This is a genomic window from Streptomyces sp. NPDC002701, from assembly GCF_042889045.1.
Taxonomy (GTDB): Bacteria; Actinomycetota; Actinomycetes; order Streptomycetales; family Streptomycetaceae; genus Streptomyces.
The window spans coordinates 398,659-514,001 of the sequence record NZ_JBIAQL010000001.1 but is presented as its reverse complement, the minus strand read 5'-3'; the positions used below and the strand labels follow the sequence as shown (position 1 = coordinate 514,001).

Annotated in this window: 88 protein-coding genes and 4 tRNA genes (2 of these 92 only partly in view); 28 read left to right on the top strand and 64 right to left on the bottom strand. The window is 71.0% G+C overall.

Annotated features, from left to right (window positions below; all coding sequences use genetic code 11):
• On the top strand, positions 1-583 hold the 3' portion of the coding sequence (locus tag ACFYXC_RS02145) for a DUF3097 domain-containing protein (protein ID WP_389545818.1). Its footprint begins 221 nt before the window's first position; only the last 583 of its 804 coding nucleotides appear in the window; its start codon lies off the left edge, out of view; the stop codon is at positions 581-583.
• Positions 584-782: 199 nt separating this feature from the next.
• Here the strand turns inward: ACFYXC_RS02145 and hemW are convergent, their stop codons facing one another.
• Positions 783-2,015 (bottom strand): radical SAM family heme chaperone HemW, encoded by a 1,233-nt coding sequence (hemW, locus tag ACFYXC_RS02140; RefSeq protein WP_389545815.1) that lies wholly within the window; start codon positions 2,013-2,015, stop codon positions 783-785.
• A gap of 93 nt (positions 2,016-2,108) precedes the next feature.
• Positions 2,109-4,229, bottom strand: a complete 2,121-nt coding sequence (locus tag ACFYXC_RS02135; protein ID WP_389545812.1) for a SpoIIE family protein phosphatase — start codon at positions 4,227-4,229, stop codon at positions 2,109-2,111.
• A 103-nt stretch (positions 4,230-4,332) separates the two neighbouring features.
• On the opposite strand from ACFYXC_RS02135, the gene ACFYXC_RS02130 reads away from it, so the two are divergent.
• Positions 4,333-8,001 carry a HAMP domain-containing protein gene (locus ACFYXC_RS02130; RefSeq protein ID WP_389545809.1) on the top strand — a complete coding sequence of 1,223 codons (3,669 nt, stop codon included), beginning with the start codon at positions 4,333-4,335 and terminating at the stop codon, positions 7,999-8,001.
• Between the two features lie 18 nt (positions 8,002-8,019).
• Positions 8,020-8,604: a two-component system response regulator gene (locus ACFYXC_RS02125; protein WP_389545806.1), complete on the top strand. Its 585-nt coding sequence runs from the start codon at positions 8,020-8,022 to the stop codon at positions 8,602-8,604.
• Positions 8,605-8,623: 19 nt separating this feature from the next.
• Here ACFYXC_RS02125 and ACFYXC_RS02120 read toward each other — a convergent pair whose 3' ends face one another.
• Both ACFYXC_RS02120 and lepA read right to left on the bottom strand, forming a co-directional pair.
• Entirely contained in the window at positions 8,624-10,510 is a 1,887-nt protein-coding gene (locus ACFYXC_RS02120; protein ID WP_388908834.1) for an AMP-dependent synthetase/ligase, read from the bottom strand.
• A gap of 251 nt (positions 10,511-10,761) precedes the next feature.
• On the bottom strand, positions 10,762-12,636 hold the full coding sequence (gene lepA, locus ACFYXC_RS02115; protein WP_388908836.1) for a translation elongation factor 4: 1,875 nt from the start codon (positions 12,634-12,636) through the stop codon (positions 10,762-10,764).
• Positions 12,637-12,886: 250 nt separating this feature from the next.
• On the opposite strand from lepA, the gene rpsT reads away from it, so the two are divergent.
• A complete protein-coding gene (rpsT, locus tag ACFYXC_RS02110; protein ID WP_217458317.1) occupies positions 12,887-13,153 on the top strand; it encodes a 30S ribosomal protein S20 in 267 nt (88 codons plus the stop codon).
• A 492-nt stretch (positions 13,154-13,645) separates the two neighbouring features.
• Here rpsT and holA read toward each other — a convergent pair whose 3' ends face one another.
• The 9 genes from holA to leuS form a co-directional block, all read right to left on the bottom strand.
• Positions 13,646-14,632, bottom strand: coding sequence for a DNA polymerase III subunit delta (holA, locus tag ACFYXC_RS02105; RefSeq protein ID WP_389545800.1), 987 nt, complete (start codon positions 14,630-14,632; stop codon positions 13,646-13,648).
• Between the two features lie 60 nt (positions 14,633-14,692).
• Positions 14,693-14,938, bottom strand: a complete 246-nt coding sequence (locus ACFYXC_RS02100; protein WP_388908841.1) for a hypothetical protein — start codon at positions 14,936-14,938, stop codon at positions 14,693-14,695.
• 51 nt (positions 14,939-14,989) lie between these two features.
• Positions 14,990-15,871, bottom strand: coding sequence for a YceI family protein (locus ACFYXC_RS02095; RefSeq protein ID WP_389545797.1), 882 nt, complete (start codon positions 15,869-15,871; stop codon positions 14,990-14,992).
• A gap of 158 nt (positions 15,872-16,029) precedes the next feature.
• Positions 16,030-16,869 (bottom strand): arylamine N-acetyltransferase, encoded by an 840-nt coding sequence (locus ACFYXC_RS02090; protein ID WP_389545794.1) that lies wholly within the window; start codon positions 16,867-16,869, stop codon positions 16,030-16,032.
• Positions 16,870-16,873: 4 nt separating this feature from the next.
• Positions 16,874-19,450 carry a ComEC/Rec2 family competence protein gene (locus ACFYXC_RS02085; protein WP_389545791.1) on the bottom strand — a complete coding sequence of 859 codons (2,577 nt, stop codon included), beginning with the start codon at positions 19,448-19,450 and terminating at the stop codon, positions 16,874-16,876.
• Positions 19,451-19,623: 173 nt separating this feature from the next.
• A complete protein-coding gene (locus ACFYXC_RS02080) occupies positions 19,624-20,688 on the bottom strand; it encodes a helix-hairpin-helix domain-containing protein (protein ID WP_389545788.1) in 1,065 nt (354 codons plus the stop codon).
• Between the two features lie 201 nt (positions 20,689-20,889).
• Complete coding sequence (locus ACFYXC_RS02075) at positions 20,890-21,735, bottom strand: DegV family protein (protein ID WP_389545785.1); 846 nt, start codon at positions 21,733-21,735, stop codon at positions 20,890-20,892.
• A gap of 72 nt (positions 21,736-21,807) precedes the next feature.
• Entirely contained in the window at positions 21,808-22,587 is a 780-nt protein-coding gene (locus ACFYXC_RS02070) for a hypothetical protein (protein WP_388908853.1), read from the bottom strand.
• A 205-nt stretch (positions 22,588-22,792) separates the two neighbouring features.
• A complete protein-coding gene (leuS, locus tag ACFYXC_RS02065; protein WP_388908855.1) occupies positions 22,793-25,678 on the bottom strand; it encodes a leucine--tRNA ligase in 2,886 nt (961 codons plus the stop codon).
• A gap of 416 nt (positions 25,679-26,094) precedes the next feature.
• Here leuS and ACFYXC_RS02060 point away from each other — a divergent pair, with 416 nt between their 5' ends.
• Together ACFYXC_RS02060 and ACFYXC_RS02055 are read left to right on the top strand one after the other, a co-directional pair.
• A complete protein-coding gene (locus ACFYXC_RS02060) occupies positions 26,095-27,411 on the top strand; it encodes a cytochrome b/b6 domain-containing protein (RefSeq protein ID WP_388908857.1) in 1,317 nt (438 codons plus the stop codon).
• A complete protein-coding gene (locus ACFYXC_RS02055; protein WP_389545780.1) occupies positions 27,411-29,033 on the top strand; it encodes an NADH-ubiquinone oxidoreductase-F iron-sulfur binding region domain-containing protein in 1,623 nt (540 codons plus the stop codon). The genes ACFYXC_RS02060 and ACFYXC_RS02055 overlap by 1 nt, the downstream gene beginning before the upstream one ends.
• A 163-nt stretch (positions 29,034-29,196) precedes the next feature.
• On the opposite strand, the gene ACFYXC_RS02050 is transcribed toward ACFYXC_RS02055, so the two are convergent.
• From ACFYXC_RS02050 to ACFYXC_RS02005, 10 genes are all read right to left on the bottom strand, one after another.
• A tRNA-Ala gene (locus ACFYXC_RS02050) sits at positions 29,197-29,269 on the bottom strand.
• 133 nt (positions 29,270-29,402) lie between these two features.
• Positions 29,403-29,636 carry a hypothetical protein gene (locus tag ACFYXC_RS02045; protein WP_010986886.1) on the bottom strand — a complete coding sequence of 78 codons (234 nt, stop codon included), beginning with the start codon at positions 29,634-29,636 and terminating at the stop codon, positions 29,403-29,405.
• 3 nt (positions 29,637-29,639) lie between these two features.
• Positions 29,640-29,819: a hypothetical protein gene (locus ACFYXC_RS02040; RefSeq protein WP_388908861.1), complete on the bottom strand. Its 180-nt coding sequence runs from the start codon at positions 29,817-29,819 to the stop codon at positions 29,640-29,642.
• 281 nt (positions 29,820-30,100) lie between these two features.
• Positions 30,101-30,173, bottom strand: a tRNA-Ala gene (locus ACFYXC_RS02035).
• A gap of 244 nt (positions 30,174-30,417) precedes the next feature.
• Positions 30,418-31,116: a histidine phosphatase family protein gene (locus tag ACFYXC_RS02030; RefSeq protein WP_388908863.1), complete on the bottom strand. Its 699-nt coding sequence runs from the start codon at positions 31,114-31,116 to the stop codon at positions 30,418-30,420.
• Positions 31,113-31,559: a ribosome silencing factor gene (gene rsfS, locus ACFYXC_RS02025; protein ID WP_388908866.1), complete on the bottom strand. Its 447-nt coding sequence runs from the start codon at positions 31,557-31,559 to the stop codon at positions 31,113-31,115. Before rsfS ends, ACFYXC_RS02030 begins: the two co-directional genes overlap by 4 nt.
• A 239-nt stretch (positions 31,560-31,798) precedes the next feature.
• On the bottom strand, positions 31,799-33,655 hold the full coding sequence (locus ACFYXC_RS02020) for an LCP family protein (protein ID WP_389545774.1): 1,857 nt from the start codon (positions 33,653-33,655) through the stop codon (positions 31,799-31,801).
• Between the two features lie 16 nt (positions 33,656-33,671).
• Positions 33,672-34,346, bottom strand: coding sequence for a nicotinate-nucleotide adenylyltransferase (gene nadD, locus ACFYXC_RS02015; RefSeq protein WP_389545771.1), 675 nt, complete (start codon positions 34,344-34,346; stop codon positions 33,672-33,674).
• 47 nt (positions 34,347-34,393) lie between these two features.
• Entirely contained in the window at positions 34,394-34,558 is a 165-nt protein-coding gene (locus tag ACFYXC_RS02010; RefSeq protein ID WP_388908872.1) for a hypothetical protein, read from the bottom strand.
• Between the two features lie 200 nt (positions 34,559-34,758).
• The gene (locus ACFYXC_RS02005) at positions 34,759-34,914 is read right to left on the bottom strand and encodes a hypothetical protein (RefSeq protein ID WP_388908874.1); all 156 of its coding nucleotides are present in this window, start codon (positions 34,912-34,914) and stop codon (positions 34,759-34,761) included.
• A gap of 101 nt (positions 34,915-35,015) precedes the next feature.
• Between ACFYXC_RS02005 and ACFYXC_RS02000 the strand changes: the two genes are divergently transcribed.
• Positions 35,016-36,122, top strand: coding sequence for a M48 family metallopeptidase (locus ACFYXC_RS02000; protein ID WP_388908876.1), 1,107 nt, complete (start codon positions 35,016-35,018; stop codon positions 36,120-36,122).
• A 26-nt stretch (positions 36,123-36,148) separates the two neighbouring features.
• On the opposite strand, the gene ACFYXC_RS01995 is transcribed toward ACFYXC_RS02000, so the two are convergent.
• The 5 genes from ACFYXC_RS01995 to proB all read right to left on the bottom strand — a co-directional run bounded on the left by ACFYXC_RS01995 (position 36,149) and on the right by proB (position 41,280).
• A complete protein-coding gene (locus ACFYXC_RS01995; RefSeq protein ID WP_388908878.1) occupies positions 36,149-37,213 on the bottom strand; it encodes a hypothetical protein in 1,065 nt (354 codons plus the stop codon).
• A 78-nt stretch (positions 37,214-37,291) separates the two neighbouring features.
• Positions 37,292-37,870 (bottom strand): hypothetical protein, encoded by a 579-nt coding sequence (locus ACFYXC_RS01990; RefSeq protein ID WP_389545766.1) that lies wholly within the window; start codon positions 37,868-37,870, stop codon positions 37,292-37,294.
• Between the two features lie 96 nt (positions 37,871-37,966).
• Positions 37,967-39,253, bottom strand: coding sequence for a glutamate-5-semialdehyde dehydrogenase (locus ACFYXC_RS01985; RefSeq protein ID WP_389545763.1), 1,287 nt, complete (start codon positions 39,251-39,253; stop codon positions 37,967-37,969).
• Between the two features lie 124 nt (positions 39,254-39,377).
• Entirely contained in the window at positions 39,378-39,836 is a 459-nt protein-coding gene (locus ACFYXC_RS01980; protein ID WP_388909135.1) for a hypothetical protein, read from the bottom strand.
• A gap of 241 nt (positions 39,837-40,077) precedes the next feature.
• Entirely contained in the window at positions 40,078-41,280 is a 1,203-nt protein-coding gene (gene proB / locus ACFYXC_RS01975) for a glutamate 5-kinase (RefSeq protein WP_389545760.1), read from the bottom strand.
• A 336-nt stretch (positions 41,281-41,616) separates the two neighbouring features.
• Here proB and ACFYXC_RS01970 point away from each other — a divergent pair, with 336 nt between their 5' ends.
• Positions 41,617-43,701, top strand: coding sequence for a hypothetical protein (locus ACFYXC_RS01970; RefSeq protein ID WP_389545757.1), 2,085 nt, complete (start codon positions 41,617-41,619; stop codon positions 43,699-43,701).
• Positions 43,702-43,907: 206 nt separating this feature from the next.
• Here ACFYXC_RS01970 and obgE read toward each other — a convergent pair whose 3' ends face one another.
• From obgE to ACFYXC_RS01880, 18 genes are all read right to left on the bottom strand, one after another.
• Positions 43,908-45,347, bottom strand: coding sequence for a GTPase ObgE (obgE, locus tag ACFYXC_RS01965; protein WP_388908885.1), 1,440 nt, complete (start codon positions 45,345-45,347; stop codon positions 43,908-43,910).
• 167 nt (positions 45,348-45,514) lie between these two features.
• Positions 45,515-45,769 carry a 50S ribosomal protein L27 gene (gene rpmA / locus ACFYXC_RS01960; protein WP_006374707.1) on the bottom strand — a complete coding sequence of 85 codons (255 nt, stop codon included), beginning with the start codon at positions 45,767-45,769 and terminating at the stop codon, positions 45,515-45,517.
• Positions 45,770-45,783: 14 nt separating this feature from the next.
• Positions 45,784-46,104 (bottom strand): 50S ribosomal protein L21, encoded by a 321-nt coding sequence (gene rplU / locus ACFYXC_RS01955; RefSeq protein WP_149513635.1) that lies wholly within the window; start codon positions 46,102-46,104, stop codon positions 45,784-45,786.
• 214 nt (positions 46,105-46,318) lie between these two features.
• A complete protein-coding gene (locus tag ACFYXC_RS01950) occupies positions 46,319-47,665 on the bottom strand; it encodes a phospholipase D-like domain-containing protein (protein ID WP_389545753.1) in 1,347 nt (448 codons plus the stop codon).
• A gap of 343 nt (positions 47,666-48,008) precedes the next feature.
• A complete protein-coding gene (locus ACFYXC_RS01945) occupies positions 48,009-52,352 on the bottom strand; it encodes an Rne/Rng family ribonuclease (protein WP_389545750.1) in 4,344 nt (1,447 codons plus the stop codon).
• A gap of 250 nt (positions 52,353-52,602) precedes the next feature.
• Positions 52,603-53,409 (bottom strand): TIGR03936 family radical SAM-associated protein, encoded by an 807-nt coding sequence (locus ACFYXC_RS01940; RefSeq protein ID WP_388908889.1) that lies wholly within the window; start codon positions 53,407-53,409, stop codon positions 52,603-52,605.
• Between the two features lie 48 nt (positions 53,410-53,457).
• Positions 53,458-54,756 (bottom strand): hypothetical protein, encoded by a 1,299-nt coding sequence (locus tag ACFYXC_RS01935; RefSeq protein ID WP_389545747.1) that lies wholly within the window; start codon positions 54,754-54,756, stop codon positions 53,458-53,460.
• 65 nt (positions 54,757-54,821) lie between these two features.
• A complete protein-coding gene (locus ACFYXC_RS01930) occupies positions 54,822-56,780 on the bottom strand; it encodes a TIGR03960 family B12-binding radical SAM protein (RefSeq protein WP_389545744.1) in 1,959 nt (652 codons plus the stop codon).
• A gap of 250 nt (positions 56,781-57,030) precedes the next feature.
• On the bottom strand, positions 57,031-58,545 hold the full coding sequence (locus ACFYXC_RS01925) for a CHAD domain-containing protein (protein ID WP_389545741.1): 1,515 nt from the start codon (positions 58,543-58,545) through the stop codon (positions 57,031-57,033).
• A 133-nt stretch (positions 58,546-58,678) separates the two neighbouring features.
• On the bottom strand, positions 58,679-59,878 hold the full coding sequence (gene rodA / locus ACFYXC_RS01920) for a rod shape-determining protein RodA (protein WP_388908897.1): 1,200 nt from the start codon (positions 59,876-59,878) through the stop codon (positions 58,679-58,681).
• Entirely contained in the window at positions 59,875-62,172 is a 2,298-nt protein-coding gene (gene mrdA, locus ACFYXC_RS01915; RefSeq protein ID WP_389545738.1) for a penicillin-binding protein 2, read from the bottom strand. The genes rodA and mrdA overlap by 4 nt, the downstream gene beginning before the upstream one ends.
• Before the next feature lie 65 nt (positions 62,173-62,237).
• Complete coding sequence (mreD, locus tag ACFYXC_RS01910; protein ID WP_389545736.1) at positions 62,238-62,909, bottom strand: rod shape-determining protein MreD; 672 nt, start codon at positions 62,907-62,909, stop codon at positions 62,238-62,240.
• A 14-nt stretch (positions 62,910-62,923) separates the two neighbouring features.
• Positions 62,924-63,868: a rod shape-determining protein MreC gene (mreC, locus tag ACFYXC_RS01905; RefSeq protein ID WP_389545733.1), complete on the bottom strand. Its 945-nt coding sequence runs from the start codon at positions 63,866-63,868 to the stop codon at positions 62,924-62,926.
• A 218-nt stretch (positions 63,869-64,086) separates the two neighbouring features.
• On the bottom strand, positions 64,087-65,106 hold the full coding sequence (locus ACFYXC_RS01900; protein ID WP_081217257.1) for a rod shape-determining protein: 1,020 nt from the start codon (positions 65,104-65,106) through the stop codon (positions 64,087-64,089).
• A gap of 370 nt (positions 65,107-65,476) precedes the next feature.
• On the bottom strand, positions 65,477-65,890 hold the full coding sequence (gene ndk, locus ACFYXC_RS01895) for a nucleoside-diphosphate kinase (RefSeq protein WP_388908906.1): 414 nt from the start codon (positions 65,888-65,890) through the stop codon (positions 65,477-65,479).
• 222 nt (positions 65,891-66,112) lie between these two features.
• Positions 66,113-66,457 (bottom strand): DUF4233 domain-containing protein, encoded by a 345-nt coding sequence (locus tag ACFYXC_RS01890; RefSeq protein WP_388908908.1) that lies wholly within the window; start codon positions 66,455-66,457, stop codon positions 66,113-66,115.
• 3 nt (positions 66,458-66,460) lie between these two features.
• Positions 66,461-67,966 (bottom strand): bifunctional folylpolyglutamate synthase/dihydrofolate synthase, encoded by a 1,506-nt coding sequence (locus ACFYXC_RS01885; protein WP_389545728.1) that lies wholly within the window; start codon positions 67,964-67,966, stop codon positions 66,461-66,463.
• Between the two features lie 255 nt (positions 67,967-68,221).
• Complete coding sequence (locus ACFYXC_RS01880; protein WP_389545725.1) at positions 68,222-70,852, bottom strand: valine--tRNA ligase; 2,631 nt, start codon at positions 70,850-70,852, stop codon at positions 68,222-68,224.
• 136 nt (positions 70,853-70,988) lie between these two features.
• Between ACFYXC_RS01880 and ACFYXC_RS01875 the strand changes: the two genes are divergently transcribed.
• Entirely contained in the window at positions 70,989-71,951 is a 963-nt protein-coding gene (locus tag ACFYXC_RS01875) for a hypothetical protein (RefSeq protein WP_389545722.1), read from the top strand.
• Between the two features lie 84 nt (positions 71,952-72,035).
• Here the strand turns inward: ACFYXC_RS01875 and clpX are convergent, their stop codons facing one another.
• From clpX to ACFYXC_RS01850, 5 genes are all read right to left on the bottom strand, one after another.
• Complete coding sequence (gene clpX, locus ACFYXC_RS01870) at positions 72,036-73,322, bottom strand: ATP-dependent Clp protease ATP-binding subunit ClpX (RefSeq protein WP_107016457.1); 1,287 nt, start codon at positions 73,320-73,322, stop codon at positions 72,036-72,038.
• A 160-nt stretch (positions 73,323-73,482) separates the two neighbouring features.
• Positions 73,483-74,163, bottom strand: coding sequence for an ATP-dependent Clp protease proteolytic subunit (locus tag ACFYXC_RS01865; protein ID WP_389545718.1), 681 nt, complete (start codon positions 74,161-74,163; stop codon positions 73,483-73,485).
• A gap of 101 nt (positions 74,164-74,264) precedes the next feature.
• Positions 74,265-74,870: an ATP-dependent Clp protease proteolytic subunit gene (locus ACFYXC_RS01860; RefSeq protein ID WP_389546743.1), complete on the bottom strand. Its 606-nt coding sequence runs from the start codon at positions 74,868-74,870 to the stop codon at positions 74,265-74,267.
• 563 nt (positions 74,871-75,433) lie between these two features.
• Positions 75,434-76,858 carry a trigger factor gene (gene tig, locus ACFYXC_RS01855; RefSeq protein ID WP_389545715.1) on the bottom strand — a complete coding sequence of 475 codons (1,425 nt, stop codon included), beginning with the start codon at positions 76,856-76,858 and terminating at the stop codon, positions 75,434-75,436.
• A gap of 198 nt (positions 76,859-77,056) precedes the next feature.
• Positions 77,057-77,133: transfer RNA gene (locus ACFYXC_RS01850), tRNA-Pro, on the bottom strand.
• 153 nt (positions 77,134-77,286) lie between these two features.
• Here ACFYXC_RS01850 and ACFYXC_RS01845 point away from each other — a divergent pair.
• A tRNA-Gly gene (locus ACFYXC_RS01845) sits at positions 77,287-77,357 on the top strand.
• An 87-nt stretch (positions 77,358-77,444) separates the two neighbouring features.
• On the opposite strand, the gene ACFYXC_RS01840 is transcribed toward ACFYXC_RS01845, so the two are convergent.
• Together ACFYXC_RS01840 and ACFYXC_RS01835 are read right to left on the bottom strand one after the other, a co-directional pair.
• Positions 77,445-78,284 (bottom strand): alpha/beta fold hydrolase, encoded by an 840-nt coding sequence (locus tag ACFYXC_RS01840; protein WP_389545711.1) that lies wholly within the window; start codon positions 78,282-78,284, stop codon positions 77,445-77,447.
• Between the two features lie 335 nt (positions 78,285-78,619).
• Positions 78,620-78,814, bottom strand: a complete 195-nt coding sequence (locus ACFYXC_RS01835) for a hypothetical protein (protein ID WP_055611884.1) — start codon at positions 78,812-78,814, stop codon at positions 78,620-78,622.
• 590 nt (positions 78,815-79,404) lie between these two features.
• Here ACFYXC_RS01835 and ACFYXC_RS01830 point away from each other — a divergent pair.
• The gene (locus ACFYXC_RS01830) at positions 79,405-80,580 is read left to right on the top strand and encodes an acyltransferase family protein (RefSeq protein ID WP_388908923.1); all 1,176 of its coding nucleotides are present in this window, start codon (positions 79,405-79,407) and stop codon (positions 80,578-80,580) included.
• A 69-nt stretch (positions 80,581-80,649) separates the two neighbouring features.
• Here ACFYXC_RS01830 and ACFYXC_RS01825 read toward each other — a convergent pair whose 3' ends face one another.
• Positions 80,650-81,126, bottom strand: coding sequence for an HD domain-containing protein (locus tag ACFYXC_RS01825; RefSeq protein WP_389545706.1), 477 nt, complete (start codon positions 81,124-81,126; stop codon positions 80,650-80,652).
• A 158-nt stretch (positions 81,127-81,284) separates the two neighbouring features.
• Between ACFYXC_RS01825 and ACFYXC_RS01820 the strand changes: the two genes are divergently transcribed.
• A complete protein-coding gene (locus ACFYXC_RS01820; protein ID WP_389545703.1) occupies positions 81,285-82,466 on the top strand; it encodes a cation:proton antiporter in 1,182 nt (393 codons plus the stop codon).
• Between the two features lie 114 nt (positions 82,467-82,580).
• Here the strand turns inward: ACFYXC_RS01820 and ACFYXC_RS01815 are convergent, their stop codons facing one another.
• Positions 82,581-83,762, bottom strand: coding sequence for a PP2C family protein-serine/threonine phosphatase (locus tag ACFYXC_RS01815; protein ID WP_388908929.1), 1,182 nt, complete (start codon positions 83,760-83,762; stop codon positions 82,581-82,583).
• A gap of 185 nt (positions 83,763-83,947) precedes the next feature.
• Here ACFYXC_RS01815 and ACFYXC_RS01810 point away from each other — a divergent pair, with 185 nt between their 5' ends.
• The 4 genes from ACFYXC_RS01810 (at position 83,948) to ACFYXC_RS01795 (ending at position 88,493) form a co-directional block, all read left to right on the top strand.
• Positions 83,948-85,183: a GNAT family N-acetyltransferase gene (locus tag ACFYXC_RS01810; RefSeq protein WP_389545699.1), complete on the top strand. Its 1,236-nt coding sequence runs from the start codon at positions 83,948-83,950 to the stop codon at positions 85,181-85,183.
• 593 nt (positions 85,184-85,776) lie between these two features.
• On the top strand, positions 85,777-86,295 hold the full coding sequence (locus tag ACFYXC_RS01805; RefSeq protein WP_389545696.1) for a lytic polysaccharide monooxygenase auxiliary activity family 9 protein: 519 nt from the start codon (positions 85,777-85,779) through the stop codon (positions 86,293-86,295).
• A 172-nt stretch (positions 86,296-86,467) separates the two neighbouring features.
• The gene (locus ACFYXC_RS01800; protein WP_389545693.1) at positions 86,468-87,202 is read left to right on the top strand and encodes a chitinase; all 735 of its coding nucleotides are present in this window, start codon (positions 86,468-86,470) and stop codon (positions 87,200-87,202) included.
• Between the two features lie 97 nt (positions 87,203-87,299).
• Complete coding sequence (locus ACFYXC_RS01795; RefSeq protein WP_389545691.1) at positions 87,300-88,493, top strand: glycoside hydrolase family 64 protein; 1,194 nt, start codon at positions 87,300-87,302, stop codon at positions 88,491-88,493.
• 6 nt (positions 88,494-88,499) lie between these two features.
• On the opposite strand, the gene ACFYXC_RS01790 is transcribed toward ACFYXC_RS01795, so the two are convergent.
• Complete coding sequence (locus ACFYXC_RS01790; RefSeq protein ID WP_389545688.1) at positions 88,500-89,327, bottom strand: Fpg/Nei family DNA glycosylase; 828 nt, start codon at positions 89,325-89,327, stop codon at positions 88,500-88,502.
• A gap of 254 nt (positions 89,328-89,581) precedes the next feature.
• Positions 89,582-90,067, bottom strand: a complete 486-nt coding sequence (locus ACFYXC_RS01785; RefSeq protein WP_389545685.1) for a ribose-5-phosphate isomerase — start codon at positions 90,065-90,067, stop codon at positions 89,582-89,584.
• Positions 90,068-90,333: 266 nt separating this feature from the next.
• Between ACFYXC_RS01785 and ACFYXC_RS01780 the strand changes: the two genes are divergently transcribed.
• Positions 90,334-91,791, top strand: coding sequence for an amino acid permease (locus ACFYXC_RS01780; protein ID WP_389545682.1), 1,458 nt, complete (start codon positions 90,334-90,336; stop codon positions 91,789-91,791).
• Positions 91,792-91,796: 5 nt separating this feature from the next.
• Here the strand turns inward: ACFYXC_RS01780 and ACFYXC_RS01775 are convergent, their stop codons facing one another.
• Entirely contained in the window at positions 91,797-93,677 is a 1,881-nt protein-coding gene (locus ACFYXC_RS01775) for a protein kinase (protein ID WP_389545679.1), read from the bottom strand.
• 240 nt (positions 93,678-93,917) lie between these two features.
• Between ACFYXC_RS01775 and ACFYXC_RS01770 the strand changes: the two genes are divergently transcribed.
• Positions 93,918-94,667: a hypothetical protein gene (locus ACFYXC_RS01770; RefSeq protein ID WP_389545676.1), complete on the top strand. Its 750-nt coding sequence runs from the start codon at positions 93,918-93,920 to the stop codon at positions 94,665-94,667.
• A gap of 133 nt (positions 94,668-94,800) precedes the next feature.
• Here ACFYXC_RS01770 and ACFYXC_RS01765 read toward each other — a convergent pair whose 3' ends face one another.
• Complete coding sequence (locus tag ACFYXC_RS01765; RefSeq protein WP_388908948.1) at positions 94,801-95,382, bottom strand: biotin transporter BioY; 582 nt, start codon at positions 95,380-95,382, stop codon at positions 94,801-94,803.
• Positions 95,383-95,768: 386 nt separating this feature from the next.
• Between ACFYXC_RS01765 and ACFYXC_RS01760 the strand changes: the two genes are divergently transcribed.
• The 7 genes from ACFYXC_RS01760 to ACFYXC_RS01730 all read left to right on the top strand — a co-directional run bounded on the left by ACFYXC_RS01760 (position 95,769) and on the right by ACFYXC_RS01730 (position 102,625).
• Positions 95,769-96,980, top strand: coding sequence for an ROK family protein (locus ACFYXC_RS01760; protein ID WP_389545671.1), 1,212 nt, complete (start codon positions 95,769-95,771; stop codon positions 96,978-96,980).
• A gap of 308 nt (positions 96,981-97,288) precedes the next feature.
• Positions 97,289-98,356: an ABC transporter substrate-binding protein gene (locus tag ACFYXC_RS01755; RefSeq protein WP_389545668.1), complete on the top strand. Its 1,068-nt coding sequence runs from the start codon at positions 97,289-97,291 to the stop codon at positions 98,354-98,356.
• Positions 98,357-98,361: 5 nt separating this feature from the next.
• Entirely contained in the window at positions 98,362-99,255 is an 894-nt protein-coding gene (locus ACFYXC_RS01750) for an ABC transporter permease (protein ID WP_389545665.1), read from the top strand.
• Complete coding sequence (locus tag ACFYXC_RS01745; RefSeq protein ID WP_389545662.1) at positions 99,231-100,076, top strand: ABC transporter ATP-binding protein; 846 nt, start codon at positions 99,231-99,233, stop codon at positions 100,074-100,076. Before ACFYXC_RS01750 ends, ACFYXC_RS01745 begins: the two co-directional genes overlap by 25 nt.
• Positions 100,073-101,419 carry an LLM class flavin-dependent oxidoreductase gene (locus tag ACFYXC_RS01740; protein ID WP_389545659.1) on the top strand — a complete coding sequence of 449 codons (1,347 nt, stop codon included), beginning with the start codon at positions 100,073-100,075 and terminating at the stop codon, positions 101,417-101,419. Before ACFYXC_RS01745 ends, ACFYXC_RS01740 begins: the two co-directional genes overlap by 4 nt.
• A gap of 41 nt (positions 101,420-101,460) precedes the next feature.
• Positions 101,461-102,354, top strand: a complete 894-nt coding sequence (locus tag ACFYXC_RS01735; protein ID WP_389545657.1) for a TauD/TfdA dioxygenase family protein — start codon at positions 101,461-101,463, stop codon at positions 102,352-102,354.
• A 43-nt stretch (positions 102,355-102,397) separates the two neighbouring features.
• A complete protein-coding gene (locus tag ACFYXC_RS01730) occupies positions 102,398-102,625 on the top strand; it encodes a hypothetical protein (protein WP_389545654.1) in 228 nt (75 codons plus the stop codon).
• Between the two features lie 15 nt (positions 102,626-102,640).
• Here ACFYXC_RS01730 and ACFYXC_RS01725 read toward each other — a convergent pair whose 3' ends face one another.
• Positions 102,641-103,297: a DsbA family protein gene (locus ACFYXC_RS01725; protein WP_389545651.1), complete on the bottom strand. Its 657-nt coding sequence runs from the start codon at positions 103,295-103,297 to the stop codon at positions 102,641-102,643.
• 175 nt (positions 103,298-103,472) lie between these two features.
• On the opposite strand from ACFYXC_RS01725, the gene pepN reads away from it, so the two are divergent.
• The gene (gene pepN, locus ACFYXC_RS01720; protein ID WP_389545649.1) at positions 103,473-106,052 is read left to right on the top strand and encodes an aminopeptidase N; all 2,580 of its coding nucleotides are present in this window, start codon (positions 103,473-103,475) and stop codon (positions 106,050-106,052) included.
• Between the two features lie 427 nt (positions 106,053-106,479).
• Positions 106,480-107,526, top strand: a complete 1,047-nt coding sequence (locus ACFYXC_RS01715) for a hypothetical protein (RefSeq protein WP_389545646.1) — start codon at positions 106,480-106,482, stop codon at positions 107,524-107,526.
• A gap of 4 nt (positions 107,527-107,530) precedes the next feature.
• On the opposite strand, the gene ACFYXC_RS01710 is transcribed toward ACFYXC_RS01715, so the two are convergent.
• The 3 genes from ACFYXC_RS01710 to ACFYXC_RS01700 form a co-directional block, all read right to left on the bottom strand.
• Positions 107,531-108,706 carry a serine hydrolase domain-containing protein gene (locus tag ACFYXC_RS01710; RefSeq protein ID WP_389545643.1) on the bottom strand — a complete coding sequence of 392 codons (1,176 nt, stop codon included), beginning with the start codon at positions 108,704-108,706 and terminating at the stop codon, positions 107,531-107,533.
• A gap of 132 nt (positions 108,707-108,838) precedes the next feature.
• Entirely contained in the window at positions 108,839-110,599 is a 1,761-nt protein-coding gene (locus ACFYXC_RS01705) for a TIGR03767 family metallophosphoesterase (protein ID WP_389545641.1), read from the bottom strand.
• A gap of 251 nt (positions 110,600-110,850) precedes the next feature.
• Entirely contained in the window at positions 110,851-111,324 is a 474-nt protein-coding gene (locus tag ACFYXC_RS01700) for an NUDIX hydrolase (RefSeq protein WP_389545638.1), read from the bottom strand.
• Positions 111,325-111,568: 244 nt separating this feature from the next.
• Between ACFYXC_RS01700 and ACFYXC_RS01695 the strand changes: the two genes are divergently transcribed.
• Complete coding sequence (locus tag ACFYXC_RS01695) at positions 111,569-114,886, top strand: S8 family serine peptidase (RefSeq protein WP_389545635.1); 3,318 nt, start codon at positions 111,569-111,571, stop codon at positions 114,884-114,886.
• Between the two features lie 66 nt (positions 114,887-114,952).
• Here ACFYXC_RS01695 and ACFYXC_RS01690 read toward each other — a convergent pair whose 3' ends face one another.
• A protein-coding gene (locus tag ACFYXC_RS01690) for a hypothetical protein (RefSeq protein ID WP_389545632.1) crosses the window boundary here: on the bottom strand, positions 114,953-115,343 show its final stretch. 407 nt of this gene lie beyond the right edge of the window; the window shows 391 of its 798 coding nt (coding positions 408-798); the start codon falls outside the window, past its right edge; the stop codon is at positions 114,953-114,955.

Sequence of the window (115,343 nt, the reverse complement as noted above, 5' to 3'; positions counted from 1 at the left end):
GACGCTCGTACGCCCGTCCGCCGGGCCGGTACGCCCCACGCGTACGGCTTCCGGGTCGGTCGCCGTGCCCGGAGCGCGGGCCCGGGTGGCCCGCGCGGGACGCATCTACGTCGAGGGCCGCCACGACGCGGAACTGGTCGAGCGGGTCTGGGGCGACGACCTGCGCGTCGAGGGCGTCGTCGTCGAGTACCTGGAGGGCATCGACGACCTGCCCGCGATCGTCGACGCGTTCGGCCCCGGTCCGGACGCGCGGCTGGGGGTCCTCGTGGACCACCTGGTCCCCGGCACGAAGGAGTCGCGTATCGCGGAGGCCGTCACGGACGAGTACGCGCTCGTCGTGGGCCACCCCTACATCGACGTCTGGGAGGCCGTGAAGCCCGCGTCCGTGGGTATCCCGGGATGGCCCCGCGTGCCGCGGGGGCAGGACTGGAAGACGGGGGTGTGCCGGGCGCTGGGGTGGCCGGAGAACACGGGCGCCGCGTGGGAGCGGATCCTCGGCTCGGTCCACTCGTACCGCGACCTGGAGCCGGAGCTCCTGGGCCGCGTGGAGGAACTGATCGACTTCGTCACGGCTCCCGAGTGACCTTCGCCCCCGCCGCCCCTACCCGTCCCGACCTCGGGGGCACCGCCCCCGAACCCCCGGTCCTCAAACGCCGGACGGGCTGAAAAATCAGCCCGTCCGGCGTTTGAGGACGAGCGCGCAGCGCGACAGGGGGGTCTGGGGGCACAGCCCCCAGAAGGGACGGGAATGGGTAGGGGCGGCGGGGGCGAGGAGAACCCCGTCAGTCCACCAGGTCCCGCACCACCGCGTCCGCCAGCAACCGCCCCCGCAGCGTGAGCACCGCGCTCCCCGCCGCGTACGGCTCAGCCTGCAGAAGCCCGTCCGCCAGCGCCCGCTCAGCCGCCTCAAGCCCCTCCGGCCGCAGCAACGACAACGGACACCCCTCCGCCAGCCGCAGCTCCAGCAGGATCCGCTCGACCCGCCGGTCCTCCTCCGAGAGCAGTTCACGCCCGGCGCCAGGCGACCGCCCCGCCGCCAGCGCCCCCGCGTACGCCCCCGGGTGCTTGACGTTCCACCACCGCACCCCGCCCACATGGCTGTGGGCGCCGGGCCCGGCGCCCCACCAGTCGGCCCCGCGCCAGTACAGCTCGTTGTGGAGGCACCGGCCGGCCTCGGAGGTGGCCCAGTTGGACACCTCGTACCACGAGAAGCCCGCCTGCGACAGGCGGTCCTCGGCCATCAGGTACCGGTCCGCGTGGACGTCGTCGTCGGTCATCGGCACCTCGCCGCGCCGGATGCGCCGCGCGAGCTGCGTCCCCTCCTCGACGATCAGCGCGTACGCCGACACGTGGTCGGGCCCGGCACCGATCGCCGCGTCGAGCGAGGCGAGCCAGTCGTCGTCGCTCTCCCCGGGCGTGCCGTAGATGAGGTCGAGGTTCACATGGTCGAAGCCGGCCGCGCGGGCCTCGGCGACACACGCCTCGGGCCGTCCGGGGGTGTGGGTGCGGTCGAGCACCCGGAGCACGTGCCGGCGCGCGCTCTGCATGCCGAAGGAGATGCGGTTGAAGCCGCCGGCCCGGAGGGTGGCCAGGTACGCCGGGTCCACGGACTCCGGGTTCGCCTCCGTCGTGATCTCCGCGTCGTCCGCGAGCCCGAACTCCGCCCGGATCGCCTCCAGCATCCGTACGAGGTCGTCGGCGGCCAGCAGCGTGGGCGTACCGCCGCCGACGAAGACCGTGCGGACGGGCCGCGGGTCGTCGCCGAGGACCTTGCGGGCGAGGCGGACCTCGTCGGTCAGGGTCTCGGCGTAGTTGTCACGGGAGGCCAGCACGCCCCCCGAGCCGCGCAGCTCGGTCGCCGTGTACGTGTTGAAGTCGCAGTAGCCGCAGCGCGTCGCGCAGTACGGGACGTGCAGGTAGAACCCGAGCGGGCGGTCGGCCGCGCCGGCCAGGGCGTGCGCGGGCAGCGCCCCGTCGTCGGGGACGGGCTCGCCGTCGGGAAGTGCGGAAGGCATGTCTCCCATTGTCCCGTACGCACGGATGTGCCTCCTCCGGTCGGCGCCCGCCCGCCGCGCGCCCGCCCTGCGCCGCCCCGGCCCGCCCCGCGGCTACTCCGCCTGCAGCACCAGCAGCGCCAGGTCGTCCTCCGGCGGTCTGGCGCCGAACTCGTGCACCAGCCGCCGGATCCGTTCGGCGATCAGGTCCGCGCTCAGTCCGGCGCATCCGGCGAGCGCGGCCGCGAGTCCGTTGTCGTCGTCGAACTGCCGGTGGCCGTTGCGCCGCTCCGTCGCGCCGTCCGTGACGCAGAGGATGCTGTCGCCGGAGCGCAGGGTGAAGGTCCCGCAGTCGAAGCCGGCGTCCTCGAAGACGCCGAGGAGCGACTGCGGCCGGGCCACCTCACCGACCGTCCCGTCGGCCTCCAGGAGCAGCGGCAGCGGGTGCCCGGCGGAGGCCATGGTGCAGCGCACCCCGCCCTCGACCGGCACGAGCTCGCCGTAGAGGAGGGAGAGGAAGCGCGTCTGGGGCCCGTCGTCGCCGAGTCCCGCGCCGCCGTCCGCCACCAGGGCGCGGGCCGCCGCGTCCGCGGTCTCGGTGGCGTCGTCGAGGAGCAGTTGGTTGAGCCGGTCGAGGACGTCGGGCACCGCGTATCCCTCGCGGGCCAGCAGCCGCAGCCAGGGCCGGGCCAGGCCGATGACGACGGCCGCCTCGGGCCCCTTGCCCTGGACGTCCCCGAGGGCGAAGCACCAGCGCCCGTCGCCTGCGGGGAAGAGGTCGTAGAAGTCCCCGCTGGGTCCGCCCTTGTCGCACGGCTCGTAGACGAGCGCGCTGCGCACCCCGGGGATCTCGGCGACCGCGCCGGGCAGCAGCCCGCGCTGCAGTACGCGGCTGATGGTGGCCTGGCGCGCGTACTGGCGGGCCGCTCCGATGGCGAGCGCGACGCGGCGGCTGAGGTCCTCGACGAGCCCGGTGATCTCGTCGGGGAAGTGGTTCTGCCCGGCCCGCCCGATGACGAGGGTGCCGAGCGGTCTGCCACCCGCGATCAGCCGGTACGCGAGGGCCGCCCCGTCCTCCGCCGCGCCCAGCGCCTCGGCGGGCCAGGGCACCGGTACGGGCCGGGAGCGCGCCGACTCGGGCAGCCGAGGCGGGTCCTTCTCCAGGTACCGGCGCATCTCCTCCATGCGGTTCTCGCTGCCGTGCCAGACGCGGGCGAGCCGCGGTCCGCCGACGACGCCCCCGTCGGAGCGGCCCGGTGCCTCGTCCTCCAGCCACACCGCACACCAGTCGGCGAGCCGCGGCACGAGCAGCTGCCCGGTGAGCGCGGCGACCAGGTCCTCGTCGAGCTGCCCCGCGAGGAGGTCGGACGCCTCCGCGAGGAAGGAGAGGGCGCCGCGGTGGAGCCAGTCCTGGTCCTGGACGCTGTGCCGGGGCGCGGGGGCGGGGATCTCGGCGGCCTGCCCCCACGGCGGGGCGCGCTCGCCCCGGTAGGCGCCGGTGCGGCCCGTCGCTTCCGTGACCGCCGTGACTTCCGTGGCTCCTGTCGCCTCTGTGGTTCCTGTCGCTCCGGTGGTTCCTGTCGCCTCCGCGTTCCCGCTCTTCTCCGGGTCCCGCGTCCGCGCCACGGACGCGGCGCCCTCGACGGGCAGCCGCGCCCACACGGTCTTGGTGCCGGTGCGGTAGGTGATGCCCCAGGCGTCGGAGAGCGCCGACACCAGCCGCAGACCGCGGCCGTACTCGACGGCGTCGTGCGGGCGCTCGGCACCGTCGTCGCGTACGACGCGCTCGGGGTGGTGATCGGAGACCTCTATGACGAACGAGCTCACCACGCCGGGCGCGCCCGCGGCCCCGGGCTCCTCGGCGGGGGAGGCCGTCCCGGCGGGTTCCGGACCCGTCCGCGCGGTGTCCCTGGCCCCTGGGGCCGCCACCGAGCAGTCCTCCGTGCAGCGGTCGAGGCGGCACAGCAGCTCCACGTCCGTGCCGGCGTGCACCACGGCGTTCGTCACGAGTTCACTGACGACCACCAGCGCGTCACCGACGAGCCGGTCCGAGATCAACTCCCCTTCGGGCAACGGGATTTCGGCCCACCCGGCGAGCGTCGAACGGACGAATCCACGGGCCTCGCCCGGCGCGGAGGGGTGACCGGGCAACGTCGTACGCGCCACCGTGTGCGGGCGTACCGTGATTCCAGGAGCACGGGACTCGGACTCTCGTTGCGTCGGAATGGCCCCCACTGTGCGACTCCCTGAGCAGTTCGGACGAATACGCCTCAGGCGATCCCGCCACAGTGACAGACTGACCACGCCCATAAGCACCGAGTTACCGAAGTGGGCCACCATGAACGAGAACAGTGCTATGCATGTGCTCGGCGACGGGCAGGTCCGGGCCTCCGATCTACGGCCGCTCCTCGCCGCCATGACGTCCGCCAGGGACGGCGACTTCAGCAAGGTCCCCGAGACGGGGTACGGCATCGCGGCCGAGCTCGGGACGGTGTTCAACCAGATCGTCGACCGGAGTCTGCACTTCAACGCCGAGGCCCAGCGGGTGCGCCGGGAGATCGTGCGCCACGGCCGGCTGGACGAGCGGCTCACCGCGAGCCCCGGCCAGGGCCACTGGACGACCCGTATCGACGACGTGAACCAACTGCTCGACGCCCTCGTGGCGCCGGCCGCCAACGCGGCCCGCGTCCTGGACGCCGTGGCGGGCGGCGATCTGACCCAGCGGGTCGACCTGCACGACGGGAACCGTCAACTCCGCGGCGATCTGCGCCGTCTGGGTCAGGCCGTCAACAAGATGGTCGACCAGCTGTCCCTGTTCACCGGTGAGGTGACACGGGTGGCGCGGGAGGTCGGAACGGAGGGGCGGCTCGGCGGGCGCGCCAAGGTGACCGGTCTGTCGGGCAGCTGGCGTGACGTGACCGAGGCCGTCAACACGATGGCGTCCCGGCTGACCGCCCAGGTCCGTGACATCGCCCTGGTGACCACGGCGGTGGCGCGCGGCGACCTGACCCGCACGGTGACGGTGGAGGCGACCGGCGAGCTGCTCGAACTGAAACTGACCGTCAACACGATGGTCGACCAGCTCTCCGCCTTCGCCGACGAGGTCACCCGTGTCGCCCGCGAGGTCGGCACGATGGGCCAGTTGGGCGGTCAGGCCCAGGTGCGGGGCGTGTCCGGGGTCTGGAAGGACCTCACCGACAACGTCAACTTCATGGCCCTGAACCTCACCTCGCAGGTGCGCAACATCGCCCAGGTGACCACGGCCGTCGCCAACGGCAACCTCTCCAAGAAGATCACCGTCGACGCGCGCGGCGAGATCCTGGAGCTGAAGGACACCGTCAACACGATGGTGGAGCAGTTGCGCGCCTTCGCCGACGAGGTGACGAGGGTGGCCCGCGAGGTCGGCACCGACGGGAGGCTCGGCGGGCGTGCCCAGGTCCTCGGCGTCTCCGGTGTGTGGCGGGACCTCACCGACAACGTCAACTACATGGCGGACAACCTGACCTCGCAGGTCCGCAACATCGCGCAGGTAGCCACCGCGGTGGCCCAGGGCGACCTGTCGAAGAAGATCGACGTCGACGCGCGCGGTGAGATCCTGGAGCTGAAGACCACCATCAACACCATGGTGGACACGCTGTCGTCGTTCTCCTCCGAGGTCACCCGGGTGGCCCGCGAGGTGGGTTCCGAGGGGCAGCTCGGCGGCCAGGCACGGGTCGAGGGCGTGTACGGCACCTGGAAGCGTCTGACGACCAACGTGAACGAGCTGGCCTCCAACCTCACCACCCAGGTCCGCGCGATCGCCGAGGTGGCGTCCGCGGTGGCCCAGGGCGACATGTCCCGCTCCATCACGGTGGAGACCCAGGGCGAGGTCGACGAGCTCAAGGAGAACATCAACCTGATGGTGGCCAACCTCCGCGAGACGACCCGCGCCAAGGACTGGCTGGAGTCGAACCTCGCGCGGCTCGCCGCCCTCATGCAGGGCCACCGGGACCTGATGGAGGTCGCCGACCTGATCCTGCGCGAGCTGACCCCGCTGGTGAACGCCCAGTACGGCGCCTTCTTCCTGGCCGACCCGGAGGAGGACGAGACGACCCGGCAGACCGCGCTGCCCACCAAGGGACTCGCGTTCATCGCGGGGTACGGGTCGGCGCAGAGCGCGACGGTCGACACGGTCAGCATGCCGGTCCACGGGCTCGTACGGCAGGCCGCGCGCGAGAAGAAGCGGATCCTGGTGGAGGAGGCCCCGCCGGACTACATCAAGATCAACAGCGGCCTCGGCGAAGCGGCCCCGGCGAGCGTCGTCATCATCCCGATCCCGTTCGAGGACAAGCTGCTCGGCGTGATCGAGCTCGCCTCGTTCTCCCGCTTCTCCGATGTCCACCTGGCGTTCTTCGACCAGTTCGTGAACACCATCGGCGTCGCGATCAACACCATCATCGCCAACTCCCGCACGGAGTCCCTGCTCGGCGAGTCCCAGCGCCTCGCCATCCAGCTCCAGGACCGCTCGGACGAACTGCAGTCTCAGCAGGCGGAGCTGCAGCGCTCGAACGCGGCACTGGAGGAGAAGGCGGCGCTGCTCGCGACCTCGTCGCAGTACAAGTCGGAGTTCCTGGCGAACATGTCGCACGAGCTGCGCACCCCGCTCAACTCGCTGCTGATCCTCGCCCGGCTGCTCTCCGACAACCCGGACGGCCATCTCTCCGACCAGGAGGTGCAGTTCGCGACGACGATCCACCGCTCGGGCTCCGACCTCCTGCAGCTCATCAACGACATCCTCGACCTCTCGAAGATCGAGGCCGGCCGGATGGACGTACGCCCGAAGAAGCTGCCGCTGATCAAGCTGCTCGACTACGTGCACGCCACCTTCCGGCCGCTGGCCATCGACCGGGGGCTCGCCTTCGAGGTGGCGGTCGGCGAGGACGTACCGCGCGAGATGTTCTCGGACGAGCAACGGCTGCAGCAGATCCTGCGGAACCTGCTGTCGAACGCCATCAAGTTCACCTCGTCGGGCCGCGTCGAGCTGCGCGTCAACCGCGTCAGGGACCCCGAGCCCCACTTCACCCGGGAGAACAGCGACAACGTGATCGCGTTCGCGGTGTCCGACACCGGCATCGGTATCGCCCCGGAGAAGCTCCCGGTGATCTTCGAGGCGTTCCAGCAGGCCGACGGCACGACCAACCGCAAGTACGGCGGCACCGGCCTCGGCCTCTCCATCAGCAGGGAGATCGCGGGTCTGCTGGGCGGCCGGATCATCGCCGAGAGCAAGCCGGGCAAGGGGTCCACCTTCACGCTGTACGTGCCCGTCGTCGCCCCCGGCCACCCGACCGGGCCCGGCATCGAGGACCGGCCGCTGTCCCTGTCCGTGCCCGAGCCCGAGCAGGTGGACACCGGGCCCTTCAGCGTCCACGACCAGGATGACAGCTGGCCCACGCCCACCAAGCTGGAGGAGTGGCGGACGGGCCGCGCGGGTCAGGTCCTGCCCGGCCGGCGGGTGCTGATCGTGGACGACGACATCCGCAACGTCTTCGCGCTCACCCACGTCCTGGGCCGGGTCGGGATGCCCGTCCTGTACGCGGAGAACGGGCGCGAGGGCATCGAGACCCTGGAGCGCAACTCCGACGTCGCACTCGTCCTCATGGACATCATGATGCCGGAGATGGATGGTTACGAGACCATCTCCGTCATCCGCCGCACCCCGCGCTGGAGCGGACTTCCCATCGTCGCCCTCACCGCCAAGGCGATGCCGGGAGATCGTGAGAAGTCCATCGCGCGCGGTGCGAACGACTACGTACCCAAACCGGTGGACGTCGATCAGCTGCTGACCGTCGTCTGTGCCCTCCTGGACCCCGAGGGAACGGACGCCGGAGCACAGGACGCGGCAGAGCAGGACGTGGAGCGACAGGACGCGCGGGAGCAGGACGCGCAGGAACAGGAAGGCTCCGCCGCGGCCGTCAGCACGGGAACCGGCACTGCGGAGGAGCCCGCCTTCCCACCGCCGAACCGATGAGGCAGGCAATCGATCACCATGAGCACTGAGGCATCGACCGACGAGCGCGCCAGCATCCTCCTCGTGGACGACATGGAGGACAACCTGGTCGCGTTGGAGGCCGTCCTGGGGTCCCTCAACGAACCGCTCGTACGCGCCCGCTCGGGTGAGGAGGCGATGAAGGCGCTGCTGCGGCAGCGCTTCGCGGTCGTCCTGCTCGACATCCGGATGCCGGGCATGGACGGGTTCGAGACCGCCGCGAACATCAAGCGGCTCGACCAGACCAAGGACGTACCGATCATCTTCCTGACCGGCACGGACTCCGACGCGGGCTACGCGTTCCGCGGGTACGCGACCGGAGCCGCCGACTATCTCACCAAGCCGTTCGACCCCTGGGTGCTGCGGGCCAAGGTGACCGTCTTCCTCGATCTGCACCGCAAGAACCGGCAGCTGGAACGGATGCTCGCCCGCGAGCAGCTGCAGTTCGACGAACTCGCCGACCGGCTGCGCGCGATCGAGACCCGCCTGTCCGCCGGCGGCCTCACCGACGTGGCCGGCCTGCGCCGGCACGTACGCCACATGGAGGACCTGCTCCGCGAGATGCGCCGGGGGCGGGGTCTGTGACCCCGCCGGGCCCTGAGGGTCACGCCTCGCGCGTGCCCGCGTACATCTCGTCGATCAGGTGTGCGTACTGGCGCTCCACGACCGGGCGCTTGAGCTTGAGGCTCGGGGTCAGTTCGCCGTGCTCGATGTCGAGGTCGCGCGGCAGGAGCTGGAACTTCTTGATGGTCTGCCAGCGCTGGAGACCCTCGTTGAGCGTCCTGACATAGCCGTCGATCAGCTTGACCGTCGCGGGGTCGGCGACGACCTCGGCGTACGGCTTGCCCGCCAGGCCGTTGTCCGCGGCCCAGCCGAGGATGGACGGCTCGTCCAGGGCGATGAGCGCGGTGCAGTAGTTCCGGTCGGCGCCGTGCACGAGGATGTTGGAGACGTACGGGCAGACGGCCTTGAACTGGCCCTCGACCTCGGCGGGCGCGATGTACTTGCCGCCCGACGTCTTGATGAGGTCCTTCTTGCGGTCCGTGATCCGCAGATAGCCGTCCGCGGACAGCTCGCCGATGTCGCCGGTGTGGAACCAGCCGTCGGACTCCAGGACCTCGGCGGTCTTCTCGGGCAGCCCGTGGTAGCCCTCCATGATGCCGGGGCCGCGCAGCAGGATCTCGCCGTCGTCCGCGATCCGCACCTCCGTGCCGGGCAGCGGCTTGCCGACCGTGCCGGTGCGGTACGCCTCGCCGGGGTTCACGAAGGAGGCCGCGGACGACTCCGTGAGTCCGTAACCCTCCAGGATGTGGATGCCGGCGCCCGCGAAGAAGTAGCCGATGTCCGGCGCGAGGGCGGCGCTGCCGGAGACGCAGGCGCGGAGGTTGCCGCCGAAGGCGTCCCGGATCTTGGCGAAGACGAGCGTGTCCGCGACCTTGTGCTTGGCGGAGAGCGGGAAGGGCGCGGAGGCGACCCCGGTACGGCGGAAGTTGTCCTGCGTGACCTTCGCGTACTCGCGGCCCACCCCGGCCGCCCACTGGAAGATCTTGTATTTGGCGCCACCGCCCGCGCGGGCCTTGGCCGCGACCCCGTTGTAGACCTTCTCGAAGATGCGCGGCACGGCGGCCATGTACGTCGGCTGCACGACCGGCAGGTTCTCGATGATCTTGTCCACGCGGCCGTCGACGGCGGTGACGTGCCCGACCTCGATCTGGCCGGAGGTGAGCACCTTGCCGAAGACGTGCGCGAGCGGCAGCCACAGGTACTGGACGTCGTCCCGGCCGACCAGACCGGTCGAGGCGATGGCCTTCGCCATGTACGACCAGTTGTCGTGCGGCAGCCGGACGCCCTTGGGGCGGCCGGTGGTGCCGGAGGTGTAGATGAGGGTCGCGAGCTGGTCCTTGGTGATCGCCCCGACCTTGTCCTTGATCAGGTCGGGCTTCTTCTCCAGGTACGCGGCCCCGCGCTGCTCCAGCTCCGCGAGGCCGATCACCCAGTCGCCCTCCTCGTCGGAGAACTCGACACCGGTGGAGTCGATGACCACCACATGGGTCAGCTCGGGGAGCTCGGCACGCTTCTCACGGGCCTTGGCGAGCTGCTCCGCGTCCTCCGCGATCAGCACCCTGCTCCCGGAGTCCGAGAGGATGAACGCCGACTCGTCGGACTTGGTCGACGGGTAGACGGTGGTGGTCGCGGCGCCGGCGCACATGATGGCGAGGTCCGAGAGGATCCACTCGACGCGGGTGGAGGAGGCGAGCGCGACCCGCTGCTCGGGCCGCACACCCAGTTCGATCAGACCGGCCGCGATCGCGTAGACCCGGTCGGCCGCCTGCGCCCAGCTCAGCGACTTCCACTCGTCGGGCCCCACGCCCGAGGCGGCGGGTACCGGGTAGCGGTACGCCTCCGCGTCCGGCGTCGCCGCAACGCGCTCAAGGAAGAGGGCCGCCACGGACGGCGGACGGTTCTCGATCAGGGTCTGTGTGTCGCTCACGACATCCTCCGGGGCCCGCGACAGCTCGTGTGACCGGCTCTCGTTGCGGTTGGCTGCGGTCGTTGTTTAACTCGCGAGTAACGTCGAGTGGTGATCAGAGTAAAGCCCGTCCGCCCGGTGCGTAAGAGGCGGCGGCCTGTCACTTCGCACAGAGCGTGGGCGGAACGGGGCAGTCCGTGGACACCGCGGGCCCGCCGCGCGACAGCACGACGGGCCCACGGATTCGGGCCTGACCCGATGGTTGCTGAGGGCTACTTCTTGCCCTTGCCGGCGCCGCCGCTGTCGTCACTGGACAGCACGGCGATGAACGCCTCTTGCGGAACCTCCACAGAGCCCACCATCTTCATCCGCTTCTTGCCCTCCTTCTGCTTCTCCAGCAGCTTCCGCTTACGGGAGATGTCACCGCCGTAGCACTTGGCGAGGACGTCCTTGCGGATGGCGCGGATGGTCTCGCGGGCGATCACCCGGGAGCCGATGGCCGCCTGCACGGGGATCTCGAACGCCTGGCGCGGGATCAGCTCGCGCAGCTTGGCGACGAGCCGCACCCCGTACGCGTACGCCGCGTCCTTGTGCGTGACCGCGGAGAACGCGTCGACGCGGTCGCCGTGCAGGAGGATGTCGACCTTCACCAGCGAGGCGTCCTGCTCGCCGGTGGGCTCGTAGTCCAGGGAGGCGTACCCGCGGGTCTTGGACTTCAGGTTGTCGAAGAAGTCGAAGACGATCTCCGCGAGGGGCAGCGTGTAGCGGATCTCGACACGGTCCTCGGAGAGGTAGTCCATGCCGAGGAGGGTGCCGCGACGGGTCTGGCAGAGCTCCATGATCGAGCCGATGAACTCGCTGGGAGCGAGGATCGTGGCCCGGACGACCGGCTCGAAGACCTTGTCGATCTTGCCCTCGGGGAACTCGCTCGGGTTGGTGACCGTGTGCTCCTTCCCGTCCTCCATGATCACGCGGTAGACCACGTTGGGCGCGGTGGCGATGAGCTCCAGGTTGAACTCGCGCTCCAGGCGCTCACGGATGACGTCGAGGTGCAGCAGCCCGAGGAAGCCGACGCGGAAACCGAAACCGAGGGCCGCGGAGGTCTCCGGCTCGTAGACCAGCGCCGCGTCGTTCAGCTGCAGCTTGTCCAGCGCCTCGCGCAGGTCGGGGTAGTCCGAGCCGTCCAGCGGATAGAGACCGGAGAAGACCATCGGCTTCGGGTCCTTGTACCCGCCGAGGGCCTCGGTGGCGCCCTTGTCCTTGCTGGTGATCGTGTCGCCGACCTTGGACTGACGGACGTCCTTCACGCCGGTGATGATGTAACCCACCTCGCCGACGCCGATGCCGTCGGCCGGGGTCATCTCGGGGGACGAGACGCCGATCTCCAGGAGCTCGTGCGTGGCGCCGGTCGACATCATCTTGATGCGCTCGCGCTTGTTGAGCTGCCCGTCGATGACACGGACGTACGTCACCACACCGCGGTACGAGTCGTAGACCGAGTCGAAGATCATCGCCCGGGCGGGCGCGTCCGCGACACCGACCGGCGCCGGGACGTCACGGACCACCCGGTCCAGGAGCGCGTCCACGCCGATGCCGGTCTTCGCCGAGACCTTCAGCACGTCCTCCGGCTGGCAGCCGATGAGATTGGCCAGCTCCTCGGAGAACTTCTCGGGCTGCGCGGCCGGCAGGTCGATCTTGTTCAGCACCGGGACGATGGTGAGGTCGTTCTCCATCGCCAGGTAGAGGTTGGCCAGGGTCTGCGCCTCGATGCCCTGGGCGGCGTCGACGAGGAGGACCGTGCCCTCACAGGCGGCGAGCGACCGTGACACCTCGTACGTGAAGTCGACGTGCCCGGGGGTGTCGATCATGTTGAGGATGTGGGTCTCGCCCTTGCTGTCCCCGGCGGTCGGGGCCCAGGGCAGTCGCACCGCCTGGGACTTGATCGTGATGCCCCGCTCGCGCTCGATGTCCATGCGGTCGAGGTACTGAGCGCGCATCTGCCGCTGGTCGACCACCCCGGTCAGCTGGAGCATCCGGTCGGCCAGCGTGGACTTGCCGTGGTCGATGTGCGCGATGATGCAGAAGTTGCGGAGCAGCGCCGGGTCGGTACGGCTCGGCTCGGGCACGTTGTTAGGGATCGCGGGCACGCAGGGTCCTGTCTCTTGAGGCGCCTGTCGCCTCGGGTCGGATCGATACGTAGGCTCCATGGTCCCACGGGCGGCGGCGTGCGACCGGTTTGGGCCGTCCGCGGGGCGACTGCTACCGTGGACAGCTGTGTCTCGTGCCCTCTCTGCAGGAGACACGCGGAATTACACGGCATCACGCGGAATCACCAAGAAAAATCACCGGCACACGGGACCTGTCGTCCTGTGCGCCTGAACCTGAGAAGGCTCATTCGTGGCGAACATCAAGTCCCAGATCAAGCGGATCAAGACCAACGAGAAGGCCCGGCTGCGCAACAAGGCCGTCAAGTCCTCCCTGAAGACCGCGATCCGCAAGGCCCGCGAGGCCGCTGCCGCGGGTGACGTCGAGAAGGCCACGGTTGCCGCGCGCGAGGCGTCGCGGAAGCTGGACAAGGCCGTCTCCAAGGGCGTCATCCACAAGAACCAGGCCGCCAACAAGAAGTCGGCGCTTGCTTCGAAGGTCGCCACCCTCAAGGGCTGAACCTCTGCCGAGCGCGGGGCCCGTGGCCCAGCACTCACCTTGATCGAAAACTGATCGGACACCGATCGAATCGCCGGAAGGACCCGAGCGGGCCCTCTCTCTCCGCTCCCGACCGGCACACCGACTCGTACGCGGCCTGCGTTCGCCACGCGGGTACGGGTCCAGCACCACCCGAGCCCCGACCGCCGTCCCTTCCAGGACGGGTGGCCGGGGTTTCGTGGTTCTCCGCCTGACGGGCGGCGCCCAATCTTCAGCCCGTCCGGCGTTTGAGGACGAGCGCGCAGCGCGACAGGGGGGTCTGGGGGGGGCGCAGCCCCCAGGAACGGGATGGGAACGGGTAGGGGCGGCGGGGGCGAGAACCGGTGTCGGGCAACGGCCCACGGGGCCACCCGGAGCCCAGCCGCCCGGTGGACCGACGGCCCGACCACGTCGGTGGGCCGGCGGACCGGTCAGCTGACCGGGACCGGCGGCGCCGACCGGGCCCAGCAACGACTACCCCCGTCGGGCCCGCGCCGCGAGGGCGATCGCGACGACAGCCTTCTCCAGCGCGTACTCAGGATCGTCGCCACCCCCCTTCACCCCCGCATCCGCCTCCGCCACCGCCCGCAACGCGACAGCGACCCCGTCCGGGGTCCACCCCCGCATCTGCTGCCGAACCCGGTCGATCTTCCACGGCGGCATCCCCAGCTCACGGGCCAGGTCGGCCGGCCGCCCACCCCGCGCCGACGACAGCTTCCCGATGGCCCGCACACCCTGCGCCAGCGCACTCGTGATCATGACGGGGGCGACCCCGGTCGACAGGGACCACCGCAGCGCCTCCAGCGCCTCCGCCGCCCGCCCCTCGACGGCCCGGTCCGCCACCGTGAAGCTGGAGGCTTCGGCCCGTCCGGTGTAGTACCGCCCGACGACGGCCTCGTCGATCGTCCCCTCGACGTCCGCCGCGAGCTGGGTCACCGCGGAGGCCAGCTCCCGCAGGTCGCTCCCGATCGAGTCGACGAGCGCCTGGCACGCCTCCGGCGTCGCCGACCGGCCCAGCGCCCGGAACTCAGCGCGCACAAAGGCCAGCCGGTCCGCCGGCTTCGTCATCTTGGGACAGGCGATCTCCCGCGCCCCCACCTTGCGCGCGGCGTCGAGCAGCCCCTTGCCCTTGGCCGCCCCCGCGTGCAGCAGCACGAGCGTGATCTCCTCGGCCGGAGCAGCCAGGTACGCCTTCACGTCCTTGATCGTGTCCGCCGACAGATCCTGCGCGCCCCGCACCACGACGACCTTGCGCTCGGCGAAGAGCGACGGACTCGTCAGCTCGGCGAGCGTGCCCGGCTGCAGCTGGTCCGACGTGAGGTCGCGTACGTCGGTGTCCGCGTCGGCGGCGCGCGCCGCGGCCACCACCTCCTGCACGGCACGGTCGAGCAGGAGGTCCTCCTGTCCCACGGCGATCGTGACGGGAGCGAGCGGATTGTCGTGTGCAGAGTTCCTGGCCATCGCGCCAAGCATCCCACGCACCACCGACAACGGGCCCGCGGCTACACCCCTGCGGACTCCCTACGGCTCCTCGCGCCAGCCGTCCCACTCCCCCGCGAACTCGTCGAGCTCCCGGGCGTCGAGCCGCCCGTCCTCGTCCCGGAGCACGAGCAGCCACTGGGCGTCCTCGGCGTCGTCCTCGCCGGCCAGGGCGTCCCGTACCAGCTGTGGCTCCTCGTCGAGGGCGAACCGTTCCCTGAGCCCTTCCGCCGCCTCCTGAGCGGCGTCGCGGTCGGGCAGCACCAGTACATGTCTCACGTCGCTCACACGACCATTTTCCGGCACGGGCACGAGGCCCCGCACAGGGGCACCCGGCGGTCAGCCCTTGGGGACGATCTGGATGTCCAGGTCGACCGTGATGCTCGTCCCGACCATGGCGATCCCCCGCGCGAGCATCGACTGCCAGCTCATCGTGAAGTCGTCGCGCCGCAACTCGGTGGTGGCACGGCAGGCGGCCCGCACCTCGCCCTCCGCGCCGTTGCCCACCCCGAGGTACTCCGTGTCGAGCGTGACCGTCCGTGTCACCCCGTGCAACGTCAGCGCCCCGGTGACCCCCCACCGGCTGCCACCCCGGTGCGTGAACCGGTCGCTGTAGAACTCCACCGTCGGGAACCGCTCCACGTCCAGGAAGTCCGCGGACTTCAGATGACCGTCCCGCATCCCGACGTTGGTGTCGATCGACGACGCGTCGATCACCACGTGCATGGCCGAGCGCTCCACGTTCTCGTCCATCCGCACGATTCCCGCGAAGGTGTTGAACCGGCCGCGTACCCGTGCCAGCCCGATGTGCCGCGCCGTGAAGCCGATCGAGGAGTGGGTGGGCTCTATCTCCCAGTCCCCCGGCTCGGGTAACGCGGGCGGTGGAGCGAGGTTCAGCGTCACGTCGCCGAGGGCCGCCACCTCGCTGTCGGCCACCGTGACGTTCCCCCGGTACGGGGCGTACCCCTCGGCCGACACCGCGAGGCGGTACTCCCCGGCGGGGACCGTCACGAGGAAGGACCCGAACGGATCCAGCTCCCCGCCGACCACTTTGCGGCCCGCCGCGTCCGTGACGACGAACTCCGCGTCCGGCACCGGCTGGTTGACCGGGTCCAGCACCCGGCAGCCGAGCACCCCGGCACCGGCCGGCATCGGCACCGAGGCGAGATTGCCCGCCGCCTGCGCCCGGTTCGTACGGTTCCCCAACCAGCTGCCGACCATCTGCGACCCACCCTCGCGTCAACACACACGGTGTAAGCACTCGTTGTTGGGGAGGTATTCGACCACCGATGCGACTTTCGAGGCAACACACGACACATCGAGGGAAACCAGCACATGTGCTGGTACTACGCACGAGTAGCCCGAATTGGCCGTTCCGTTTACGGTTTCTCCTCAGACGTCGCCTTCCGGACAACCGGGACACGCTCCAGCACGATCCCGAACCGCTCCCGGTACACCTCCAACACCTCCTCGTCCGACGCCAGATCCGCCGTCTCCTTCACGCCGTCGGGGTCCGTGAGGGTGAACGTCCGCCCGCTGAGCGTGATCCGCCCGCCATCCTCGGTGACCCGTGAGCAGACCAGCGACCGCGTGAAGTGCGACGCCGGCGAGGTGCTGTGCCACCAGGCCCCGGCCACGAAGTCCCCGAGCACCCGGGGCCGCGTCTCCAGCCGGTACTTCGACCTGCCGTCGCGCACCACCTCCAGGTCCCCGAACTCCCCGGCGCTCCCCCGCACCCCGGCCGGATCCGCGCCGGCCACGATCACCCGGAACGTGCCGGCCGGATCCACCTGCTCACCCCGCTCCCCGAAGGCCAGCGGGTAGTGGCTGTGCGAACCGAAGCCGACGTCGGCCAGCCAGTCACCCCCGTCCACCGTCCTGACCCGCAGCGCCAGATGGTCGTACGGGATCCCGAGCCGCTCATCCTCCCCGTACACGCGCCCCGCCAGCAGTGTCACGTCGAAGCCCAGCGCCTTGAGCAGTGCGCCGAACGCCCCGTTCAGTTCGTAGCAGAAGCCGCCCCTGCGGGCGCCCACCAGTTTGTCCAGGAGAGGCTTCTCGTCCAGCACGATCTCCTCGCCGAGGTGGATCGACAGGTTCTCGAACGGGATCGTCAACAGGTGTCGCAGCTGGAGTTCACGGAGTACGTCGGCGGTGGGCCAGGCGGGGTGGGTGACGCCGATCCGGCGGAGGTAGGCATCGACCTGTGCGGGTTTCATACCCTCAGTCTCGCGTGATCAGCAGGCGATCGTCGCCTCCTCCCACAGCTACCGCACCGTCCACGTCCGTGCGCAGCACCTGCGCGCCCCCTGCTTCCAGTGCCGCCACCGTGCTCGGGGCGGGATGTCCGTAGGGGTTGCCGGCGCCGCAGGAGATCAGCGCGAGGCGCGGCGCCGCCCGGCGTATGAGCTCCGGGTCCTGGTAGGCAGACCCGTGGTGGGCGACCTTGAGCACGTCCACGGCGTCCAGAGCGGTCCCGGCCGGGGATCGCAACAACGCCTGCTGGGAGGGGGGTTCGAGGTCTCCGAGCATCAGTATCGTCAGACCGGCCGACCGGACGAGCAGGGTGACGCTCGCGTCGTTCGGGCCTTCCGGTCCCGGGACCGGGCTCGGCGGCGGCCACAGCACCTGCCAGTCCAGCCCGCCCGTACGGCGCCGCTCTCCCGCCACCGCCCGCGTCACCGGAATGTGCCGCGCCGCCGCCTGCCGGTACACGAACTCCGCCTGATCGAACGGCTCCGCGAAACCCGTCGTCTCGATCGCGCCCACCGAACGCCCGCGCAGCACGCCCGGCAGCCCCGCCACATGGTCCGCGTGGAAGTGCGTCAGCACGACGAGGGGGATCCGGGTGATCCCGAGCGCGCTGAGACACCGGTCGGCCAGCATCGGGTCCGGGCCTGCGTCGACCACCACACCGCTGCCGTCACCGGCCGCGAGAACCGTCGTGTCACCCTGGCCGACATCGCACATCGCGAACCGCCAGCCGGGCGGCGGCCACCCCGTGATCACCCGGGTGAGCGGGGGCGGCTGCACCGTCACCAGCAGGAGCAGCATCGCACAGGCACCGCTCGGCCAGGGATGCCGCAGAAGCCTGCGCCCGACCAGGACGACGCCGACGACGGCACCGGCGAGCAGCAGCGCACCGGTCCAGCTCCCGGGCCAGTCCACCCCCGAACCCGGCAGGGCGGCCCCCGCCCGGGCGATGTCCGCGATCCACCCGGCGGGCCAGCCCGCACACCACGCCAGCGCCTTCGCCACGGGCATCGCCCAGGGTGCCGTGAGCAGGGTCGCGAAGCCCAGCACCGTGGCCGGCGCCACCGCGAACTCCACGAGCAGGTTGCACGGCACCGCCACCAGGCTGACCCGCGCCGACAGGACGGCGACGACCGGTGCGCACACCGCCTGCGCGGCGCCCGCCGCCGCCAGCGCCTCGGCCACTCTCGGTGGCACCCCACGCCCACGGAGCGCCGCACTCCACCGTGGTGCCAGCGTGAGCAGCGCGCCGGTGGCGAGCACGGACAGCAGGAAGCCGTAACTCCGGGCCAGCCACGGGTCGTACAGCACCAGCACGAGCACCGCCGTGGCCAGCGCCGGGACGAGTGATCTGCGGCGTCCCGTGGCGATCGCCAGCAACGCGATCGATCCGCAGGCCGCTGCTCTCAGCACACTCGGATCCGGCCGGCACACGATCACGAAGCCGAGCGTGAGCGCGCCCCCGCACAGAGCGGTCGTCCGCAGCGGGAGACCGAGCCGGGGCGCCAGTCCGCGGCGCTCGATCCGCTGCGCCCGGCCCGGCGGCCCGATGAGCAGAGCGAGCACGATCGTGAAATTGGCCCCGCTGACAGCCAGGATGTGCGTGAGGTCGGTCGCCCTGAACGCCTCGTCCAGCTCCGGCGGGATCCGCGAGGTGTCCCCGACCACCAGGCCCGGCAGCAACGCCCGCGCGTCCGGGTCGAGGCCGTCGGTCGCCGCTCGCAGGTCGCCCCGCAGTTCCCCGGCGAACCGCTGTGTGCCGGACGGCTGCCCGACCACCCTCGGTGGCGCGCTGCCGCGCACCCGGAGCACCGCCGCGATCCGGTCCCCGCCCTGCGACGCGGGCACGACACGTGCCGTCACCCGCACCCTCGTGGAGGGCAGCAGGGCGAGCCAGGGCGACTCCGCCCGAGCGCGGGCCGCGCCCCGGCCCGTGCCCCGGCCCGCGTCCACGATCAGCAGCACCGGTGTACGGGTCCGCGCCACCGTCCCGTCCGGCTTCTCGACCCGGCGGACCCTGGCGTCGAGCAGGATCGCGGCCGGGGCGGCCTGGTTCCCCTTGATGCGGGGACGGGTGAGCCGTGGGTCCGAGGTGACCTCCACCTCGGTGACCACCTGCGCGTACTGGCGCGCCAGCCCGGGGATCGGGCCCCGGCGCAGATCCGCCCCGTGCAACGCACCGGAGGCGGCCGCAGCCGCGGCACAGAGCAGCACGGCCGCGACGGACGCCTTCGTCCAGGAACGCCACCTCCCCCACCACGAAGTGGCGAACCGGCTTCCGGCCGCGTTCGCGGGCGCACGCGCACGGGGTGACCGGAGCAGCCGGGCCGGCGGCGCGTCCCGCGTACGGCCGCGCCCCGCGATCAGGAGCCGGGCGGCCACGGCCACACAGACACCCGCCGCGCCGACGATCCATCCCGGCGGTGCGTCCAACGCCACCGCCGCCGAGGCCCACGCCGCCAGGGCCGGCGGGACCAGCCGCAGATCCGCCGGGCCCTCCTGGCGAGGATGAGCGGCACCGAGCGGACTGCCGGAGCGGGCATGCACAGCCGGCCGACGCGCCGGCCCCAATCCAGACTCGGGCCCCGATCCCGACCCCGACCCCGGTCCCAGCCCCAGCCCCAGCCCCAGCCCCGGCTCGGGCACCGGCACCGGCACCGGCACCGGCACCCGAGCAACCCCCGCCGCCGTCGCCGTCGCGCTCCCAACCCCCCGGCCCCTCATGGCCGTACGAGATTCTGCAGGTCGGCGAAACGGCGGTCTCCGATGCCGTTCACCTCACGGAGCTCGTCCACCGAACGGAAGCCGCCGTGCTGGGTGCGGTAGTCCATGATGTGCTGCGCGAGGACGGGCCCGACGCCGGGCAGCGTGTCCAGCTGCTCCAGGGTGGCCGTGTTGAGGGCGACCGGCGCGGCGGGGGCCGCCCCCGGACCCGCTCCCCCTGGACCCGCACCGCCCGGACCCGCACTGCCCGAGGCCCCGGTCGCACCGGACCCCGCCACCGTCGGCGGGACTCCGACCACCACCTGCTCACCGTCCACGAGGAACCGCGCGCGGTTGAGGCCGGCGGTGTCCGTGCCGGGCCGGACGCCACCCGCGGCCTTGAGCGCGTCGGCGACCCGGGAACCGGCCGGCAGCCGGTGGACACCCGGCTCACGCACCTTGCCGCTGACGTCCACCATGATCGCGGCGCCGGCCGCACCCACGGGGGACCGAGCGGCAGCGGACGTTCCCGACGCCGGCTTCTGTCCGGCCTCGTCCCCCTCCCCGTAGGGCACCGCGGCCCGGACGATCTCCGGGGCCCGGACCGGCTGGGTCCGCCCCGTCCAGAAGTGCTGCGCTGCCAGGACCGCGGCGACGACCAGCACCACCGTGAGCGCGGCCACGCTCCTGCGCTCCAGCCCGCACCTGGACTGCAGCCACAGGGGCATGCGGTCCCGTACGGCGGACCCGGCCCGCTCCCGCCACGAGGTCCCGGCCAGGACCTCGCCCGTCCTGGTTTCCCCCTCCCTCGCACCCTCACCCTCACCCTCATGACCCGGGACCTCACCTTCGGCCCCCCAATCCACCGGCGGCCCGTGCCGCGACTCCCCGCGCACCCTCGTCCGTTCGGCGAAGAGCGTCTCCGCGCGCAGGCGCAGCGCCTGCGCCGCGGCCTCCCGGCGCCGGGACCCGCCGTGGTGGGGCCGTCGGCGGTGTCGCGTACGTCCGTCGGAAGCCGGGCCTCGGCCCGGTCCGCTGGTGGCTGTCGTGGTCCGTGAACGTGTTGATGATCGAAGTGTCATGCGTCGAGGATCGGGCATGCCACCCGATCCCCGATGATCTTGCCCAATTCCCGTGGATTACCGCCCGGTTGTGGACAACTCCGCCACCCGAACGAGCCACCGCACGCACGGCACCCACCTGCACGGACACGGCGCCCGCCGGCACGGACCGCGTGGCACTCGCCGACACGAACCCTCGACGGGCTACCAGAGTTACCAGGGCTACCGAGGAGAGACGACCGCTCCCAGCAGCCCCGGCCCGGTGTGCGCCCCGATCACCGCTCCGACCTCACTGACGTGCAGGTCGGCCAGCCCCGGGACCCGAGCCCGCAGACGCTCCGCGAGCGCCGAGGCACGGTCGGGCGCGGCGAGGTGGTGGACGGCGATGTCGACCTGGGCGTTCCCGGCCCGGTCGGCCACGATCTCTTCGAGGCGGGCGATGGCCCTGGTGGCGGTACGCACCTTCTCCAGGAGCTCGATCCGCCCGCCGTCCAGTTGCAGCAGCGGTTTGACGGCCAGCGCGGACCCGAACAGGGCCTGTGCCGCGCCGATCCGGCCGCCCCGGCGCAGATAGTCGAGGGTGTCGACGTAGAAGTACGCGTACGTGCCCGCGGCCCGCTTCTCCGCCGCCGCGACCGCGTCGTCGACCGTGCCGCCCGTCTCCGCGGACTCGGCGGCGGCCAGTGCGCAGAAGCCGAGGGCCATCGCGACCATCCCGGTGTCCACGACGCGTACGGGTACGGGAGCCTCCCGCGCGGCGAGGACCGCCGCGTCGTACGTGCCGGAGAACTCGGCGGAGAGATGGAGCGAGACGATGCCGGTGGCGCCGGACCCGGCGACGCGGCGGTAGGTCTCGGCGAAGACCTCGGGGCTGGGCCGGGAGGTCGTGACGGACCGCCGCTTCTGCAGGGCCTGGGCCAGGGAGCGGGCCGAGATCTCGGTGCCCTCCTCGAGTGCCTGGTCGCCCAGGACCACGGTCAGGGGTACCGCGGTGATGCCGTGGCGCTCCATCGTCCGCGGCGGCAGGTAGGCCGTTGAATCGGTGACGATCGCGACATGGCGGGACATGAGCTGGAGGTTACCTGTCGGGGGACGTGGACGGCAGCCCGGCCCCTGGCGCCTGCGGCCGGACCGGCGGGATCAAGTCGTGCTCTCGGGGCGGGGCTTCTTCTCCCAGGGATAGGAGGGCCGGCGGGTGGGCGCGTCGATCGCGGGCCGGGCGGGCTCCTCGGCACCGCGCGACTCGGCGTTCTCCGGCCAGGTCTGCCGGCCGTCGGCGGCACCCGGTGCCTCCGGCCACGGCGGCGGGGACGGGGCGGCGGTCCGGTCCGCCGTCCGCCCGGGCCCGGGCTCGGTCGCCGGCGTGGCAGACGGCTCCGTCGTCCAGTGCCGCAGGGCGCCCGCCTCCATGTCGATCTGCGTGCTGAGCGAGTCCAGGTCGTCGCCCCCGAAGCGCTGGGCGCGGTCGCGCGCCGCCCAGCGCAGTGCGTCGGCCGACTTCGTGATCTGCTCGGTGCGCTCCCGCAGCGCGGGCAGGCGTTCGGTGAGGCGCGCCCGGTCCGGTTCGCGCTCCAGCCTCTTCAACTCGCCGTCCAGCTCGTGCCCGTGCGCGCTGAGCCGGTCGAAGAGGGCCAGGGACTCCTTCAGCGACTCGTCCTCGGCAACGCCCGCCTGCAGCGCGTCCTGGGTGGCCCGCATCGAGGTGCGCAGGGAGAGGCGCAGTTGGGCGAGCTGACCCTGCGCTCCCGGCTGGGCGAAGGTCTTCGCGCGGAGGGTGTGGTCCTCGACGGTGCGGCGGGCCTGCGCGACGGTGCGGTCCACGCCTCGTTTGGCGGCGCCCACCGCCTTCACCGTGGCATACACGCCCAGTGCCACGAACAGCACGAAGAGCAGCGCGACGATGGCGACCACGGCTTCCATGAGGGTCCTCTCGGTGCTGCGTCATCGGGTGCGGTGTCATCGGGTGGTCTGTCCGGGGCCTGCCGACCCTTTCACGGTAAACGGAAAAGGCAGGCCGAGGGTTCCACAGGAACCCCCAACCTGCCCTTAGGGGATCACCCGGAGCCGGTCGGCCCGAGGCGACCGGCCCCATGCGACCGGCCCGAGGCGACCGGCCCGGACACGGCTACGCCGGAACGATGTTCACCAGCTTCGGCGCCCGCACGATGACCTTGCGGATACCCGCCCCGTCCAGCGCCGCGACCACCTTGTCGTCGGCCAGCGCGACCTTCTCCAGCTCCTCGTCCGAGATGGACGGGGAGACCTCCAGGCGCGCCTTGACCTTGCCCTTGATCTGTACGACGCAGGTCACGGCCTCGTCCACGACGTACGCCGGGTCGGCGACCGGGAAGTCCCGGTGGACGACCGAGTCGGTGTGGCCCAGCCTGCGCCACAGTTCCTCGGCGATGTGCGGGGCCAGCGGCGCGATCAGCAGCACCAGCGACTCGGCCACCGTGCGCGGCACCGGGCCGCCCGCCTTGGTCAGGTGGTTGTTCAGCTCGGTGACCTTGGCGATGGCGGTGTTGAAGCGCAGGCCCTCCAGATCCTGGCGTACACCGTCGATCGCCTTGTGCAGGGCCCGCAGCGTCTCCACGTCGATGTCGGCGTCCGCAGCGTCGACGACGGTGACGTCACCCGTGGTCTCGTCGACCACGTTGCGCCACAGCCGCTGCAGCAGCCGGAACTGGCCGACCACCGCGCGCGTGTCCCACGGCCGCGACACGTCCAGGGGACCCATCGCCATCTCGTACAGGCGCAGGGTGTCCGCCCCGTACTCGGCGCAGATCTCGTCCGGGGTGACCGCGTTCTTCAGGGACTTGCCCATCTTGCCCAGCAGCCGGGAGACCTTCTCACCCTGGTGGTAGTAGGCGCCGTCGCGCTCCTCCACCTCGGCGGCCGGTACAGCGATGCCACGGCTGTCGCGGTACACGTACGCCTGGATCATGCCCTGGTTGTACAGCTTGTGGAACGGCTCCGCGGAGGAGACGTGGCCCAGGTCGAACAGCACCTTGGACCAGAAGCGCGCGTACAGCAGGTGCAGCACGGCGTGTTCGGCGCCGCCTACGTACAGGTCGACGCCGCCGTGCGGCTGCCCCTCGCGCGGGCCCATCCAGTACTGCTCGACCTCCGGGTCGACCAGCTTCTCGGAGTTGTGCGGGTCCAGGTAGCGCAGCTCGTACCAGCAGGAACCGGCCCAGTTGGGCATGGTGTTGGTCTCGCGGCGGTACGCGCGCGTGCCGCGGCCGTCGCCCAGGTCCAGCTGGACGTTCACCCAGTCCTCGTTGCGGGACAGCGGGGTCTCGGGGGACGTGTTCGCGTCGTCCGGGTCGAAGGTGCGCGGCGAGTAGTCCTCCACCTCCGGCAGTTCCAGGGGCAGCATCGACTCGGGCAGCGGGTGGGCGATGCCGTCCTCGTCGTAGACGATCGGGAAGGGCTCGCCCCAGTAGCGCTGGCGGCTGAACAGCCAGTCGCGCAGCCGGAAGTTGACGGTGCCGCGGCCGACGCCCTCGCGCTCCAGCCACTCGGTGATGCGGGCCTTGGCCTCCGCGACGCCCAGGCCGTCCAGCGAGACCGCGTCGTTCGCGGAGTTGATGATCTGCGCGTCGTACGACGCGAAGGCGTTCTCCCACGTCGACGTGTCGGTGCCGCGGCCGTCGGTGGGCTCGACCACGCAGCGGATCGGCAGCTCGAAGGCGCGCGCGAACTCGAAGTCGCGCTGGTCGCCCGCCGGTACGGCCATGATCGCGCCGGTGCCGTAGCCCATCAGGACGTAGTCGGCGATGAAGACGGGGACCTGCTCGCCGTTGACCGGGTTGGTCGCGTACGCGCCGATGAAGACGCCCGTCTTGTCCTTGGCCTCGGCCTGCCGCTCGACGTCCGACTTCGAGGCGGCCTGGGCGCGGTAGGCGGCGACGGCCTCGGCCGGAGTGGCGTGGCCGCCCGTCCAGACGTCGTGGGTGCCCTCGGGCCAGCCGGCCGGGGTGAACTTCTCGACCAGCGGGTGCTCGGGCGCCAGCACCATGTAGGTGGCGCCGAACAGGGTGTCGGGGCGTGTGGTGAAGACCGTGATGGCGTCACCGTCGATGGGGAAGTCGACACGGGCGCCCTCGGAGCGGCCGATCCAGTTGCGCTGCTGCAGCTTGATGGCCTCGGGCCAGTCCAGGGCGTCCAGGTCGTCCAGCAGGCGGTCCGCGTACGCGGTGATCCGCATGTTCCACTGGCGTAGCTTGGCCTTGAAGACGGGGAAGTTGCCGCGCTCGGAGCGGCCGTCCGCGGTGACCTCCTCGTTCGCCAGGACGGTGCCCAGGCCGGGGCACCAGTTGACGGGCGCGTCGGAGGCGTAGGCCAGGCGGTGGTCGCCCAGGACGTCGGCGCGTTCGGCGTGAGACAGCTCACTCCAGGCGCGTCCGCCGGGCACCGGGCGCTCGCCGGCCTCGAACTGGGCGACCAGTTCGGCGATCGGGCGGGCCCGGCCGGCTTCGGTGTCGTACCAGGAGTTGAAGATCTGCAGGAAGATCCACTGGGTCCACTTGTAGTAGTCCGGGTCGATCGTCGCGAAGGACCGGCGCTTGTCGTGGCCCAGGCCCAGGCGGCGCAGCTGGGTCTTCATGTTGGCCATGTTGGCCTCGGTGGACACCCGCGGGTGTGTGCCGGTCTGCACGGCGTACTGCTCGGCGGGCAGGCCGAAGGCGTCGAAGCCCAGGGTGTGCAGGACGTTGTGGCCCGTCATGCGCTGGTACCGGGCGTAGACATCGGTGGCGATGTAGCCCAGCGGGTGGCCGACGTGCAGGCCCGCACCGGAGGGGTACGGGAACATGTCCATGATGAACTTCTTGGGCCTGGCGGCCAGGTCGGGATCGCCCGCCAGGTCACCCTTGGGGTTGGGTGCCGCGTAGGTGTCGTCGGCGTCCCAGACGTCCTGCCAGCGTGCCTCGATCTGCTCGGCCATGGCGGCCGTGTAGCGGTGCGGCGCGGCCACCTCGGAGGCGGCAGCGGTATTCGTCTCGCTCATGATCCTCAAAGCTCCATCGATCGTCTTCGCCAACGGCTCAGGAAATGAAAAAACCCCTCGCACAGGAGGGGACGCCGCGCCGATGCCGGTCGCGGTTTTCCGGCGACCGGGTGTGATCAGCGCGGCTCACTAAGCAGAAGGCGTACGGCACGCATGACGTCAGGGTACCGCAGCGGCCGAGCGGGCCGCGACGCGCTTTCGGCTACGCTCCGGCACTGAGTGTCGCTCGCACGCCAGGTCGGCAAAAGCTGGACGAAGGTCAAAGGTTACTTCGCGTAAGGGCCGCTAAGGGACATCACAGCTCCCTCACCGCTCTTTGATAACAGCGATATAACTCAAACCTCGTACTCCTCGGTATGGCTCGACCTAGAGTGCGGCAGCGGGACCGCTTTCCCGAACTGTTCGGAGTTGCCCCCATGAACTCTCGCCGCAACAACAGCTCGCTCGTCCGGCCGAGTCGCTCGGTCCAGGGCGGGGCGACGGCTGCCGTCTTGCTGCTGATACCCCTCGTCGTCGTGATCGGAGGTGACGGACTCAGGGACTTCCTCAACTTCGGCGCGGGCGTTCTGTCGCTCGTCGCCCTCACCCTCTCGGTGCTCTGGGGGCTCGTCGCCACCGACCGGGTCTTCCTCAACACCCGTCAGCGCCTGATCGCCCAGGCCGTGCACCGCACCACCGCGGTCAGTTCGGTCGGCTTCCTGCTGCTGCACGTCTCGGTCAAGCTCGCGCTCGACCACACCTCGGCGATCGCGGCCGTCGTCCCCTTCGGCCTCGGCGTCAGCGGCACGGGCGGCCTCATCGGATTCGGCACCCTGGCCGGCCTGCTGATGGTCTTCACCGCTCTCACCGGCGCGCTGCGCAGCGCGTTCGCGTCCCCCGTACAGGTCGCCGCCCGCTGGCGCGCGGTGCACATGCTGGCCTACCCCGCCTGGTGCTCGGCGCTGATCCACGGCCTCTTCGCGGGGCGCGAGGCCAAGCCGATCTTCGTGATCCTCTACGGCCTCGCCCTGGTCGCCGTCATCTGCGCGCTGGCGTTGCGGGCCGCCCCGCTGCCGTTCAAGCGGAAGGTCGCCAGGCGCGTCCTGGCGCTGCTCGACAACGGCAACAACACCAGGCCGTTCCGCGAGGAGTTCCCGGGGCGCCGCGCCGCCGAGATCCCGCGGGGCGGGCGGCCCGGCTTCCCCGACCAGCCGATCCCCCAGCAGCGGGGGGCGTCCCAGCTCGCCGGCTTCCAGGACACCGGCGCCTCGTTCACCGACACCGGGTCGCTCACCGACACCGGCGGCTTCGCGGCCGCCTATCGGGCCACGTCGAGCCCGCGCGCGCAGGACCCGCTGGCCGTCGACCCGACCCGGCCCATGCAGGTCCCGATGGACGTGCAGCCCACGGAGACGATGCCGCGCGTCGACGGCGGCCCCCGCTGGCCGTCCCCGTCGCCGCCGCTCTACGAAGCCCCGCCGCGCCCCACCCAGACGCCGAACTACGACACCGGAACCTTCCAGCCCGTCTCCGACACCGGGACCTTCCAGGCCGTCTCGTACGACACCCCTCCCCCCGGCACCGCCTCGTACGGCGGGAGTGATGTGTACAACACCGGTGAGACGAACGACCCCCTCGGTACGTACAACCCGAACGACACGTACAACAGCGGTCCCGCCACTGAAACGCTGCCCGGTTCCTTCGAGGCACCGCGCAACGGCGAACCCTGGAACGCCCCTTCCGGAGGCTTTTAGTGAACGAGGCCCTTCCCGACGTCCCCGAAGTCCGAGTGGTGGGCCTTCCCCAGCTCACCTCCGGTTTCGACCTCGTCGAGAGACTCGACCTGCCCATGCACCTGAAGGTGCACGGGCCGCTCGAGCCCATGGGTGGTGAGCAGCTCGCGCAGCTCTCCGAACGGATCAACCTGAAGGGCCGCGGCGGCGCCGGCTTCCCGTTCCACAAGAAGCTGCGGGCGGTCGCGGAGGCGGCGATCCGCCGGGGCGTACGTCCCGTGGTCGTCGTCAACGGCAGCGAGGACGAGCCCGCCTGCCGCAAGGACACGGTGATGATCAACCGTGCCCCGCACCTGATCCTGGACGGCGCCCTGCTGGTCGCGGAGGCGCTGGGCGCCCGCACCCTGGTCGTCGGCGTGACCCGCGAGTCCACCCAGCGCTCGATGGAGGCGGCGCTCTCCGAGCGCGGTCTGACCAACCGGCGCGGCGCGACCATCCGCGCCCGGGTGCAGCGCAACCCCGTGCGGATGGTGACCGGCGCGGCCGCCTCACTGGTCCGCTCCATCGACGGCGGACCGGCGATCCCGCCCGGCCGCAAGACCAGCGCGTCGCAGAACGGCGTCGGCGGTGCGCCCACCCTGCTGTCGAACGCCGAGACGTTCGCCCAGTTGGCGATCGCCGCCCGCATCGGCGCCGAGCGCTACGGGAACACCGGCCTCTACGACGAGCCCGGCACGGTCATGCTCACCGTCTCGGGCGCGGTCGCCCGCCCGATGGTGATCGAGGCCCCGACCGGCGTACCACTGCGCTACATCCTGCAGCTGGCCGGCGCTCCGCCGGTCCCGCAGGGCGTGCTGACCGGCGGCTACCACGGCAAGTGGCTGGACTCCGCGACGGTCAACGAGGCCATCGTCTCGCGCAACTCCCTGGACGCGGTGGGCGGCGCGCTCGGCGCCGGCGCGATCCTGCCGATCAGCATGAACACCTGCCCGCTGGGCGAGTCGCTGCGGGTGGCCCAGTGGCTGGCCGAGGAGAGCGCCGGCCAGTGCGGCCCCTGCTACCTCGGTCTGCCGGCCGCCGCCCGCGGCATGGAGGACATCCTCAACGGCGGCGGCCCGGCCGCCCTCGAAGCGCTCAAGCAGGTCGCCAACGCCGTGAAGCGGCGCGGCGCGTGCTCGCACCCGGACGGCTCCGCGATGTTCCTGGAGTCGACCATCAAGGCGTTCACCGACGACCTGGCCGCGCATGTCCTCGGCAACGGCTGCGGGCGGCCCGTGGAGGGCGTGCTGCCGCTGTTCGAGGGCGGACAGCAGCCGACCGGCATCCCGGGCGGCCAGCCCGAGCAGGAGCAGGGCCCGAGCCGCCAGAAGATCTACGTCGACTGGACGCTGTGCCGCGGGCACGGCCTGTGCGCCGACATCCTCCCGGAGGTCTTCCAGCTGGGCGGGGACGGCTTCCCGACCGTCGCCCAGGCGTCGGTGCCCCGGTACGCGGAGGCGAAGGCGCTGCGGGCCGTACGACGCTGCCCCGCGCTCGCCCTGCGCCTGGAGGAGGACACCCGCGGGGCGGCCCCCCGGCAGAACCTGCCCGCCGTACGCGAGGGCGGCGGGGGCGGCCGTCGCGCGCTGGGCCGCGGCCGCTGACCCGACCGGCGGCCCGGGAACCCGGGCCGCCGCACCGCTCGGCCGCACCCTCGTACAAAGGCACTGCGTACGAAGACACGCAGAGACACACGAAAGAGCGGGCCATCCTGATCGGATGGCCCGCTCTTTCGACGGTGTTTCTTCTGTTCTCTTCGAACTGCTGTGGAGCTAAGGAGAATTGAACTCCTGACCTCCTGCATGCCATGCAGGCGCTCTACCAACTGAGCTATAGCCCCTTGCGGTGTCCCACCGGGTCTCCCCGGCGGCGACGCCAACATTACCGGTCCTCCCGGCGCTCCACCAAATCGTTTCCGGCTGCCGCCGACGGCGCCCCGCTGCCGGCGCGCCCAGGCACTCCTCAGACCGTGCTCAGGCCGTCGCGAACGAGTAGAAGCGCTTGAGCGTGCAGTGCTCGTCGAGGAGCCGGCCGTAGATCGGCTCCCCCTCCAGTTCGCGGTACGTCTCGATGGGGTCGCCTTTTATGATCAGCGCCCGCGCGCATTCCTCGCACCAGTACTGGTAGTCGTGGTTGACCGGTTCCATGTCGCGGACGATCGGCGTACCACTGCCGCACCAATCGCATTTTCGCCTGTGCGCACCCATCGATCAGCTCCAGCTGTGGCCGCAGGCCGTGCACACGTAGGAAACTCCTCCGTTGTCCCCGAGGACTTGAGCGACGTGGGCCGAACCGCAGGAAGGGCAGTCGAGGCGCGTGATCGGGTCCCGTGTCACCTCGGACTCGGATCCGGGAAGGCCGCCGGCCTTCCCGCGGATGCTCGCAGGCATCGCCACTCCCTCCCGTCGGGCCGCGCTCCCTTCCGGCCGTTTGATTCTGCCACGGCCGGAGCAATACGGTCAGCGACGCCTGCGTACCAGTCCGGACACGGCACCCCCCGCGGCGGTCGCGGCCAGCGCGAACGTGCGGACGAGGAGCGCGTCCGAAGAGATATACGCCTCCGAGGCCCCAAGTGACTCAAGCCGGAGCGGGAAGAGTGCGCGCGGGACACGGCGACAGCGTCGGACGACGAAAGATCCCGCCCCCTGACGGGGACGGGATCTTCGACCTGTGGAGCTAAGGAGAATTGAACTCCTGACCTCCTGCATGCCATGCAGGCGCTCTACCAACTGAGCTATAGCCCCTTGCGGTGTCCCACTCGCGTTCTCGGCGGCGGAACAAGAAGAACTTTAGCCTGCGACCTGCCGGAAAGCGAAATCCGGTGCTGAGGGCCACGGAGCGGCCCGGACGGCGTGGAGCGGCCCGGACGGCACGGGCCGGATGTCACTCCCGTCGGCGGGGCGACGGGTTGACGGATCCACGGGCGACCCGTCGCACCAGGATCCTCCGGCCGGTGTACGCGCACGCGCGCCCGCCCGGCCGGAGGGCCTAGTCGTCGTCGCCCAGCACCGGCTCCGGCAGCGTCCCCGCGTTGTGCTCAAGGAGCCGCCAGCCGCGGGCGCCCTCGCCGAGGACGGACCAGCAGCAGTTCGAGAGGCCGCCGAGGCTCTCCCAGTGCGGGGACTCCAGGCCGAGGAGACGGCCGATGGTGGTACGGATGGTGCCGCCGTGGCTGACGACCACGAGTGTGCCGTCGTCGGGGAGCTTGTCGGCGTGCCGGAGCACCACGGGGGCCGCGCGGTCGGCGACCTCGGTCTCCAGCTCGCCACCGCCCCGGCGGACGGGCTCGCCCCGCTTCCACGCCGCGTACTGGTCGCCGTACCGGGCGATGATCTCCTCGTGCGTCAGGCCCTGCCAGACGCCCGCGTAGGTCTCGCGCAGGCCCTCGTCATGCGTCACGTCGAGGCCGGTGAGCGCGGACAGCTCGCCCGCGGTGTGCGCCGCCCGCTTCAGGTCGGAGGCGACGATCGCGTCGGGCCGCAGGGACGCGAGCAGCCGGGCGGCGCGGCGCGCCTGCCCCACGCCGGTCTCGGTGAGCTCGACGTCCGTGGTGCCCTGGAAGCGACGCTCCACGTTCCACAGCGTCTGGCCGTGGCGCCACAGGATGACGCGGCGCCCCCGCCCGGCCCTGCGGCCGGCCTCGGACAGCGGCCTGTCGTCCGCGGGACGGCCCGCGCCGGCGGTCATCGAAGTTCTCCGCGCAGCTCGGCGGCGTCCTCCGCGTCCTGGAGCTTGGCGTGCTCGGCGGCCTTGCCTCGCGTGGCCTTGGCGTCCTCGGGCAGGTCGAGCTCGGGGCAGTCCTTCCAGAGCCGCTCCAGCGCGTAGAACACGCGCTCCTCGCTGTGCTGGACGTGCACCACGATGTCGACGTAGTCGAGCAGGATCCAGCGGGCGTCGCGGTCGCCCTCGCGACGCACCGGCTTCGCGCCCAGTTCCTTGTTCAGCCGCTCCTCGATCTCGTCGACGATCGACTTGACCTGGCGGTCGTTGGGCGCGGAGGCCAGCAGGAAGGCGTCCGTGATCGACAGCACGTCGCTGACGTCGTACGCGATGATGTCGTGCGCGAGCTTGTCGGCGGCCGCCTGCGCGGCGGTGGTGATGAGCTCGGTGGAGCGGTCAGTGGCGGTCACTACAAGGCTTTCCGTAGACGGTCAGGAAACCCCGGAGGGTCATACCCAAGGGTCTCACGACCGCCGACGGCACCCCACGTGATAAATGGATCACCCTCGGGCACGGTGGCCTCCGGAGCCGGACCGCCCGGCCTCGGTCCGCACGTCGGCCCTGCCGGCGCCCGGCCCCGGTCGGCGCGCGGACCCGGCCGCTGTGCAGTCCACGCCCGTCCGGGTCCGTCCGGGTCCGTCCGGCGGGTCTACTGGCCCACCTCGTAGTCCTGGCCCAGGACGACCGACACCTCCGCGTTCGAGGTGACCTCGCCCTTCTTCACCGAACTCGTGGGCAGGCCCAGGGTCTTGGCGACCTCCACCGCGTCCTGCTTCCGCGCCGCGTCGGCGTAGGTGATCTCGGACACCGACTGCGCGGCATCGGCCGTACCGGCGTCCACGAAGGTGTAGCCGCCGTTGAGGAGGACTACCCGGGCCTTCTCGGTGGCGTCCTCGTCGGCCGTGGCGTTGCGGATGCCGACCTCGACGGCCGCGCCCTTCTCGGGACTCTTCGCGGCGCCGCCGAGCACGTCCTTGACCACGCTGTCGGCGGCCTGCGCGCTGAGCCTGCCGTCCGTCTGGACCGGCAGCAGCGCCGTCTTGTACTCGCCCTCCTTGGCGCGGTCCGCGAGCTTGGCGAGGAACGTGCCCAGGTCCTTGTCGGTGAGCGAGGGATCGAGGATCTGCGCGAGTGTCTGCACGGTGGTCGTGGCGGCCTGCGCGTCGGACGACAGCTTGCGCAGCACCCCCTGCATGACCTGCCCGAACCGCTGCAGCTGCGCGTTCTGGGACTCCCCGGCGGCGCGGTAGGTGGCGTAGGCGACGGCCATCCTGCCGCTGAGCGTCTGCTCCTCGCCCTTCCTGACGAGGGGGGCCTCGCCCTTCTTCTTCGCCTCGGGGTCCGGCACGTCGGTGTCGGTGTCGATGTCGATGTTGCCGACGAGCTCGACCAGGTTGTTCAGGTACGGGGTGTCGAGGCGCCAGGTGCCCTCGATGTCCGTCCCGAGCACGGTGTCGAGCTCGTCGCGCGTCCCCGAGGAACCGTCGTCGTCGACCGACTTGGAGAGGGTGGTCGCGGTGCCGTCGTCGTCCGTCAGGGCGAGGGAGTTGGGCAGCAGGACCGTGGTGCCCTGCTTGGTGGTGGTGTTGTCGACGAGCAGGACCGTCGAGGTGCCGCTGCCCTTGGTGTTGTGCAGGTGGACGACGATCACGTCGCGTTTCTGCGCGCCCGCCGCGGTGGTCGCGCCGGACGTGGAGTCCGACGACGAGCCGGGCAGCTGCCCGGCGTACCAGAGGTAGCCCACGCCGCCGGCCGCGACCAGTGCGAGCACCACCACGAGGGCGACGACCCGGCCGCGCGCCCGGCGCTTGGCCTCCTCGCGGCGCTCGGTGCGGTTCTCGGTGAACTTCAGCCAGTCGATGACGTCTTCGGAGTTCTCGGGCTGCTCCTCGACGAACGCGAACTGCTCGGTGCGGTAGTCGCGTTCACCCTGCGGCTCGTCCTGCGAGGGTGTGGGCGTCGGCGAGGGCGCCTGCGGCTCCGAGGGGCCGGCCTGCTGCGGGATGTGGGCGGTCTGTCCGGCGGCATGGGACTGCTGCCGGCCGGTGTCGTAGGAGGACACCGGCTGCTGCTGACCGGTGTCGTACGACACCACGGGCGACGCCGGCTGTCCCGTCCCCGTCGCCCCTGCCGTACCCGCCGTTCCCGCCGTCCCTGTCGCGTACGGGTCGTAGCCGTACCCCTGCCCGTGCCCGTAGCCCTGGGAGTACCCCTGCCCGTAGTCCTGGGCGTAGCCCTGCCCGTAGTCCTGCCCGTACCCGGGCGCCTGCGGCTGCGACGGTGGCTCCCCCTGGCCGCCGGCCTGGCCGTGGCCCTGTGCCTGCCCGCCGTAGGGGTCGTACGAGCCGTACTCGTCCTGTTGCCCGGCGTGCTGCTCGCCGTGTGGGGGGTGCTGCGGAGAGTGCCCCGGCTGCGGCACCTGCCGGTACACAGGCTGCCCGAACTCGTCGTAGCCGACGAGTTCGTACGGGTCGCCCCCGTACCCAGCGTCGTATCGGTCGTTCACCGGTGCCCCTCTCGGCTCACTGGCCGCGGTACAGGTCTCGCTTGTCGATGTAGCGCACCACGCCGTCCGGCACCAGGTACCAGACCGGATCGCCCTTCGCGACCCGCACCCGGCAGTCCGTGGACGAGATGGCGAGGGCGGGTACCTCGACGAGCGAGACACCGCCCTCCGGCAGGCCGGTGTCGGTCAGTATGTGGCCGGGCCGGGTGACCCCGATGAAGTGCGCGAGGGAGAACAGCTCGTCGGCGTCGCGCCAGGTGAGGATCTGGCCGAGCGCGTCGGCGCCGGTGATGAAGAAGAGGTCCGTGTCGGGGTTGAGCACCCGCAGGTCACGCAGCGTGTCCGTGGTGTAGGTCGGGCCGCCGCGGTCGATGTCGATGCGACTCACGGAGAACTGCGGGTTCTCGGCGGTCGCGATGACCGTCATCAGGTAGCGGTCCTCGGCCGGGGTGACCGCGCGGTCGGACTTCTGCCACGGCTGGCCGGTCGGCACGAACACGACCTCGTCGAGGTGGAACCGCACGGCGACCTCGCTGGCGGCGACGAGGTGCCCGTGGTGGATCGGGTCGAACGTTCCGCCCATGACGCCGAGGCGGCGCTTGCCCGGGTTCGACGGGCCGTTCCCCGTGCCACGCCGTACGCCGTGTGCCGTGGCGTCCGCCGGACCGGTAGGCATGTCCTGCTCTCCCATGCGTGCAGACCCTACCGGCCCGGACGGCGGGCCCTGTCGCGCGGGCGTCAGCGGTCCCGGTTGAAACGGGTGGTGATCCACAGCAGCAGCATGAGGCCCAGGAAGGCTCCACCGCCGACCAGCAGGGGGTTGAGGCTCTCGTGGTTGCCGCCGTGCTCCCCGCCCTCGGCGGCGAGTGTGACCAACTGGGCAGCGGTGCTGTGGAAGCTCATCTTCGGCAGGACCTATCCGATGGAGGTCCCCCCGCTCGAACGGAGTCGAGAGTGGGGGAGGGCGGGATAAAGACTTCCGCACATCGTAAGCGGGGGCCCGCTCCCCCATCACTTCGACTCCGCCGTTCAGGCCGTCGGCGTCCTGGACCCGAACGGACCGGACGGGCCCGGCCGGCCGGGCGGGAACCTTCGGCGGGGTCTCAGTCGTCCCGCTTGTAGCCGCGCAAGAGGAACCAGGCACCCAGCACACAGCCGACGACCATCACGATCAGCACGACGCGGAGGAGATTGCCCGCCCCTTGCTGCTGGGCGGCGCTCGCGGCCTCGGTGAGCCAGGATCCGGGGAGGTGCTCCATGACGTACTACTCCTTCGCTGTACTGCCCGTCCACGGTATCTCCGCCTAGGCTGGGCCCCGCCTCGGGGGCACAGAAGGCAACCACACGCATGGGGGACCACATGCCAGAAGACAGCCACGAGAACGTACCGAGCAGGCAGCGCCGGCGCTTCGAGGGAATCTCCTCGCGGGCGTACGAGCACCCCGCGGACCGCTCGGCCCTGGTCGCCCTGCGCAAGCTCAGCGGCTTCGACACGGTCTTCAAGGCGCTGAGCGGACTGCTCCCGGAGCGCAGTCTGCGGCTGCTGTTCCTGTCGGACTCGGTGCGGGTCTCGGACGCCCAGTTCGCCCACCTGAACGTGATGCTGCGCGACGCCTGCTACATCCTGGACCTCGACAAGGTCCCGCCGATGTACGTGACCCAGGACCCCAAGCCGAACGCGATGTGCATCGGCCTGGACGAGCCGATCATCGTCGTCACCACCGGCCTCGTCGAGCTGCTCGACGAGGAGGAGATGCGGGCGGTCATCGGCCACGAGGTGGGCCACGCGCTCTCCGGCCACGCCGTCTACCGCACGATCCTGCTCTTCCTGACCAGCCTCGCCCTGCGCGTGGCGTGGATCCCGCTCGGCAACCTCGCGATCATGGCCATCGTGACCGCCCTGCGCGAGTGGTTCCGCAAGTCCGAGCTGTCCGCGGACCGGGCCGGCCTGCTCGTCGGCCAGGACCTGCGGGCCTCGATGCGCGGCCTGATGAAGATCGCGGGCGGCAACCACCTGCACGAGATGAACGTGGACGCGTTCCTCGCGCAGGCCGAGGAGTACGAGGCCGGCGGCGACCTGCGCGACTCCGTGCTGAAGATCCTGAACGTGATGCCCCGCTCGCACCCGTTCACCACGGTCAGGGCGGCCGAGCTGAAGAAGTGGGCGGAGTCCCGCGACCACCAGCGGATCATGGACGGGCACTACCCGCGCCGCGACACGGACGGGGACACCTCGGTCACGGACTCCTTCCGGCAGTCGGCGGCCAGCTACGCCACCGACGTGAAGAACTCCAAGGACCCGCTGATGAAGCTGGTCAACGACATCGCGGGCGGTGCGGGCGACCTCGGCGGCCGGGTGCGGCGCGGCTTCGGCGGCTTCGCGAGCAGCGGCAGCTCCGGCGGCTCCCCCAAGGACCGGCCGGGTACCGACCGGCCGGACGGCGACAGCCCCAACGGAACCGCCTGATCGCGGGCGGCCGGTCCACCCGCCGGCTACAGCTTGGGCTGGGCGCTGGCCGCCAGCGATCCGCACAGCGCCGTGGCACTGCCCGTGGCGAAGGGGTCGGTGCCGGCCGGGCCGCCCGCCTTGGCCGTCTCTCCGGCCAGCAGCGGGCGCAGCTGGTTCGTCGCGTCCTCGGCGCAGGCCAGCGGCCCGGCCTGGACATAGGACACGAGGAGCTCGGCCTGGTGCATGCGCAGGTCGTCGCGGTCGAACCGGAAGTGCAGTTCGCGCCGCACGGTGAACAGCGAGGCCGCCGCCCCCTCCTCCGAGCCGGTGGGCCGCAGCGCGTAGACGAACGTGTGGTCGGAGCTGACCTCCAGCGTGTCGGAGTCCGTCTCGGCGGCGGTCAGCGTGCCCTGCACCCGGATCTTGGTGTCGGCGAGCTCGCTGCGCGCCGGGTCGAAGCGGACCAGCCAGCCGGTGGGCGCGTGCCGCCCGTCGGCGGTGGGGCTGCGGAAGCTCTGGTCGAACTGGTCGAGCTGCTGCGGGTCGAGCAGTATCCGTACGGGCCTGCTGGCGCCGCCGGTGAGGACGTCCGGGTCGAGGGAGGACTCGACGAGGTAGTCCTTCGCCGTGGTGAGCGCGGTGACGACCTGACTGTCGGAGAAGTGCGCGGTGCGCCGGGAGGCGGGCAGGGTGATGCCCTCGGCGCCGATGCGGAACTGGTCGGCGGGGCTGTGCGCGTACAGGTCGTCCACGTCGGCCGTGCCGGGCACCCGGTTCTGGGGCGCGAGCGGGATCACGGTCATCCGCAGCGGTTCCGGATGCTTCGCGGCGGGGGTCTGGTACGGATGGCGTACGCCCATGTAGATCGCCGTACCGAACGCGACGGCGATCAGGACGACGAGGACCAGTGCCTGCCGGGACAGGCCGCGGCGCATCGGGGGACGGCGGCGGACGGCCGGGGTGTGGTCGCCGATCCGCTCCTGCGCGGAGAACTCCTGCAGCCGGGCAGCCCGGACGAACGATTCGTCGAAGACGACGGATCGGTACTCCTCCTCGCCGCCGCCGGCGCTCTCTGATGTCCCCTCAGGTGGCTCTCCAGGACCGCCCATACTTTCAGAGTAGGTCTCCTGGACCTCAGGTAAACGCCCCGTTGCACGACAAGTTCTGACAGGTTCTCAGCAGGTCCCTCACGGAGTGCGGGGCACCGCGGAGACGGCCGGCTGGGAGTAGTCGGCGGAGGCCGAGGGACCCACCCCGGTGCCCTGTTCCAGGCCGGTGGAGGCGGGCGGCGGGACCTGGTCGCGGCTGCCGCCGGAGGAGGCGCCCCGGTAGACCGCGGCGAAGGCCAGCGCGACCATGCCGACGCCCATCACGAGGGCGAGGATCCAGGCCACGGCGCGGTGCCAGCGGACCTGCTTCCCGTACGTGCCGGGGTTGGTGTAGCCCCCGTGCAGGACGTCCCGGTCGTCCAGCTCCGGATCATGGCCGAACTCGCTTCGGCCGTCGGGGCCGAACCCGTCTTCGTAGAGCTCGTCGTCCCCTCGTACGCCCCGGGCGTGCGCGCGGCGCGCCTCGGCCTCGGACGCCTCCGCCCTCGCCTGCGCGGCGGCCAGGAGGCGCTCCACGGCGGTCGGCTCGTGAACCGTCGCCGCCCGTACGAAGGACTCGTCGAAGACCACGGAGGCGAACTCTTCGTCCGCGCCCCCGCGGTCGTCGTCGGGCTCCCAGCCGTCAGGGAACGGCGTACCCCCCACGTCCTCCGGCACGGATCCAGAGTAGACCGGGGTGGTCGATTTGGGCAGACGGTACGGAAATTCTCCCCGGCCGGCGAGACGCTTTCCCCGGGACGGCGGCGGGTCCGGTCAGCGGCGGACGTGTCCGTCGCCCGTGACGATGTACTTGGTGCTCGTCAGCTCCGGCAGCCCCATCGGCCCCCGCGCGTGCAGCTTCTGCGTGGAGATCCCGATCTCGGCGCCGAACCCGAACTGGCCGCCGTCCGTGAACCGCGTGGACGCGTTCACGGCCACCGTCGTCGAGTCCACCAGCTGGGTGAAGCGGCGGGCCGCCTGCTGCGAGGTGGTGACGATCGCCTCGGTGTGCCCGGAGGTCCACAGCCGGATGTGGTCGACGGCCCGCTCCAGCGAGTCGACGACGGCCGCCGCGATGTCGTACGACAGGTACTCGGTCTCCCAGTCCTCGGTCGTCGCCTCGACGACGGTGGCCTTGGAGCCCTCGGCGTGGGCGAGGACGCGCTCGTCGCCGTGCACGGTGACCCCGGCCGCGGCGAGGGCGTCGAGGGCGCGCGGCAGGAACGCGGGCGCGATGTCCTGGTGGACGAGGAGCGTCTCGGCGGCGTTGCAGACGCTGGGCCGCTGTGCCTTGGAGTTGATCAGGATGTCGATCGCCATGTCGAGATCGGCGTGCGCGTCGACGTACACGTGGCAGTTGCCGGTGCCGGTCTCGATGACCGGCACGGTGGACTCCTGGACGACCGTGCGGATCAGCGAGGCGCCGCCGCGCGGGATGAGCACGTCGACGAGGCCGCGGGCGCGCATCAGCTCACGTACCGACTCGCGGCTGTCGCCCGGTACGAGCTGCACGGCGTCGGCGGGCAGGCCCGAGCCGCCGACGGCGTCGCGCAGGACACGGACGAGCGCGGTGTTGGACTCGTACGCCGAGGACGAGCCGCGCAGCAGCACCGCGTTCCCCGACTTCAGGCACAGGGCGGCCGCGTCGACCGTCACGTTCGGGCGGGCCTCGTAGATGATGCCGACGACGCCGAGGGGGACCCGGACCTGGCGCAGGTCGATGCCGTTCGGGAGGGTCGAACCGCGGACGACCTCGCCCACCGGGTCGGGCAGCGCCACCACGTCCCGTACGTCGGAGGCGATCGCGCGGATCCGCTCGGGGGTGAGCGTGAGCCGGTCGACGACGGTCTCGCTGGTGCCTGCCTCGCGGGCGCGCTCGATGTCCTCGGCGTTGGCCTCGACGATCTCGCTGGTACGGACCTCGAGGGCGTCCGCGATCGCGAGCAGCGCGTCGTCCTTCTCGGCCCTCGGCAGCGGGGCGAGGTCGGCGGCGGCGTTCTTGGCCCGGTAGGCGGCCTGGGTGACCGGGGACATCGAGTCGTACGGCGAGAGCGTGGTCATAACACGCAGACTAGTGCGCCCGCCGAAGGCGTTCAGCCGTTGTCCCACACCGCGAGACAGGTCCTGACATGGCCGGAGAAAGCGTGCGCCCCCGGAGATCACGGAGGCCGGGAGCCGGTCCGGACTAGAACGGGTGTACGCCCACCGGGGTGGCGGGCAGCGGCCCGTACCCCTCCGCGATCCGCTGGTGGTAGGTCTCGCGGTCGATGACCTCCAGGCCGACGATCTCCCAGGGCGGCAGCTTCGCGGTCTGGCGGTGCTCGCCCCACAGCCGCAGCGCGACCGCGGCCGCGTCGTGCAGGTCGCGGGCCTCCTCCCAGTAGCGGATCTCCGCATGGTCGTTGGCGTACCGGCTGGTCAGCAGAAAGGGGTGGTCGTGGGCGAGCTGTTCCAGACCGCGCCTGACCTCCTTCAGCGGGGCCTCGCCGCCCGAGACGCTGAGCGTGACGTGCCACAGCCTCGGCAGGTCCTGCGGCTCCTCGGCCTCGTACGTGTCACCGGCCGCGACGCTGGTGAGCGCCCGCTCCTCGCCGGCCGCGCGGGAGCCGGCAACACCGCGGGACACAGCCGTCCCAGGGCGCACTCGTCTCACGACGGCCTCCTTTACGCAATGGGTCCGCTCGGACTCAGGGGGTCTCCCTGAGACAAAGTTGAGCAGGTGGGAAGGCGCCGCGTGGCGCTTTTACCGAAGGTCCACCTCCGGGCAGGGGCTTTGTCCGGCGTTCCGCCCTGTTTTCGGCCCGGGGTCCGCCCGCCGGCCGGGCACCGGTCTCCGCGCGGGTACGCCACCGGGCGTACGCCCGGCGCACGGCGCCCCCGCCCCGTCACGGGTGCAGCAGCACCAGATCGTCCCGGTGGACGACCTCGCGCTCGTACGCGGGTCCGAGTTCGCGGGCCAGTTCGTGCGTGGAGCGCCCGATCAGCTGCGGGATCTCCTTGGCGTCGAAGTTGACCAGTCCCCGGGCGACCGCGCGCCCCCCGCCGTCGCGCAGCTCGACGGGGTCGCCCGCGCTGAAGTCGCCCTCCACGGCCGCGATACCCGCGGGCAGCAGTGACGTGCGCCGCTCGACGACCGCGCGCACCGCCCCGTCGTCCAGGACGAGGGCGCCCTGGGGGGTCGACGCGTGCTGGAGCCACAGCAACCGGTCGGCGGAGCGGCGGCCGGTGGCGTGGAAGTACGTACCGGTGTCCCGGCCCGCGAGGGCGTCCGCGGCGTGGACCGCGCTCGTCAGCACCACCGGGATGCCGGCCGCGGCCGCGATCCTGGCCGCCTCGACCTTGGTGACCATGCCTCCGGTGCCGACGCCCGCCTTGCCCGCGCTGCCGATGTCGACGTGGGCGAGGTCGGCCGGAGTGCGTACCTCCGCTATCCGCGACGTACCGGGCCGGCTGGGGTCGCCGTCGTACACGCCGTCCACGTCGGAGAGGAGGACCAGCAGGTCCGCACGGACGAGATGGGCGACGAGGGCCGCGAGGCGGTCGTTGTCGCCGAAGCGGATCTCGTCCGTGGCGACGGTGTCGTTCTCGTTGACGACCGGCAGGGCGCCCATGGCGAGGAGTTCGTCGAGGGTCCGGGAGGCGTTGCGGTGGTGGGCGCGGCGGCTCATGTCGTCCGAGGTGAGCAGCACCTGGCCGACGCGGATGCCGTACCGGGCGAAGGAGGCGGTGTAGCGGGCGACCAACAGGCCCTGGCCGACGCTGGCGGCGGCCTGCTGGCGGGCGAGGTCCTTGGGGCGGCGGCGCAGTCCCAGCGGGGCGAGCCCCGCGGCGATGGCACCGGACGAGACGAGGACGACCTCCCGCTCGCCCGCCCGTCTCCCCCCACCGCCCTCGACCGAGGCCCCGCGGGCCGCCCCTTCCGCATGGCTCTTGGCGAGTACGTCGACGAGGGCGTCCACCCGGTCGGCGTCGAGGCCACCGGACGCGGTGGTCAGGGACGAGGAGCCCACCTTGACGACGATCCTGCGGGCTTCCACGACACCCTGCCTGCTTGCCGCCTGCCTAGCCGCTGACACGCTGTACCCCAATGTTCCGACCTGCCCGGTCCGTGCAATCTACGGGACGGCGGGCGGCGGCCGCCCCCGCGTTTCGCGTGCCGGACGTCCACGCGTGACGAGTGGCCGGCGGCGTGGACGTGCGGTGCGCGTGGAGTGGCGGGCCGGAGGAGACGAGAGGCCATGCCCCATGGGCCTTCGTCGTTTTAAACCCATATCCGGTGATAGTTCTCACGCAAGATTGCTAGGCGGCCCGCAGAAGTCATACGGTCAGGGATCGGCCTCTCCCGTACACACCCCAGGGAGGTACGGCGAGGCCCGACCTCCACGCTTCCCCCATCCGCCGCACCCCTCGCAGGAGCCCATTCCGTGCCCTCCGCCGGACTCGCCCCCCGCCGCATCGTGCAGCTGTTCACGCTGTTCTCGATGTTCGCGCTCTTCACGGCTCAGATCGTCGCCGCTCTGCTGCCGAACGTCCCGGTGTTCGTCGCCGTGAGCGCTGCGGGCCTCGCCCTCGACGTGTTCCTGCAGTACCGGGACCCCGGACTGCTCTCGCTGCTCGGCAAGGTCCGCTTCGACGCCACGGTCCGGCAACTGCTGCGCGACATGCTGATCCTGGTGGGGCTCCTGCGGATCGACGGCATCGACCCGACGCGCGAGCAGGCACCGCTGCTGGTCGGGCTGTGCGTCTTCTACGCCCTGCACTTCGCCTGCCAGGCCGCCGCGGTCATGGTCCGCCGCACCCGCACGCTGCCGATCGTCACCCGGAACATCGACGCGTCCGCGCTGCGGCTGACCGCCGCGCCGCCGCGCATCCTGGCCCGCCGCCCCGGTCACCGGCTGCTCACCTTCTCCGTCCCGACCACGGTGGGCCTGATCCTCACCGCGGCCACCGAGGACGCCCTCTGGGGCGCCGTCGGCCTCGGACTCGCCCTCGCCCTGATCGGGGGCGGCACGGTGTACCTCGCCTCTTGGCTGCTGCCGAAGAAGCGCGCCATGAGCGAGCAGAAGGTCATGGAGTGGCTGGACGCGTGGCTGGCCGAGTACCGGCCGACGGTCGCCATGTACTTCTCCGGCGGCACGACCTCCGCGTACCAGGCGAACATGTGGCTCTCCACCGTCTCCGCGATCGACGCGAAGCCGCTGATCGTGCTGCGCGAGCGGTTCATGGTGCAGAAGATCGACGCCACCGACGTGCCGGTCATCTGCTTCCCGAAGGTGTCGACGATGTTCTCGCTGGAGAACTCGACGCTGAAGATGATGCTGCACCCGGCCAACGCCGCGAAGACCTCGCAGGTCCTGCGCATCCCCACGGTCAAGCACGCCTTCATCAACCACGGCGAGAGCGACAAGCTGTCCTCCTGCAACCCGTACGCGAAGGCGTACGACGAGGTGTGGGTGGCCGGTCCCGCGGCCCGCGAGCGGTACGCGCTGGCCGAGGTCGGCGTCGAGGACAAGGACATCGTGGAGGTCGGCCGCCCGCAGCTCGCGCCGATCCGCCCGTACTCGGGGGCGCCGACGGGCACGTTCACGACCGTGCTGTACGCCCCCACCTGGGAGGGCTGGGACGGCAACCCCGGCAACACGTCGGTGGTGCTGGCCGGCGAGAACATCGTGCGGCGGCTGCTGGCCGACGACGGCGTACGGCTCCTCTACAAGCCGCACCCGATGACCGGTTCCGTCGACCCGCGCGCGGGCGCCGCGAACGAACGCATCAAGGCGATGATCCGCGCGGCCAACACCAAGCGGTCGGGGGCCCGTCCGGGTGCCGGTGCCGCCGCCGAACTCGCGCGCCGTACGGCCGAGCTGGACAGGCTGACCTCCACCGCCTTCCGGGAGAGCGCCGACGAGATGGAGCGGATGCTGCTCCAGGGGGCGCCCCGGAGCGACCGCGAGGCCGCCATCACCGAGGCCACGCTGGCCTGGGAGAAGGCGTACTGGGCGTCCTTCCCCGAGTGGGAACACCAGATCGTCACGGAGGCGCGGCCTGCCATCTTCGCCTGCTTCAACCAGGCGGACCTGCTGATCAGCGATGTCTCGTCGGTCGTCTCCGACTGGCTGTCGAGCGAGAAGCCGTATGCGGTGGCCAACACCTCGGGGATGTCCGAGACGGCGTTCCGCACGGGGTTCCCGACGGTGTCCGCCGGGGTCGTGCTGACGCCCGGCGCGGAGGAGGTTCCGGCCCTCCTGGAGTCGGTCCGCCGTCCTGAGAAGGACGAGTTCACCGCTGCCCGTGCCGCGCTGAAGGAGCACCTGCTGGGTCCGTCCGACCCGCCGTCGATCGTCCGCTTCAACGCGGCGATCGACGACCTGTGCCGGAAGGCCGACGAGCGGCGGGTGCGGATGGAGTCGCGGCTCGCCGCGGAGATTCCTGCGCAGCGGTCGGCGAAGGTGGACGCGGCGGAGGAGGCCGCGCAGGATCCCAACGAGGCGGAGGACTCGGTCAGCGCGTAGCCGCTACCGCGGAGAGCAAGTGAGGACGGGGGGCCCGGATACTCCGGGCCCCCCGTCCTCGTCCGCCGCACGCCCCCCGCCGCCCCGGTGGGGGCTGACCGCGCCGTTCCCCGCGCCCCTATGTGGGGGCGCGGGGAACGGCGCGACAAGCCCCCACCGACCCGCAGGCAACAGACGGCTCGCCCCGGAGGGAAGGGTGGCGCGGGTCAGAACGGGTTGAAGTCGTCGAACTCCTGGTCCGCCTCGTCCCGCTCCGCTTGCCGGTCACGCCGCCGCTGCGCGGCAGGCCGAGGCGCCTCGAACCGGTGGTCCTCACCACGGCGCCCGAGCATCTCCGCCCCCGCCATCACCGTCGGCTCCCAGTCGAAGACGACCGCGTTCTCCTCGGGCCCGATCGCGACCCCGTCACCCGACCGCGCCCCCGCCTTCATCAGCGACTCCTCGACCCCGAGCCGCGCGAGCCGGTCGGCGAGGTAGCCGACGGCCTCGTCGTTGCTGAAGTCGGTCTGACGGACCCACCGCTCCGGCTTCTCGCCGCGCACCCGGTAGAGCCCGTCCTCCTCCTGCACCACGGTGAACCCGGCGTCGTCGACAGCCTTCGGCCGGATGACGATCCGCGTCGCCTCCTCCTTCGGCTTCGCCGCACGCGCCTTCGCGACCAGCTCGGCCAGGGCGAAGGACAGCTCCTTGAGCCCGATGTGCGCCACCGCCGAGATCGCGAAGACCTGGTAGCCGCGGGCCTCCAGGTCGGGGCGGACCATCTCGGCCAGGTCCTTGCCGTCGGGCACGTCGATCTTGTTCAGGACGACCAGCCTCGGCCGCCGGTCGAGACCGCCGCCGTACTGCTTCAGCTCCTCCTCGATGACGTCGAGGTCGGAGACGGGGTCACGGTCCGACTCCAGGGTCGCGGTGTCGAGGACGTGGACGAGCACCTCGCAGCGCTCCACGTGCCGCAGAAACTCCAGCCCCAGGCCCTTGCCCTGGCTGGCCCCCGGGATCAGCCCGGGCACGTCGGCGATGGTGTAGACGGTCGAGCCGGCCGTCACCACGCCGAGGTTGGGGACGAGCGTGGTGAAGGGATAGTCGGCGATCTTCGGCTTCGCCGCCGACAGGACCGAGATCAGCGAGGACTTGCCCGCGCTCGGGTAGCCGACCAGCGCCACGTCCGCGACGGTCTTGAGCTCCAGGACGATGTCCTGCGCGCCCCCCGGGACGCCGAGCAGCGCGAACCCGGGCGCCTTACGGCGCGCCGAGGCCAGCGCCGCGTTGCCGAGGCCGCCCCGGCCGCCCTCCGCGGCCACGTAGGTCGTGCCGTGGCCGACGAGGTCCGCGAGCACGTTCCCGGCCTTGTCCTGGACGACCGTGCCGTCCGGTACGGGCAGGACCAGGTCCTGCCCGTCCTTGCCGGAGCGGTTGCCGCCCTCGCCGGGCCGGCCACTGGTGGCCTTGCGGTGCGGGGAGTGGTGGTAGTCGAGGAGCGTGGTCACGGACTGGTCGACGACCAGGATCACGTCACCGCCACGGCCGCCGTTGCCTCCGTCCGGGCCACCGAGGGGCTTGAACTTCTCCCGGTGGACGGAGGCACAGCCGTGACCTCCGCTACCCGCGGCGACATGCAGCTCGACGCGGTCCACGAAGGTGGTCATGGGATGTGCCTCCAGTTACGTACGGAAATCTCTCATCGATGATCACCTCGCGGTCACGGCGATCCTCGCGGATCCACGCGACTCAGTGATCACTACTCAGGTGAAACACGCGAAAGGCGGACCCGCTTCCCGTGGGGGAAGTGAGGTCCGCCTCGCGAAAGATCCGGTCAGGCGACCGGAACGATGTTCACGACCTTGCGGCCACGGTGCGTACCGAACTCGACCGCACCGGCGGCCAGCGCGAACAGCGTGTCGTCCTTGCCACGGCCGACGCTCGCGCCGGGGTGGAAGTGGGTGCCACGCTGGCGGACCAGGATCTCACCGGCGTTGACGACCTGACCGCCGAAGCGCTTCACGCCGAGCCGCTGAGCATTGGAGTCGCGACCGTTCCGGGTGGACGATGCGCCCTTCTTGTGTGCCATCTCTCCTCAGTCCCTTACTTCGCAGCCGCGGGGATCTCAGTGACCTTGATCGCCGTGTACTGCTGGCGGTGGCCCTGACGACGGCGGTAGCCGGTCTTGTTCTTGTAGCGAAGGATGTCGATCTTCACACCCTTGTGGTGATCCACGACCTCGGCCTGGACCTTGATGCCGTCCAGCACCCACGGGTCGCTGGTCACGGCGTCACCGTCGACCACGAGCAGGGTCGAGAGCTCGACCGTGTCGCCAACCTTGGCAGTGGAAATCTTGTCAACCTCAACGATGTCGCCGACAGCAACCTTGTGCTGGCGGCCACCGCTGCGCACGATGGCGTACACGCGGATCTCACTCTCACTCGAAATCGGAATCCCCGCAGTCCAGCCGCCGAAGCCGAAGGAGACAGACGGCCTCTCCCGGGACACAGGGCACGAGCCACCGGAAGGAAGAGGTTTACGGGAATGTGGTGTGTTCAGTGAACACACCGAGGGTCAAGGTTACGGGGCCCCGACCAGGGGGTCAAACCGGCCCCGCACCGCCCTCCGACCGGGCGGTCTAGGTGGGCTCGCCGTCCGCCGGCAGCGGCTTCACGCCCTTGCACAGGTCCGTGGTGTCCGCGGTGCCCGGGTAGGCGACCTTGGTCACCCGGTCGAAGTGGACCCTGTACATGTCGTGCACGGCGTCGTCGTCGACCTTCACGATCGACTCGTCGTTCTCGCGCAGCGCCGGCCCCGTGTAGTTGCCGGAGCCGGTGAAGCTGACCTTGTTCCGCACCCCGTCGTACATGCCGTCCACCAGGATGTACTTGGAGTGGATGATGTAGGGCGTGACCAGCTTCTTGCCGGGGTTCAGCGGGTCCCGGTCGTCGTTGTAGCAGCGTACGGTCGGGCCCCCTGAGGTGTGCATCTTCTCCCAGGTGCCCTTGGTGCCGCCGCTGCTCTTGGCGCTGTCCGACTCCGCGTAGACGATGCTCACCGAGCAGCCGGCCTTCTTCAGGTCGACCAGCTTCTCCGCGATCGCCAACCGGGTGATCTTGAAGATCGCCACCCGCACCTTGGTCGACTGGGTGACGCCCGCGGTGTCCTTGTACTTGCAGGTCACGTTGTTGAGGATCGAGTACACCGTGTCGGTGGCCCGCGTGTTGCCCGCCCGCGGGAAGAAGTACGCCTTGTAGAGGCCGTTGCTCACCGTTCGGTAGTTCCAGGACTCCCAGTCCTGCGCGACCATCGTGTCGAAGTAGTCCGCGTACGCGTCGTACATCGTCGGGTTGTTCGGCAGCAGCAGCGCGTCGTTGAAGAAGCGCGTGTGCGCGGACGGCGTGGAGTTCGAGGTGGTCTCGACGACCACGTTCGTGGCACCCTCGACCGCCGAGAACAGCCAGAACTTGTTGTGCATGATCGACTGCCCGAACTGCGGGTCACCGAGGCACGACTTCTTCACGGGGCAGGTCGCGACGTACGAGCCCTGCGTGCGGTCCGTGCCGAGTCCCGAGGCGAGCATCCCGTACGCGGCGTTGGTCGGGCGGTCGCTGACACTGGACTCGTCGAGGAGCACCTGCACGTCCACACCGCGGTTCCGGGCGGCGACGAGCGCGTTCACCACGCCGGTCTCCCAGACGTGGTAGACCGCGACCTTGATCGTGGAGCCGGGCAGCGCGGAGTTCGTCAGCTCGATCAGCCGCGTACGGATCGCGGCCTGCTGGTCGGCGGTCCCGAGCGGATCGTTGAAGATCGGCCCCTCGGTCCACCTGGGGTTGTCGACGGCCTCCGCCGCACCCGCCGACGCGACGGCCTGCACGCCCGCCGCGGACAGCACCGTCGCCAGCGCGACGGCCTGACGGCCTCCCTTGACCGGCTTCACAGCACGGTGCCGCCCGGTGCCCTGCAGGCGCACGCGCGCCATGTGATCCCCTCCCCTGACACGTGTGAGCGTCCTCCCCGACGCGCACGCGTGTGTGCGTACCCATGAATGCATGAGTTTTACAGGTAAGTGATCGTGCTCCAAGAGGCGGGGGTGTGAATGTGATGTCTTCGATGCCCCCGAAAACAGGTCACACCCCGTCAAAACAGGTGCCTTGTACGGCGGTTCAGGTAACTGAACAAGTCGTACGGGTGACGACGGCACCTCGGCCGCGTTGACCCGCGGGCGGCCCGGCGGGTACACGAACGCCCCCCGGCCGGCGGGGTGACCGCCGGCCGGGGGGGCGTCCGTGCGGGGCTCGCGCCCCGGGTGGTACCTGACCCCGTCAGTCCTCGTCGGTGGAGGCCGTGACGGTGGACGGCGTCTGCTGCTCCGCCGCCGCGGTCTTCTTCGACGTCGACTTCGCGGCCGTCTTGGTGGTCTTGGCCGCCTTCTTGGCCGTGGTCTTCTTGGCGGCCGTCTTCTTGGCCGCCGTCGTCGTCTTCTTCGCGGCGGCCTTCTTCGCGGTCGCCTTCTTGGCCGTCTTGCGGGCCGTCTTCTTCGCCGGAGCCGCCTCCTCGCCCTCGGCGGACGGCGCCGACGACGGTTCCGCCGGGGCCTCGGCGGGTGCCTCGGCGGCCTGCGCCGGGGCTTCCGACGCCGACGACGGGACGACCACGACGGCGGTGTCCGCGGACGAGGTCGGCGCGGTGGCCTTGCGGACCGCACGACGCCTCGGACGGGCCGGGGCGGCGCTGTCCGCGACGGGCTCCGCCGCGGGCTCGGGCCGGGCGGCCTGCTCCACAGCGGGCTCGGCGGGCGCGACGGGCGCGGCGACCGGCTCGGTGACCGTCACGACGGCCTCCTCGGCCGCCGTGGGCGAACCGGCGGGCGCCGAGACCTTACGGGTCGCCCGACGGCGCGTACGGCCCTTGGGAGCCGCGTCGTCGACGGCGGGCGCCTCGGCGGCAGGGGCCTCGACGGCGGGCGCCTCAGCCACCGGGGCCTCCACCACCGGGTCCTCGGCGGCGACGGGCGCGGCCTGCGCGACCGCGGCCGGCTCCTGCTGCACGGGACGCTCGACCTCGTCCTGCGGCGTCACGGACTGCGCGGTCGGAACCTCGCCGCGACGCTCGGACCTGCGGGACTCGGACCTCGGGGCACCCGCGGGAGCGGACGCGCGCCGGCTCGCCCGGCGACGCGAACGGCCACCACGCGTGGCCGCGGCCTCCGCCTCGGCGGCGCTGCTGTAGAGCTCCTCGTCCGGTACGAACTCGGGCTCCGCGAGCGCGACCGGCTCGGCGACCTCGGCGGCGACCTCGGCAGCCGTCTCGACCGGATCGACCGGATCGGCGATCTCCGCCTCGTGGTCGGGCGTGTGATCGTGCGCGTGGTCGTGCTCGTGGGTCTGCTCGGCACCGCCGCGACCGCGCTTCTTGCGCTTGCCGCCGCCTCCGGCGGAGGTCGGCTGCTCCATGTGCACGATCACGCCACGGCCGTTGCAGTGGACGCAGGTCTCCGAGAACGACTCCAGCAGGCCCTGGCCGACCCGCTTGCGGGTCATCTGGACGAGGCCCAGCGAGGTGACCTCGGCCACCTGGTGCTTCGTACGGTCGCGGCCCAGGCACTCCAGGAGGCGTCGCAGCACCAGGTCCCGGTTGGACTCCAGGACCATGTCGATGAAGTCGATGACGACGATGCCGCCGAGGTCGCGCAGCCGCAGCTGGCGCACGATCTCCTCGGCCGCCTCCAGGTTGTTCCTGGTGACCGTCTCTTCCAGGTTGCCGCCCTGACCGGTGAACTTGCCGGTGTTGACGTCGATCACGATCATCGCTTCGGTCTTGTCGATGACCAGCGAACCACCGCTGGGCAGCCAGACCTTGCGGTCCAGCGCCTTGGCGAGCTGCTCGTCGATCCGGTACGTCGCGAAGACGTCGACCTCCGAGGTCCACCGCGACAACCGGTTCGCAAGGTCGGGCGCCACATGGGCGACGTACCCGTGGATGGTGTCCCACGCCTCGTCGCCGCTGACGACGACCTTGGAGAAGTCCTCGTTGAAGATGTCGCGGACGACCCGGACGGTCATGTCCGGCTCGCCGTAGAGCAGCGTCGGCGCGTTCGAACTGCCGCCGCTCCTCGCCTTCTTCTGGATGTCCTCCCACTGCGCCTGGAGCCGCTCGACGTCACGGCGCAACTCGTCCTCGCTGGCGCCCTCGGCGGCGGTGCGCACGATGACGCCCGCGTCGTCCGGGACGATCTTCTTGAGGATGGTCTTCAGACGGGCGCGCTCGGTGTCGGGCAGCTTGCGGCTGATGCCGGTCATGGAGCCCTCGGGCACGTAGACCAGGTAGCGGCCGGGGAGCGAGACCTGGCTCGTCAGACGGGCGCCCTTGTGGCCCATCGGGTCCTTCGTGACCTGCACGAGGACCGACTGGCCGGACTTCAGGGCGCTCTCGATGCGCCGCGGGCCGTTGGCCATGCCCAGCGCCTCGAAGTTGACCTCGCCGGCGTACAGCACGGCGTTGCGGCCCTTGCCGATGTCGATGAAGGCGGCCTCCATCGACGGCAGCACGTTCTGGACCTTGCCCAGGTAGACGTTGCCGACGTACGAGGTCGACTGCTCCTTGTTGACGTAGTGCTCCACGAGCACGTCGTCCTCGAGGACGCCGATCTGGGTGCGCTCGCCGCTCTGGCGGACGACCATCACCCGCTCGACGGCCTCACGGCGGGCCAGGAACTCGGCCTCGGTGATGATCGGGACGCGGCGGCGGCCCTGCTCGCGGCCTTCACGGCGGCGCTGCTTCTTGGCCTCGAGGCGCGTCGAGCCCTTGATGGACTGCACCTCGTCCGAACCGTCGTGGGCCCGCTCCTCCTTCTTGCGGGGCTCACGGACCTTGACGACGGTGCGCTCGGGGTCACTGTCGCCGACGGGCTCGGCATCGCCGGAGGAGTCCCCGGCGCGACGGCGGCGACGACGACGGCGACGGCTGCTGCTGCTGCTGGAGCCGCCGGACTCCTCGTGCTCGTCCTCCGCGTCGACGTCCTCCTCGGCCCGCTCGGCGGTGTCCTCGGTGTCCGCGGTGTCCTCGACGGCCCGGGCGGCGCGCTCGCCACGATCGGCCTGCCCGGTCTGCTCGACCGGCTCGGACGGCTCGCCGCCGAAGTCGTCGTCGGCGTCCGCGGAGTCGCCCCGGCGGCGGCGACGGCCACCACGGCGGCGACGGCGGCGCGACCCGGTCTCCTCGCCGTCGTCACCGTCGGCCGCGTCCTCCAGGGCCTCCGCCGGCTCCTCCTCGACAGGCTCCTCGTCGAGGGCGTCCTCGACCTCCGGGGCACGCTCCACCGGGGTCCGCTCGACCGGGGAGGCGGGCTCCTCGGCCTTCCTGCGGCGGCGACGGCGCGACCCGCCGGTCTCCTCCTCGACGACCACGGGGGCGGCCTCCTGGACCGGCTCCGTGACCTCCTCGGGCTCGTCGGCGGCCTCGGCCGCCGCAGCGGCCGCGGCACGCTCGGGCGTCTGGAACATCGGCTCGGTGAAGACCGGTGCCTGGAAGACGGCGACGGCGGGGCGCGCGGGACGCCGGGCCGACTCCTCCTCCTCGGCGGTCTTGCGCGGGGCGGGCGCGGAGAAGCCTCCGGCCGCCTTACGGGTGGCGCGGCGGCGGGCACGACGGGGGGTGGCCTCGTCGGCGTCGGCGTCGGCGGGGGTCCCGGCCTCGGCGGACCGGTCGTTCTCGGCGGCGGCCACGGGGGCCTCCCTGCGCTCGTCGCGAGCAACGGCCTCGGTGGGCTCGGTCGCGGAGGGGGTCTCGGTGCGCGCGGTCCTGGACCGGGTGGCACGGCGAGTGGGTTCGGCGGCGGCCTCCACGGGCGCCTCCAGCGGACTCTCGGTCTCCGCCTGGGGGCTCTCGGTCTCCGCCTGGGGCGTACCGGCGGGGGCGGTGGCCCGGCGCGTGGCACGACGGCGCGCACGCGGGGCGGGAGCGGCCTCGGTCTCGGCGGCCGGGGCTTCCTCGGCGGCCGGAGTCACGGCGGCGGCGACCGGGGCCGGGTCCGTGGCCTCCTCGGCAGCGGGCGTTTCGGCCACGGGTGTCTCGGCGGTCACCGGAGCGGCCTCGGCGTCGGCCGTCTGCGGCGCACCCGTGGGGGCTGTGGCCCGGCGCGTGGCACGACGGCGCGCACGCGGGGCGGGAGCGGCCTCGGTCTCGACCGGGTCTCCAGCCGTCTCGGACGGCGTCTCCACCGCCGGTGCGGCGGCGGTCTCGGCGGTGGCGGCCTCGGCTGCCTCGTCGCCCGGCGCGGCGGAGATGGTGGAGGCGGTGGCGTCAGGCGTCTCGGCGGCCTGTGGCGCGCCCGCGGGGGCGGACGCCCGGCGTGTGGCACGACGGCGCGCACGCGGGGCGGGAGCGGCCTCGGCGGTCACCGCGGCCGCTGCCGTCCCGGCTGCCGCTGGCGTCGTCTCAGCTGCCTCTTCTGTCTCAGGCGCCTCGTCCGTCACGAGGTCGGCGGAGCTGCCGGCCGCTGTGGCCGGCGCCGTGGCCTCTGCCCCGGCGGTACCCTCGGCGTTCCCCGAGGGCGGCCCGGCCGGGCGGGAGGCGGCGCGACGGCGGCGGCGTGGCGGCAGCGTGTCGCTGGGGGTGTTGTCGTCGGAACCCTTCACGGGCTCGGTCGATTCGGTCGGCTCGAGCATGCGGGTGGATCTCCCGTCAGGCTCCCGGGCGCCGCGGATCCGGTGACGTCCGCGGCTCGCGCGTTGCGCGGTGCCGCCGTCCGGGGCGCGGGCGCCGCACGGGAGCTCTCTGTGTCCTGTCTCGCCGGTTCCGTATGCCCTGTGTGCGTACGGCCTGGCGAAAGTCTTCTGTGTCGGTGCGCTGCCCGACCCAGGTGGCTCCCGGATACGAGGGCGGCGCTTCGACGTCCGTCCCTACGCGGGACCTTCCTTACGCCGACGCCTTCGCGGCGGCAGCTGCGGTCTCCCCGGAGGTGACCGGGGAAGATGCTGCTGCCTCGCGGTCGGGCGCGAGCGGGTCGGTCACCGTGCCGGTCTCTTCATCGAACAGCCCCTGCGCCAGCCTGGTCACCGCTGCGGGGACCGGCGGCGCCAGGTCGGCCACAGCTCGGAGACCGGACAGGACGTCGTCAGGTCGAACGGCAGGCGTCACGTGCCGAACAACCAGCCGCAGTATCGCACAAGCCTGGTCGGTCGGCCTATCAGCCTGGGGACCGAGTGCCTCCGACGGCGTGCCGGGCCGTGCGCTGTGCGCCTCCAGGCTCGCGACGGCGCCGCGGGCGTCGAAGGTGCGCATGCCGTTCTTCGCCTTGCGCCGGACCTCGACGGTCTCGGCCGCCGTGAAGGCGCCGACCGCCCGCTCCGCGTCCTCGGGGGACACGCCGTCGAGGCGCATCTCCCACACGGACGCGGTGAGCCGTTCGGCGAGACCCGACGTACGGGCCTCCACGGCGTCGATGATGTCGAGCCCCACGGGCATCGACTCGTCGAGGAGCTCGCGCAGCGTGTCGGGGTCGCGCGCGTCGGTGAGCGCGATCTCCAGGTACTCGGCCTCACTGCCCGTGCCGGTGGGTGCGGCATTGGCGTACGACACCTTCGGGTGCGGCGTGAACCCCGCCGAGTACGCCATGGGCACCTCGGCTCGGCGCAACGCGCGCTCGAAGGCACGCTGGAAGTCACGGTGGCTGGTGAACCGGAGGCGGCCGCGCTTGGTGTAACGCAGTCGGATGCGCTGCACCGCGAGTGCGGGCGGCGGGCCTTCGGGCTGTCGCTTGCCCAGTGTCGCTCAGTCCTTCGTGAGTGCGGTCGTACTACTACCTAGAGTACGTGCCCCGGCGGCCGCCGGTTCCCTCCGGGAGCCGTCCGGTGCGGACCGCGGTGACCCGTCGGGCGCCACGGGGTGTCCCGGCCGCGGCTCGCTCCCGGGCCGGGACAGGGATACGGGGACGGGCTCGCGCGGGGCTCCGAACAGCGCGCGCCGGATGTCGGCCCTGGTCTGCCGTGCCGTCTCCCGCGCGCTCGCCAGGGCCTGCCGGGTGGCGCGCCCCACGCTCCGGGCGGCTTCGGCCACGGGCCGCCAGAAGGTGTCCCGCACGAGGTGGCCCAACGGGGTGAGCACACTCCGGTACGCCCAGAGCACCGGCTCGACGAAGATCCACCGGAAGAGTCGTCCGAGGAACCGCCCGACGGCCAGGGACACGTACCCGGCCACCCGCCAGGCGTGCCCGAGGGCGGCGCCGATCTCCCGCGCGACGACGGCGACGCCACGGCCGACCGGGGCGAGCACCCGGCGCCACACGGCGACGGCGGGCACGACGACGACCCACCACAGCAGGGTCCCGACGCCCCGGGCACCCCACACCGCCACGCCCCGAGCTCCCCGCCCCACCCAAGTGGCCCCGGCCCACAGCCCACCACCGACCCAGGTGATCCCGGTCCACACCCCCCGGCCGGCCCATGCCACGTCGGCCCACACCCCCAGGCCGACCCACGTGACGGCAGCCCACACCCCTCCGCCGATCCATGTCACGCCGGCCCACACCCCACGGGCGACCCACAGGGCACCGGCCCACAGGCCCCCCACGGCCCAGGCGATGCCCCGCCCTGCCGGTGTCAGCAGCGTCCGGTACAGCCAGCCCGCCGGAACCAGCACCGACACCCGCCACAGCAGGCCGCAGAGCGCCCCGAACCCTCGCAGCGCCCACACGATGCCGTGCCCGAGAGGCGTCAGCACCCGCTCGTACGACCACTGGGACGGGAGGACGAGCAGCACGTGCCCGAGCCGGGCGAGCGCCCGGCCCGCCGGGACGGCCACGTACCGCCACAGCCCCACCCAGGGCCACACGAACACCAGCCGGCCCAGCCACACGACGGCTCGTCCCAGCGGGGTCGCCACCCACAGGAGGGCCCGGCCGAACGGTCGCAGCAGCGTGTCCCTGAGGAACCGGCCGGCGACGACCATCGCGTCCCAGGCCATCCGCACGGGCAGGACCAGCAGTAACACCACGATCCGCACGGGGATGCGGATGGCCACGACGAGGCACCCCTCGGGCGGCGCGGGCTGCGGCGACTTCTCCAGGTCCATACCGACCAGGACGCGTCAGCGGCCCGTACGGATGCAGAACCCCGGTTTTCCTCCAGGCGTCCGGCTCAGTGGACGTGTCCGCCGGTCACGGGCTGCTTGACCGTCAGGGGCAGCAGCTTCTTGCCCGTCGGGCCCACCTGGATCTCGGTGGACATGGCAGGACACACGCCGCAATCGAAGCAAGGGGTCCACCGGCAGTCGTCGACCTCCGTCTCGTCGAGGGCGTCCTGCCAGTCCTCCCAGAGCCAGTCCTTGTCCAGCCCTGAGTCCAGGTGGTCCCAGGGCAGGACCTCCTCGTAGGTGCGCTCGCGGGTGGTGTACCAGTCGACGTCCACGCCGAAGGCGGGCAGCGTCTTGTCGGCGCAGCGCATCCAGCGGTCGTACGAGAAGTACTCACGCCAGCCGTCGAAGCGGCCGCCGTCCTCGTAGACGGCGCGGATGACGGAGCCGATGCGGCGGTCGCCGCGGGAGAGCAGGCCCTCCACGATGCCGGGCTTGCCGTCGTGGTAGCGGAAGCCGATGGAGCGGCCGTACTTCTTGTCGCCGCGGATCTTGTCGCGGAGCTTGCCCAGGCGTGCGTCCGTCTCCTCCGCCGACAGCTGCGGGGCCCACTGGAACGGCGTGTGGGGCTTGGGGACGAAGCCGCCGATGGACACCGTGCAGCGGATGTCGTTCTGGCCGGAGACCTTGCGGCCCTCGGCGATCACGTTCATCGCCATGTCCGCGATCTGCAGGACGTCCTCGTCCGTCTCGGTGGGCAGGCCGCACATGAAGTACAGCTTGACCTGGCGCCAGCCGTTGCCGTACGCCGTCGAGACGGTCCGGATGAGGTCCTCTTCCGAGACCATCTTGTTGATGACCTTGCGCATGCGCTCGGAGCCGCCCTCGGGGGCGAAGGTCAGTCCGGAGCGGCGGCCGTTGCGGGTCAGCTCGTTCGCCAGGTCCACGTTGAAGGCGTCGACGCGGGTGGAGGGGAGGGAGAGTCCGACCTTGTCCTCCTCGTACCGGTCGGCCAGGCCCTTGGCGATGTCGCCGATCTCGGAGTGGTCCGCCGAGGAGAGGGAGAGCAGGCCCACCTCCTCGAAGCCCGTCGCCTTGAGGCCCTTCTCGACCATGTCGCCGATGCCCGTGATCGAGCGCTCACGCACCGGGCGGGTGATCATGCCCGCCTGGCAGAAGCGGCAGCCGCGGGTGCAGCCGCGGAAGATCTCCACCGACATGCGCTCGTGGACGGTCTCCGCGAGCGGCACGAGGGGCTGCTTCGGATAGGGCCACTCGTCCAGGTCCATGACCGTGTGCTTGGACACGCGCCACGGGACACCCGACCTGTTGGGGACCACGCGGGCGATACGGCCGTCCGCGAGGTACTCCACGTCGTAGAACGCCGGGATGTAGACCGATCCCGTCTTCGCGAGGCGGAGCAGGACCTCCTCGCGGCCGCCGGGGCGGCCCTCCGCCTTCCAGGCGCGGATGATGTCCGTCATGTCGAGCACGGCCTGCTCGCCGTCGCCGATGATCGCCGCGTCGATGAAGTCGGCGATGGGCTCCGGGTTGAAGGCGGCGTGGCCGCCGGCCAGGACGATCGGGTCGTCGAGACCGCGGTCCTTCGACTCCAGCGGGATGCCGGCGAGGTCGAGGGCGGTCAGCATGTTCGTGTAGCCCAGCTCCGTGGAGAAGGACAGGCCGAACACGTCGAACGCCTTCACCGGGCGGTGGGCGTCCACCGTGAACTGCGGGACGCCGTGCTCGCGCATCAGCTCCTCCAGGTCCGGCCAGACGCTGTACGTGCGCTCGGCCAGCACGCCCTCGCGCTCGTTCAGGACCTCGTAGAGGATCATGACGCCCTGGTTGGGCAGCCCTACCTCGTACGCGTCCGGGTACATCAGCGCCCAGCGGACGTCGCACGCCTCCCAGGGCTTGACCGTGGAGTTGAGCTCTCCGCCGACGTACTGGATCGGCTTCTGCACATGCGGGAGCAGAGCTTCGAGCTGTGGGAACACCGACACAGCGGCTTCGGCAGGCATGTCGCGACCTTCGTGAGCTGATAGGGGGTGACTGTCAAGCCTAACGTGCCGGGGGGTGCCCCCCGTCCGCCTTCCGGAGCACCGGCCGCCCCGGGGCGCCCTGGATGCGCCCGCACCGGGTCACGCCGGGGCCTCGTGCGGCTGCGGGTCCGTCGTGGCCGGGCGCGCAGTTCCCCGCGCCCCCGAGGGGCTCGACTGCGGGTCCGTCGTGGCTGAGCGCGCAGTTCCCCGCGCCCCTCAAGGCGCGGGGCTAGAAGGTGTTTTCGTTGTGGATCGACTGCCATGTCTCCGGGAGGGCGGCCTCCGCGTACGTGGCCCTGAGCTCCTCGCGTCCGTACAGGACTCCGTACGTGAAGCCGTTCTCCCCCGCCGCGTGCGCCTGGGAGGCCAGGTCGCGCAGTGCCTCCCGGGCCATCACGCTGTCCTGGTGCTCGCCGAGCAGGCTCTGCAGGGCCTCCATGTCGCGCACCAGGCTCTTCGCGGGTTCGCCGAGTACGGGGGTGGCCAGCTCGGCCGCGTAGCGGGTGCGCTTGGTCTTCTTGCGGGACTCGTGGACGGCGAGGTCGCGGGTCTCCCCGGACGCCAGGCCGATGGCCTCCTCGACCAGTCCGGACAGCTTGGCGAAGTCCTTGCGCAGCGCCTTCGTGATCGCCTTGTCCGTGGTGTCCGCAGCGGCGCCCCGCAGCGGCGGGGTGGCGAGCAGCGCGTCGAGGGTGACGAGGAGGTCCAGGTAACGCCCGCCGTCGAGGACCGCGACGAGACGGCGCCGGGAACCGGAGCGGCGGGCGTGGGCCCAGGCGCGCAGGCGGCCACGGACGGGTCCGGCGAGCAGGGTGCCCGGCAGGTCGTCGAGGGCCGCGGTGAGCCGCTCGGTCAGGACCTCACGGTCGCGGTCGATGCCCAGTTCCCCCGCCAGCCACTTCAGTTCGTCCTGGACGGGGTCGGTGACGGTCCGGTCCAGGATGTTGCCGTACGAGCGGAAGGTGCTGCGCAGCCGGCGGGTGGCGACGCGCATGCCGTGCACGGCGTCGTGGACGTCCCGCCGGACGGCCGGGTCGAGTTCGACGATCGCGTCGCGCTGGGCACGGACGTACGCGAGGACGTGGTCGCCTGCGGTGACCGGCGCCGCCTTCACGACGGCCTCCGTGCGGGGTTTGCGGCCCGTCTCGCCGAGTGCCCTGGCGAGTTTGGACGTCGACCTGGAGCGGGAGACGCCGGCCTTGCGCAGTTTCTTCTCGACCTTGTCGAGGAAGGCGGGGTCGCCCCCGTCCGCGAGTTCGACCTCGATCTCGGTCCATTCGGCGGTGCCGTGGCCGCCGCTGAGCCGCTCGGCGCGTACGCGGTCGACGCTGACCTCGGCGAGCAGGCCCCCGGCCTCGTCGACGAGGTGGCGTACGTCGCGGGCCGACCGCAGCCGTACGACGGGAACCAGTTCGGCGTCGCGCGCGCGGGAGCGGACGAGTCCGGTGAAGGCGTGGGGCACGGTGTCGGAGAGCGGGGCGTGGACCTCGTCCCGTACGCCGTCGGAGACGGGGAGCTTCAGATGCCAGCCGGCGTCGTGGCCGCCGGTGCGGCGGCGCAGGGTGAGGGACGCGGCGGCGAGGCGCTGGTCGGCCGTGTCGTAGTAGATCGCGTCCAGTTCGGCGACGCCCTTGTCGACGACGGCCGAGACACCGGAGACCCGCGTCAGGTCCGGCAGATCCGACAGCCCGGCATCCGCATCGGCCTCGTACTTGCGCTCGATCTCCCGCTTCGTCTCCACCATGACCTGAATCTAGGCCCCGGAAGGCCCGCGGGGAACCGCCCCGAAAGGGGCGCGGGGAACTGCGCGCTCAGCCACGACCGGCAAGCACGCGAACGAACCACCGCGCCCCTCCACGCCGAACCCGGTGGAACGGCTACGCCGACATGGGCCGCTGCACCCGGATCGACTGCAGCAGCCCGACCGCCACCCACACCGCGAACATCGACGACCCCCCGTACGAGACGAAGGGCAGGGGCAGCCCCGCGACCGGCATGATGCCGAGGGTCATCCCGACGTTCTCGAAGGACTGGAAGGCGAACCAGGCGATGATCCCGGCGGCGACGATCGTGCCGTACAGCTCGGTCGTCTCGCGGGCGATCCGGCAGGCCCGCCACAGGACGACGCCCAGCAGGAGCAGGATGAGCCCGGCGCCGACGAAGCCCAGTTCCTCGCCGGCGACCGTGAAGACGAAGTCCGTCTGCTGCTCGGGCACGAACTGGCCGGTGGTCTGTGAGCCCTTGCCGAGGCCGGTGCCGAACAGCCCGCCGGAGCCGATCGCGATCCGCGCCTGGTTGGTGTTGTAGCCGACGCCCGCCGGGTCGAGCTCGGGGTTGGCGAAGGCCGCGAAGCGGTTGATCTGGTACTCGTCGAGGATCTTGAGCTGCCAGACCGCGATCGCCCCGAGCGCGCCCGCCCCGATCAGGCCGAAGATCCAGCGGTTGGAGGCGCCGGAGGCGAGCAGGACACCGAGCACGATGATGACCATGACCATGACCGACCCGAGGTCGGGCATGAGCAGGACGACCAGTATCGGTACGACGGCCAGGCCGAGCGCCTGGAGGACCGTGCGGTGGTCGGGGTGCGGTTTGTCGCCCGCGTCGACCCGGGCCGCGAGCAGCATCGCCATGCCGAGGATGATCGTGATCTTGACGAACTCGGAGGGCTGCAGCGAGAAGCCGCCGCCGATGACGATCCACGCGTGGGCGCCGTTGATGGTCGCGCCGAGCGGGGTCAGCACCAGCAGGACCAGGAAGACGCTGAGCCCGTACAGGATCGGTACGGCCGTGCGCAGGGTGCGGTGGCCGAGCCAGACCGTGCCGATCATCAGGGCGAAGCCGATGCCGGTGTTGAGCAGGTGCCGGAACAGGAAGTAGTACGGGTCTCCCTGGTTGAGCTCGGTGCGGTTGCGGGTCGCCGAGTAGACGAGGGCCGCGCCGATCAGGGAGAGCGCAATGGCCGCGAACAGTATCGGCCAGTCGAGTCTGCGGGCCAGCGAGTCGCGGGCGAACACCCGCGTCCAGCCCGCGCGTTCGGGTCCGTACCCGGAGACGGAGAAGCCGTTCGCGCCGGTCATACGAGCGACCTCCGCCTCTTCTTCAGGCGGGCGGAGCGGGCAGAGCGAACCGAGCGGGCCGAGCGCGCGGAGCGCCTGCGGGCGTCCCGGTTGGTGCCGTCGCCGGTGCCGGTGTTCGCCGCGGTGGCGGCCGGATTGTCGTACGCCACCTGCTGCTGCTCCTCCTCGGCGGCCTGCTCGTCGCCCTTGGGCGGGTAGACCCCGACCTTCGGTGCGTCGATCGACCCGTCCTTCTGGATCTTCGGCAGGTTCTTCTGCGGCGTGGGGAGCAGCGCCTTCTTCTTGTCGATCTTGCCGTCCTCGGAGACTCCGTACAGCGCGTTGTAGATCTTGCGGACGGCGGGGGCCGAGGCGCCGGAACCGGTACCGCCCTGGGAGATGGTCATGACGACCGTGTAGTCCTCGGTGTACGTGGTGAACCACGAGGTCGTCTGCTTGCCGTAGACCTCGGCCGTGCCCGTCTTGGCGTGCATCGGGATCTCGTCCTGCGGCCAGCCGCCGAACCTCCAGGCGGCCGATCCGCGGGTCGCGACACCTTCGAGGGCACCGTCTATCGCGTCGCGGGTCTGCTTCGACATCGGCAGCCTGCCGTGCGACTTCGGCTCGATCTCCTGGACGCTCTTGCCGTCCGCACTGATGATCGCCTTGCCGACGGTGGGGTCGTAGAGCGTGCCGCCGTTGGCGATGGCCCCGTAGATCGTCGCCATCTGGATCGGGGTGACGAGGGTGTCGCCCTGGCCGATCGAGTAGTTGACGGAGTCACCGGCGCGCATCCTGTTGCCTTCGAGGCAGTTCTCGTACGCGATCTGCTGGGCGTACGAGCCGCCCTTCTTGCCGTACTTGCACCAGGCGTCCTTGTTGGCCTTCCAGTAGTCCTGCTTCCACTGGCGGTCGGGGACGCGGCCGGTGACCTCGTTCGGCAGGTCGATGCCGGTCTCCTTGCCGAGGCCGAAGTCGTGGGCGGTCCGGTAGAACCAGTTCTTGGCGTTCTTCTTCGGCTTGATGCCGCCGTCCTTCTTCCACTCCTCGTGGGAGAGGCTGTAGAAGACGGTGTCGCAGGAGACCTCCAGGGCGCGGCCGAGGCTGATCGGGCCGTACCCCTTGGACTCGAAGTTCTTGAAGACCTGGCCGCCGATGGAGTACGAGGCACCGCACTGGTAGGGCCCGCCGAAGGAGTAGCCGGCCTTTATGGCGGCGGCCGTCGAGATGACCTTGAAGACCGAGCCGGGGGCCGACTGGCCCTGGATGGCGCGGTTCAGCAGCGGGTAGTTGGACTCCTTGCCGGTGAGCCGGGTGTAGTCCTTGCCGGAGATGCCGCCGACCCAGGCGTTCGGGTCGTACGACGGGTTGGACGCCATCGACACGACGCGCCCGGTCTTGTTCTCCATGACGACCACGGCGCCGGAGTCGGCCTTGTACTTCTCGCCGGTGTTCTTGTCGAAGACGTCACGGGCGTCCTTCATCGCCTCGTTCAGCTCGTACTCGGCGACGCGCTGGACACGGGAGTCGATGCTGGTGACGACGTTCGCGCCGGGCTGGGCCTCGTCGCTCTCGGCCTGGCCGATGACCCGGCCGAGGTTGTCCACCTCGTAGCGGGTGACACCGGCCTTGCCGCGCAGCTGCTTGTCGTACTGGCGTTCGAGACCCGAGCGGCCGACCTGGTCGGAGCGCAGGTACGGCGAGTCGGTGTGCTCGGCCTTGGTGATCTCCTCGTCGGTGACGGGCGAGAGATAGCCGAGGACCTGGGCGGTGTTGGCCCCGCCGGGGGCGGCGTAGCGGCGGACGGCCTGGGGCTCGGCGGTGATGCCGGGGAAGTCCTCGGCGCGCTCGCGGATCTGCAGGGCCTGCTTGGGCGTGGCCTCGTCGGTGATGGGGATCGGCTGGTAGGGCGAGCCGTTCCAGCAGGGCTGCGGCGTCTTGGAGTCGCACAGCCGGACCTTGTCCAGCACGTCCGAGGGCTTCAGGCCGAGGACGGCCGCGAGCTTGGTGAGGACGGCGTCGCCGTCGTCCTTCATCTTCATCAGGTCGGTCCGGGACGCGGAGACCACGAGCCGGGTCTCGTTGTCGGCGATCGGCACCCCGCGGGCGTCCAGGATCGAGCCGCGCACGGCGGGGCTGACGACCTGCTGGACGTGGTTGCCGGAGGCTTCCTTGGCGTACTCGTCGCCGTTGCGGATCTGGAGGTACCAGAGGCGGCCGCCGAGGGTGCCGAGGAGGGACAGGACGAGGATCTGGATGACGACGAGCCGGATCTGGACCCGTGGGGTCCGGCCGGTCTCCGGAATGTTGGTCACTGCGCTGCTCCCCCTCCCTCAGCGGGTTCGGTGTGCTGTCGTCATGCGGTCCGTACGCGCCGCCGTCACAGCCGCTTGACCCCCTTGATGCGACCCGCGCGGGCCATCCGGGCCCTGGCGGCCTTCACCTTGAGTCCACCGCGCCGGCCGCCGACGCGCAGCCCCGTGCCGGAGGACAGCCAGCCCGCGGCGACGTCGGCCGACTTGCCGGAGCCGCCGGTGTCGGCGAGCGGGTCGTTCTCGGCGCGCCGGGCCAGTGCCATGATCCCGGGGACCACGAAGGGGGCGAGCAGCAGGTCGTACAGGGCCGCCGTGAAGAGCAGGTTGCTCAGGCCGACATGGCGGGCGGCGGTGTCGCCGACGAGGGCGCCCACGCCCGCGTACAGGAGGGTGGAGCCGATCGCGGCGGCCACCACCACGGCCATCGGGCCGGTCGCGGACTTCAGCTGGCCGTTGTCGGGCTTGGCGAGGCCGGCGAGGTAGCCGATGACGCACAGCACCAGCGCGTAGCGCCCGGCGGCGTGGTCGGCGGGCGGGGCCAGGTCGGCGAGCAGGCCCGCGCCGAAGCCGACGAGGGCGCCGCCGACGTGGCCGTAGACCAGGGCGAGGCCGAGGACGGTGAGCAGCAGGAGGTCCGGCACGGCGCCCGGCAGGTGCAGCCGGGCCAGGACGCTGACCTGGATCACCAGGGCGACGATCACCAGGGTCGTGGAGAGCAGCATTCGGTTGAAGCGCATGGGGAAGTCAGCTCCTACTGCTCTTGCTGCTGGCCGTCGGCGGGCGCGCCGGCCGAGGGCGTGACCGTCACGGTCACGGTCGGCCGGGGCGTGGGCTTGGGTTTGGGCGGCAGCACCTCGTCGCGCGGGTCCTTGCGCGGGGCCTGGACGACGACGCCGACGATGTCGAGCTTGGAGAAGGACACGAACGGCGTGACGTAGATCGTGCGGGTCAGGTCGCCGCCGGAGGGGTCGACGCGGGAGACCAGTCCGACGGGGACGCCGGGCACGAAGGGCTTGTCGGCCTGCGATCCGAAGGTGACCAGCCGGTCGCCCTTCTTGATCTTGGCCTTGCCGTTGAGCAGTTCCACGCGCAGCGGGCGGTCGCCCTGGCCGGAGGCGAAGCCCAGCTCGTCGCTGGACTCCATCCGCGTGCCGACCGTGAAGTCGGGGTCGTTGGCGAGCAGCACGGTGGCGCTGCCCGGTCCCACGGTGGTGACGCGCCCGACCAGTCCGTCGCCGTTGAGGACGGTCATGTCGCGCTTGATGCCGTCGTTCGCGCCGGCGTCGATGGTGACCGTCCAGGAGAAGCCCTGGGCCGCTCCTATGGCGATGACCTCGGCGCCCTTGATGCCGTACTGACCGGCGCCTGCCGTCTTCAGCATCTTGTCGAGCTGTGCGCCGCGGCTGCGGTTGCGGTCGTCGCTGCCCAGCCTCGCCTTCAACTCGGCGTTGTCACGCTCGAGTTGGGAGATGCGGTCGTGACGGTCACCGGAGTCCCGCACGGCTTCGATCGCGTTGCCGACGGGGTCGACGGCGGTCGACACCCCGTCCTCGATCGGGCCGAAGACCGTGGCGGCGCCACGGCGGGCACCGTCGACCGGGGAGTCCTCACCCCCGCGGATGTCCACCGTGATCAGAGCGAACGCGATGGCGATCAGCAGCACCAGGAGCAGCCGGCTCTCTCGTGTGTCCCTCACGTGCGACGGCCGTGCCTTCCTCGTCGGAATTCGTGTATGGCTCACCCGGCGGGATCCGGAGGACCCCGGGACGCCTGACGCGCGTGACGCGTCCTGCGGCGCCACGAAGGGCCCTGGAGCGCGGCCCCGTGGGGGTGACTAGGGGGAGCTTATGCCTCGATATCAACGATCCGCCGTACGAGAGGAGATCATCTCGTACGGCGGAACGAAGAGTTACGTCATCTGCGCGGCTGGGCGTCCAGCACCTGCTGGAGCGCCTCGAACTCCTCCACGCACTTTCCGGAGCCGAGCGCCACGCTGTCCAGCGGGTCCTCGGCGATGTGGATCGGCATGCCCGTCTCGCGGCGCAGCCGCTCGTCCAGGCCGCGCAGCAGGGCACCGCCGCCGGTCAGCACGATCCCGCGGTCCATGACGTCGCCGGAGAGCTCCGGCGGACACTTGTCGAGGGTGGTCTTGACGGCGTCGACGATCGCGTTGACCGGTTCCTCGATCGCCTTGCGGACCTCGGCCGCCGAGATGACGACGGTCTTCGGCAGGCCGGAGACCAGGTCCCGGCCGCGGATCTCGGTGTGCTCGTCGGTGTCGAGGTCGTACGCGGAACCGATCGTGATCTTGATCTGCTCGGCCGTCCGCTCACCGAGGAGGAGCGAGTACTCCTTCTTGATGTGCTGGATGATCGCGTTGTCCAGCTCGTCGCCGGCCACGCGGATGGACTGTGCCGTGACGATTCCGCCGAGCGAGATGACCGCGACCTCGGTGGTGCCGCCGCCGATGTCCACCACCATGTTGCCCGTGGCCTCGTGGACCGGCAGGCCGGAGCCGATGGCCGCGGCCATGGGCTCCTCGATGATGTGCACCTGACGGGCGCCGGCCTGGGACGACGCCTCGATGACGGCACGGCGCTCGACGCCCGTGATGCCGGAGGGCACGCAGACGACGACCCGGGGACGGGCGAGGTAGCGCCGCTTGTGGATCTTCAGGATGAAGTAGCGGAGCATGCGCTCGGTGATCTCGAAGTCGGCGATGACGCCGTCCTTCAGCGGGCGCACGGCAACGATGTTGCCCGGCGTCCGCCCGATCATCTTCTTCGCTTCCGCACCGACCGCGAGGATGCCACCGGTGTTGGTGTTGATCGCCACGACGGACGGTTCGTTGAGTACGATCCCGCGACCCCTGACGTACACCAGCGTGTTGGCGGTCCCGAGGTCGACAGCCATGTCACGGCCGATGAACGACATTGAGTTCCCCATCAGGATTCGTCTGGCCTTCCCAAGTGGAGCTTTTGATGGCTTTTCAGGATGGCGAGGGTGAGCGCTGTGACGTGAAGACTTCCATCGTAGTCTCGCCTGCACGAACACTGCGCGAGGGTCTCCGCCATTGTCACCAGATGACGCGCCGCCTCGCTCCTGGAGACGGGCGATCGGGGGAACGCGTTCCCCCGATCGGCACGCATACGCCGGTGAACAGCCACCATTCTGCGCAGACCGCAGGTCAGACGCCTACTGGTCTGACGGCCCTTCAGAAGATTTTCACCATCGCCACGCGAGAGGACTCACGCCAGACGGCTCAAGCGCGACGGCTCACACGAGATGGCCCACGCGAGGTGGCTCACGCCAGACCGGGGAAGAAGATCTTGATCTCGCGCTCGGAGGACTCCTCGGAGTCGGAGGCGTGGATCAGGTTCTCGCGGACGATCACGCCGAAGTCACCACGGATCGAGCCGGGCGCGGCGGCGATCGGGTCGGTCGGACCCGCGAGCGCGCGTACGCCCTCGATGACCCGCTCGCCCTCGACGACCAGCGCCACGACCGGGCCGGAGGCCATGAAGGCGACCAGCGGCTCGTAGAAGGGCTTGCCCTGGTGCTCCCCGTAGTGCTGCTCCAGCGTGTCCTGGTCCAGCGTGCGCAGCTCCAGCGCGGTGATCTGCCAGCCGGCCTTGCGCTCGATACGGCTGATGATCTCGCCGGTCAGGCCACGACGGACCGCGTCGGGCTTGAGAAGGACGAGGGTGCGCTGGCTCACGGTGGTGGCTCCTTCAGGTCACAGATGTGCGGAACACGAGGCTACAGGGCGTGTCCGGACACGCGTTACACAGTGTCAGGTGCTAGGCCGGGCTGAAATGTTTTCAGCCCGTCCGACGTTTGAGGACGGGCGCGCAGCGCGACAGGGGGGTCTGAGGGCGCAGCCCCCAGGGACGGGGAGGGGCGGCGGGGGCGAGGAAGAAGCCACGGTGCCCGCGCCGCGCTAACCCCCCGCCCCGGCCTGCGCGGCAAACCGCGCCTTCGCCTCCTCCACCTTCCGCCCGTAGTGCACCGACGCCCACCACAGCGCGGCGAAGACGGCCCCGAGGAAGAACATCACCGGCACCACGAACCCGCTCGCGATCAGCGCGATCTGCAGCGCCCAGCCGAGCTGGACACCTCCCGGCCGCGTGATCATCCCGCACAGGAGCAGACACAGCACCATCGCGATCCCGCTCACCGTCCAGACCGTGGTCATGGACAGGTCGGGATCCTTCATCGCCACGAGTCCGGCGAACCCGATGACGAAGAACTCACCGATCAGCGTCGAAGCGCAGAGCGTCCGCACGGTTCAGTTCCCTCCGAGCAGCAGCCGGGCCTCGCCGACCGTGATGACGGAACCGGTCACGAGGACGCCGCCGCCCGCGTACTCGGCCTCTTCCTCGGCCAGCGTGATCGCGGCCTCCAGCGCGTCGTCCAGCCGGGGCTCGACCTGCACGCGGTCGTCCCCGAACACCTCGACGGCGATCGCAGCCAGCGCGTCCGCGTCCATCGCCCGGTGGCTGGAGTTCTGCGTCACGACGACCTCGGTGAAGATCGGCTCGAAGGCTTCCAGCAGCCCCCGTACGTTCTTGTCGCCGCTCGCCCCGACGACGCCGATCAGCCGGCTGAAGTCGAAGACCTCCTGGACCGCCTCGGCGGTCGCCCGGGCGCCCGCCGGGTTGTGCGCGGCGTCCAGCACGACGGTGGGCGAGCGGCGCACGATCTCCAGGCGCCCCGGCGAGGCGACCGACGCGAAAGCCTTGCGGACCGTGTCGAGGTCGAGCGGCTCCGGCCGCTGGGACCCGACGCCGAAGAACGCCTCGACCGCCGCCAGCGCCACCCCGGCGTTGTGCGCCTGGTACGCCCCGTGCAGCGGGAGGTACACCTCCTCGTACTCCCCGCCGAGGCCGCGCAGCGTCAGCAGCTGCCCGCCGACGGCGACCTGGCGGCTCACCACGCCGAACTCCAGCCCCTCGCGGGCGACGGCGGCGTCGACCTCCACCGACTTCTTGAGCAGCACCTGGGCGGCGTCGACGGGCTGCTGGGCCAGGATCACCGTCGCCCCCGGCTTGACGATCCCGGCCTTCTCCTTGGCGATCTCCCCCGGAGTCCCGCCGAGCCGGTCCGTATGGTCCAGATCGATGGGGGTCACCACGGCGACATCCCCGTCGATCACGTTCGTGGCGTCCCAGCTGCCGCCCATCCCGACCTCCACGACGGCCACGTCGACGGGCGCGTCCGCGAAGGCCGCGTACGCCATGCCGGTGAGCACCTCGAAGAAGGAGAGGCGGAACTCCTGCTGCGCGTCGACCATCTCGACGTACGGCTGGATGTCCCGGTACGTCTCCACGAACCGCTCCGCCGGGATCGCCGCCCCGTCCAGGCTGATCCGCTCGGTGATCGACTGGACGTGCGGTGAGGTGTACCGACCGGTACGCAGGTCGAAGGCGCCGAGCAGGGCCTCGATCATGCGGGCGGTCGACGTCTTGCCGTTGGTCCCGGTGATGTGGATCGAGGGGTACGCGCGCTGCGGCTCGCCCAGCACGTCCATGAGCGCGGCGATCCGGGCCACCGAGGGCTCCAGCTTGGTCTCGCCCCACCGCGAGGCGAGCTCGGTCTCGACCTCCCGCAGCGCCTTGTCGGTCTCCGGGTCGTCCGGGCGCCCGGGGATGTCGGACTGCGGCGCCCCGCCCTGCGTACGCAGGGTCCGGCTGCCGGCCTCGATCACGGCGAGATCGGGATCACGCCCGGTCTCCGCCTCGACGATCGCATCGAACGGATCAGACTCACTACGGTCCTGCGGCAGCTCACTCACCCCCCCAGTCTACGGAGCCCCCTAAAAGGAGAGCGCAGCCCTCTTCAAGCGGCGCAAGGACCCGCGCCCTCAGGAGGGCGCACCCCCTCCTTCAGCGGCGCAAGGACCCGCGCCCCGGGGAGGGCGCAGCCCTCCTTCAGGGGCGCGGGGAACTGCGCGACCAGCCCCCACCGACCCGCACCCGACAAACGCACCGCACCGCACCCGCACGCAAAAGGGCCCCGGGACCGCCACGGTCCCGGGACCCTCAAAAAACTACGCCCGCGGCAACCCATCCAGCTGAGCCCGCAACCGCGCAATGTCCTCCTCGGCCTTGGCCAGCCGCCCCCGGATCTTGTCCACGACCTGATCCGGAGCCTTCGCCAGGAACGCCTCGTTTCCCAGCTTGCCCTCGGCGACGGCCTTCTCCTTCTCGGCGGCGGCCAAGTCCTTGGCAAGCCGCTTCCGCTCCGCCGCCACATCGATCGTCCCCGACAGATCGAGCGCGACCGACGCCCCGGCGACGGGCAGCGTCGCCGTCGCCGCGAAGGACTCACCCTCCGGCTGCAACCGCAGCAACTGCCGGATGGCCGCCTCGTGCGGAGCGAACGCGGTCCCTTCCAGGGACAGCCGCGCCGGCACCCGCTGCCCCGGCTGCAGCCCCTGGTCGGCACGGAAGCGGCGCACCTCCGTGATCACCTGCTGCAGCGTCTCGATCTCACGCTCGGCGCCGGCGTCACGGAACCCGCTGTCCGCCGGCCAGTCCGCGACGACGACCGACTCGCCGCCCGTGAGGGTCGTCCAGAGCGTCTCCGTGACGAACGGCACGACCGGGTGCAGCAGCCGCAGTGTGACGTCCAGGACCTCACCGAGGACCCGCTTGCTGACGTCGGCGGCCGGGCCGCCCGCCATGAACGTCGTCTTCGACAGCTCGACGTACCAGTCGAAGACCTCGTCCCACGCGAAGTGGTAGAGGGCGTCGGAGAGTTTCGCGAACTGGAAGTCGTCGTAGAACGCGTCGACGTCGGCGACGGTCTTGTTGAGCCGGGACAGGATCCACCGGTCCGTCGCCGACATCTCGGACGGGTCGGGCAGCGGCCCGTCCACCGTCGCGCCGTTCATCAGCGCGAACCGCGTCGCGTTCCAGATCTTGTTGGCGAAGTTCCGGGACGCCTGGACCCAGTCCTCCCCGATCGGCACGTCCGTGCCGGGGTTGGCGCCGCGGGCCAGGGTGAATCGGACGGCGTCGGAGCCGTACGCGTCCATCCAGTCAAGCGGGTCGACGACGTTGCCGAACGACTTCGACATCTTCTTGCCGCGCTCGTCCCGGACCAGACCGGTCAGCGCGATGGTCCTGAAGGGGACCTCGCCGTCCATCGCGTACAGGCCGAACATCATCATCCGGGCGACCCAGAAGAAGATGATGTCGTGTCCGGTGAGCAGAACGTCGGTGGAGTAGAACTTCCGCAGATCCGGGGTCTGTTCGGGCCAGCCGAGCGTGGAGAACGGCCACAGGCCGGACGAGAACCAGGTGTCGAGGACGTCGGTGTCCTGCCGCCAGCCCTCGGCCTCCGTGCCCGGCGGCTGCTCGTCGGGGCCGACGCAGACCGTCTCGCCGTCCGGGCCGTACCAGACGGGGATGCGGTGGCCCCACCACAGCTGGCGCGAGATGCACCAGTCGTGCATGTTGTCGACCCAGTCGAAGTACCGCTTCGACATGTCCTCGGGGTGGATCTTCACCCGGCCGTCGCGGACCGCGTCACCGGCGGCCTGCGCGAGCGGGCCGACCTTGACCCACCACTGCAGGGACAGCCGCGGCTCGATGGTGGTCCGGCAGCGCGAGCAGTGCCCGACGCTGTGGACGTACGGGCGCTTCTCGGCGACGATCCGGCCCTGTGAACGCAGCGCGCCGACGATGGCGCTGCGCGCCTCGAAGCGGTCGAGTCCCTGGAAGGGGCCGTGGACCGTGATGACCGCCCGCTCGTCCATGACCGTGATCGACTCCAGGCCGTGGCGCCGGCCGATGGCGAAGTCGTTCGGGTCGTGGGCGGGGGTGACCTTGACGGCACCGGTGCCGAACTCGGGGTCGACGTGCGTGTCCGCGACGACCGGGATGGTGCGGTCGGTCAGCGGGAGCTTGATGCGCTTGCCGACGAGGTGCCGGTAGCGCTCGTCGTCGGGGTGGACGGCGACGGCGGTGTCACCGAGCATCGTCTCGGCGCGCGTGGTGGCGACGACGAGGGTCTCGTCGCCCTCGCCGTACGTGATGGAGACGAGCTCGCCGTCGTCCTCCTGGTAGTTGACCTCGATGTCGGAGATGGCCGTCAGACAGCGGGGACACCAGTTGATGATGCGCTCGGCGCGGTAGATCAGCTCGTCGTCGTACAGCTTCTTGAAAATGGTCTGGACGGCCTTGGACAGCCCTTCGTCCATGGTGAACCGCTCGCGGTCCCAGTCGACGCCGTCTCCGAGCCGGCGCATCTGGCCCAGGATCCTGCCGCCGTACTCCTCCTTCCACCGCCACACGCGCTCGACGAACTCCTCGCGCCCGAGGTCGTCGCGCGACTTGCCCTCCTCGGCGAGCTGCTGCTCGACCTTGTTCTGCGTGGCGATGCCCGCGTGGTCCATGCCGGGCAGCCACAGCGCCTCGTACCCCTGCATGCGCTTGCGCCGCGTCAGCGCGTCCATGAGCGTGTGCTGGAAGGCGTGGCCGAGGTGCAGGGACCCGGTGACGTTCGGCGGCGGGATGACGATGGTGTACGGGGGCTTGTCGCTGTCCGCGTCGGCGGCGAAGTAACCCCGCTCGACCCAGCGCTCGTACAGCTTCCCCTCTACCTCGGCCGGCGCGTACTGGGTCGGCAGTTCGGGGGTGTCGGCTGGTGGCTGCTGCTGAGCGTTGTCGGTCACGCAGCCAGTTTAGAGGTGTCACAGGCGCGCTCCGAAACTCGATTAGTTGGTAACGGTGCGGCCCCCGATGCTCCGGCCGTCCCCACCTTGGGTGAGGATGTCGGAATCACATAAGCATCTGGAGGGGAACCCAGGAATGAGCTACAACCAGCCGGGCCCGTACGGCGGGCAGCCCCAGCAGCCCGGACCGCACGGTCAGCCGGGTCCTTACGGCCAGCAGCCGCAGGCCCCTCAGCCCGGTTACGGCTATCCGCAGCAGGCTCCCGGGCAGCAGCCCGGTTACGGCTACCCTCAGCAGACCCCTCCCGGGGTTCCTCCGCAGCAGCCCGGCTACGGCCAGCAGCCTCCGTACGGTCAGCAGCCGCCCGGCGCCCCCTACGGCGCCCCGATGCCGCCGGCGCCCGGCGGGGGCAAGAAGAAGACGGGCCTCATCGTCGGCGCGGTGGCGGTCGTGGCCGCGATCGCGGTCGGCGCGTACTTCGTCATCGGCGGCAGTGACGGCGGCTCCGCGGCGGTCGAGGACGACGGCCCGCACAAGCTGACGACTCCGGCGACGGTGCTCACCGACTACAAGAAGAGCAAAGAGGCCGACAGCGGCGGCTTCGACGCGAGCGACGTCAAGAAGGCCGAGAAGCACGGCGTCAAGGGCGCCAAGGACGTCAACGCGGGATACCAGTCCGGGGACGACAGCAACCCGCTGGCCATGCAGATGATCCAGTTCATGGGCGTCTACGGCGAGATCGACGACCCGGAGAAGGTCGTCGACGCGATGTTCGTCGACATGAAGGAAGGCTCCGAGAAGGACGACGCGGACGAGGGCGAGGTCGTCGGCAGCCCCAAGAGCTACTCGCCCAGTGGTCTCGACGGCGCGGTCCTGAAGTGCCAGGAAACCAAGATCACGAACGAGGACGCCACGGGTGACGCGGCCTCCGGTCCGTCCTCGATCAGCATGCCGGTGTGCATCTGGGGCGACCACAGCACGCTCGGCGTCATCATCAACATCGACATGGCCAACGCCATGGCGGGCAAGGGCGCCGATCTCTCGGCGGCCGCGGACCTGACGGCGAAGTTCCGCAAGGAAGTCCGCGTCAAGCTCTGACCGACGCGGCACGCGTGACGGCGAAGGGGCCCCGGTCGAACGACCGGGGCCCCTTCGGTGCAACTCGCCTCTGTGACGCGCCGCTTACGCGGTCTTCTGCTCCCCCGGGCCGCGGCCCCGCGCGTCGCGCGGGATCAGGGTCGGGTTGACGTTCGAGCGGACGACCTCGGAGGTGATGACGACGCGGGCCACGTCCTTGCGGGACGGGACCTCGTACATCACCGCCTGCAGAACCTCTTCCATGATGGCGCGCAGGCCGCGCGCGCCGGTCTGGCGGAGGATGGCCTGGTCGGCGATGGCCTCCAGGGCCTCGCGCTCGAAGTCCAGCTCCACGCCGTCCAGTTCGAACAGGCGCTGGTACTGCTTCACGAGCGCGTTGCGCGGCTCCACCAGGATCTGGAGGAGGGCCTCACGGTCGAGGTTGTGGACCGAGGTGATGACCGGGAGGCGGCCGATGAACTCGGGGATCATGCCGAACTTCACCAGGTCCTCGGGCATGACGTCCTCGAAGCGGTCCTTCGCCTCCAGCTCCTTCTTGGAGCGGATCGTCGCGCCGAAGCCGATGCCCTTGGCACCCGCGCGGGACTCGACGAGCTTCTCCAGACCCGCGAAGGCACCACCCACGATGAACAGGACGTTCGTCGTGTCGATCTGGATGAACTCCTGGTGGGGGTGCTTGCGTCCGCCCTGCGGGGGCACGGAGGCCGTGGTGCCCTCCAGGATCTTCAGCAGGGCCTGCTGGACGCCCTCGCCCGACACGTCGCGCGTGATCGACGGGTTCTCGCTCTTGCGGGCCACCTTGTCGATCTCGTCGATGTAGATGATCCCGGTCTCGGCCTTCTTGACGTCGTAGTCCGCCGCCTGGATCAGCTTCAGCAGGATGTTCTCGACGTCCTCGCCCACATATCCCGCCTCCGTGAGCGCCGTCGCGTCGGCGATGGCGAACGGGACGTTCAGCATGCGGGCCAGGGTCTGGGCGAGAAGTGTCTTGCCGGAGCCCGTGGGGCCGAGCAGGAGGATGTTGGACTTCGCCAACTCGATGGCGTCCTCACGGTTCTGACCCGTGCTGTTCTCGCCGGCCTGGACCCGCTTGTAGTGGTTGTACACCGCGACCGAGAGTGCCTTCTTGGCCGACTCCTGGCCTACGACGTACCCCTCGAGGAACTCGTAGATCTCGCGGGGCTTGGGAAGTTCCTCCCAGCGCACCTCGCTCGTCTCCGCGAGTTCTTCCTCGATGATCTCGTTGCAGAGATCGATGCACTCGTCGCAGATGTACACACCAGGGCCTGCGATGAGCTTCTTGACCTGCTTCTGGCTCTTGCCACAGAACGAGCACTTGAGCAGATCGCCGCCGTCACCGATGCGTGCCACGGTGTGCTTCCCCTTCGCCTGGGAGTCGCCTGCGTCCAGCGGCTCCTGGTGCTGCCTTATGTCCGACGGTACCTTGCCGAGCCCCTCGTCCGGGCCCCCCTTGGCGCGGTTCACTTTGTCGTGAACCGCGTCAAGGAGCGGCAGACGATACAGCGAAGCGTCACGCGACCGCGGCGTTGTTCATCTTCCGGGTCGAGATGATCTGGTCGATCAGGCCGTACGCGAGCGCGTCCTCGGCCGTGAGGATCTTGTCGCGCTCGATGTCCTCGCGGATCTTCTCGATCGGCGTCGTCGAGTGCTTGGCCAGCATGTCTTCCAGCTGACCGCGCATCCGGAGGATCTCGTTGGCGGCGATCTCGAGGTCCGAGACCTGCCCGCGGCCGGTCTCGCTGTAGGGCTGGTGGATCAGCACGCGCGCGTTCGGAAGTGCCATGCGCTTGCCGGGTGTTCCGGCCGCCAGCAGGATCGCGGCGGCCGAGGCCGCCTGGCCCATGCAGACGGTCTGGATGTCCGGCTTCACGAACTGCATCGTGTCGTAGATGGCGGTGAGTGACGTGAAAGAGCCGCCGGGGCTGTTGATGTAGACCGAGATGTCACGGTCGGGGTCCATCGACTCCAGGCACAGCAGCTGCGCCATGACGTCGTTGGCGGAGGCGTCGTCGATCTGCACGCCGAGGAAGATCACGCGCTCCTCGAACAGCTTCGCGTACGGGTCGTACTCACGGACACCCTGCGAGGTGCGCTCGACGAAGCGCGGGATGACGTAGCGGGACTCCGCGCGAGGACCCGTGTACTCGGCCTGCGCGCGGGCGTAGAGTCCGCTGCCGGGGAAGTCGTTCACTGTGTCTCCTGAAGAGCCTGATAAGGGCTGAGGCGGTCGGCTGGGGGCTCGGAGGGGCCGGTGTCGGCCTGCGCCGACACCGGGGTCGGCACAGGGCCGCCCTACGCCGCCCCGGTACCGCCGCCGCCCGGCATGTCGGCAGCGGTGGGCATGATGTCGTCGATGAGGCCGTACTCCTTGGCCTCGATCGGGTCGAACCAGCGGTCACGGTCGGAGTCGCGGGTGACCTGCTCCACCGTCTGACCGGTGTGGAAGGCGGTCAGCTCCGCCATCCGCTTCTTGGTGTGCAGCAGCCGCTCGGCGTGGATCTTGATGTCCGACGCGGAGCCGGCGAGGCCGGCCGAGGGCTGGTGGATCAGGATCTCGGCGTTCGGCAGCGCGAAGCGCTTGCCGGGGGTGCCGGCGCTCAGCAGGAACTGGCCCATGGAGGCCGCCATGCCCATCGCGATCGTCACCACGTCGTTCTTGATGTACTGCATGGTGTCGTAGATCGCCATGCCGGCGGTGATCGAGCCGCCGGGGCTGTTGATGTAGAGGTAGATGTCCTTGTCCGGGTCGGAGGCAAGGAGCAGCAACTGTGCGGTGATCTTGTTGGCGATGTCGTCGTCGACCGCCTGGCCGAGGAAGATGATCCGCTCGCCGAGCAGCCGGTTGTAGACCTGGTCGCCGAGGCCACCACCGATGGGGTCGCCGGCGGCTGTGGGCATCAGATTCGTCACGTATCCACCTGCTCGTCTTACGACGGCGCCGGGCCGTCTACACGTCTTCTGCTGGGGGCGTGGGACCCCGTGTGCGTGCCGTGTCGGACGGCTCCGGGGACTCCCCTGCCCTCGTACTCATGGACCCTAACGCGCGGGTCCCTCCGGGGAATCCCGCAGAAGGAACTGTTCGCTGTGAGCGCATGCGCTCCGCCGGGTCCAGCAGGGAATTCACCGGCCCCCGCCCCCACCGGCCGGCAGCCGACGGCACGCGGACCGCGCCCCGTCACGGGCGCGGGGAACTGCGCGACCGGCCCCCGCCGCGCCGCAGACGCATCCGCCTCCGGTGATGCGCGGGCCGGGCCCCGTAGGGGCGTGGGGAACTGCGCGGCTCGCCCCCATCGGGCGCGAGCGCGGTTGCCTCCGGTGGGGTGGCGGCGGGTGCGGGCCGGTGGGGGTTGTTCGCGCCGTTCCCCGCGCCCCTGAAGGGGCCCTGCGGGCCCTCAGGAAGCACACGGGCCCCCAGGGTGTCCTGGGAGCCCGTAGTACGTACTGCGGAGTGCGGAGGCGGATCAGGCTTCGGTCTTCTCCTGGGCGGCCGCGGGGGCCTCCTCAGCTGCTTCCTCGGTCTCAGCCGCTTCCTCGGTCGAGCCCTCGGCGGAGCCGTCCGCAGAGACCTCGTCCTCGTCGTCGTCCAGGTCCACGATCTCGCCGTTCGTGTCCTTGACGGTGGCGGCCTCGACGACCACGGCAAGGGCCTTCCCGCGGGCGACCTCGCCGACCAGCATCGGGACCTGGCCGCCCTCGACGACCGCCTGGGCGAACTGGTCGGGGGACATGTTGGAGGAGGCGGCCCGCCGCATGAGGTGCTCGGTGAGCTCCTCCTGGTTGACGTTCAGCTTCTCCTTGTTGACGAGCTCGTCCAGGACGAACTGCGTCTTGATGCCCTTGACCGCGGCTTCCTTGGTCTCGGTGTCGAACTCCTCGGCCGTCTTGCCCTGGATCTCGAGGTACTTCTCGAGGTCGAGGCCCATCTGGCCGAGCTGGTGGTGCTCCAGGTTGTGCTTGCGGGTGTTGATCTCGTCCTCGAGGAGCTTCTCGGGGACGGGCACCTCGACGAGCTCCAGCAGCTTCTCCAGGACGCGCTCCTGGGCCTGCGTGGCCTGGTCGTACTGCTTCATGTTCTCGAGGCGCTTGCGGCTGTCGGCGCGGAGCTCTTCGAGGGTGTCGAACTCCGACGCGAGCTGCGCGAAGTCGTCGTCCAGCTCGGGCAGCTCGCGCTTGGCGACCTGGCTGACCTTGACGGTGACCTCGGCCTCCTTGCCGGCCGCCGAGCCGCCCTTGAGCTCGGAGGCGAAGGTGGCCTCGCCACCGGCCTCCAGGCCCTTCACGGCGTCGTCGATGCCGTCCAGGAGCTCGCCGGAGCCGATGGTGTAGGAGACGCCGCTCGCGACACCGTCCTCCAGCACCTCTCCGTCGACCTTGGCCTCCAGGTCGAGGGTGACGACGTCACCCTCCTCGGCGGCACGCTCGACCGGGGAGGTCGACGCGAAGCGCTCGCGCAGCTCCTCGACGGCCTTGTCGACGTCCTCCTCGCCGACCTCGACGGCGTCGACCTCGACCTCGATGCCGGAGTAGTCCGGGATCTCCAGGGTCGGGCGGACGTCGACCTCGGCGGTGAAGTTCAGCGTCTCGCCGTCCTTCAGCTCCGTGATGTCGACCTCGGGCTGGCCGAGGACGTTCAGCTCGGCCTCGTTGACCGCGTCGGTGTAGAACTTCGGGAGCGCGTCGTTGACCGCTTCCTCGAGGACCGCACCGCGGCCGAACCGCTGGTCGATGACGCGCGCCGGAATCTTGCCCTTCCGGAACCCCTTCACCGTGACCTGCTGGTTGATCTTCTTGTACGCCGCGTCGAGGCTGTCCTTGAGCTCCTCGAAGGGCACCTCGATGCTGAGCCGAACCCGGGTCGGGTTCAGGGTCTCCACGGCGCTCTTCACGGTTGGGTCTCCTTGGGGGCTGACTTCTTCGGGTTCTGCTGACGGTCTCGGCCGGTACGGCCGAGCCTCAGCGGATCTGGCGGCCCTTGAGGGACGTGAAAACGCAGACACACGGGCGCGCAGTTTGCATACTAGCCGCAGGCGGTACACGCCCCAAAAGGTGATCTTGCCGGTGTCCGGCACGGCGGTCCGGCACGGTGGTCGGGGTGGCGGGATTTGAACCCACGGCCTTCCGCTCCCAAAGCGGACGCGCTACCAAGCTGCGCCACACCCCGTCTGGTGCGACACGTAGGGTACATGCCCGCGGACCCCCCGACGCCCGCATTTCGCGCGCCGTCCGCGCTCTCCGGAACGGGGTGTGCGGTGGAGGGGTGCGACCCGCTACGATGCTTCCGTGCCGCGCGTCACTGACCTGCGGTGCACGCTGTGCGGGCGTAGCTCAATGGTAGAGCCCTAGTCTTCCAAACTAGCTACGCGGGTTCGATTCCCGTCGCCCGCTCTCGACAGGTCGGGGCCAGGCCGGAGGTTCGTTCCTCCGCCTGGCCCCGATTCGTTGTGTGCCGCGGTCGGTGTGCCGGGGCGCGGGTCAGCCGGCGAGGAACGTGAGCAGGGCGGCGAGCAGCCGGGCCGGGGCGTCCAGGGGGACCAGGTGGCCGGCGTCCGGGATCGTGCGCAGTCGGGCGCCGGGGATCAGGGCGGCCAGTTCCTCGCCCTTGGCGGGTGGGATCCAGGTGTCCTGCGCGCCCCAGCAGACGGTGACGGGCAGGTCCATCGTCGGGTACAGATCCTGGATCTCGTCGGTGTGGCGCTGGTCGGCCTGGCCGATCTGGCGGTAGAACGCCGCCTGCCCGGCCCCGCCCGTCCAGGGGGCGACCAGCCCGTCCAGGACGTCGGGCCGCAGTCCGCGGTGGCTCGCGGAGCTCACGTACTCACGGACCAGTGCCTCGTGCAGGGGTGCCGGGAGCTGTTCGAAGACTTCCGTGTGTTCGGCCACCAGGCGGAAGAACGGTGAGCCCCAGGGGCGCAGCGCGACCGGGTCGACCAGCGCGAGACGTTCGTACTCGGCCCCGTGGAGCAGGTGCGCGCGGAGGGCGACGCAGCCCCCGAAGTCGTGGGCGACCACCGAGGGCCTCGTCAGTCCCCAGACGCCGAGGAGTCCGGCGAACACCTCGCCCTGTGCCGCGAGGGAGACGTCCTGGCCGTCGCTCTTCGCGGAGCCGCCGTAGCCGGGCATGTCCCAGACGTGGACCCGGTGCCCTTCGGCGGCCAGCGCCGGGGCGATCTCGTGCCACACGTAGGACGAGAACGGGGTGCCGTGCAGCAGCACCACCGGTGGTCCGTCGGCCGGGCCGAGCCGGTCCCAGCGGAGGGTCCCGATCGGACTGTCCCAGGTCTCGCGCAGCTCCCAGGTGGTCTGCGGGTCCATGTCGGCGAGCCCTTCGAAGAGAAGTCGTACGTCGGTCCCGGGCGGGCGTGGGCGTGTGCGTACACGCCCGAGCGTGCGCGGGCGCAAAAGGCTCGCAACAGGCTTACGCGGGGAGGTGTCCGAGCGCCGGGCGCGGGCGGGGCGTGCCGCCGTCGTCCTCACCGCGGGGCGGCCTGAGGTTCACCGGGGAGTGGTGGGAGGTCCACCGGGGAGCGGCCGGAAGGCGTCGACAGGGGGGGCCGGGCTCGGGGCCGGCCGGGCGGCGGGTCCGGGCGGTCCCGCCCCGTCCGCTCCTCCGCCGCACCCCAGCGCTGAGCCGGGCCCCGACAACGGGCTCAGAACTGGATGGAGTTGATGGTCTCCGCCACCGAGTTGAGGAACCGTTGGATGTCGTCCGCCATGCCCGTGGAGGCGAGGAAGAAGCCGAAGAGCACGGCGACCACCGCCGGCCCTCCCTTGATCGACCCACCCCGTATCAACACCACCAGGACGATCCCCAACAGCAGCACCACTGACAGCGAAATGGCCACAACTGATCACACCCTACGGTCGGTCCCGCTCACCCGGCCCGGAGGTGCAACCCCGCGCACCCCCGCCAGAACCATCGTGCCACCAACAGGCCCGCCGTATGCGGCGGGTGAGGCATCCGTCGGTCACCGACGCGAACAGCCGCTCCCCGTACGGCAATTCGAATGACCCCCCGGACGAAATGAAGAATGATCGTTTCCATGCCCACACATCTGTGCACACAACCTGTTCGCAGGTAATTCGAATTGTTGACACAGGCACATCGGCAAGCCTGGTGGGCGGGTCACCAACAGCGCACTAAAGGCGACTCACACGGACATTTCACCAGAGTCGCCCGCGAGTGTTATGCCCCGTTTCATCATGACAAACCAGTACGTACCGATCGCTCGAAGTGTGGTTCACGCCATAGTCGTTGCGATGTCAACTTCGCCGAATGCCGGGTACCCGCAGGACCATAAGCAGGAATCACCTCAGGGGTTTCACGGAATCCCACAGACAACGCTAGGGTGCCTCAGATGTCCTACGCTGCCTCGTCCCCCGCATGTGCGGCGAGGTCGCGGATCGTCTCCCCCGGCTCCTGGTGGGAGGGTCTGTGACGAACTCGCTCCGTCCGCACGGCCAACAGAGGGCTCCGCTCCCCCCGGCCCAGACACCGGCGCCGGGAGTGCCGAGTCCGCGACCACCCGGAGCACCCCTGGCGGGCGCCTCCGCCACCGGGCCGCACGCCAGGCCCGTCAAGCAGCGTGACGCGTTCTTCGACAACGCCAAGTACCTCGCGATCGTGTTCGTCGCGATGGGCCACGCCTGGGAACCGCTGACCGACCACAGCCGCGCCGCCGAGGCGCTCTACATGGTCGTCTACACCTTCCACATGCCGGCCTTCATCCTCATCTCCGGCTACTTCTCCCGCAGTTTCGACATGCGGCCCGACCGGCTGCGGCGGCTGGTCACGGGGATCGCCGTGCCCTACGTCCTCTTCGAGGTGGCGTACTCCGTCTTCAAGAAGTGGGCCGACGACGACCCCAGCCACCCGATCAGCCTGCTGGACCCCTGGTACCTCACGTGGTTCCTGGTCGCGCTGTTCGTGTGGCGGATGACCGTCCCGCTCTGGAAGGTCGTGCGGTGGCCGGTGCCGCTCGCGCTCGCCATCGCCGTCCTCGCGTCCGTCTCCCCCGACATCGGTGACGACCTGGACCTCCAGCGCGTCCTGCAGTTCCTGCCGTTCTTCGTCGTGGGCCTGTTCATGAAGCCCGAGCACTTCCAGCTGATGCGGCGCCGCGAGGTGCGGATCCTGTCGGTGCCGGTCCTCGCGGTCACGCTGGCCCTCGCGTACTGGGCGGGGCCGCGGATGAACTCGGCCTGGTTCTACCACCGCGACAGTGCCCAGGAGCTGGGTGCGCCGTGGTGGGCCGGTGTCGTCATGACGCTCGCGATGTTCGGCTGCTCGATGGTGCTCACGTCGTGCTTCTTCGCCTGGGTGCCACGGCGCAGGATGTGGTTCACGGTGCTCGGCGCGGGCACGCTGTACGGCTACCTGCTGCACGGGTTCCTGGCCAAGGGGTCCCGGTTCTGGGGCTGGTACGACGAGTACACCTGGCTGAACCATCCGGTCGGCGAGGTGCTCGTGTCCGTGTTCGCCGCGGCGGTCATCACCGCCCTGTGCACGCCGGTCGTGCAGCGCGTCTTCCGCTTCGCGATGGAGCCGAAGATGGAGTGGGCGTTCAAGAGGGACGCGACCGACCTCGCCCGGGAGCGGGCCAGGTCCTGACGGACTGCCCCGCTCCCCTGTTCACCCTGCGGGGGCCGCCGGGGGCCCGTCGCGCGGCTCCCGCGCCCCTCACGGGGCCCGCAGGCCCAGCAGCTCCCGCATCTTCGTGTACTTCTGTGTCAGGCGGGCCCTCGTCGTGGCGTCCAGGGCCGCCAGGCGGGCCGGGTCGGCGTTGTGCGCCAGGTCCGACTCCTTCACCAGAAGGGCGCCCGGGGTCGACAGGACACGTTCCGCGTACGCCTCCATGGGCTCGCCGGGCCGCTTGGTGACGGCCAGGACGATGTCCTTCGTACGGGGTGACAGCGCGGCCTCGCGCAGCCAGTCCGCCGAGAGCGCGTCGTCCTCGACGGAGTCGTGCAGCCAGGCGGCGGCGATCTGCTCCTCGTCGCCGCCACGGGCCCGCACACCGTCGGCCACGGCCCGCAGATGCTCGGCGTACGGACGCCCCGCCTTGTCCGTCTGAGCGGCGTGCGCGTTGCGGGCCAGCGCCTCCACCTGCGTGAGGGTCAGCAGCGGATGGGGCTCGCGGCGCTCGTTGTAGGTCATGCGTCGAGTGTGCCCCGTGGCGCCGCCCCACTTCGATCGCCGCTGCCCAGGCGCCCCTTCTCGATCATTTGGTAAACTAACTACTGACGCTTTCTTGACCATCCCTTGACTCACAAAGAAGGAACGGGCCCATCGGACACGCAGAGCTTCTGATCGCCATGGGCGGCGCCTTTCTGGCCGCCGCCGTTCTCGCCCGCGCGGGTGCCCGGATCGGGCTCCCCACCATTCCCCTCTTCATCCTGGCCGGGATCCTGCTCGGCCCGCACACGCCCGGCATCGTGCTCGTCTCGGACCCGCACGACATGGAGATGCTCTCCGCGCTGGGTCTGGTGCTGCTGCTCTTCTACCTCGGCCTCGAGTTCCACATGGACGACCTCAAGGCCGGCGGGCGCCGGATGGCCCTCGCCGGAGGGACCTACCTCGCCCTGAACGTCGGCGCGGGCCTGGGCTTCGGCTTCGCCCTCGGCTGGGGTACGTCCGAGGCGCTGGTGCTCGCCGGGGTCCTCGGCATCTCCTCGTCGGCGATCGTCACGAAGGTGCTGGTCGACACGGGGCGGCTCGGCAACCCGGAGACCAAGCCGATCCTCGGCATCATCGTCGTCGAGGACGTCTTCCTCGCCCTCTACCTGGCCGCCCTCCAGCCGATCCTGTCCGGCGCCGACTCCCTCGGTTCGGCGGTCCTGGACGGCGGCAAGGCGTTCGCCTTCCTGCTGCTGCTGGCGCTCGTCGCGCGTTTCGGTACGCGGGTCGTGGGGCGCCTCTTCGACACCGGGGACGACGAGTTGCTGGTCATCTCCTTCCTCGGTGCGGCCGTGTTCATGGCGGGGGTCTCGGAGTGGTTCGGGGTGGCGGACGCGATCGGGGCGTTCATGGTCGGTCTGATGCTGGGCAGCACGACCTCCGGCGAGCGCATACGCAAGCTGGTGCACCCTCTGCGGGACGCCTTCGGCGCGATGTTCTTCTTCGCCTTCGGTCTGTCCATCGATCCGGGGGATCTGCCGACGGTGCTGTGGCCGGTACTGGCGGCGGTGGCGCTGACACTGGTGATGAACGTGCTGGCGGGTCTGGGGGCCGCGCGTATCCACGGGTTCGGGCCGGGGCCCGCCGCCAACATCTCGACCACGCTGCTCGCCCGGGGGGAGTTCGCGCTCATCCTTGCCACGATGGCTGCCGCGGCGGGTCTTGACGCCCGGCTGTCGCCGTTCATCGCGGGGTACGTACTGCTGCTGGCCGTGCTCGGGCCGCTGGCCGCGGGGCGGTCGGGGTGGTTGGCGCGGGTGCTGCCCGGGGGGAAGGAGCGGGAGGGGGCGGAGGTGCCGGAGCCTGCGCGGGTCGGCTGACGTGGCCTCTTCCCGCCCCCGCCGCCCCTGCCCTTCCCGTCCCTTCTGAGGGTTGCGCCCCCGGCCCCCCCTGTCGCGCCGCGCGCTCGTCCTCAGACGCCGGACGGACTGACATCAGAGCGTCGCGGGCCCCGTCGTCGCGCCCTCCCGGCAGATCAGCAGGAGTGCCCGGTCGTCGTTCACGTCCTTCGCGACCGCCTCGATCAGGTGCCACGCCGCCCCGTGGAAGCCGCCCGCCACATAGCGGTCGGCTTCCCCGGTCAGGCGGTCGATGCCCTCGACGATGTCCCGTTCGGACGTCTCGACGAGGCCGTCCGTGAACAGCATCAGGACGTCCCCGGGCCGCAGCGACCCCTTCACCGGGTCGAACTGCGCACCGTCGTACACCCCGAGGAGCGGCCCGTCCGCGGCCTTCTCCTCCCAGCGGCCGTTGCCCGCGCTGAGCTGCAGGCCCGGCGGGTGGCCCGCGGTGAACAGCTCGTAGTCCCCCGAGTCCAGGTCCAGCACGAGATGCGTGGAGGTGGCGAAGCCCTCGTCCCAGTCCTGCCGCAGCAGGTAGCCGTTCGCCGCGGGCAGGAAGGCGTGCGGCGGCAGGGACCCCAACAGGCCCCCGAACGCGCCGGAGAGGAGCAGCGCCCGCGAGCCCGCGTCCATTCCCTTGCCGGAGACGTCGGTGAGGACCACTTCGAGGGTGCGGCCCCCGTTCGTGCGGGCCGCGACGACGAAGTCACCGGAGAAGGACTGGCCGCCGGCCGGCCGCAGGGCCATCTCCCGGTGCCAGCCCGCCGGCAGTTTCGGCAGCTTGCTCTGTACCCGGATCCGCTCGCGCAGGTCGAACAGCATCGTGCCGCCCCGCCGCCACGGCACCCCGACCCGGCTGCGGAACTGGGCGATCAGCAGCCCGAAGAACCCGCAGGCGGCGACGACCAGCACGATGCCCGGCGTCACCCGGGAAGGACCCTCCGTATAGGGGCCGAGCTTCACGGACTCCACGATCAGCGCGGTGGCGGCCGCCGCGTACAGCCCGAGCAGGCTGGAGGGCCGCAGCAGCAGCCCGCCCGCGACGATCGGCAGGACGAGCATCGCCGGCGAGCACCAGACGGAGTTCATGAGCGTGACGCAGGCGATCACGGGAATGGTCATCAGCAGGCCGGCGAGCGCGACCCAGTCGGAGCCGTCGCCGCGGAAGTAGTCGACGGCGGATCTGCGCAGCCCGGTGCGGACCCGGTGTACCTGCTTCTTCAACCGGGCCGTGAACGTATCGGCTGCCGCGCGCCGCTCTCGTCCTGCTGCCATTAGTTCGGGACCCTATCCATCGGACCAGGTGCTTGGCACGGGAGGTCCCACTTGTCCCCCGTCCGGGGACGGAAGTCACAGGGAAGCCCGGTCCTCGCAGAGCGTACGGCGGGATGGCGACCGGACACCGCCGACCGGGAGAAATCCGGTCGCTGATCCCGGATCGCCCTGGTAGGCATGAGGACATGACGACAGACTTGCGCGTGCTGCGCCGGGCCGACTGGGACGAGTGGTACGGGAAACTGGAGTTGGCGTTCGGCGGCGTCGCGGAGTCCCCCGAGGAGCAGGCGCTGTGGAGCGACCTCACGGAGCACGACCGTTCCCTCGGGGCCTGGGACGGTGACGAGTGCGTGGGGACGGCCGGCGCGTTCACGTTCCGGATCACGGTCCCTGGCGGTGCGGCCGTGCAGGTCGCGGGCGTCACGATGGTGAGTGTCGCCTCGACACACCGCAGGCGCGGGGTGCTGACCTCGATGATGCGGCGCCAACTGGACGACGTACGGTCCTGGGGCGAGCCGCTCGCCGTGCTCACGGCGTCGGAACCGGCCATCTACGGCCGGTTCGGCTACGGCATCGCGACCCAGCAGCTGCGCGCCGAGATCGACACGGCCCGGGTGCGCCTCTCGGTGCCGGACGGCACGGACGACGTACGGCTGCGGCTCGTACAGCCGGACGCCCCCGACGTACGCGAGGCATGCGAGGCGGTGTACGCGCGACAGGTGCCGGCCCGGCCCGGCATGCTGGAGCGGCGGCCCGGCTGGGAGCGGCTGCCGCTGCTCGACCCGGAGAGCGACCGCAAGGGCGGGTCACCGCTGCAGTGCGTCCTGGCGCGGCGGGACGGCGACGTCGTGGGCTACGCACGCTACGTCAACAAGCCGGACTGGGACGCGGCCGGACCGAAGGGCACGGTCGAGCTGCGCGATCTGGAGGCGGTCGACCCCGCGGCGTACGCGGCGCTGTGGCGACACCTCTTCGACATCGACCTGACGTCGAAGGTGAAGATGTACAACAGGCCCGTGGACGACGCCTGGCAGCACCTCGTCTCCGACAACCGGCGCTGTGCCGTGGCGCCGCGCGACTCCCTCCACGTGCGGCTGGTCGACGTCGGCGCGGCGCTGGAGGCACGTACGTACCAGGCTCCGGTGGACGTGGTGTTCGATGTCGCGGACCCCTTCTGCCCCTGGAACGAGGGCCGTTGGCGGCTCACGGGCGACGCGAAGGGCGCGTCCTGCGCGCGGACCTCCGACGCGGCCGATCTGAGCCTGTCCGTACGGGAGCTGGGGGCGGCCTACCTCGGCGGCGTGTCCCTCGCCTCACTGGCCGCGGCGGGTCGCGTACGGGAGCTGCGCCACGGCGCCCTCGCGGAGACCTCGCTCGGTTTCGGCTCCGTCGTGGCCCCCTGGCTGCCGCACGGCTTCTGAGCCGGTTCCGGTGGAGCCGGCTCCTTTCCGGGTGCCGGCTCTTCCCTGTGCCGGCGTGAACCTCCGTACGGGCAGGACGGGATCGGCCGCGTACGGCCTGGTGTCCCATCCCGCGTACCCCGGCGGACCGAACCCATGCGGGCCGAGTGCGCGCCCCGGCGGTCGCGGGGCGAATTCCGGGCCGCCCGCACCACTCGGCGAGCGGCTTCGGGGCCGTGCGAACCCGGTCCTGCGATCCCCGCCCCATCCCTCGCGTCACCTGCGGAAACCTTCACTCGGCAGACCTCGCACCCCCGCGCCACGCCGTCGCGGGGGTGCGTGCGCGTCGTGGTGAGGACGACCGGGCGCCGTCGTCCACCGCTCCGTCATGCCCTTGACACATCGTGAAGAGCCACTTGTATGGTCTAGGCCAACAGAACGGCCCGTTCCGTTCGGGGAGTTGGTTCTTCGCTGGAGCAACCCGCCCTTGCGCGAACGGCCGGAGCGCGTCACCTTCCGCCTCTTGGCCCCACCCACGAGAGGCCGGTCCCGCCGCGCACGGTCCCCCACACAACCGTGCGTATCCGGGAGGGCCTGATGTGAAGGAGTTCCCCATGCACGCCAGCAGGAAGTCGGCTGCCCTCGTCGGCGCCGCCCTCGCCCCCTTTCTCGCCGTGAGCCTTCCCGCCGGGTCGGCGAGCGCCCACGGCTACATCTCCGACCCGCCCAGCCGCCAAGCGCAGTGCGCCGCGGGCACGGTGTCCTGCGGGGACATCACCTACGAGCCCCAGAGCGTCGAGGGCCCCAAGGGCCTGACCAGTTGCAGCGGCGGCAACAGCCGCTTCTCCGAACTGGACGACGACAGCAAGGGCTGGGCCGTCACGCCGGTGCCGAAGAACACGACGTTCTCGTGGAAGCTCACCGCGCGCCACGCCACCAGCACCTGGGAGTACTACGCCGGCGGCCGGCAGATCGCCGTGTTCGACGACGGCGGCGCCCAGCCGGGCGAAGTGGTGAACCACCAGGTCGACTTCGGCGGCCTCGGCGGTCAGCAGAAGGTGCTGGCCGTCTGGAACGTGGCCAACACCGACAACGCCTTCTACGCCTGCATCGACGTCAACGTCGGCGGCTGACGAGCCAGCCCCGCGGGCCGGTTCCGCCAGGGACCGGCCCGCGGCGGCCCAGGACATCGCGGGCCGCCGGGGCGCCGAGGCGCGTACCGGCGACGGAAGCCCCCCCAACCTTCTTCCGCCGCCCCTCACCGCGCCGTTCCCCCCACACCCCACCCCCACAGGAGTCGACACCGTGCACCGACGCATACTCGGGCTGCTGACCGCCACCGGCGCCGCCGCCGCCCTCTGCACGCTCACGCTCGCCCCGACGGCCTCCGCCCAGAAGGGCGGCGAGGACACCACCGCCGCCGCGTTCGTCGTCAGCGAGAGCCAGTTCAACTCGATGTTCCCGAACCGGAACGCGTTCTACTCGTACAGCGGTCTCACCGCCGCGCTCGACGCCTATCCCGGGTTCAGCAACACCGGCAGCGACACGGTGAAGAAGCAGGAGGCCGCCGCCTTCCTCGCCAACGTCAGCCACGAGACCGGCGGGCTGCAGTACGTGGTGGAGCAGAACACCGCCAACTACCCGCACTACTGCGACAGCAGCCAGTCCTACGGCTGCCCGGCGGGCAACGACAAGTACTACGGCCGCGGTCCCGTGCAGCTCAGCTGGAACTTCAACTACAAGGCCGCGGGCGACGCGCTGGGCATCGACCTGCTCAACAACCCCGACCTCGTGCAGAACGACGCGGCCGTGGCCTGGAAGACGGGCCTCTGGTACTGGAACACCCAGAACGGCCCCGGCACCATGACGCCGCACGACGCCATGGTCAACGGCGCCGGGTTCGGCGAGACGATCCGCTCCATCAACGGCAGCCTGGAGTGCAACGGCGGCAACCCGGGCCAGGTCCAGAGCCGGATCGACAACTACCAGCGCTTCACCCAGCTGCTCGGCGTCGAGCCCGGCGGCAACCTCAGCTGCTGAGCCCGTCGCACACCCGCACGCCCCCGCACGCCCCCGTGCATCCCACGCACGGAACGCACTCAACGCACTGAACGCCCCCCACAGCAAAGAGGACCGCATGCTTTCCGCACGCAAGCTGACGGTGTCACTGGCCGTCGCGGCCGCGCTGGGCGCCGCCGCCATCGTCGTCGGACCGGCCGAACAGGCCACGGCCGTCGCGGACACCATCCCGCTCACCCTGAAGAACACCTCGGGCAGCGGCGAACAGGTCTACGTGTACGTCATCGGCACCGAACTCGCCTCGGGCAAGCAGGGCTACGCCGACGAGAGCGGAGCCTTCCACGCCTGGCCGGCCGGCGGTGCCCCGCCGGTCCCGGCCCCCGACGCCTCGTTCGCCGGACCGGCCGACGGCGCGTCCAAGACCGTCCAGCTCCCCAAGTTCTCCGGCCGGGTCTACTTCTCGTACGGCAAGAAGCTGGACTTCCGGCTCGCCGACGGCGGTCTCGTGCAGCCCGCCGTCCAGAACGCCTCCGACCCCAACCACGACACCCTGTTCAACTGGACCGAGTACACGCTCAACGACTCGGGTCTGTGGCTGAACTCCACCCAGGTGGACATGTTCTCCGCGCCCTACTCCGTGGGCCTCACCGCCGGTGACGGCTCCACCAAGGAGACCGGCAAGCTCAAGCCGGGCGGGTACCAGGCCGTCGTCAACGGGCTCAAGGAGCAGGGCGGCGGCTGGGAAGGACTGGTCGAGTCCCGCAGCGACGGCACGCCCCTGCGCGTGCTGGCCCCCGGCCACGGCATCTCCTCGGGCGCGATCCCGGCCGGGGTGATGGACGACTACATCGACCGGGTCTGGGCCAAGTACGCCACCGACACCCTGACGGTGACCCCGTTCAAGGACCAGCCGGACAAGAAGTTCCAGGGCCGGGTCAACGGCGGCAAGATGGAGTTCACCGACGGCACCGGCGCCGTCGTGACCTCCTTCGACAAGCCCGACTCCGACTCCGTCTTCGGCTGCTACAACAAGCTGGACGCCCCCAACGACCAGGTCCGCGGCCCCATCTCGCGGACCCTGTGCGCCGCGTACAACCGGTCGACCCTGCTCAGCAACCCCCAGCAGCCCGACGCCGACGCGGCCGGCTTCTACCAGGACGGCGTCACCAACCACTACGCCCGGCTGGTCCACGAGCAGATGCAGGACGGGCAGGCGTACGCCTTCGCGTTCGACGACGTCGGCAACCACGAGTCGCTCGTGCACGACGGCGACCCGAAGGACGCGACGATCTCGCTCGAACCGCTGGACTGAGCCGCCTCACAGGCCCCGGGCACCCGGGGCCTGCTGGCAGGTGGGACACCAGAAGAGGTTGCGGGCGGCGAGACCGGCGGTGCGGATCTCGCCGCCACAGATGTGGCAGGGCATGTTCGCCCTGCGGTACACGTAGACCTCGCCGCCGTGGTCGTCCTTGCGCGGCGGGCGGCCCATCGCCTCCGGCTCGTGCTCCGGGCGGACCGTGTCGATGCGGTTGTTGCGGACCCCCTCACGCATCAGCACCACCAGGTCCGCCCACATCGCGTCCCACTCGGAGCGCGTGATGTCCCGGCCCGGCCGGTACGGGTCGATGCCGTGGCGGAAGAGGACCTCCGCGCGGTAGACGTTGCCCACGCCCGCGATGACCTTCTGGTCCATCAGCAGGGCGGCGATCGTCGTACGGCTCCGGGAGACGCGCGCGTACGCCCGGGCCGGCTCGGCGTCCTCGCGCAGCGGGTCGGGGCCCAGGCGGTCGTGTATCGCCCGCTTCTCCGGCTCGGCGACGAGCCGGCAGGTGGTGGGGCCGCGCAGGTCCACGTACGCGGTGTCGTTCGCCAGTCTCAGGCGGACCGTGTCCGTGGGCGGGGGCGCGGGGGCGCCGCCGAAACTCACCTTGCCGAAGAGGCCGAGGTGGATGTGGACCCAGTCGTCCCTCTCGAAGCCCAGGAAGAGGTGTTTTCCGTGGGCCTCCGCCGTGGTCAGGGTGGTGCCGTCCAGGAGGGCGGCGGCGTCCGCGAACTTGCCCTGCGGGCTGGTGACGGCTGCCTTTCGGCCGGCGAATCCGCCGAGGTAGTCCTCGGCCAGCCGGTGGATGGTGTGCCCCTCCGGCACGGGTGACCTCCGGTCGGGTGGGGGTGGGGGGTTGGGGGGTGGGGGCGAGCTTTCGGGGCTGCGCCCCGGGCCCCCTGCTTCGTCCACTTCGTCCGCGGGTGCGTGGGGGCTTGTCGCGCAGTTCCCCGCGCCCCTTGGTAAGCGGGGGTAGGGGTGGGAAGCGACCTTCGGGGCTGCGCCCCTGGGTCGGCAAGGGTGAGCGTGGGGAGCGGACTTCCGGGGCTGCGCCCCTGACTGGGCGGGGAAGTGTGGGGTCAGGGTTGTGGGTGGTGGGGGGGGATTTCTGGGAGGGTGCCTGTCGTCTCGTACGCCGACAGCATGTCGATGCGCCGGATGTGCCGTTCGTCCCCGGAGAACGGCGTGCCGAGGAAGGTCTCGACGAACTTCGTCGCCTCCTCCTCGGAGTGCATCCGCGCCCCGACGGCCATGACGTTCGCGTCATTGTGCTGCCGCCCCAGCGCGGCGGTCTCCTCGCTCCACGCGAGCGCGGCCCGCACCCCCTCGACCTTGTTCGCGGCGATCTGCTCACCGTTGCCGGACCCGCCGATCACGATCCCCAGGGAATCGGGGTCGGCCGCCGCACGCTCGGCGGCGCGCAGGCAGAACGGCGGGTAGTCGTCCTGGGCGTCGTAGATGAGCGGTCCGCAGTCGACGGGCTCGTGCCCGGCGGACGTGAGCCACTCGACGAGGTGGTTCTTGAGTTCGAAACCGGCATGGTCGGAGCCGAGGTACACGCGCATGGTCCGAGTGTGACACGCCTGTTTCGGGGCGGCCCCGTCGGGGCAGGCGCAGAAATGCTCTGAGGCGAATGCAGAAGAAGTGTGAGTGAAACCATAGAACCTCAAGAAGACCTCAAATAACAATCTGGAATCAGAGGTTCACGAATCCATTCGCCTGGGATTCACTGGACCGGCTCGCGGCACCGCAGGTCCACCGCCCGTACACCGCTCGTACGCGCACGCCCTCGGCCGCCCCCCACAGTCCCCGGCGCAAAGGAACACCGTCCATGACCTCGCAGCCGACCCTGACGAAGGCCGGTAACGGCCCCGACGGCCCTGGAGAACCCGGCGACGGCCTGCAGGCCGGACTCAAGAACCGGCATCTGTCGATGATCGCGATCGGCGGAGTCATCGGCGCCGGCCTCTTCGTCGGCTCCAGCTCCGGTATCGCCACCGCGGGTCCCGGCATCCTGCTGTCGTACGCCCTCGTCGGCACGATGGTCGTCCTCGTGATGCGGATGCTCGGCGAGATGTCCGCCGCCAACCCGACCTCGGGTTCGTTCTCCGCGCACGCGGACCGCGCGCTCGGCCGCTGGGCGGGCTTCTCGATCGGCTGGCTGTACTGGTTCTTCTGGGTCGTCGTCCTGGCGATCGAGGCCACCGCGGGCGCGGTGATCCTGGAGAGCTGGGTCCCGGCCGTGCCGCAGTGGGGCTGGGCCCTCATCGTCATGCTCGTGCTGACCGCGACGAACCTGGTCTCCGTGGGCTCGTACGGCGAGTTCGAGTTCTGGTTCGCCGGCATCAAGGTCGTCGCGATCGGCGCTTTCATCGTCATCGGCGGACTCGCGGTCTTCGGCGTCCTGCCGGGCGTCGACAGCGACAGCGCCGGCCTCGGGAACCTCACGGACCACGGCGGTTTCCTGCCGAACGGACCCGGCGCGATCCTCACCGGCATCCTGCTCGTCGTCTTCTCCTTCATGGGCAGCGAGATCGCCACCCTCGCGGCGGGCGAGTCCGAGAACCCGCAGCGCGCCGTCACGAAGTCGACCAACAGCATCATCTGGCGGATCGGCGTCTTCTACCTGGGCTCGATCTTCGTCGTCGTCACCCTGCTGCCCTGGGACTCCGAGGCCATCCAGAAGGACGGCTCGTACGTCGCCGCCCTGAACTCGCTCGGCATCGCGAACGCCGGCGAGATCATGAAGTTCATCGTGCTGACGTCCGTCCTGTCCTGCCTCAACTCCGGCCTCTACACGGCCTCCCGCATGGCGTTCTCGCTCGGCCGGCGCGGTGACGCGCCGAAATCCTTCGCCCGCACCACGCAGCGCGGCGTCCCGCGGACCGCGATCCTCGCGTCGGTCGCCTTCGGCTTCGTCGCGGTGTTCTTCAACTACGAGTTCCCCGACTCGGTCTTCCTCTTCCTGGTCAACTCCTCCGGCGCCGTCGCCCTGTTCGTCTGGCTCGTCATCTGCTGCTCCCAGCTGCGCATGCGGAAGATCATCGAGCGTGAGTCGCCGGAGAAGCTGGTCGTGCGGATGTGGCTGTACCCGTATCTGACGTACGCGACGATCGCGCTGATCGTCTTCGTCCTCGGCTACATGCTCACCGACACCGAGCACGACGGCCGGCAGACCGTCCTGCTGTCGCTGCTCGTGGCCGCCGTCGTGGTGGGCATCGCGCTGGTGCTGGAGAAGGTGCGCCGGGGCCGCCAGGAGCGCCCGGCACCGGCCGGCTCCGACAGCTGACCTGGTCACAGGGGGGTGAAGGTGCTCTTCAGCCTGTCGTAGACGGGAAGTGCCCGGTCCTCGATGTCCGGGTGGTACCAGGTGGTGATCTCGTAGGACCTGCCGCCGGTGTCGAAGCCGAGCAGCCGGGCGTGCCAGGGCAGTCCCTTGGCCGTGACCGTGTACTCCCAGACGACGGCGGGCATCCCGCGGAACGTGGTCTCCTCCAGACGGATCCGCCGGTAGTCCAGGCCCTTGCTGGTGGACTCCTCCGTCCTCTCCCACTGCTCCATCAGATCGCCGCGTGCCGTGGAGGCGTTGGCCAGGACCTCCTGCTTACGGTCCGGTGAGCTGTAGTGGACCTGGGCGCCGCTCTGCGCCACGCGGTCGAAGCCCTCGGGCGGCACCCAGGCGTACAGACCGGCCTCCGTCCGGGAGCCCTCCGGGCGGGCGGTGCCCCCGACGGTGGGAGGCGGACCGGTCGGGTCGCTCCCGCCGGGCGTGGCGGAGGACGCCGAGGGCTTGTCCCCGCCACCGGGGGAACCGCCCAGCAGCGGCACGAGCAGGCCGGCGAGGGCCGCGACGACGATCACGCCCACGGCGATCACGAGGCCCTTGCGGCCGAGGGTCCGGTTCCCGGTGCGGTGTGGCCCGTCCGGCGCCGGTGCCTCCTGCGACACCGGGGTCTCCTGCGGCTCCGGTGTTTCCGGCGGTTGTGGCCGCTCCAGCCGGACGCCCGGCGCGCGGAGGGGGTGGTCGGGGGTCGCGCCCTCGGAGGGAATCTCGGGGGTGCCCTCGTGGGGGGCCTCGGAGGACGTGTTCCCGGCGTCGGGGGGTGTGGGTGCGGGCTCCGGCTCGGCGGACGGTGCCGGTACGGCGGACGGTGCCGCTTCAGCCGGTACCGCGTCCTGCACCGGCTCCGCGAAGGGGAGGGGGATACGGAGGAACACGGGGGTCGGGTGTGGTTCTGACTCTGGTTCTGGTTCTGCCTCTGGTGTCGGCTGCGCTGCCTGGTCCGACTGTGGTCCTTGGTCCGGCTGTGGTTCCGGCTCCGTGGCGGGGTCCGGCGGTCCGGTTTCCGGCTCCGGCTCCCGCCCCCACTCCGGGGGTCCCTCCTCGCCCATGACCGCGACGGCCGGTGCCGCCGTCCCGCCGCTGCCGTCCGCCGTCGGGACCAGGAGCGGGACCAGTTCGCGCAGGCCGGGACGTTCCGCCGGGTCCTTCCGGAGCAGGGCCGTGAGCGCTTCCCGCAGCTCTCCCGCCGCGGCGGGGATCTCGGGCTCCTCGTACAGCACGGCGTGCAGGGTCGCGAGGGTCGTCGCGCGGGAGAAGGGGGAACGGCCGCCCAGCGCCGCGCAGAGCGTCGCGCCCAGGGACCAGAGGTCGGACGGCGGGCCCTGCGGGCGGCCGGAGATCCGCTCCGGTGCCATGTAGTCGGGGGAGCCGACCAGCATGCCGGCCATCGTCAGAGCTTCCGTGTTCTGGATGGCGGCGATGCCGAAGTCGGTGAGCACGACCCGGCCGGCGCGCCGCTCGACCAGGACGTTGCCCGGTTTGATGTCCCGGTGCAGGACACCGCCCGCGTGCACCTGGCCGAGCGCCGCCGCCAGTTCGAGCCCGATGCGGGCCGTGTCGCGCGGGCTGAGCGGCCCGTCCTCCGCGACGACGCGTTCGAGCGAGCGGCCGTCGACCAGTTCCATGACGATCCACAGGCGCTCACCCTCGTCCACGACGTCGTACACGCGCACCACGTTGGGATGGTCGATCCGGGCGGTGGCCCTGGCCTCGCGGAGGGTCCGTTCGCGGCGGGTCCTGGCGTCCTCCTGGTCCATGCCGTCTATGCGCATCTCCTTGACGGCGACCTGCCGGTCGAGTGTTTCGTCGGCCGCCCGCCACACCCGCCCCATTCCTCCTTGGCCGATACTCTCGACCAGCCGGTATCGCCCCGTCACCAGCAATCCCGGAATACCACCCCTCCTTATTCCCGGCACCCCCATGCCTCCCTTCAACACCCGCCCCAGAAGAAACGCAAAGAAGCACAATCGCCACAACTTTGCACCGCACCAGCATAGTGGGGAGAAATCTTGTGGTACCTCTTCAAGTACTGCGAATTCAGGCGCAGGTACGGGGATACAAGGGGGACGAACATGAGTTCTCGTCGCATGACGATCGCCACGGGATCGCTGCTCACGGCGTCATTCTCGGCGGTGATGATTTTTTCCTTCTCCGCCGGGGCGGACGATCCGGGGCCGATGAGCGACAAGGGGGGAAAGGCCGTCGACGGAGCGCCCGCGGGTGTGAAGCTGACGACCTCGCTGCCTGAGAAGATCGACGTCGACAACAGTTCACAGAAAACGGCGATCACTGCCACGGTGAAGAACGGAGGAACGAAGGACAGCGGCGAAATCCGACTGCTCGTGGTCGGATTCGACGGCCTTTCGGTCAAGAGCGTCGAAGGATGCGCAGAAATCGCCGAGAAGGATCTCCCCGAGGGATCGAACAGCGGCTACGCCTGCGCCATCGACAATCTGGCCGCCGGCAAGTCGAAGTCGTACGCCGTGGACGCGACGTTCGATCTGAAGAAGGAGGGCAAGATCTGTCTGCCCGTCCAGGACGCCGACGGCAAGAAGACGTTCTGGCAGCAGGGGCCGGTCCCGTTCGGCGCGAACAACCCCTCGCCGAACGCCCCGGCGACGCCTCTCCTGCTCGGCACCGACAACAGCCCGGTCACCCCGGGCAGCGACAAGGCCGGCAACGACGCCGGGGGCGAGGAACTGCCCAGGACAGGTCCTGCCGACCAGGTCCTGCCGCTCGGCGCGGTGGGGGCCGCGCTCCTCTCCGCAGGAGCGGTGGGTCTGTGGTGGACGCAGCGGCGGCCCGGGCGGAGCGAGGCGTAGGACGGCCGGCCCGGTCCGGGCGGCGCGGGGGCCGTACGACGCGGAAGAGGCCCGCGGGGTCGAAGTCGGTGGACGACGACGACGACCCCGCGGGCCTCTTTCCGCGCGCACCACGGCGTGGACGCCGTAGCTGTCAGCTCTCGCGCCTGACGAACTTCCAGGCGGTGGGGAGCAGACCCATCGCCAGGGCGGCCTTGACCGCGTCGCCGATGAGGAACGGGGTGAGGCCCGCCGCCACGGCCTGGGCGGCCGTCAGGTCGGCCACGAGGGCCAGGTACGGGACACCGACCGCGTAGATGATCGCCTCGCCCGCCAGCATCGCGCCCGCCATGCGGAGCATCGAGCGGTCGGCGCCGCGGCGGGCGAGTGCGCCCACGACGGTCGCGGCGAGCAGCATGCCGAGGATGTAGCCGAAGGACGCGGTGGCGCCGGAGCTTCCGCCGGAGAACCACGGCAGGCCCGCGAGGCCGAGCACCGCGTACAGGGCGAGGGAGGACAGGCCGCGGCCGGCGCCGAGCGCGGTGCCGACGAGGAGGGCGGCGAAGGTCTGGCCCGTCACCGGCACCGGGGAGCCCGGGACGGGCACCGCGATCTGGGCGGCGAGGCCGGTGAGCGCGGCGCCGCCCGCCACGAGTGCGATGTCCCTGACGCGGGAGGCGGGGAGGAGGTCGGCGAGGACCTGGCGCGGGTGGGTGGTGGCGACGGCGGTGGTCATGGGGGCTCCGGCGGGGGTGTGGGTGGCGGGACCTGTCGACGCTATCCCAGCGGGGTCGGGTCGATCACCGTCAGTGGTCGACAAAGGGGATCACCGGGGGTTGGTCCATCTCCGACAAAGGATGTGCCCTACACCCGTGAGGGCGTGACGCTGGTCACGGAGCCGGTCTGGTCGGACGGGGGCACAGCCCCTACCCTCGACCCATGGTCCCCCAAGCCCGGAACTTCGCGTCGCGTCGCTACGTCGACCTGCGACGCCAGGGAACGGCCACCTGTCGCCACCGCTGAGGCGGGCGGAGCGTTCCGGCTCGCCGAGACGAGACAGACGGCGGGCGCCCGACGTACGGCGCCTGCGCCGTGTCGGACCAGCCTCCGAGGACATTCCCCATGCCCAGCCCCTCCCTCGCCCCCGTACGCCCCCGCCCGGCTCCCCGGGGAGCCGTCAACAGCGACCGGCGCAGGACCAGCGCCAGCGTCGTCCTGCGGGCGGTCCTGGACCACGGTCCGGTCGCCCGCAGCACCATCGCCCGCCTGACCGGCCTCTCCCCGGCGTCGGTCACCGACCACTGCTCCCGGCTCACCGGACTCGGCCTGATCGAGGAGTCCCCCGAACCCCGCCGGTCGAACGGCGTCGGCCGCCCCCACGTGCCGGTCGACCTGGACGGTTCCCGGTTCGTCGTCGGCGGCGTCCACGTGGCGGTGCCGTACACCACGGTCGCCCTCCTGGACCTGCGCGGCCGGGTCGTCGCCGAGCGCCGGCTGGGCCACGACGGCGCTCCCGAACCGGCCCGGGTGCTCGCCGGGGCCGCGGCCGGCCTGCGGTCCCTGCTGGCGGACGCCCCCGGCCGCACCCCCCTCGCCGTGGGCGTCGCAGCCGGCGGCTGGGTGGACCGGGACTCCGGGACCGTCGTGGAGCACCCGCTCCTCGGCTGGCGCGACGTCCCCGTACGGGAGGCGATGCGCGCGCACACCGGGCTGCCGGTCCATGTGGACGGGCACGCACGGGCGCTGGTCAACGGTGAGCGGCTGTTCGGGGCGTCGGCGCGCGGCAGCCTGAGTGTGCTGCACCTCTTCGTCGGCAACGTCGTGGACGCCGCGTTCGCCACCCACGACGAGGTCCACCACGGTCCCCGTTCCCAGGCCGGCTCGATCGCCCACCTTCCGGTCGCGGGCGGCACGGAGCGCTGCGACTGCGGCCGGACCGGCTGCCTCCAGGTGGAGTTGAGCGAGCGGACCCTGTGCCGGCGGGCACGGGAGGCCGGGATCATCCGTACCGCGAACCCCATGCACGTACTGGCCGCCGCGGCCGGCGGCGACGCGGTCGCCGTACGTCTGCTGCGCCGCCGCGCCCGGATGACCGGCCGGGCGGTGCGGCTGCTGCTCGACGTGCTGAACCCGGACACGGTCGTCGTCACCGAGGCGGGCGCGATCCACCGGGAGGACTGCCTCGCCGCGCTGCGCGAGGAGGTCGGAGCCGACCGGGGGGCGAGCGTCGTCCCGACCAGTTTCCCGGATTCGGTACTGGCCGTCGCGGGTGGTTCGGTGGCTCTGGACGTGCTCTACCGGGATCCGCTCGGCGTGTCACCGGGACCGATTTAATTCAGAAGATCCGAATGTTGACAGGCTTCCCACCAGGCCAGGAGCATCGTGTCCATGAGCTGCCGCACCCTCTGTTGTTGATACCGCACGCCGAAGCGCCGGCACATCCGGCATCGACACGTTGACGCGCTGACGATCCGTCCGCGTCCGTCCGTCGTCTCCCGGCATGCCCCGCGTGCGTCTGCCGTTCCCCCTCCCCCGCGTGTCTCGCGTCTCCCGGCTGCCCCCTGCCGCTGCCGGGTTCCGCGCGCACCCCTGCCCTCCGCGGCACGGCCGTGAACCGCCCCTTGAATTCAGGGAGTCCTCCCATGCCACCTCTGACCGCGTCCGGAGTCGACCGGCGGCTCTTCCTCTCCTCGCTGCTCGGCGCCGCCGCCGCTGCCGGGCTCAGCGGCTGCGCGGGCAGCAGCGCCGCCGACTCCGGGGGCAAGGCGTCGGCGTCCGCCCCGCCGGCCGCCGAGGTCCCGCCCGGTACGAGCCTCAAGATCTCCTCGTACCAGGGCGTCCAGCAGCTTCAGTTCAAGCTCGCGGGGCTGACCGACCTGCCGTTCAAGGTCTCGTCCTGGGCGAACATCGGCGCGGGGCCCGACGTCATCAACGCCTTCCGCGCCAAGTCCCTCGACGTCGCCAACAACGCGGGCATCCCGCCCATCCAGGCGCACTACCAGGGCTACGACGCGAAGATCGTCGCGATCAACCTCACCCGCAAACCCAACTACCTCTTCGCCACCAAGCCGGGCAGCGACATCCGGTCGGTCGACGACTTCAGGGGCAGGAAGCTGGCCTTCTCGCAGGGGCAGGCCCAGGGTGTCGTCCTGCTGCGGGCGCTCAAGCAGGCCGGGCTGGCGTACGACGACGTGGAGCTGGTGCCGCTGACCAGCAACCAGTTCCTCACCGCGCTCCAGGCGGGCCAGGTGGACATCGCCCCGCTCGCCAACAGCCAGTCGCCGGCCTACCTCAAGCAGTACGGGTCCAAGGGCGCCCGCACCATCCCCACCGACGTGGTGGACCTCCTGAGCCTGCTGTGGGCGCCGGCCTCGGTGCTGGCCGACAGGGCGAAGGCGGCCGCGGTCGCCGCGTACATCCCGCGGTGGGCCCAGGGCCAGGTGTGGGCGTACGAGCATCCCGACGCCTGGAACAGGGAGTTCTACGTCAAGACGCAGAACCTGAGCCTCGCCCAGGCGGAGTCGATCACCGAGCTCGCGAACAAGCCCCTGTTCCCGCCCAGTTGGGACGAGGCCGTGAAGTGGGAGCAGGAGACGGCGGACCTGCTGGCCGAGGGCGGCTTCGTGAAGGCGTTCACGGTCGACTCGCTCTTCGACCGCCGTTTCGAGGGCATCGCGGCGAAAGCCGTCCCCGCCGAGTACCGGAGGTGAGCGCGATGTCCACCACCGCGACCACCTCCGCCCCCACACCCGTGGAGCCGCAGGACGCGCGGGGCGGCGGGGCCGTCACGGGCGCCGAGGCCACCGACCCGGCACGGCGGAGGGGCCGGCGCCGTCGCGGGCTCGCCCCCGGCAAGCGGCTGCCCGCCTCCCGCCTCATCGGGCCCTCCCTGTTCTTCGCGCTGTGGGCGGCCGCCTCGGCCGCCGGGCAGCTCGACCCCGGCGCGATCCCCGCGCCCTGGACGGTCCTGGAGACCACAGGCCGGCTGTGGAGCGACGGCACGCTCCCCACCGACATCCTGACCTCGCTGCAACGTGCCGGATCCGGGTTCGCCCTCGGGCTGACCGCCGGGGTCGCCCTCGCCCTGGCGTCCGGGCTCAGCCGGGTCGGCGAGGCGCTGATCGACGGGACGGTCCAGCTCAACCGGGCGATCCCGACCCTCGGTCTGATCCCGCTGTTCATCCTCTGGCTGGGCATCGGCGAGACCTTCAAGATCGCGATCATCGCCATCGTCGTCTACATCCCGATCTACCTGAACCTGCACTCGGCGCTGTCCGGCATCGATCACCGGTACGTCGAACTCGCCGAGGTGCAGGGGCTGTCGAGGCTCCGGTTCATCCGGGAGATCGTCATCCCCGGCGCGCTGCCCGGCTTCTTCGTGGGACTGCGGCTCGGCGTCACCGGCTCCTGGCTCGGTCTGGTGGTGCTGGAGCAGATCAACGCCACCAGCGGCCTCGGCTACATGATGTTCCAGGCCCAGAACTACGGCCAGACGGATGTGATCCTCGTCGGCCTGCTGATCTACGGCGTCTTCGGCCTGGTCTCCGACAGCGCGGTCCGCATCGTCGAACGGAAGGTGCTGTCATGGCGACGCACGCTAAACAGCTGACGCACACCGAACCCCGCACGCACCCCGGACAGCCGTCGTCCCCGGCGGCGCCCGCCGTCCGGATCCGCGGCCTGACCCGCTCCTTCGACGGCCGGACCGTCCTCGACGACGTCGACCTGGACCTGCCGGCCGGACAGCTGACGGCCCTGCTGGGCCACAGCGGCTCCGGCAAGAGCACCCTGCTCCGCGCCGTCGCGGGCCTCGACCACGAGGTCGTCGGCAGCGGCACGCTGAGCGCGCCGGAACGGGTGTCCGTCGTCTTCCAGGACTCCCGGCTGCTGCCCTGGCGCCGTGTCCTCGACAACGTCCTGCTCGGCACCGACGGCAGGCAGGCGGCGGAGCGGGGCCGCGCCGCTCTCGCCGAGGTCGGCCTGGCCGGGCGCGAACGGGCCTGGCCCAACGAGATGTCCGGCGGGGAGGCGCAGCGTGCCGCGCTGGCCCGTTCCCTGGTCCGGGAGCCCGAACTGCTGCTGGCCGACGAGCCGTTCGGCGCCCTGGACGCGCTGACCCGCATCAAGATGCACGGCCTGCTGCGCGAGCTGTGGGAGCGTCACCGGCCCTCGGTCCTCCTCGTCACCCATGACGTGGACGAGGCGATCGTGCTGGCCGACCGGGTGCTCGTCCTCGACCAGGGCCGGATCGGCCTCGACCTGGCCATCGACCGCCCGCACCCGCGCTCGTACCGCGATCCGCTGCTGGGTGAGTACCGCGAGCGGCTGCTCGCCGCGCTCGGCGTGACGGAGGACCACCCGGGCCACGATCCGGCGCAGACCTCCCCCGCGGACCCGGCGGCCCGCACCGACCAGAAGGACCACCAGTGAAGACCCGGCGCCGACTGCATCTCAACGCCTTCCTCATGAACACCGGCCATCACGAGGCGTCCTGGCGGCTCCCGGAGAGCGACCCGTACGCCCATGTGGAGCTCGGGCACTACGTCGGCCTCGCCAGGACCGCCGAGCGCGGCACCTTCGACTCGCTCTTCCTGGCCGACGGGCCCCAGCTGTGGAGCAACCTCGCGCAGCGGCCTGCCGGTGCCCTGGAACCGCTCACACTGCTCACGGCGCTGGCGACGGCCACCGAGCACATCGGTCTGATCGCCACCGCCTCCACGTCGTACAACTCGCCGTACAACCTGGCCCGCAGGTTCGCCTCGCTGGACATCATCAGCGGCGGCCGGGCGGGCTGGAACATCGTCACCACGGCGGGCGCCGAGGCCGCCCGTAACTTCGGGCTCGACGCGGAGCCCGCGCACGCGGAGCGGTACGCCCGTGCCGCCGAGTTCCTCGACGTGGCGCTCAAGCTCTGGGACAGCTGGGAGGACGACGCGATCGTCGCCGACAAGGCGGCCGGCGTCTGGGGCGACGACACGAAGATCCATCCGCCCCGCCACCGGGGCACGTACTTCGGCGTCGAGGGCGCCCTGAACGTGCCGCGCTCCCCGCAGGGTTATCCGCTGCTGGTCCAGGCCGGCTCCTCGAAGGACGGCAAGGCGTTCGCGGCCCGTTACGCGGAGGCGGTGTTCACCGCGCAGCAGACCCTGGGGGACGCGCGGGACTTCTACGCCGGCCTCAAGGCCCTGACGGTGGCGGCCGGCCGGGACCCCGACCACATCAAGGTGCTGCCCGGCATCGTCCCGGTGATCGGTTCGACGGAGGCCGAGGCCCGCGCGAACGAACAGGTGCTGGAGGACCACATCGTGTACGCGCACGGGGTGGACCGCCTGGAGAGCCTGCTGCAGTTGCCGCCCGGCACGCTGGAGCTGGACGGGCCGCTGCCCGCCGACCTGCCGCCGGAGAGCTCCATCGAGGGGGCCAGGAGCCGGTACACGCTGGTGGTGGAGCTGGCCCGGCGCGACCGTCTGACCGTGCGGCAGCTGATCGGCCGGCTCGGCGGCGGCCGCGGGCACCTCACCTTCTCCGGGACACCCGAGCAGGTCGCGGACGCCATCGAGGAGTGGTTCACCCTCGGCGCCGCCGACGGGTTCAACATCATGCCCGCGGTCCTGCCGTCCGGCCTCGACACCTTCGTCGACCACGTCGTGCCGATCCTGCGCTCCCGCGGCCTGCTCCGCGAGGAGTACGGCCCGCGCCAGACCCTGCGCGCGCGGTACGGCCTCCCACGCCCCGCCAACCAGCACGTCTCCCCGGCACTCACCCGCGTCTGACCCGCCCGCACCAGGCCCGCCCGTACCCGAGAGGAACCCCCATGCCCGGCATCGAGATCAGCAGGATCACCGCCAGGATCGGCGCGCGGATATCCGGCGTCGACATCGGCGAGCCGCTCGACGAGGAGACCGTCACCGCCCTGCGGAACGCGCTGAACGAACACAAGGCACTGGTCTTCGACGACGTCGGCCTGGACGACGAGGGCCAGCAGGCGTTCGCCCGGCACTTCGGCGACCTCACCACCGCCCATCCGACCGTGCCCGCGGTACCGGGCGCCCCCAACGTGCTGCCCGTCGACAGCGAGCGCGGGCGGGCCGCCAACAACTGGCACACCGACGTCACGTTCGTCCTCAACCCGCCGCAGGCCAGCACCCTGCGCAGCATCACGCTCCCGCCGTACGGGGGCGAGACGCTGATCGCCAGTTCCGCCGCCGCCTACCGCGACCTGCCCGAGCCCCTGCGGCTGCTGGCCGACACGCTGTGGGCCGAGCACACCAACGACTACGACTACGCGGTGCCCGAGGAGGAGATCGACGAGGCGCAGGCCGCCCAGCGCGCCCAGTTCACGTCCATCGAGTACCGGACCGCGCACCCCGTGGTCCGGGTCCACCCGCTGACCGGCGAGCGCGGACTGTTCATCGGCGGCTTCGCCCAGCGGATCGTCGGCCTGTCTTTGGGCGAGTCCCGCAAGGTCCTCGACCTGCTCCAGGCGTACGTCGTGCGGCCCGAGAACGTCCTGCGGCACCGCTGGTCGGCGAACCAGCTCGTGCTGTTCGACAACCGCATCACCCAGCACTACGCCATCGACAACTACGACGGCCTGCCGCGCCGCCTGAACCGGGTGACGGTCGCCGGTGACGTGCCGGCCGGTGTCGAGGGCAAGGAGAGCTACTCGATCACGGGCGACGCGTCGCACTACACGAAGGTCGCCTGACCGGGGGCTTCCGGTATGCGGCCCTCCGGGTGATGGTTGCCGGATGCGGATGAAGAGCTGCAGCACCTGCAAGAGCCAGAGACAGCCACACCGCTTCCTGGAACCGAAGGAAGCGGTGTGGGTCAAGGAGCACCTGAAGGAGAAGTTCACCGGCACGTACATGATCTGCTTGGCTCCTCTGGACGACGGAGCCAAGCAGTGCCGCAACCTCCGCACCTCCTGGGCCGAGAAGCACCTCAAGGAGCCCCTGCGCCTGCCCGAGCAGGAATGAGGCTCCCGCAACCGGTCACAGGTTGCTGAAGTCCGGGCCCTTTGTGCGAGTGCGCTTCAGTTCGTAGAAGCCGGGGACCGAGGCGACCAGGAGCGTGCCGTCCCAGAGCTTGGCGGCCTCCTCGCCCTGCGGGGCCGGGGTGACGACCGGGCCGAAGAAGGCGATCTGCTCGCCGTCGGCGCCGGGGACCGCGATGACGGGCGTGCCGACGTCCTGGCCGACCTTGTCGATGCCCTCCTTGTGCGAGGCGCGCAGCTCGGCGTCGAACTCGAAGTCCTCCTGGTCGGCGTAGTCGATCAGGTCGGCGGGCAGGCCGACCTCGTCGAGCGCGCCGGCGATCGCCTCCTTCGTCAGGCCGAGGCCGTCGTTGTGGATGCGGTTGCCGAGCGCGGTGTAGAGCGGGCCGAGGATGTCGGAGCCGTGCTTCTGCGCGGCCGCGGTCACCACGCGGACCGGCTGCCAGGCGGTGGTGGCGAGCATCTCGCGGTACTCGTCGTCGAGCTCGTCCAGCTTCGGCTCGTTCAGGACCGCGAGGCTCATGATGTGCCAGCGCACCTCGATGTCCCGGACCTTCTCCACCTCCAGGACCCAGCGCGAGGTCATCCACGCCCAGGGACACAGCGGGTCGAACCAGAAGTCGACGGGAGTCTTGGCAGAGGTCTGTTCGGACATGTTTCTCCTCGGTCGGGATCGTTCGCCGTCAGGGGCCCTGGGTGCTGCTTCCAGCGTCAACGCGATCGGTCGTCCGTGCCATTCCCGGGTACCCCGTGTCAGGGGCGCATGGCAGGATCGGTCCTGTTCACACGTATGCGACGTGTATCCAAGACGCCACGAGGGAGTGCCGCCCGTGCCCGGTGAGAATCTGTCCCGCGACGAGGCCCGCGAGCGGGCAGCACTGCTGTCCGTCGAGGAGTACGAGGTGTCCCTGGACCTGCGCTCCGCGGTCGGCGGGACGGATGCCGGGCCGCGCACCTTCCGGTCGGTGACGACCATCCGGTTCCGCAGCGCCGAGCCGGGCGCCACGAGTTTCGCGGACCTGATCGCACCGAGTGTCACGGCCGTCTCGCTGAACGGCAGGGACCTCGACCCGGGCGCGGTCTTCGACGGCTCGCGCATCCTCCTGGAGGATCTGGCCGAGGAGAACGAACTGGTCGTCGACGCCCAGTGCGCGTACAGCCGCACGGGTGAGGGCATGCACCGCTTCGTCGACCCCGAGGACGGCGAGGTCTACCTCTACACGCAGTACGAGCCGGCCGACGCCCGCCGCGTCTTCGCCAACTTCGAGCAGCCCGACCTCAAGGCGCCCTACCGCTTCGAGGTGCGGGCCCCCGAGGGCTGGGTCGTGTGGAGCAACGGCGTCGGTGAACTCACCGACGGGGTGTGGAGGTTCGCCGGGACCAAGCCGATCTCGACGTACATCACGGCGGTCGTCGCCGGCCCCTACCACTACGTGACCGACTCGTACGAGCGTGTCCTCGACGACGGCACCCGGCTGGAGATCCCGCTCGGCGCGCTGTGCCGCAAGGGCCTCGCCAGGCACTTCGACGTCGACGACGTCTTCCTGGTCACCAAGCAGGGCCTGGACTTCTTCCACGACCACTTCGACTACCCGTACCCGTTCGGGAAGTACGACCAGGCGTTCGTGCCCGAGTACAACCTCGGCGCGATGGAGAACCCGGGACTCGTGACGTTCCGCGAGGAGTTCATCTTCCGCGGGAACGTGACGCAGGCGTCGTACGAGCGCCGGGCGAACGTCATCCTGCACGAGATGGCCCACATGTGGTTCGGCGACCTGGTGACCATGGTCTGGTGGGACGACCTGTGGCTCAAGGAGTCCTTCGCGGACTTCATGGGCGCGTTCTCGATGGTCGAGGCGACCCGCTTCACGAACGGCTGGATCACCTTCGCCAACAACCGCAAGGCGTGGGCGTACCGCGCCGACCAGCTGCCCTCCACGCATCCGATCACCGCCGACATCCGTGACCTGGAGGACGCCAAGCTCAACTTCGACGGCATCACGTACGCCAAGGGGGCCTCGGTCCTCAAGCAGCTGGTGGCGTACGCGGGCCGGGACGCCTTCCTTGAGGGCGCCCGCCGCTACTTCAAGCGGCACGCGTACGGGAACACGCGCCTCGGTGACCTGCTGTCGGCGCTGGAGGAGACGAGCGGGCGCGACATGGCCGCCTGGTCGCGGGCCTGGCTGCAGACCGCCGGGGTCAACTCCCTCACCCCGCAGGTCATCCTCGACGCGCAGGGCCGGGTCTCCGAACTGTCGGTCCTCCAGGAGGCCGCCGAGTCGCATCCCGAACTGCGGCCCCACCGGGTGGCGGTGGGCCTCTACCGGCGCGAGGGCGCGGACGGCCCGCTCGTGCGGTACGCGCGCGCCGAGGTGGACGTCGACGGGCCGCGCACGGTCGTCGGCGAGCTGGCCGGCGCGGACGCCCCCGAACTGGTCCTCGTCAACGACGACGACCTCACGTACTGCAAGATCCGCTTCGACGAGGGGTCGCTGGACACGCTGCGCTCCCATCTCGGCGACATCACCGACCCGCTCGCCCGCGCCCTGTGCTGGTCGGCGCTGTGGAACCTGACCCGGGACGCGCTCATGCCCGCGCGGGACTTCATCGGCCTGGTGCTGCGTTTCGCCGGCCGCGAGTCGGACATCGGTGTGCTCCAGACCCTGCACTCCTGGGCGAACTCCGCGCTGACCCACTACGCGGCGCCCGGGTGGCGGGAGACCGGCGGGCGGCTGCTCGCCGAGGGCGCGCTGCGTGAGCTGCGGGTCGCCGAGGCCGGCAGCCAGCACCAGCTGACCTGGGCGCGTTTCCTCGCGGCGGTCGCCTCCGAGGAGGCCGATCTCCAACTGCTCTCGGGGCTGCTGGAGGGCACGGAGAAGATCGACGGGCTCGAGGTCGACCAGGAGCTGCGGTGGGCGTTCCTGGAGCCGCTCGCCGCGCACGGGGTCGCCGACGAGGCCGCGCTCGCCGCGGAGCTCGCCCGGGACGACACCGCGTCCGGGAAGCGGCACCAGGTGCGGTGTCTGGCGGCGCGGCCCTCCGCGGCGGTCAAGGCGCAGGCGTGGGCCTCCGTGGTCGAGTCGGACTCGCTGTCCAACGCGCTGGTGGAGGCGACGATCGCCGGGTTCGCGCAGGCGTCGCACCGGGAGCTCGCCGCGCCGTACGCCTCGAAGTACTTCGAGGTGATCGAGCGGGTGTGGGAGGAGCGGTCCATCCAGATCGGGATGGATGTGGTGCGGGGGCTGTTCCCCTCGCTCCAGGACTCCCGGGCCACGCTGGACGCGGCCGACGCGTGGCTTGCCTCCCATGGGGAGGCTGCGCCTGCGCTGCGGAGGCTGGTGCTTGAGGCTCGGGATGATCTGGCTCGGGTGTTGCGGGGGCAGGAGTGTGATGTGGCTGCGGGTGGATGATTGGCTGCCGCCGGCTGGGCTGTCGGGTGCGCGTTGGCTGCCGCCGGCTGGGCTGTCGGGTACGGGTGCGCTGTGGCTGGTCGCGCAGTTCCCCGCGCCCCTGAAAGATTGTGCCGTTCCCCGCACCCCCGAAAGATTGCGCCGTTCCCCGCGCCCCCGAAAGACTGCGCCCGCCCGTGCCCCCGAAGGATTGCGGTGTTCCTCGTGCCCCTAAGAACCCTCCTCCAACGGGGGACGGTGGTTCGGGGGTTGACTTTGGGGGGTTGCAGGACGGTTACGGGATTTGGGGGGTCGAAGCCGTGACCCCCTTTTCAACCAGGGGGTTTCGGCAGTCGAACGTTTGGACTTTAGGGCGGGCTTGTCCTGGTTTGACGACGGGCGTGTAACAGCGGTTATGCACCGGGCCGGGCGCGGCAGATTCGGGAGCATGAACCACAACACCCCGCTCTCCCCCCGGCCCCTGCGCCACCTGTCCGACGTCCAGCAGCGTGTCCTGACCACCGCGCACCTGCGGGCGCGGGGCGTGAGCGGCGCCGACATCAGCGCCCAGTGCCGGCCCGGCGGCTCCTGGCAGCAGCTCCTGCCGGGCGTCTTCCTGCTCCGCCCGGGCCCCGTCACCACCGAGGAGCGGCTGCACGCGGTGCTGCTGTACGCGGCCCGCTCCCCCGTCACCGAACCGGGGGTCCCCGCCCAGCCGGACGCCGGCGCACCGTACCCCCCGAAGCGGTACGCCGACGCGATGATCACCGGTCTCGCGGCGCTCGCCCTGCACCGCTTCCCGTGCGTTCCCCCGCTGTCCTCCCTCGACCGCGTCGACGTCCTCGTCCCCCGGCTGCGCCGGCTGCGCTCCACGGGCTGCGTCCGGATCGTCCGGACGTCGGGCCTGCCGGAGCCCGAGCAGATCACCGGCGTCCCGGTGGCGCCCGTCCCCCGCGCACTGGCCGACGCGATCGCCGACCTCACCGACGCGGCAGCCGTACGCCACCTGCTCACCGAGGCGGTACGCGGCGGCCACTGCGAGCCCGCCGCCGTCGTACGGGAGCTGACGCAGGCCCGGCTGCTGGGCCGGCCGCACGTGGTGGACGCGGTCGACTCGCTCCTCGCCGAGGGCCGTGCCATCGCCGAGAGCCGGCTCTACCGCATGGTCGCGGAGCACGGCCTGCCCGACCCGGTCTGGAACGTGGACCTCCGGCTGCCCGGCGGCCCGCACCTCGGCGGCCTCGACGCGTACTGGCCCGACCAGGCCGTCGCCCTCGAACTCGACACCCGCACACCCCGCCAGGACGACGACACGATGTGGTCCGAGTACGCCCGCAAGCGTGAGCACCTGGAGCGGCTCGGCATCACGGTCGTCCACGTCACGCCGAAGAAGCTGCGGGACTCGCCGGAGCAGCAGGCGACCGTGGTGCGCACGGCTCTGATGGCGTCGGGGGACCGCGATCCGGCGGCCTACGTCGAGGTACTGCCCCGGTAGGGCGCTACTTCGGCTTCGGGCAGAACTCCGCCTCGATCACCGCGTCGCTGTTCCCCGACCAGTCGCCGTTGAAGTTGAAGGCGAGCGAACGGCGGCCGTCCGCGGTCGTGACGGCCTCCGAGTTGGAACCGTGGATGCCGCCGCCGTGGCCCCAGACGACGACGCCGCAGCTCAGCTCGCGTTCGATGAGGCCGAGGCCGTAGCCGGCCTTCGGGGCCTCGGACACCTTGACCGTCGTCTTCATCTCGGTGAGCTGTTCGCGCGGCAGGAGCCTGCCGCGCAGCAGCGCCGAGTAGAAGCGGTTGAGGTCGGCCGAGTCGGAGATCATCTCGCCCGCCGCGGAGGCGAGGGAGGGGTTGAGCTCCGTGACGTCGTAGGTCGGGCCGGTGACCGAGGGGGCGAGTTTCCCGTACGCCCGGCTGCTGGGCCCCGGCACCTTCGGATACGTACCCGGGACGAGGGTGGCGCGCAGTCCGAGGGGCTCGATGAGGCGCCGGCGGATCTCGTCGCCGTACGGGTGGCCGGTGGCCTTCTGGATCACCATTCCGGCCAGGACGTAGTTGGTGTTGGAGTAGTTCCACGAGGCGCCCGGCGCGAAGTCCGGTTCGTGGGCCGTCGCGATGCCCACCAGGTCCCGGGGCGACAGTTCGTCGTAGCGGTGCGCGAAGAAGCCGTCCTTGAGGAAGTAGGTCCGGGCGAAGTCGTCGTCCGCCGTGTAGTCGAAGATGCCGCTCGTGTGGTTGAGCAGTTGGCGCAGGGTGATCCGGCGGCCGTCGTGACCGTTGCCGCGCACGACGCCCGGCAGCCACTCGTCCACCGTGTCGTCGAGCGAGAGGCGTTCCTCCGCCTCCAGCTGGAGCAGGACCGTCGACACGAAGGTCTTGGTGATGCTGCCCACGCGGTAGCGGTCGTGGGCGGAGCGGGGCTTCTTCGTCCTCAGGTCGCCCACACCCGAGGTGGCCTTCCAGGTGCCGCGGGTGTCCTCGGCCCGGGCGGTCACGCCGGGGACTCCGTCCTTGACGGCGGCGTCGATGGCGCTGCGGGTCGCGGCGTGGTCCGCGGCCGGTGCGGTCCGCGTTGTCGGCGCCGGGGAGTCGGCGAGGGCCGCCGGAGCGGTCAGTGCGGCCGCGACGAGGGCGGCGGTGCCGGTCAGGCCCAGGCGCAGGGTGCGGGATGACATGTCGTGTGCCTTCCGTCGTGGGTGAACCGACGGGAGGGACCCCGCGGGTGGCCGCGCGGGTTGCTCCGCCCTGGGACGGTTGGGCGTGTTCGAGCCCCTTTCGGGGTGCCGGCGAACCGGAGTCCGAAGGGCTCAGCCCTTCTTCAGGACGAGTTCCGTGTTGCGGTCCTCGGGCGTGCCGCTGAGGTCCGTGCGGGCGCCCGCGGCGTTGAAGGAGAGCTCCCGGTACAGGGCTGCCAGACCCGTCTGGGAGAGGTCCGTGAAGTCCGTGTCGTGCGGGGCCGCGGACTCGATGAGCGTGGTGAACAGGGAGACCGTGCCGTCGTGGTTGTCGGCGACCTCGATCACCCGGGCGAGCTGCGGGAAGTCGACGTGCGAGGCGGTGGAGACCTCCCAGAAGGAGCGCCCGTCCGGGGCGGAGTGCGGGGTGATCCTGTTCCGGTGGCTGTGGCCGTTCACCCAGGCCAGCACCGGGCGGTGGGCGCCGAGCAGGGCGAGCACCTCGTCACCGCCGTGCCGCCGCTCCCCCGGGTGGGCCGGGTCCTCGCGGAGGTTGCGCATCGACTTGCTGGTGTGGTGGCTGAAGACGATGACGTGTTCCTTGTTCTTCTCGGCCGCCTTCAGCGTGCGCTCCAGCCACCTGAGCTGGCCGGTGCCGAGCGAGCCCTCGTAGTGGCCTCCCGGGTCGGTGGTGTCGAGGCTGACACCGATCAGGTCGTCCGCGATCCGGAACGTGTAGTACTGGGTCCCCGCGGCGAGGTTGGCCTGCGAGTAGCCGTGTCCGACGGGGCCCACCCCGGCGTGTGCCGGATCGAGGTGGGCCCGGAGGTACTCGGCGGGTGTGAAGGGGGCGCGGCCCTCGTCCGGGGTGACCGGACGCAGCTTCCGCGACTGGGACTTGAGCATCGCCTTGAAGCCGGCGCCCGTCGGGTCGCCGCCCTTCCTGACGTTCTTCCAGATGCGGACGCCCTCCGACTCGTCAAGCGTCATCAGCTTCCTGCCGCCGACCGCGAACTCGGCGAAGAAGGAGTCGCCGGGCGCGTAGCAGCCGCCGGGCAGGGAGTCGTGGTTGCCGACCGTGGAGTACCAGGGCAGGTTGAGGCCGGGGCTGCGCACCTCGCGGATCGCGGCGGCGAGGAAGCCCTCGATGCGCGGGAAACCGAGCTGCTTGTCGGCGTCGCGCAGGGCCGAGTCGGGCTGCCAGTACAGCTTGAGGTCGCTGTTCTGGACGCCCTCGTAACGGGCCGGGTCACCGGAGTTGGGCGTGATACGGCCGCCGCTCATCACCTTCAGGAACCAGTCCAGCTCCGTCTTGGCGTTGTTGTCGGTGTTGTCGCCCGTGGTCATCACGAAGTGCAGCGGGGACCCGGTGACGGGGGCTCCGCGCAGCGCGTTGACGCGCTCGACGAGCGAGACCGCGCCGGGCACCGACAGGGACTCCTGGGGCCGCCAGGCGCTGGCGGTCTGGGCGCGCAGGTACTCGTACCGCAGCGGGTGCTGTACGTCGACCAGGTGCAGGTCCGTGAACTGCACGAACGCGGCGAGCGCGGTGCGCCGTCCCTCCCGTCCCGCCTTGGCGGCGGCCAGGTCGCCGCGGACGACGCGCGGCCAGGCGGGCCCGTCCCCGAGCCGCCGGAACCCGGAGCCCGGGCGCGCGGTCGCGAGGGTGGAGAGGGTGGTGCCCCGGGTGTACGGGGCCAGGGGCGCGGCCGGTGCCTGACGGGAGACCGCGATGGACCGACCCTGGGTGGTGGCGGCGGTGTCGGTGGCGGCCTCGCTGGTTCCCGGCCGCAGCGCGAAGCCGATGCCCGCGGAGAGGGACACCGCCCCGGTGGCGGCCAGGAAGGCGCGGCGGTCACGGGCGGCGGTGGCGACAGAGCGTATGCGCGACATGGCGCGGTCTCCCCGGGTACGAACGCGTCAGCAGTGGTCGCGGGCGGTTCGCCGACGCGAACTTCCCGCTCTTACTGGATGGTTGGCATCCGGGGTGACCTGCGCGTTAACTGGACGGCAACGGGCAGCGCCGATCACCGTACGTCGATCTTGGACTACCCTCCGCGTCCACCGGGTCCTCTCCGAACCGAGGCGGGCCGGTCACTCCATGTTCATCTGGCGGGGTAGGGGGCAGGTCCCGCGCGCCGACGTCAGGCGTCCGCGGGGTGTTCCGGGACGCCCGTCACCCGTCCGGTCGCGGGCCGGTCCCGCCACAGTCCGAGCCCTACGTCGACGAGTCCCACGCGCGTCAGCGCCGGTACCTCGTCGAGCGGGTGCCAGGCCGCCAGGTCGGTCGAGCCGCCGATCTCGTGGCGCAGTTCGCCGCCGGTGACGCGGGCCTCGTAGACGATCCGCAGACCATGGAGGTCGACGGCGGCACCGAGGCGGCGGGGATGGGTCTCCCGGACCGTGTCGACGCCGAGCAGGGCGACCGGCTCGACGGTGTACCCGGTCTCCTCCTCGGCCTCCCGGACGACGGTGTCGTACGGGTCCTCGCCGTGGTCCGTGCCGCCGCCCGGCAGCGTCCAGCGCTTGCCGCCGTCCCTGGCCACCCAGCGCGCGAGGAGCATTCGCCCGTCCCGTACGCACACGGCGTAGGCCGCCACCCGCAACTCCTTGTGCATGACCAGACGTTATGGCCCGACGTGACGGCAGGGACACCCGCACGTCCCGGTTTGGCCGGAGATCGACCGCATGACGTATGGCGGAATTACGCCATGAACACTTCACGTCACGGTCAGCTCTCCCCAAACATCTGTCTCGTGGGTAAAGCTGAGCGGTCATCCGGGTTCACATTCCGGACTGACGCGATCGATTCGATGTCGATCCGATCGTGAACGGACTTTTCCTTTACCTACAAGGATGCTGATGACCCTCAACTCTCAGCGCGCTCCGATCAGCGGGGCGAGACGCGCGGCACGCATAGCCGTCGCCGCCGGTCTCGTGGCCGCTCTCTCCGCGGCAGGGCCGATACCCATGGCGTTCTCCGCGGACGACCCGGGCACCTCCGCCGACACGCCGGTCAAGTCCGCGAGCGGCAAGCTCGGTTCGGCGGACGCGGACCTCCTCGCCGAGGCGCAGGCGGCCGGCGACAAGAACGTCACGATGATGATCGCCACCGCTCCCGGGCAGACCGAGCAGGTCGCCGGGCAGCTGGACGCGGTCAAGGGCGGCTCCGTGGGCCGCACCCACGACAAGCTCGGCTACGTCCGCGCCACCGTGCCGACCGCCCGGGCCGAGGCGGCCATCGCGGCGGCCTCCAAGCTCTCCTCCGTGCACGGCATCGACCTGCGCCAGGAGATCGCGCTGGACGACCCGACGCCGTCCGGTGACCGGGCGAAGGGGGCCAAGAAGACCCCGACCGCCGGTTCCTACCCGGCCCCCGGGAAGAACACCCCCGCCGAGAACCCGTACAACCCGTCCTTCGAGACGGGTGCCGTCGACTTCGTGGAGGACAACCCGAAGGCGGACGGCCGCGGCATCACCATCGGCATCCTCGACTCCGGTGTCGACGTGGCGCACCCCGCGCTGCAGAAGACCACCACCGGCGAGCGCAAGATCGTCGACTGGGTGACGGCGACCGACCCGCTGGTCGACGGCGACGCCACCTGGCGCGCCATGGTCAACGCCCGCTCGGGCCCGGTCTTCACCTACGACGGCGAGAGCTGGACGGCTCCGGCCGGGAACTACGCGGTCAGCCGCTTCCGCGAGTCCGCGTCCACCGGCGGCGACGCCAACGGCGACCTCAACCGCGACGGCGACACCACCGACAGCTGGGGCGTCCTCTACGACGCCGCGGCCGGGACCGCCCGCGTCGACCTGAACGACAACAACGACTTCACCGACGACACGCCGATGAAGCCGTACAAGGACGGCTACCAGATCGGCTACTTCGGTACCGACGACCCGGCGACCGCCATCGTCGAGCGCGTGCCGTTCACCGTGGAGATCCGCAAGGACGTCCCGATGGACCCGCTGGGCGGCGACTGGGTCGGCAAGAAGGCCGACTTCGTCAACATCGGCATCATCGAGTCCGAGCACGGCACGCACGTCGCCGGCATCACCGCCGCCAACAAGCTGTTCGGCGGGAGGATGAACGGCGCGGCGCCCGGCGCCAAGCTCGTCTCCTCGCGCGCCTGCACCTGGACCGGCGGCTGCACGAACGTCGCGCTCACCGAGGGCATGATCGACCTCGTCGCGAACCGCGGCGTCGACATCGTGAACATGTCGATCGGCGGCCTGCCCGCGCTCAACGACGGCAACAACGCGCGCGCCGAGCTCTACACGCGTCTCATCGACACCTACGGCGTGCAGCTGGTCATCTCGGCCGGCAACTCCGGCCCCGGCGCCAACACCATCGGCGACCCCGGCCTCGCCGACAAGGTCATCTCGGTCGGCGCGTCCATCTCCAGGCAGACCTGGGCCGCCAACTACGGCTCGGCCGTGGAGAAGAAGTACGCGATGATGCCCTTCTCCTCGCGCGGCCCGCGCGAGGACGGCGGCTTCACGCCCACGCTGACCGCGCCCGGCGCGGCCATCAACACCACGCAGACCTGGTTCCCCGGCGGCCCGGTCGCCGAGGCGGGCTACTCCCTGCCGCCCGGCTACTCGATGCTCCAGGGCACCTCGATGGCGTCCCCGCAGGCCGCGGGCGCCTCCGCGCTGCTCCTGAGCGCCGCGAAGCAGAAGCGCATCGATCTGACGCCCGCGAAGCTGCGCACCGCGCTGACCTCGACCGCCGACCACATCAGCGGCACACAGGCGTACGAGGAGGGTGCGGGCCTCATCGACATCCAGGACGCCTGGAAGTCGATCCGCCGCGGCGCCACCGCCCACGAATACACCGTGAAGGCGCCGGTCGACACCGCGATCGACTTCGCGCTGGAGACCCCGGGCTTCGGCACCGGCCTCTACGACCGCGAGGGCGGCCTGAAGGCCGGGCAGAAGAAGACGTACGACGTCACCGTGACCCGTACGACCGGCGCGGACCGTGCCGTCCGGCACGAGCTGCACTTCGAGAACAACCGGGACAGGACCTTCCGGATCGTCGGCAAGGACGAGATCTCGCTGCCGCTGAACAAGCCGGTGACGGTGAAGGTCGAGGCCAGGCCGGAGAACTCCGGTCTGAGCAGCGCCATCCTGGAGGTCGACGACCCGCGCACCGAGGGCGTCGACAAGCAGGTCCTCACCACGGTGGTGGTCGCCGCCCCGCTGGCCGCCCCGCAGAAGTACGCCTACTCCGCGTCCGGCACGGTCCAGCGCAACTCCAGCAGGTCCTACTTCGTGACCGTCCCCGAGGGCGCCAAGAACCTCGAGGTCGCGATCGGCGGGCTGAAGGCCGGCAGCCAGACCCGGTTCATCGCCATCCACCCGTACGGCGTCCCGGTCGACAACACCTCCACGCCGTACTGCTACAACAACTACCTCGACGGCAACGGCTGCCGCCCCGACCTGCGCTCGTACAGCGACCCGCAGCCGGGCGTGTGGGAGATCGAGGTCGAGTCCCGCCGTACGTCGCCGGTGCTCGACAACCCGTACAAGCTGAGCGTCGAGGTGCTGGGCGCCGAGTTCGACCCGGCGGTCGTGACCGTCCCCGAGGCCAAGGTCGGTACGCCGACGCCGGCTTCGTGGAAGGTGACGAACAAGCTGGCCGCGGTGGACGGTTCGCTCCGGGGCGGCCCGCTCGGCTCCTCCAAGAGCACGCGGCCGACCATCGCCGACGGCGCCACGGACGTCGTCACGGTGGACGTGCCCGCGGGCGCCGAGTCGCTCGACGTGTCCATCGGCAACGTCTCGGACGCGGCCGCCGACCTCGACCTGTCGGTCTTCGACGCGCAGGGCAACGAGGTCGGTTCGTCGGCCGACGGCGACTCCGAGGAGGCCGTCTCCGTCCCGTCGCCCGCGGCCGGCACGTACCGCGTGCTGATCGCCGGCTACTCGGTCCCGGCCGGCAGCACCGCGTACGACTACCTGGACGTGTACTTCGCGCCCTCGCTCGGACAGATCGAGGTCGACTCCACGCCCGTGAAGCTCGCCACCGGGGCGTCGGCGTCGATGACCGCGAAGGTCGTCGCGAACGCGGCGGCGCCGGAGGGACGCACGTTCTTCGGGCGCGTGCAGCTCGTGAACGCGCGGGGCACCGCGGCCGGCACCGGCAACGTGCTGATCGAGAAGGTCGTGCCGTAACCGGCGCAGTGGTGACGTAGCAGGGGGCGGGCGTCCGGGTGACCGGGCGCCCGCCCCTTCCGGTTCTCAGCCCCGGCCGTCATCCGGGCCCGGGCACCGCAGACCGCGGGCTCCCGGGAGCGCCCGCAGGATCTCGCTCCGGGCGTCGCCGACTCCCGGGCCGGTCTCCCAGTCCTGCCCGTCCTGCGCGTACACCGGCACCCTGACCAGGGTGTACGTGCCGGCCTTCAGGTCCTCGCGCGCACTCGTCGGCAACGTGACGGTGATCGTCGGGTGGTCCTTCGCCGACTGCTCGGGCCGGTAGTAGCGCTCCACCTCCAGGACGACGCTCACGTTCCCGGCGCCCGCAGGCGTGATGCTCCGTACGGTCCCCTCGGCGAGGACCTTCGCGCACGCGAGGTGCCGCTCGGCCGAGGAGGACTTCGCCCCGCCCGCCCCGGAGTCCTGCTCGGCGGTC

Coding starts and splice junctions, on each gene's coding strand:
- leuS (WP_388908855.1), bottom strand. CDS start 25,678: ATGAGCGAGACGAATACCGCTGCCGCCTCCGAGGTGGCCGCGCCGCAC.
- ACFYXC_RS01925 (WP_389545741.1), bottom strand. CDS start 58,545: ATGGTGGAGACGAAGCGGGAGATCGAGCGCAAGTACGAGGCCGATGCG.
- ACFYXC_RS01875 (WP_389545722.1), top strand. CDS start 70,989: ATGAGCTACAACCAGCCGGGCCCGTACGGCGGGCAGCCCCAGCAGCCC.
- ACFYXC_RS01765 (WP_388908948.1), bottom strand. CDS start 95,382: ATGACCACCGCCGTCGCCACCACCCACCCGCGCCAGGTCCTCGCCGAC.
- ACFYXC_RS02080 (WP_389545788.1), bottom strand. CDS start 20,688: ATGACACTTCGATCATCAACACGTTCACGGACCACGACAGCCACCAGC.
- ACFYXC_RS02000 (WP_388908876.1), top strand. CDS start 35,016: ATGCCAGAAGACAGCCACGAGAACGTACCGAGCAGGCAGCGCCGGCGC.
- rpmA (WP_006374707.1), bottom strand. CDS start 45,769: ATGGCACACAAGAAGGGCGCATCGTCCACCCGGAACGGTCGCGACTCC.
- ACFYXC_RS01760 (WP_389545671.1), top strand. CDS start 95,769: ATGCCCAGCCCCTCCCTCGCCCCCGTACGCCCCCGCCCGGCTCCCCGG.
- hemW (WP_389545815.1), bottom strand. CDS start 2,015: ATGCCTTCCGCACTTCCCGACGGCGAGCCCGTCCCCGACGACGGGGCG.
- ACFYXC_RS02125 (WP_389545806.1), top strand. CDS start 8,020: ATGAGCACTGAGGCATCGACCGACGAGCGCGCCAGCATCCTCCTCGTG.
- rodA (WP_388908897.1), bottom strand. CDS start 59,878: ATGACCGGCGCGAACGGCTTCTCCGTCTCCGGGTACGGACCCGAACGC.
- ACFYXC_RS01985 (WP_389545763.1), bottom strand. CDS start 39,253: ATGACCACGCTCTCGCCGTACGACTCGATGTCCCCGGTCACCCAGGCC.
- ACFYXC_RS01770 (WP_389545676.1), top strand. CDS start 93,918: ATGAGTTCTCGTCGCATGACGATCGCCACGGGATCGCTGCTCACGGCG.
- ACFYXC_RS01805 (WP_389545696.1), top strand. CDS start 85,777: ATGCACGCCAGCAGGAAGTCGGCTGCCCTCGTCGGCGCCGCCCTCGCC.
- ACFYXC_RS02075 (WP_389545785.1), bottom strand. CDS start 21,735: ATGTCCCGCCATGTCGCGATCGTCACCGATTCAACGGCCTACCTGCCG.
- ACFYXC_RS01815 (WP_388908929.1), bottom strand. CDS start 83,762: ATGGCAGCAGGACGAGAGCGGCGCGCGGCAGCCGATACGTTCACGGCC.
- ACFYXC_RS02010 (WP_388908872.1), bottom strand. CDS start 34,558: ATGAGCTTCCACAGCACCGCTGCCCAGTTGGTCACACTCGCCGCCGAG.
- ACFYXC_RS01755 (WP_389545668.1), top strand. CDS start 97,289: ATGCCACCTCTGACCGCGTCCGGAGTCGACCGGCGGCTCTTCCTCTCC.
- ACFYXC_RS01945 (WP_389545750.1), bottom strand. CDS start 52,352: ATGCTCGAGCCGACCGAATCGACCGAGCCCGTGAAGGGTTCCGACGAC.
- nadD (WP_389545771.1), bottom strand. CDS start 34,346: ATGGGAGAGCAGGACATGCCTACCGGTCCGGCGGACGCCACGGCACAC.
- ACFYXC_RS02130 (WP_389545809.1), top strand. CDS start 4,333: ATGAACGAGAACAGTGCTATGCATGTGCTCGGCGACGGGCAGGTCCGG.
- ACFYXC_RS01780 (WP_389545682.1), top strand. CDS start 90,334: ATGACCTCGCAGCCGACCCTGACGAAGGCCGGTAACGGCCCCGACGGC.
- ACFYXC_RS01795 (WP_389545691.1), top strand. CDS start 87,300: ATGCTTTCCGCACGCAAGCTGACGGTGTCACTGGCCGTCGCGGCCGCG.
- ACFYXC_RS01745 (WP_389545662.1), top strand. CDS start 99,231: ATGGCGACGCACGCTAAACAGCTGACGCACACCGAACCCCGCACGCAC.
- ACFYXC_RS01730 (WP_389545654.1), top strand. CDS start 102,398: ATGCGGATGAAGAGCTGCAGCACCTGCAAGAGCCAGAGACAGCCACAC.
- ACFYXC_RS01775 (WP_389545679.1), bottom strand. CDS start 93,677: ATGGGGCGGGTGTGGCGGGCGGCCGACGAAACACTCGACCGGCAGGTC.
- ACFYXC_RS01935 (WP_389545747.1), bottom strand. CDS start 54,756: ATGGACCTGGAGAAGTCGCCGCAGCCCGCGCCGCCCGAGGGGTGCCTC.
- ACFYXC_RS01705 (WP_389545641.1), bottom strand. CDS start 110,599: ATGTCGCGCATACGCTCTGTCGCCACCGCCGCCCGTGACCGCCGCGCC.
- ACFYXC_RS01820 (WP_389545703.1), top strand. CDS start 81,285: ATGGGCGGCGCCTTTCTGGCCGCCGCCGTTCTCGCCCGCGCGGGTGCC.
- ACFYXC_RS02005 (WP_388908874.1), bottom strand. CDS start 34,914: ATGGAGCACCTCCCCGGATCCTGGCTCACCGAGGCCGCGAGCGCCGCC.
- ACFYXC_RS01825 (WP_389545706.1), bottom strand. CDS start 81,126: ATGACCTACAACGAGCGCCGCGAGCCCCATCCGCTGCTGACCCTCACG.
- ACFYXC_RS01710 (WP_389545643.1), bottom strand. CDS start 108,706: ATGTCATCCCGCACCCTGCGCCTGGGCCTGACCGGCACCGCCGCCCTC.
- ACFYXC_RS01725 (WP_389545651.1), bottom strand. CDS start 103,297: ATGTCCGAACAGACCTCTGCCAAGACTCCCGTCGACTTCTGGTTCGAC.
- ACFYXC_RS01715 (WP_389545646.1), top strand. CDS start 106,480: ATGAACCACAACACCCCGCTCTCCCCCCGGCCCCTGCGCCACCTGTCC.
- ACFYXC_RS02040 (WP_388908861.1), bottom strand. CDS start 29,819: ATGCCTGCGAGCATCCGCGGGAAGGCCGGCGGCCTTCCCGGATCCGAG.
- ACFYXC_RS02095 (WP_389545797.1), bottom strand. CDS start 15,871: ATGGTCGGCAGCTGGTTGGGGAACCGTACGAACCGGGCGCAGGCGGCG.
- ACFYXC_RS01750 (WP_389545665.1), top strand. CDS start 98,362: ATGTCCACCACCGCGACCACCTCCGCCCCCACACCCGTGGAGCCGCAG.
- ACFYXC_RS01695 (WP_389545635.1), top strand. CDS start 111,569: ATGACCCTCAACTCTCAGCGCGCTCCGATCAGCGGGGCGAGACGCGCG.
- ACFYXC_RS02070 (WP_388908853.1), bottom strand. CDS start 22,587: ATGGAAGCCGTGGTCGCCATCGTCGCGCTGCTCTTCGTGCTGTTCGTG.
- ACFYXC_RS01700 (WP_389545638.1), bottom strand. CDS start 111,324: ATGCACAAGGAGTTGCGGGTGGCGGCCTACGCCGTGTGCGTACGGGAC.
- ACFYXC_RS01860 (WP_389546743.1), bottom strand. CDS start 74,870: ATGCCCACAGCCGCCGGCGACCCCATCGGTGGTGGCCTCGGCGACCAG.
- obgE (WP_388908885.1), bottom strand. CDS start 45,347: ATGACCACCTTCGTGGACCGCGTCGAGCTGCATGTCGCCGCGGGTAGC.
- ACFYXC_RS01900 (WP_081217257.1), bottom strand. CDS start 65,106: ATGTCGTTCATCGGCCGTGACATGGCTGTCGACCTCGGGACCGCCAAC.
- ACFYXC_RS02090 (WP_389545794.1), bottom strand. CDS start 16,869: ATGAAACCCGCACAGGTCGATGCCTACCTCCGCCGGATCGGCGTCACC.
- ACFYXC_RS01950 (WP_389545753.1), bottom strand. CDS start 47,665: ATGGCGCGCGTGCGCCTGCAGGGCACCGGGCGGCACCGTGCTGTGAAG.
- ACFYXC_RS01735 (WP_389545657.1), top strand. CDS start 101,461: ATGCCCGGCATCGAGATCAGCAGGATCACCGCCAGGATCGGCGCGCGG.
- ACFYXC_RS01810 (WP_389545699.1), top strand. CDS start 83,948: ATGACGACAGACTTGCGCGTGCTGCGCCGGGCCGACTGGGACGAGTGG.
- ACFYXC_RS01995 (WP_388908878.1), bottom strand. CDS start 37,213: ATGGGCGGTCCTGGAGAGCCACCTGAGGGGACATCAGAGAGCGCCGGC.
- ACFYXC_RS01840 (WP_389545711.1), bottom strand. CDS start 78,284: ATGGACCCGCAGACCACCTGGGAGCTGCGCGAGACCTGGGACAGTCCG.
- ACFYXC_RS02060 (WP_388908857.1), top strand. CDS start 26,095: ATGAACTCTCGCCGCAACAACAGCTCGCTCGTCCGGCCGAGTCGCTCG.
- holA (WP_389545800.1), bottom strand. CDS start 14,632: ATGGCCAGGAACTCTGCACACGACAATCCGCTCGCTCCCGTCACGATC.
- ACFYXC_RS01930 (WP_389545744.1), bottom strand. CDS start 56,780: ATGCCTGCCGAAGCCGCTGTGTCGGTGTTCCCACAGCTCGAAGCTCTG.
- mreD (WP_389545736.1), bottom strand. CDS start 62,909: ATGCGCTTCAACCGAATGCTGCTCTCCACGACCCTGGTGATCGTCGCC.
- ACFYXC_RS02030 (WP_388908863.1), bottom strand. CDS start 31,116: ATGACCGCCGGCGCGGGCCGTCCCGCGGACGACAGGCCGCTGTCCGAG.
- ACFYXC_RS01785 (WP_389545685.1), bottom strand. CDS start 90,067: ATGCGCGTGTACCTCGGCTCCGACCATGCCGGTTTCGAACTCAAGAAC.
- ACFYXC_RS02045 (WP_010986886.1), bottom strand. CDS start 29,636: ATGGGTGCGCACAGGCGAAAATGCGATTGGTGCGGCAGTGGTACGCCG.